At 39.0% G+C, this 83,039-nt stretch carries 79 protein-coding genes, 4 tRNA genes and 2 pseudogenes; 37 read left to right on the forward strand and 48 right to left on the reverse strand.

Going from position 1 to position 83,039, the window contains the following annotated elements:
* Positions 1–622, reverse strand: a 622-nt coding sequence (locus EBF12_RS11845) for a glycosyltransferase family 2 protein (RefSeq protein ID WP_425269265.1), incomplete at its 3' end; no start/stop codon positions are given.
* A 116-nt stretch (positions 623–738) separates the two neighbouring features.
* On the opposite strand from EBF12_RS11845, the gene EBF12_RS06310 reads away from it, so the two are divergent.
* Entirely contained in the window at positions 739–2,334 is a 1,596-nt protein-coding gene (locus EBF12_RS06310) for a sulfatase-like hydrolase/transferase (RefSeq protein WP_121726902.1), read from the forward strand.
* Positions 2,335–2,336: 2 nt separating this feature from the next.
* Here EBF12_RS06310 and EBF12_RS06315 read toward each other — a convergent pair whose 3' ends face one another.
* From EBF12_RS06315 to EBF12_RS06355, 10 genes are all read right to left on the reverse strand, one after another.
* Positions 2,337–3,374: a glycosyltransferase family 2 protein gene (locus EBF12_RS06315; RefSeq protein ID WP_121726903.1), complete on the reverse strand. Its 1,038-nt coding sequence runs from the start codon at positions 3,372–3,374 to the stop codon at positions 2,337–2,339.
* Complete coding sequence (locus tag EBF12_RS06320) at positions 3,326–4,447, reverse strand: glycosyltransferase family 4 protein (RefSeq protein ID WP_244196419.1); 1,122 nt, start codon at positions 4,445–4,447, stop codon at positions 3,326–3,328. Before EBF12_RS06320 ends, EBF12_RS06315 begins: the two co-directional genes overlap by 49 nt.
* The gene (locus tag EBF12_RS11095; RefSeq protein WP_157979064.1) at positions 4,437–4,898 is read right to left on the reverse strand and encodes a glycosyltransferase family protein; all 462 of its coding nucleotides are present in this window, start codon (positions 4,896–4,898) and stop codon (positions 4,437–4,439) included. The genes EBF12_RS06320 and EBF12_RS11095 overlap by 11 nt, the downstream gene beginning before the upstream one ends.
* Before the next feature lie 62 nt (positions 4,899–4,960).
* Complete coding sequence (locus EBF12_RS06335; protein ID WP_341865592.1) at positions 4,961–5,428, reverse strand: class I SAM-dependent methyltransferase; 468 nt, start codon at positions 5,426–5,428, stop codon at positions 4,961–4,963.
* Between the two features lie 13 nt (positions 5,429–5,441).
* Positions 5,442–5,912: a hypothetical protein gene (locus tag EBF12_RS06340; protein ID WP_121726906.1), complete on the reverse strand. Its 471-nt coding sequence runs from the start codon at positions 5,910–5,912 to the stop codon at positions 5,442–5,444.
* Between the two features lie 22 nt (positions 5,913–5,934).
* Positions 5,935–6,255, reverse strand: coding sequence for a glycosyltransferase family protein (locus tag EBF12_RS11850; protein WP_244196421.1), 321 nt, complete (start codon positions 6,253–6,255; stop codon positions 5,935–5,937).
* On the reverse strand, positions 6,174–6,392 hold the full coding sequence (locus EBF12_RS11855) for a hypothetical protein (RefSeq protein WP_244196422.1): 219 nt from the start codon (positions 6,390–6,392) through the stop codon (positions 6,174–6,176). Before EBF12_RS11855 ends, EBF12_RS11850 begins: the two co-directional genes overlap by 82 nt.
* A 5-nt stretch (positions 6,393–6,397) precedes the next feature.
* Positions 6,398–6,865: a glycosyltransferase gene (locus tag EBF12_RS11860; RefSeq protein ID WP_244196423.1), complete on the reverse strand. Its 468-nt coding sequence runs from the start codon at positions 6,863–6,865 to the stop codon at positions 6,398–6,400.
* On the reverse strand, positions 6,850–7,890 hold the full coding sequence (gene pyrC, locus EBF12_RS06350; protein ID WP_121726907.1) for a dihydroorotase: 1,041 nt from the start codon (positions 7,888–7,890) through the stop codon (positions 6,850–6,852). Before pyrC ends, EBF12_RS11860 begins: the two co-directional genes overlap by 16 nt.
* 9 nt (positions 7,891–7,899) lie before the next feature.
* Positions 7,900–9,327, reverse strand: a complete 1,428-nt coding sequence (locus tag EBF12_RS06355) for a phosphomannomutase/phosphoglucomutase (RefSeq protein ID WP_121726908.1) — start codon at positions 9,325–9,327, stop codon at positions 7,900–7,902.
* Positions 9,328–9,597: 270 nt separating this feature from the next.
* Between EBF12_RS06355 and hisC the strand changes: the two genes are divergently transcribed.
* The 12 genes from hisC to truA all read left to right on the forward strand — a co-directional run bounded on the left by hisC (position 9,598) and on the right by truA (position 21,421).
* A complete protein-coding gene (gene hisC / locus EBF12_RS06360) occupies positions 9,598–10,731 on the forward strand; it encodes a histidinol-phosphate transaminase (RefSeq protein WP_121726909.1) in 1,134 nt (377 codons plus the stop codon).
* An 8-nt stretch (positions 10,732–10,739) separates the two neighbouring features.
* Positions 10,740–12,449: a flagellar basal-body MS-ring/collar protein FliF gene (gene fliF, locus EBF12_RS06365; protein ID WP_121726910.1), complete on the forward strand. Its 1,710-nt coding sequence runs from the start codon at positions 10,740–10,742 to the stop codon at positions 12,447–12,449.
* Between the two features lie 30 nt (positions 12,450–12,479).
* Positions 12,480–13,511: a flagellar motor switch protein FliG gene (gene fliG / locus EBF12_RS06370; RefSeq protein WP_121726911.1), complete on the forward strand. Its 1,032-nt coding sequence runs from the start codon at positions 12,480–12,482 to the stop codon at positions 13,509–13,511.
* Positions 13,498–14,340, forward strand: a complete 843-nt coding sequence (gene fliH / locus EBF12_RS06375; protein ID WP_121726912.1) for a flagellar assembly protein FliH — start codon at positions 13,498–13,500, stop codon at positions 14,338–14,340. The genes fliG and fliH overlap by 14 nt, the downstream gene beginning before the upstream one ends.
* Positions 14,341–14,365: 25 nt before the next feature.
* Positions 14,366–16,264, forward strand: coding sequence for a 1-deoxy-D-xylulose-5-phosphate synthase (gene dxs, locus EBF12_RS06380; RefSeq protein WP_121726913.1), 1,899 nt, complete (start codon positions 14,366–14,368; stop codon positions 16,262–16,264).
* Between the two features lie 109 nt (positions 16,265–16,373).
* Positions 16,374–16,458 (forward strand) — tRNA-Leu (locus tag EBF12_RS06385).
* 95 nt (positions 16,459–16,553) lie between these two features.
* A complete protein-coding gene (locus EBF12_RS06390; RefSeq protein WP_121726914.1) occupies positions 16,554–17,600 on the forward strand; it encodes a ribonucleotide-diphosphate reductase subunit beta in 1,047 nt (348 codons plus the stop codon).
* Positions 17,590–18,333 carry a carbon-nitrogen hydrolase family protein gene (locus EBF12_RS06395; RefSeq protein ID WP_121726915.1) on the forward strand — a complete coding sequence of 248 codons (744 nt, stop codon included), beginning with the start codon at positions 17,590–17,592 and terminating at the stop codon, positions 18,331–18,333. Before EBF12_RS06390 ends, EBF12_RS06395 begins: the two co-directional genes overlap by 11 nt.
* A 26-nt stretch (positions 18,334–18,359) precedes the next feature.
* Positions 18,360–18,992 carry a protein-L-isoaspartate(D-aspartate) O-methyltransferase gene (locus tag EBF12_RS06400; protein WP_121726916.1) on the forward strand — a complete coding sequence of 211 codons (633 nt, stop codon included), beginning with the start codon at positions 18,360–18,362 and terminating at the stop codon, positions 18,990–18,992.
* A 26-nt stretch (positions 18,993–19,018) separates the two neighbouring features.
* Complete coding sequence (locus EBF12_RS06405; protein WP_121726917.1) at positions 19,019–19,684, forward strand: prepilin peptidase; 666 nt, start codon at positions 19,019–19,021, stop codon at positions 19,682–19,684.
* Complete coding sequence (locus EBF12_RS06410) at positions 19,677–20,696, forward strand: LptF/LptG family permease (RefSeq protein ID WP_121726918.1); 1,020 nt, start codon at positions 19,677–19,679, stop codon at positions 20,694–20,696. Before EBF12_RS06405 ends, EBF12_RS06410 begins: the two co-directional genes overlap by 8 nt.
* Positions 20,696–21,421: a tRNA pseudouridine(38-40) synthase TruA gene (gene truA, locus EBF12_RS06415; protein WP_121726919.1), complete on the forward strand. Its 726-nt coding sequence runs from the start codon at positions 20,696–20,698 to the stop codon at positions 21,419–21,421. Before EBF12_RS06410 ends, truA begins: the two co-directional genes overlap by 1 nt.
* On the opposite strand, the gene EBF12_RS06420 is transcribed toward truA, so the two are convergent.
* Together EBF12_RS06420 and EBF12_RS11100 are read right to left on the reverse strand one after the other, a co-directional pair.
* Positions 21,418–21,825 (reverse strand): class I SAM-dependent methyltransferase, encoded by a 408-nt coding sequence (locus tag EBF12_RS06420; RefSeq protein ID WP_157979065.1) that lies wholly within the window; start codon positions 21,823–21,825, stop codon positions 21,418–21,420. The genes truA and EBF12_RS06420 overlap by 4 nt on opposite strands.
* Before the next feature lie 94 nt (positions 21,826–21,919).
* On the reverse strand, positions 21,920–22,090 hold the full coding sequence (locus tag EBF12_RS11100; protein WP_157979066.1) for a hypothetical protein: 171 nt from the start codon (positions 22,088–22,090) through the stop codon (positions 21,920–21,922).
* Positions 22,091–22,424: 334 nt separating this feature from the next.
* Between EBF12_RS11100 and purD the strand changes: the two genes are divergently transcribed.
* The 11 genes from purD to EBF12_RS06475 all read left to right on the forward strand — a co-directional run bounded on the left by purD (position 22,425) and on the right by EBF12_RS06475 (position 33,151).
* Entirely contained in the window at positions 22,425–23,705 is a 1,281-nt protein-coding gene (purD, locus tag EBF12_RS06425) for a phosphoribosylamine--glycine ligase (protein WP_121726921.1), read from the forward strand.
* Positions 23,702–24,175 (forward strand): RDD family protein, encoded by a 474-nt coding sequence (locus EBF12_RS06430; protein WP_121726922.1) that lies wholly within the window; start codon positions 23,702–23,704, stop codon positions 24,173–24,175. The genes purD and EBF12_RS06430 overlap by 4 nt, the downstream gene beginning before the upstream one ends.
* The gene (locus tag EBF12_RS06435; protein ID WP_244196425.1) at positions 24,172–26,364 is read left to right on the forward strand and encodes an LPS-assembly protein LptD; all 2,193 of its coding nucleotides are present in this window, start codon (positions 24,172–24,174) and stop codon (positions 26,362–26,364) included. Before EBF12_RS06430 ends, EBF12_RS06435 begins: the two co-directional genes overlap by 4 nt.
* Before the next feature lie 9 nt (positions 26,365–26,373).
* Complete coding sequence (locus tag EBF12_RS06440) at positions 26,374–27,048, forward strand: phosphoribosyltransferase (protein ID WP_121726923.1); 675 nt, start codon at positions 26,374–26,376, stop codon at positions 27,046–27,048.
* The gene (locus tag EBF12_RS06445; RefSeq protein WP_121726924.1) at positions 27,035–29,149 is read left to right on the forward strand and encodes a polyribonucleotide nucleotidyltransferase; all 2,115 of its coding nucleotides are present in this window, start codon (positions 27,035–27,037) and stop codon (positions 29,147–29,149) included. The genes EBF12_RS06440 and EBF12_RS06445 overlap by 14 nt, the downstream gene beginning before the upstream one ends.
* 97 nt (positions 29,150–29,246) lie before the next feature.
* Positions 29,247–29,582: a F0F1 ATP synthase subunit C gene (locus EBF12_RS06450; protein ID WP_115722091.1), complete on the forward strand. Its 336-nt coding sequence runs from the start codon at positions 29,247–29,249 to the stop codon at positions 29,580–29,582.
* A 35-nt stretch (positions 29,583–29,617) separates the two neighbouring features.
* Positions 29,618–29,702: transfer RNA gene (locus EBF12_RS06455), tRNA-Leu, on the forward strand.
* A gap of 37 nt (positions 29,703–29,739) precedes the next feature.
* Positions 29,740–29,826: transfer RNA gene (locus EBF12_RS06460), tRNA-Leu, on the forward strand.
* 149 nt (positions 29,827–29,975) lie between these two features.
* Positions 29,976–31,463: a Na+/H+ antiporter NhaC family protein gene (locus EBF12_RS06465; protein WP_208630960.1), complete on the forward strand. Its 1,488-nt coding sequence runs from the start codon at positions 29,976–29,978 to the stop codon at positions 31,461–31,463.
* Positions 31,464–31,487: 24 nt separating this feature from the next.
* A complete protein-coding gene (locus EBF12_RS06470) occupies positions 31,488–31,871 on the forward strand; it encodes a hypothetical protein (RefSeq protein ID WP_121726926.1) in 384 nt (127 codons plus the stop codon).
* A 77-nt stretch (positions 31,872–31,948) separates the two neighbouring features.
* The gene (locus EBF12_RS06475; protein WP_121726927.1) at positions 31,949–33,151 is read left to right on the forward strand and encodes a hypothetical protein; all 1,203 of its coding nucleotides are present in this window, start codon (positions 31,949–31,951) and stop codon (positions 33,149–33,151) included.
* Positions 33,152–33,166: 15 nt separating this feature from the next.
* Here the strand turns inward: EBF12_RS06475 and radA are convergent, their stop codons facing one another.
* From radA to EBF12_RS06490, 3 genes are read right to left on the reverse strand one after another with little or no spacing between them, the layout of a single operon-like run.
* Complete coding sequence (gene radA, locus EBF12_RS06480) at positions 33,167–34,507, reverse strand: DNA repair protein RadA (RefSeq protein ID WP_121726928.1); 1,341 nt, start codon at positions 34,505–34,507, stop codon at positions 33,167–33,169.
* Between the two features lie 9 nt (positions 34,508–34,516).
* Entirely contained in the window at positions 34,517–35,389 is an 873-nt protein-coding gene (gene ftsY, locus EBF12_RS06485) for a signal recognition particle-docking protein FtsY (protein ID WP_121726929.1), read from the reverse strand.
* Positions 35,386–36,060, reverse strand: coding sequence for a TlpA family protein disulfide reductase (locus EBF12_RS06490; protein ID WP_121726930.1), 675 nt, complete (start codon positions 36,058–36,060; stop codon positions 35,386–35,388). Before EBF12_RS06490 ends, ftsY begins: the two co-directional genes overlap by 4 nt.
* A gap of 83 nt (positions 36,061–36,143) precedes the next feature.
* On the opposite strand from EBF12_RS06490, the gene EBF12_RS06495 reads away from it, so the two are divergent.
* Genes EBF12_RS06495 through EBF12_RS06505 form a run of 3 tightly spaced genes read left to right on the forward strand, consistent with a single transcriptional unit; the run spans position 36,144 to position 39,445 of the window.
* Positions 36,144–36,752, forward strand: a complete 609-nt coding sequence (locus EBF12_RS06495; RefSeq protein WP_244196426.1) for a 5-formyltetrahydrofolate cyclo-ligase — start codon at positions 36,144–36,146, stop codon at positions 36,750–36,752.
* Positions 36,667–38,238, forward strand: coding sequence for a ribonuclease Y (gene rny / locus EBF12_RS06500; RefSeq protein WP_121726931.1), 1,572 nt, complete (start codon positions 36,667–36,669; stop codon positions 38,236–38,238). The genes EBF12_RS06495 and rny overlap by 86 nt, the downstream gene beginning before the upstream one ends.
* The gene (locus EBF12_RS06505; RefSeq protein WP_121726932.1) at positions 38,228–39,445 is read left to right on the forward strand and encodes a sugar transporter; all 1,218 of its coding nucleotides are present in this window, start codon (positions 38,228–38,230) and stop codon (positions 39,443–39,445) included. Before rny ends, EBF12_RS06505 begins: the two co-directional genes overlap by 11 nt.
* 1 nt (position 39,446) lies before the next feature.
* Here EBF12_RS06505 and EBF12_RS06510 read toward each other — a convergent pair whose 3' ends face one another.
* The 26 genes from EBF12_RS06510 to fliW all read right to left on the reverse strand — a co-directional run bounded on the left by EBF12_RS06510 (position 39,447) and on the right by fliW (position 67,015).
* Positions 39,447–40,190, reverse strand: coding sequence for a tetratricopeptide repeat protein (locus EBF12_RS06510; protein ID WP_121726933.1), 744 nt, complete (start codon positions 40,188–40,190; stop codon positions 39,447–39,449).
* Positions 40,190–41,176 (reverse strand): tRNA dihydrouridine synthase, encoded by a 987-nt coding sequence (locus EBF12_RS06515; RefSeq protein ID WP_121726934.1) that lies wholly within the window; start codon positions 41,174–41,176, stop codon positions 40,190–40,192. The genes EBF12_RS06510 and EBF12_RS06515 overlap by 1 nt, the downstream gene beginning before the upstream one ends.
* A complete protein-coding gene (nspC, locus tag EBF12_RS06520; RefSeq protein WP_121726935.1) occupies positions 41,177–42,424 on the reverse strand; it encodes a carboxynorspermidine decarboxylase in 1,248 nt (415 codons plus the stop codon).
* Between the two features lie 15 nt (positions 42,425–42,439).
* Complete coding sequence (locus tag EBF12_RS06525) at positions 42,440–43,405, reverse strand: chemotaxis protein (protein WP_121726936.1); 966 nt, start codon at positions 43,403–43,405, stop codon at positions 42,440–42,442.
* A gap of 60 nt (positions 43,406–43,465) precedes the next feature.
* Complete coding sequence (gene pssA / locus EBF12_RS06530) at positions 43,466–44,191, reverse strand: CDP-diacylglycerol--serine O-phosphatidyltransferase (RefSeq protein ID WP_121726937.1); 726 nt, start codon at positions 44,189–44,191, stop codon at positions 43,466–43,468.
* Complete coding sequence (locus EBF12_RS06535) at positions 44,181–44,816, reverse strand: phosphatidylserine decarboxylase (RefSeq protein WP_121726938.1); 636 nt, start codon at positions 44,814–44,816, stop codon at positions 44,181–44,183. The genes pssA and EBF12_RS06535 overlap by 11 nt, the downstream gene beginning before the upstream one ends.
* A gap of 9 nt (positions 44,817–44,825) precedes the next feature.
* Positions 44,826–46,721, reverse strand: coding sequence for an ATP-dependent zinc metalloprotease FtsH (gene ftsH, locus EBF12_RS06540; RefSeq protein ID WP_121726939.1), 1,896 nt, complete (start codon positions 46,719–46,721; stop codon positions 44,826–44,828).
* A gap of 16 nt (positions 46,722–46,737) precedes the next feature.
* Positions 46,738–47,724: a 50S ribosomal protein L11 methyltransferase gene (locus EBF12_RS06545; protein ID WP_121726940.1), complete on the reverse strand. Its 987-nt coding sequence runs from the start codon at positions 47,722–47,724 to the stop codon at positions 46,738–46,740.
* Between the two features lie 12 nt (positions 47,725–47,736).
* Complete coding sequence (locus tag EBF12_RS06550; RefSeq protein ID WP_121726941.1) at positions 47,737–48,114, reverse strand: chemotaxis response regulator CheY; 378 nt, start codon at positions 48,112–48,114, stop codon at positions 47,737–47,739.
* Positions 48,115–48,224: 110 nt separating this feature from the next.
* Entirely contained in the window at positions 48,225–48,938 is a 714-nt protein-coding gene (gene hisA, locus EBF12_RS06555) for a 1-(5-phosphoribosyl)-5-[(5-phosphoribosylamino)methylideneamino]imidazole-4-carboxamide isomerase (RefSeq protein WP_121726942.1), read from the reverse strand.
* A 2-nt stretch (positions 48,939–48,940) separates the two neighbouring features.
* A complete protein-coding gene (locus EBF12_RS06560; RefSeq protein ID WP_121726943.1) occupies positions 48,941–49,795 on the reverse strand; it encodes a hypothetical protein in 855 nt (284 codons plus the stop codon).
* A gap of 9 nt (positions 49,796–49,804) precedes the next feature.
* Positions 49,805–51,019 (reverse strand): N-acetylmuramoyl-L-alanine amidase, encoded by a 1,215-nt coding sequence (locus tag EBF12_RS06565; protein WP_121726972.1) that lies wholly within the window; start codon positions 51,017–51,019, stop codon positions 49,805–49,807.
* Between the two features lie 12 nt (positions 51,020–51,031).
* The gene (locus EBF12_RS06570; RefSeq protein WP_121726944.1) at positions 51,032–52,117 is read right to left on the reverse strand and encodes a nitronate monooxygenase; all 1,086 of its coding nucleotides are present in this window, start codon (positions 52,115–52,117) and stop codon (positions 51,032–51,034) included.
* 9 nt (positions 52,118–52,126) lie between these two features.
* Positions 52,127–53,329: a tyrosine--tRNA ligase gene (tyrS, locus tag EBF12_RS06575; protein ID WP_121726945.1), complete on the reverse strand. Its 1,203-nt coding sequence runs from the start codon at positions 53,327–53,329 to the stop codon at positions 52,127–52,129.
* A gap of 26 nt (positions 53,330–53,355) precedes the next feature.
* Entirely contained in the window at positions 53,356–55,506 is a 2,151-nt protein-coding gene (locus tag EBF12_RS06580) for a RelA/SpoT family protein (protein WP_121726946.1), read from the reverse strand.
* 11 nt (positions 55,507–55,517) lie between these two features.
* Positions 55,518–55,742, reverse strand: coding sequence for a DNA-directed RNA polymerase subunit omega (locus EBF12_RS06585; protein WP_121726947.1), 225 nt, complete (start codon positions 55,740–55,742; stop codon positions 55,518–55,520).
* 63 nt (positions 55,743–55,805) lie between these two features.
* Complete coding sequence (pyrH, locus tag EBF12_RS06590) at positions 55,806–56,516, reverse strand: UMP kinase (protein ID WP_121726948.1); 711 nt, start codon at positions 56,514–56,516, stop codon at positions 55,806–55,808.
* 95 nt (positions 56,517–56,611) lie between these two features.
* The gene (locus EBF12_RS06595) at positions 56,612–60,403 is read right to left on the reverse strand and encodes a type ISP restriction/modification enzyme (RefSeq protein ID WP_121726949.1); all 3,792 of its coding nucleotides are present in this window, start codon (positions 60,401–60,403) and stop codon (positions 56,612–56,614) included.
* A gap of 21 nt (positions 60,404–60,424) precedes the next feature.
* Positions 60,425–61,852, reverse strand: coding sequence for a response regulator (locus EBF12_RS06600; protein WP_121726950.1), 1,428 nt, complete (start codon positions 61,850–61,852; stop codon positions 60,425–60,427).
* Between the two features lie 81 nt (positions 61,853–61,933).
* Positions 61,934–62,737, reverse strand: coding sequence for a tRNA1(Val) (adenine(37)-N6)-methyltransferase (locus EBF12_RS06605; protein WP_121726951.1), 804 nt, complete (start codon positions 62,735–62,737; stop codon positions 61,934–61,936).
* Positions 62,725–63,717: a bifunctional diaminohydroxyphosphoribosylaminopyrimidine deaminase/5-amino-6-(5-phosphoribosylamino)uracil reductase RibD gene (gene ribD / locus EBF12_RS06610; RefSeq protein ID WP_121726952.1), complete on the reverse strand. Its 993-nt coding sequence runs from the start codon at positions 63,715–63,717 to the stop codon at positions 62,725–62,727. Before ribD ends, EBF12_RS06605 begins: the two co-directional genes overlap by 13 nt.
* Positions 63,707–64,177: a ribosome maturation factor RimP gene (locus EBF12_RS06615; RefSeq protein ID WP_121726953.1), complete on the reverse strand. Its 471-nt coding sequence runs from the start codon at positions 64,175–64,177 to the stop codon at positions 63,707–63,709. Before EBF12_RS06615 ends, ribD begins: the two co-directional genes overlap by 11 nt.
* A gap of 1 nt (position 64,178) precedes the next feature.
* Positions 64,179–64,535, reverse strand: a complete 357-nt coding sequence (rbfA, locus tag EBF12_RS06620; RefSeq protein WP_121726954.1) for a 30S ribosome-binding factor RbfA — start codon at positions 64,533–64,535, stop codon at positions 64,179–64,181.
* On the reverse strand, positions 64,525–65,667 hold the full coding sequence (tgt, locus tag EBF12_RS06625) for a tRNA guanosine(34) transglycosylase Tgt (protein ID WP_121726955.1): 1,143 nt from the start codon (positions 65,665–65,667) through the stop codon (positions 64,525–64,527). The genes rbfA and tgt overlap by 11 nt, the downstream gene beginning before the upstream one ends.
* Positions 65,667–66,515 carry a pyrroline-5-carboxylate reductase gene (locus EBF12_RS06630; protein ID WP_121726956.1) on the reverse strand — a complete coding sequence of 283 codons (849 nt, stop codon included), beginning with the start codon at positions 66,513–66,515 and terminating at the stop codon, positions 65,667–65,669. Before EBF12_RS06630 ends, tgt begins: the two co-directional genes overlap by 1 nt.
* 68 nt (positions 66,516–66,583) lie before the next feature.
* On the reverse strand, positions 66,584–67,015 hold the full coding sequence (gene fliW / locus EBF12_RS06635; protein WP_121726957.1) for a flagellar assembly protein FliW: 432 nt from the start codon (positions 67,013–67,015) through the stop codon (positions 66,584–66,586).
* A 133-nt stretch (positions 67,016–67,148) separates the two neighbouring features.
* Between fliW and EBF12_RS06640 the strand changes: the two genes are divergently transcribed.
* Genes EBF12_RS06640 through EBF12_RS06650 form a run of 3 tightly spaced genes read left to right on the forward strand, consistent with a single transcriptional unit; the run spans position 67,149 to position 70,416 of the window.
* Positions 67,149–67,790 (forward strand): outer membrane protein assembly factor BamD, encoded by a 642-nt coding sequence (locus EBF12_RS06640; protein ID WP_244196428.1) that lies wholly within the window; start codon positions 67,149–67,151, stop codon positions 67,788–67,790.
* A 23-nt stretch (positions 67,791–67,813) separates the two neighbouring features.
* The gene (gene lon, locus EBF12_RS06645; protein ID WP_121726958.1) at positions 67,814–70,201 is read left to right on the forward strand and encodes an endopeptidase La; all 2,388 of its coding nucleotides are present in this window, start codon (positions 67,814–67,816) and stop codon (positions 70,199–70,201) included.
* On the forward strand, positions 70,201–70,416 hold the full coding sequence (locus tag EBF12_RS06650) for a hypothetical protein (RefSeq protein ID WP_121726959.1): 216 nt from the start codon (positions 70,201–70,203) through the stop codon (positions 70,414–70,416). The genes lon and EBF12_RS06650 overlap by 1 nt, the downstream gene beginning before the upstream one ends.
* Here EBF12_RS06650 and EBF12_RS06655 read toward each other — a convergent pair.
* Positions 70,372–71,571: a glycosyltransferase family protein gene (locus EBF12_RS06655; RefSeq protein ID WP_121726960.1), complete on the reverse strand. Its 1,200-nt coding sequence runs from the start codon at positions 71,569–71,571 to the stop codon at positions 70,372–70,374. The genes EBF12_RS06650 and EBF12_RS06655 overlap by 45 nt on opposite strands.
* Before the next feature lie 183 nt (positions 71,572–71,754).
* On the opposite strand from EBF12_RS06655, the gene cysK reads away from it, so the two are divergent.
* The gene (cysK, locus tag EBF12_RS06660) at positions 71,755–72,660 is read left to right on the forward strand and encodes a cysteine synthase A (RefSeq protein ID WP_121726961.1); all 906 of its coding nucleotides are present in this window, start codon (positions 71,755–71,757) and stop codon (positions 72,658–72,660) included.
* 47 nt (positions 72,661–72,707) lie between these two features.
* Here the strand turns inward: cysK and EBF12_RS06665 are convergent, their stop codons facing one another.
* Both EBF12_RS06665 and EBF12_RS11865 read right to left on the reverse strand, forming a co-directional pair.
* Positions 72,708–73,091, reverse strand: coding sequence for a hypothetical protein (locus EBF12_RS06665; protein WP_244196429.1), 384 nt, complete (start codon positions 73,089–73,091; stop codon positions 72,708–72,710).
* A gap of 109 nt (positions 73,092–73,200) precedes the next feature.
* Positions 73,201–73,593 (reverse strand): annotated as a pseudogene (locus EBF12_RS11865) (class I SAM-dependent methyltransferase); the annotation flags it as partial.
* A 93-nt stretch (positions 73,594–73,686) separates the two neighbouring features.
* On the opposite strand from EBF12_RS11865, the gene EBF12_RS06675 reads away from it, so the two are divergent.
* Genes EBF12_RS06675 through ftsZ form a run of 3 tightly spaced genes read left to right on the forward strand, consistent with a single transcriptional unit; the run spans position 73,687 to position 77,718 of the window.
* Positions 73,687–75,180 carry a peptidylprolyl isomerase gene (locus EBF12_RS06675; RefSeq protein WP_121726962.1) on the forward strand — a complete coding sequence of 498 codons (1,494 nt, stop codon included), beginning with the start codon at positions 73,687–73,689 and terminating at the stop codon, positions 75,178–75,180.
* A gap of 8 nt (positions 75,181–75,188) precedes the next feature.
* Entirely contained in the window at positions 75,189–76,559 is a 1,371-nt protein-coding gene (gene ftsA, locus EBF12_RS06680; protein ID WP_121726963.1) for a cell division protein FtsA, read from the forward strand.
* 10 nt (positions 76,560–76,569) lie between these two features.
* Positions 76,570–77,718, forward strand: a complete 1,149-nt coding sequence (ftsZ, locus tag EBF12_RS06685; RefSeq protein ID WP_121726964.1) for a cell division protein FtsZ — start codon at positions 76,570–76,572, stop codon at positions 77,716–77,718.
* Positions 77,719–77,770: 52 nt separating this feature from the next.
* Here ftsZ and EBF12_RS06690 read toward each other — a convergent pair.
* The 3 genes and pseudogenes from EBF12_RS06690 to EBF12_RS06700 form a co-directional block, all read right to left on the reverse strand.
* Positions 77,771–78,271 (reverse strand): annotated as a pseudogene (locus EBF12_RS06690) (FkbM family methyltransferase); the annotation flags it as partial.
* A gap of 13 nt (positions 78,272–78,284) precedes the next feature.
* A complete protein-coding gene (locus EBF12_RS06695; protein ID WP_121726966.1) occupies positions 78,285–78,713 on the reverse strand; it encodes a hypothetical protein in 429 nt (142 codons plus the stop codon).
* Positions 78,714–78,749: 36 nt separating this feature from the next.
* Positions 78,750–78,826: transfer RNA gene (locus EBF12_RS06700), tRNA-Arg, on the reverse strand.
* 133 nt (positions 78,827–78,959) lie between these two features.
* Between EBF12_RS06700 and rpsU the strand changes: the two genes are divergently transcribed.
* The 3 genes from rpsU to EBF12_RS06715 form a co-directional block, all read left to right on the forward strand.
* Entirely contained in the window at positions 78,960–79,172 is a 213-nt protein-coding gene (gene rpsU, locus EBF12_RS06705; RefSeq protein WP_002955579.1) for a 30S ribosomal protein S21, read from the forward strand.
* 320 nt (positions 79,173–79,492) lie between these two features.
* Positions 79,493–81,439: a phosphoethanolamine transferase gene (locus EBF12_RS06710; protein WP_121726967.1), complete on the forward strand. Its 1,947-nt coding sequence runs from the start codon at positions 79,493–79,495 to the stop codon at positions 81,437–81,439.
* A partial coding sequence (locus EBF12_RS06715) for a phosphoethanolamine transferase (RefSeq protein WP_157979067.1) occupies positions 81,436–83,039 on the forward strand: 1,604 nt, incomplete at its 3' end. The genes EBF12_RS06710 and EBF12_RS06715, both read left to right, overlap by 4 nt.

Genomic DNA, 83,039 nt, shown 5'->3' on the forward strand with positions numbered 1-83,039 from the left:
TATGGATTATGCGGATTCTGCTATCTCTATCCGCATAGCTTTGAGCTATTTTTATAGAATCATCACTCCCGCAGTCATCAACGACTAGAATCTCAATATCGCTAAAAGTTTGATTGATGCAAGATTCTAGGCAGCGAGCAATGTAGGATTCTACATTATAAGTTGGGATAATGATAGAGATGAAAGGGGACATCATATATCCCCCCCCCCCATAGTTATAATTCTTTTGGTTATCTCGCTTGTGTGTAAAGAGTATAAGAGAATCTAAGGCGGAGGTTATGCTATAAGCTTTGCGATAGAGAGTTTTACAGGTAAATGGACTTATGTAATCATCAGCATCTAAGGGGAGAATATACGCTCCACGAGCCTCTTTTTCCCCCGATATACGAGCAGCAAACAAGCCTAGATTATGAGGATTGTGGATTATGCGGATTCTGCTATCTCTATCCGCATAGCTTTGAGCTATTTTTATAGAATCATCACTCCCGCAGTCATCAACGACTAGAATCTCAATATTGCTAAAAGTTTGATTGATGCAAGATTCTAGGCAGCGAGCAATGTAGGATTCTACATTATAAGTGGGAATGATAATAGAGAATATGCAAGTATGAGTTAGTTTCACCGCAGATGCCTTTCAATAGTTGCAAATGGGGGCATTCTAGCATATTTATGTTAAGCTGTAAATAATAGATACTGCTTTATAATGGCGATGATGAAAGTTTGTTACAAGGGAGAAAAATGTCTAAAAATTTTCAACAAAGTATAAAAGGTGTTTGTGGTGTCATTTTGATTGCTCTTTTTGTTTTTAGCGACCAGCCAAGTGTGTATGCGAAGTTTGTGGATATTAATATTCAAACCTTTTTCTTATTGAAGAGTATAATGCTTTTTGTGGTGTATGGATTATTTGTTGTATCGCTTGTGCTTGTGGCAAGAAGTCATAATAGAATCTTAAAGCCCATCATTTTGGTGCTTGTGAGTATCTCAAGTGTTTATGCTGATGTGTTTTATTATGCTTCAGGAAAAGTGATGGAATATATTGATTTTGTGATTTTGTATCAATCAAAGGCGAATGTGCTTGATGCGTTGGCAATGTATAGTGATGAGATTATGGCAAGTCTTTTGCGATTGTGTGCGTTGTGGGGAGGCTTTTTGATTATGCCTAAGAGAGCAGATTCAAAATCACACATTATCGGGCGAATCTTAAGTGGCGGGGGGGGGATATTATTACTCCTTTTAGTTGTTTTTGTTATGCTTGTTTGCATCTACCGACAAGGTGCAGCGACAAACAAGCTTCCAAGTCCCCTTAGTCCATCTGCTCTTTTTTTAGCTTACATTTATGATAATCTTTTAACTACACATCCTTCTTATAGCTACACAACGACACAAATGCCTTCAAATCCTCGCAAGATTCCGCATATTGTTTTGATTGTTGATGAGAGTGTGAGAGCGGACTACTCTTCATTTAAACGCTTAAGAATACCTAAAAATTGGCATATTATTGATTATGGCAATGCCACTTCGGCTGCAAATTGTTCGCATATAAGCAATATTATGCTTCGCAAGGGAGTAAGACACAATAGCGTAGCACAGGACTTTTATGAGAATCCGTTGATTTGGAGCTATGCTTTGAATGCTGGATATAGGACTTATCTTTATGATGCTCAAATGGGTGGGAGGGGACACGATTTTTTTGATGCAAAAGAACTCAAGCTCATTCATAACAATATCTCAAAGACAAATATCAATCAAGATTTTGAGATTGTAGATTCTTTAACCTATCTTAATGATGAAACACCAAGCTTTACTTACATTATCAAAAAAGGCTCACATTTTCCATATGCTGCTCCGCAAGAGATTGTGGCTGAGGTGCAAGATTCTTACACGCGAGATAGTAAAGAAAAGGTAATGTATCTAAAAAATGTCATATATCAAAGCGATATGTTCTTTGAAGCTTTGTTGTCAAGGCAGTATCAGCAAGGTGTGTTATTTGTCTATACTTCAGACCACGGACAGAATCTTAAAGATGTAGATGGGCTGACACATTGCTCAACCACAAACCCATATTTTGGAGAGGGGGAAGTGCCATTTGTTGTTATAAGCAATAAAACATTAGATGAGCTAAAAAACCATCAAAATGAGAATCTTAATAATGCCTCGCACTTTAATATTGTGCCTACTATCCTTGCGTATATGGGATATGATATAGAGCAGCTTGGCTATGCTAAGGGTGCAAGTTTATTTGACAGGGTGGATTTTATTAATGGATTTTTCTATGGTATTCCCTTTGGATATTTTGGAAAACAACCAAACTTTGCAAAGAAAGCTGAAAAGTAACGCTACAATCGCATTTTGCCAAAGCTACCAAGAAAGCCAAGAAGGCGAATGAGATTCTGCCATCTAAAAGCATAACGCAATGAAAGCAGCGTAGATTTTACATAAGGTGGCAAGTCGCAGTTTTTGTATAAGCCGTGTTTGTGTAAGATTTGTATTGAAGTATAAAGTTCATTGTAAGTAAAATCTCTGCTTTCTATCATAAGCGTGGAGGCTACTTTATTGCGATATTTTGTGAGAAGAAGGATGTGCTTTGGATAGATACGCAAAAGCTCTTGTGTTATAAAAAGGAGTTTGTCAAAGTGTTGTTGTTTGGTAATAAATGTATGAGTGTCTTTGCGTTTTGTAATTGAGCTTGGATTATTACAATAATGGTAAATGCAGGTTTTTTGCCCAAAATAGCTTGTAGATTCCATACTTGCTACAAGCACAAGTAGCCCATCTTCAAGCATATTTAGCGGTGGTGTGAAAAAATCAAGTTTATTAAGTGAAACAAGTAGGATAGAGGTTTTGTAAATTTTGTCGCATAGGCTTTGTGTATTGTTGCCTCCGCTTAAAAATAGACGCATTTTATCATCTTTGAGTATGCCATTATGGACAATGGGCTTAATGCGTTTGAGGCTTTTTGGCTCATAAGCAATAGAAAAATGTGCCATATCAACTTGATGAGCAGTGATTGTTTCATAGGCGATTTGACAGGCTTTAGGCGTAAGAAAATCATCAGGGTCAGCGAACATACAAAACTCCGCTTGAGCGTGGCGTATGCCATTAGCACGAGTATGGAAAGTGCCTAGATTCTTTTCATTATGGATTATGCGGATTCTGCTATCTCTATCCGCATAATTTTGAGCTATTTTTATAGAATCATCACTCCCACAATCATCAATGATAATAATCTCAATATCACGCAAAGTTTGATTGATGCAAGATTCTAAACATCGTGCGATATATCGCTCTGCATTATAGACGGGGATAATAATGGAGATTTTTGGGCTTAGGCTGTTTGAATAACCTCCTGAATCCGTGTGGAAATATTGTGCCATTTTAAACTTTCTGCCAAAATGGTAAGATCATAGCTAAGCGTATTGTAAAGTGTCTTATTACTTGCCAAATGTAAAATGGATAATGCAATGTCATTTGCATTAGGAAGGCAGATAATGGCACAGAGTTTATCATTGCCCCCCCCCCCATTGCTATTTGTTAAAACAAATTGTTCTTTTAAGCCGCCGACATCGGTGCAGATTGTAGGCATAGCATTAGCAATTCCCACAGCGGCTACGCCGCTTTGACTTGCCTCTATATAGGGCATAATGAGAATGTGGGCGTGATTAAAAAGCTTAACAATTTCTTTTTGCGATAAAAATGTGTCAATAATCTCTATTTTTTTTGCAATAGATTCTTTAAGATTGCTCATATCGTATGTGTAGCTACTCTTTCCAGCAATAATAAGTTTATGAAAAGAATCTTCAGGCAAGGCATTGAGTGCTTCTAAAAGCAGCTCTATGCCTTTATATTTGCTTACGCGTCCAAAAAATAACAAAGTCGGTTTGTTTGTATAGCTTTTGGGCTTGGTATCTAGCCCACCAAAAGCAAAAATGCCGTGAGGAATGATTGAGATTGTTTTGTTTTTCAAAAGTTTTGGGGATACAAGGGACTTGACATAGTGGGTAAGAAAGATAATGTGTGTAGAGTATTTTAAGCACATATTGATGAGAAATTGTTGTAGGGGTAGCTCATCGCCTAAATGCACAATTCCATCGTGTTCTGTTAGCACAACAGGCTTATTATGAAGTCTAAAAGCAAAGATAAAAGCAATATTCCAAAAATGAAAATGTGGCAGGTAGAGCACATCATATCGCCTTGCTATGACACAAAGCTTTAAAAAAATAAAGGGTAAGATGAATAGGGAATTAACAAGAAAGGTGAATCTATTTGTATAAGTAATCATTGCTTTGGCGTGGGCGATTTTTACCTCAGGATTCACATATTTACTTTGATATATAGTGTAGGGTAGGCTAAAGTGCTTTAGGATAGAAGCAGTATAGTGTTCAAACCCTCCTCCTTTCCGCACAAGAGAAGCAATAAGGACATTTTTTTGTTTGGTATTACTTTGCATTATACACACTTTGAATCTTTAATCTTAACTTGCTAGGCAAGATGGATTTTATACTAAATTTTGTAACCATAGATAGATATTTGAAGCAAAAAGGTATAAGGTGTAAAATATTGTGCCTTGATATAATCCGCACTTCATCTTTGAAGTATTGCCAACTTGGCTTTGATGAAAGTCCGTAAGCATCATATACGCTTACAACCATATCAATATAGCAAAATTGCTCTCCTTGATTGTAGATTGTCGTAAAAAAGGCATTGTCTGCACAGATTTTAAAGCTTGTATCAAAATGGTGTTGCTTGAGAAGTGCCGTTTTGACAAAAACGCTTTGATGACAAAATGGCATACGATAAGATGGATTGCTTTTTATGCGTGGAATCTTAGTGTGATTTTCACTCAAGCAAAACATCGTATCGCCATAAATAGCACTCACAGGGAGATTTTTTTGTTGCATATTTTCTCTTACACTTGAAATTTATGAGATGGGATTATAGCAATTCTCACTTAAAAGAAGTCTTATAACTTCTTAAGCCATAAGCTTCCGCCGGTATTTTTCTGGCTTAGAGGCAATGCGGCACTAAATTCATCTTTATACAAATGATTTAGGCAAGTATTGAAAAAGACAATTGCAAAGGCAGGATTAAAGCTTAAAAATGCACGCAAGAGATAAGCTTCATTCCATGAGTTTTTGTCCCTTAGCCAGTCATTTGGGTAGCTAAAGGGGTAGAAAATATCGTGAAAGTGGATATATACGCCACTTTTTAGGCGCGGAAGAATTGTAAAAATGATTTGATTGACATCGGAGTTGATTTTGGCAATGTGCGTAGAATCTATAAACAAGATGTCATTGGCTTCAAGCTCTCCAAAAAGCTTTTCATCTATCTCTTGTAGGCGGTGAGGCAAAATGCGTGTGAAAGGAGAAACTACATCGCTTTGCTTTAGCAAAGAGTGGAGAATGGCGGGGTAAGGCTCAATGTGGGTAATGTGAAAAGTTGTTTCATTTACCCCCCCCCCAGTTAGATTTCTTACCTGTGAAGAAAAGCTCTCTTACATCGTGCATAAGCGCGGAGCTAAAGCCAGAGCCTATTTCTATAATCCTTTTTGGTCGCAAGTGGCGTATCATCGCATATAGGCAGATTCCATCGCTGTGGCAGTAGGCTTGATTGTCAAAATAGTAACGCAAATGCGGCTGTTTCTGCTCTGTAAAGGGTAATTCTGCATAAAGCGTAGCAAATTTTTTCAGCAGCTGTTTTTGGGATTCTAGCCTTAAATCTATGCCGATTAAATCGCGTGGATCATAGGAGCGATTGGCAATGCCTTCTTCTATCTCTTTGGCATTGGCAATGGGCGAGTAGAAATGCCCACTTGGGACAAAGTCTATTTGCCCAAAGATAGCTTCTACTTTGCGTTTGGCTTTGCGTAAGATACTTTTAAGCGTGGGCTTTTTTGCAGGGGTGTTAAGATACATAAAAACTCCTTGTAGTTTGGGATTAGCTTGTCTTTTTACCTAGTAGGATTCTAGCTTGGCTACGGAATCTTGCTGGGATAAGCTCACGGATACATACGCGCGGGATAATCCAAAATAGGTATTTAAGCGAGTGCATTATGGGGAAAAAGCGGTTGTATTTATAGCCTATTTGGCAGTCTTCTTTAAACATCTGCCAAGAGAGATGTGAGCTTACGCCTTGTAGGCTAAAGCTTGAGACCACAAGCGGGATATGATAGAAGATTACGCCATTATTGTAAGCCTTGGCGAAAAAGTCCGTATCTCCTGCGATTTTAAAGCTTGTGTCATAGCGGTAGGATCGCATAATGGCTGTGGCGATAAAAGCGGACTGATGGATAAAATGATGATGGTATTTGTGTGGTTTTGTGGAAGCGTAGAGAATCTTAGAATGTCTCTCATCATAGATAAGTTGGGAGTCGCCATAGATAATAAAATTTGCAAAATTACTATGCCTTGCCCCCCCCCCCGTGCATTACAAAGAATCGCGTGAAAAGCTCAAGGATTGTGTTATTGCTATAAAACCTATCCCCGCAATTCATAAAATTACACCACTGCCCTGTGGCAAGATCTATGCCCTTATTCATTGCATCATAGATTCCACTATCACGCTCACTTAAGAATTTAAAATGAAGATTTTTCTCTCTATGTGTGGCTTCAAGGTAGATTCTGCCATCTTGCTCCTCGCATTTTTTAGAATCTACATTATCTTTAGAATCTATATCAGCACACGAGGCGATGTATTCCATAATCTTTTCTCTCGTGCCATCGCTACTTGCCCCATCAATGATGATGTATTCTATGCTAGGATAATCCTGTGCAGTTACAGAATCCATTGTATCCACAATATGAGCTACATCGTTATAAACAACAGAGACAATAGAGATGAGCGGAAACTGCATTAATCTAGTCTCCATTGTAAAATCTTATCGGCAAAAAGCGGCACAATATCGCCCATATTATGAAATGGAATGTTAATTTTGCTTGGCACAATGCTAGGCTCTCTTACCAACCTCACACTTTTTTGTGGAATATTTGCAGAATCTAGCCCATAAATCCCAAATGCCCTATCACTCACAAAGGCTTGGAGATTTTCTAGCTTATTGTGCTCTTCAAAGAGTTGAGCTAAAGCAGGGAGCAAAACAGGGGCGGAGAAAATCCCTGCTGCCCCTTTTGGACTAAGCTTGGCAGATTCTAAATGCGGGGCAGAATCCGAGCCAAAGCTCACTTTTGGGTGGGCGTTTAGGGCGGCTTGGAGTAGGGCTTGTTGGTCTTTTTTAGTTTTCAGCATAGGTTTGCAAAAGTGATGAGGGTTTAGCATACCCCCGCACACATCATCAAGATTCATACTGATATGGTGCAAAGTCAGCGTAGCGTAAAGATTTTCATAAGATTCTATGACTTCAAGTGAGCGTCTATCACTCATATGCTCTATGATGATGCGGAGTTCTGGGAAGTTTGTAGCGATGTGTTTAAATACTCTCAAAAATTCAAATTCTCTATCCATACAAAAGCCGTTGCTTTCCCCGTGGATTGAAAGGATAAAGCCTAGCTTTTGGGCTAAAGCAAAAACTTCTAGTGTCTTATCATCTAAAATCTCGCTTACACCATTCTCACTGCCTGTGGTCGCGCCTTTTGGATAAAGCTTTAAGATTCTAATCCCATTAAGTTTAGCTTTTTGTAGTTCATTTTTATCTAAGCTTGGAGTGAGAAAAATACTCATAAATGGCATAAAATCTGTATAGCCGGATTTTGTGGCAGATTCTAGAATCTGCTTTTTGTATGCAAGGGCTAGATCGGTTGTGGTGATGGGCGTTTTGAGATTTGGCATAACAAGGGCTGCACTAAATGCTTGGGCGGTAAAAGGTAACACAGAATCTAGCATTGCCCCTTCTCGCAAGTGCAGGTGCATATCAAGCGGGTTTTGAAGAGTGAGTGTCATCATTTGCCTTTAGTTTTTATGTGAATCTTGGACTTTTTTGAGCAAAGCAAGAAGGTGATTTCTATAGTTTTCACAATCATCTTGACTTGTCGCTTCAAAGCGTGTAACAAGCACGGGCGTGGTATTACTCGCGCGTATCAAGCCCCAGCCATTATCAAATATCACACGCAATCCATCAATATCAATAACATCTTTTATATGTGGAAAATCACTTGGTGGCGTTTGCAAGGCAGATTTTAACGCATTGATGGTGGCAAATTTTTGCTCCTCAGTGGTGTGAATCTTCTCCTCATCTGTGCTGTATAAACGCGGCAAGGAGTGCATAAAGGCTTCCATTTCGCTTGGACTATAATGCAAAAATAGCTCTAAAGCTCTCAAAGAGGCATAAATAGCATCATCATAGCCAAAATACCTATCGTTAAAAAAGAGATGTCCGCTCATTTCAGCTGCTAGATGAGCGTTTAGCTCTTTGAGCTTAACTTTTAGGTTGCTATGTCCGGTTTTATACATCACTGCCTTACCGATTTTATTAATTTCATCATACATTACTTGAGAGCATTTCACTTCGCCTATGACAATGGGGCTTAGGAAGTGGCGTTTCATATCTTTGGCAAATAAAATCGCAAGCTCATCGCCCTTGTAGTTATAGTGGCTTGTAAGCAGTGCCAAACGATCTGCATCGCCATCAAAGGCTATGCCTATGGGGAGATTTTCTTCTTTCATCTTTGCTTTTAAATCGTGGAGATTCTCCTCTTCGCTCGGGTCTGGGTGGTGATTGGGAAAAGTGCCATCAGGGGTGAAAAAAAGCGGTGTATAGTTGATATTAAGATTTTTTAAAACCTGCTCTATACCCACGCTACCAACGCCATTACCACAATCTACCGCAATGGGATAGGGGAAGTTTTGAAGTGATGAGAAATGTTTGGTTAGGTAAGCGATATAATGCTCTAATGCGTTGAGTTTGGTGGGTGTGGAAGTTTTAGAATCTGCGGATTCTAAGGTGGCTTTGGATTCTAAATTTTTTAGCATTTCGGGGAGTTTTGCCCCAAGTGCGCGGATTTGCTCTCCGTAAAAAGGAGCTTTATTGATAGTGATTTTAAAGCCGTTGTATTGCGGGGGATTGTGTGAGCCTGTAATCATCACAGAGTTTGGACAGGTAATAGAATCTATGGTATTAAAGGCGACAAAATATGCCACAGGCGTAGGAACAAGCCCAAGATTAAACACTTCAATACCCACACTTTTAAAGCCTAAAGAGAGCCATTCAAAAAGCTGTGGCGAATGTGTCCTAGCATCATAGCCGATATGCACTTTGGGTGTAGGGGCTGAATCTAGAATGTGCTTTCCTAGTAATGCTCCTATGCCAAAGACAACTTGCTGATTTAAGTCCTTTTCAAAAATGCCACGAATATCGTATTCCCTAAAAATATGTTGCATACAAGTCCTTGTAAGAAAAATGTCAAAAGTTATACAATCAAAATTGCGTACCATTGTAGCAAAACTTTGTTACAAATTTCAAAGTGATGTCATAATTAATGTGTGTTTCAAACATAACAAACCCTTATATCAAAACCCTTCATAGAGAAGCGTTAAGAAACAAATCATTAAGAAATATTGCTTCAGTCATAGAATCTTAAGAAGTTTTAAGATAGAATAGGCGATTTTTGTTAAAGGAATACAATTTAAACTTCACATTTGCGAGGAAATATGTTTAAAAAAACATTAGAGCAAGTTGTTACATACGAGGCAGGGAAGCCCATAGAGCTTGTTATGCGTGAGTTTGGTATCAAGCCAGATGAGATTATCAAACTTGGGAGCAATGAAAATCCTTATGGCAGCGCACCACGCGTTGTAGAGATTATCCAAAAAAATGCACATAAAGCTTCTATGTATCCTGATGATTCTATGTTTGAATTGAAAAATGCCCTTGCATCTAAATGGAGTGTAAAATCTCAAAATGTCATTATCGGGGCTGGGAGTGATCAGATTCTAGAATTTTGTATGCATGCACTCAATCACGAGAACGCTTGTGTGCTTATGGCAAAAACGACTTTTGCAATGTATGAAGTGTATGCAAAGATTGCTAATGTGGAGGTTTGTAAAACGCCAAGTGATGAGCATAAGCTAGAAGAATTTGAATCTTTGTATCGTGCAAGTTTGGAGCGTGGAAAGCGTGTAAGTGCGATATTTTTATGTGTGCCAAATAATCCTTTGGGGGAATGTTTAGATTCTGCTGCGGTTGAGAGTTTTATACAAAAGATTGGCAAAGATACATTGATTATCATTGATGGGGCGTATCAGGAGTTTGCTACCTATAAGGACAAGGCTAAAGCCTTTTCTCCAAGCAGCCTTAGTGCAAAGTATGAGAATGTCATTTATCTTGGGACATTTTCAAAAGCCTATGGGTTAGGCGGAATGCGTGTGGGCTATGGGATAGCAGATTCTAAAATTATTGCTATGCTTTATAAGGTTCGCGCTCCTTTTAATATTACGACTTTAAGCTTGCAAGCTGCTATTACTGCTTTGCAAGATCAAGATTTTGTGGTGCAATGTGTGGAGCAAAATGCCAAGGAGATGTTGGCTTATGAATCTTTTGCTAGAGAGAATGGCTTTAGCTTTATCCCTTCTTATGCGAATTTTATAACCTTATCTCGTGCGGGTTTAGATTCTACACATCTTTGTGATTGGCTGTTGCAAAAAGGGCTTATTATCCGCAATCTTGCTTCTTATGGGCTAAATGCGTTTCGTATTACCATTGGCACGAAGAAGCAAAATGAGCGTGTTTTTGAGCTTTTAAAAGCTTATGGTGCGAATCATAACCATCTCTCAAATCATAGTTAGGGGCAATCGTGGATTTAAAACTCATTTTTGAACAAATCAGCAAGGTTTTAAATAAACTCAATAAAAAACAACGGATTATTATCCTTGCGACATTTGTTGTGATTATTGCATTTTTGACATATCTTGTTTTGTTTCGGGTTGAGACAAAAAATGAGTATGAAAACTATGATGTGCTTTTTAGCAATCTCAATCCTGAAGATTCTGCAGCGATTTTACAGCGATTGCAGCAGGATAAGATTCCTTACAAGATTCCACAAGATAATATTATTTTAGTCCCAAAGGATAAGGTCTATGAGCAGAGAATCTCACTTGGCTCACTAGGATTGCCAAAGACAAGCAAAAATGTAGGCTTTGATATTTTATTAGAAAATAATGTGGGTGAGACGCCTTTTACACAGGATATGAAGTATCTTGTGGCAAAACAAAACGAGTTAGCAAGGACGATTGAAAGCTTAAAGCCTATTGAAAAAGCTATTGTTAATATTTCTATGCCAAAGGAATCTTTATTTGTGCAAGGAGGACATCCGCCCTCTGCTTCTGTAAAAATCACCGTGCAGGATAATATGTTTTTATCCATTGAACAGGTTGTGGGGATTAAGCACCTTGTGGCAGCAGCAGTTGAGCGACTTACCCCACAGAATGTAAAGATTATTAATCAAGATGGAGAATTACTCGGCGAAGACGATGAAGCCGCACAGCAATCAGCCCTAGGCAAACAAGCGGCATTTCAAAGAAAATATCAGCAAAATGCTGAAAATGCAATGGAAGCTAAGATTGTAAAGTTTTTAAAACCAAGCGTAGGTGATGGAGTAGAAGCACAAGTAACAATGGACTTTGATTTTAGTGTGCGTAAGTCTGTGGCTGAAGTCTTTGGGCAGAATCCTGTGGTGCGTGGGACAAGAGAATATGAAAAAGAACGCAAAGGATTCCGTCCGCCACAAATTGGTGGGGTGCCCGGCGTTGTGAGTAATATCGGTCCGGTGCAAGGGCTAAAAGATGATGAGATGATGGAGTGGGAGAAAGAAAGCGAAGTTGTTATTAATAATGAGATTGATAAAACCGTGAGTGATATAAAAGAGCATTTTGGGGTGCTAAAACGCGTGAGTGCATCTGTAATGATTGATGGGACATATAAAGAAGTTGTGGGAGAAGATGGAGAGCCACGGCTAGAATACACGCCGCGTTCGCCAGAAGATATGGAGAAGTTTCTTGAGGGTGTGAAAAAAGCCATTGGCTACGATGAGGCAAGGGGAGATCAGGTTGAAGTGATTAATATGCAATTTAGAAATACACTGCTTGATTATCGCCCAAAAGATTCTTGGGAGCTATTCTCCGACAAAGTGGAGCGTTACCTTGGACCATTTATGCCATTGCTTAAGTATGTTATTGTGGCGGTTATTATCTTTATTTTCTACAAGAAAATTGTTGCACCATTTGCCGAGCGTATGCTTGAGGTGCAAGAAGAGGAAGATGATAATATTGAATCTCTAATGCAAATTGATGATGGCGAAGATGATGTCAATAAATTTAGCGAACTACGCAAACGCGTGGAAGATCAGCTCGGGCTTAGCTCGGGCTTTGATGAGGATAGTATCAAGTATGAAGTCTTGCTTGAGAAAATGCGCAATGTCATTGCCGAGCGTCCTCAAGAGATTGGAGCATTGTTTCAAACGCTCATTAAAGATGAGCTTGATATAACTGAGGGCATTAAGCACTAGACAAAGCATTAATAAATGTAAGGAGTAGCTATGGCAATTACACTTAGTCCTAGACAAAGAGCGCAATATGATGAGCTTTCAATGGCAGAAAAAATTGCCATTTTGCTGGTCCAGCTAGGAGATGAGATTACTTCAGAGATTTTTCACCACCTTGATATTGATGCAATTACGGAAGTTAGTAAGCAAATCGCTCAACTTAGCGGCATGGATAAGACTATCGGTGCAGCGGTGCTAGAAGAATTCTATGTCATTTTTCAATCAAATCAATACATTAACTCCGGTGGTATGGACTATGCGCGTGATTTATTGATTAAAGCTCTTGGACCTGAAGCGGCAAAGGTGATTTTGGATAAACTTGCTAAAACAATGCAATCTCAAAAGAATTTTGCCTATCTTTCAAAAATCCGCCCGCAACAACTTGCAGACTTTATCATCAACGAACACCCTCAAACTATCGCTTTGATTCTCGCTCATATGGACGCAAGTGGTGCGGCTGAAACCTTAGGCTATTTCTCTGATGATTTGCGTGCGGAAGTGGCTATTCGTATGGCAAACCTTGGGGATATTTCCCCAAGTGTCGTTAAACGCGTCTCTGCGGTGCTTGAGAATAAGCTAGAATCTTTGACAAGCTACAAGGTAGAAGTGGGTGGCACACGCTCTGTGGCTGAAATCTTTAACCGCCTTGGACAAAAGGCTGCCAAAGCTACAATTGCACATATTGAACAGATTGATGAGCAGTTAGCCATTGAGATTAAAGAGATGATGTTTACTTTTGAAGACATTTCTAAACTTGATAATAATGCCATTAGGGAGATTCTTAAAATTGCTGATAAAAAGGATCTTACACTTGCTCTTAAATCTGCTCCTGATGAACTCAAGCAAAAATTTATGGGCAATATGTCTCAAAGGGCAAGCGAGCAGTTTATGGAAGAGATGCAATTCCTTGGTGCGGTAAAAGTGCGTGATGTGGAATCTGCACAAAGAAAGGTTGTAGAAGTGGTGCAAACCCTATCAGAACAAGGCTTAATCCAACTAGGAGAGCAAGACGATGTCATTGCTTAGTCAAGAAAATATTATTGGGCAAGAGGAGCTTAAAAATCATAATATTAAAAAATATGAGTTTAAGAGCATTACAAGTGAGATGTTAGAATCTGGAAAAATTATAGAGCCAAGAAACGAAGCAAGTAATGAAACAAGCCAAAATGACAATGTCCTAACTCAAGCACCAAATGCCATAGAATCTCAAGATACAGAATCTACAATGCAAAAAATTGCTACTTTAGAGCAAGAGCTAGTAGAGCGGCTATTGCAAAAGACAGATGAGCTTTCAGGATCTCTAGCAAAGCTACAGATTCAGTTTGAAAAGCTACAAGTAGAAAGTGAGCAAAGGGTGGCAAGTGCTAGAGAAGAAGGCTACAAGGACGGCTTTAGAGAGGCTGAAACTAAGGCAAAAGATGAGCTATTTGCCGAGATAAATACGCAGAAAAAATCGCTTGTCGATTCTATTATCACACTAGAATCTGCCTTGAAACAGAGCCAAAAGCATTTGGAAGATTTAGAAAAGGAGCTAAGTGCGATTTCTGTGGATATTGCAAAAGAGGTGATTTTAAGCGAAGTGAGTGAAAACTCTCAAAAAATCGCATTAGGTTTGACTAAGGAGCTGCTTAACTCAATTATGGATGCGACAAATATTAAGATTAAAGTCAATCCAAGTGATTATCTTTTCTTAAAAGAGCAGTTCAGTGAGAATACAAAAGTAGAGATTCTAGCCGATAGTGCGGTGTCTTTGGGTGGTGTGGTGATTGTGAGTGATAGTGGAAATATTGATGGCACGATTATGTCGCGTTATAAGAATTTGAAGCAATCTGTGCTAGAAAATATGCGTGATTAGTGGCAAAATGGGTTAAGGTAAAGAAATGGAAAAAGTAGCAAGTGTGCCAAATGAGAAAGTGCCAAGTGTCTGCTTGGATAAAGAGGGTGTGTTTGATACATTACGCACAATGTCTTTAGCTGAGCTACAAGATGTGGCAACTTGCATTCGCAAAAGAATCTTAGAAGTGGTTAGCACTAATGGCGGACATTTAAGCTCCACGCTTGGTGCAGTGGATTTAATCATAGGTATGCACACTGTCTTTGATGTAGCAAAGCACCCATTTATTTTTGATGTATCTCATCAAGCTTATGCACATAAGATTCTTACCGGTCGTTTTAGGGAGTTTGCAACTTTGCGGCAGTATGGGGGCATAAGCGGTTTTTGTCATCCTAAGGAATCTGCGAGTGATTATTTTATTGCTGGGCATAGCTCTACTTCTATCTCCTTAGGTGTGGGTGCGGCTAAGGCTAGGGCATTGCAACATAATGAGTGTATGCCTGTGATTATGATAGGTGATGGCTCAATGAGTGCGGGGCTTGTGTATGAAGCACTCAATGAATTAGGAGATAGAAAGTATCCGATGGTGATTATTTTAAATGATAATGAGATGAGTATTGCCAAACCCATAGGGGCAATTAGCAATTATCTTTCGCAGATTCTTACTACTCCGTTGTATCAAAAGACACGCCACACGATCAAAAAGGTGTTACAAAAAATGCCAGATTCAGCAACTTATTTGGCTAAAAGATTTGAAGAATCTTTTAAGCTCATCACGCCCGGAATTTTGTTTGAGGAATTGGGTCTTGACTATGTAGGTCCCATTGATGGGCATAATATTGAGCTTATCATCACCACATTACAAAGGGCAAAAGAGATGAAAAAGCCCGTGATTATCCACGCTCAAACACTCAAAGGCAAAGGATATGAGATTGCTGAGGGGCATTTTGAGCAGTGGCACGGCGTTGGTCCTTTTGATATAAGCACGGGTTCTGTGATTAAAAAGTCCGCACATATTGCCCCAACGGCTGTATTCTCAAAGGCTTTAGAATCTTATTGTGATGATGAAAGGGTTGTGGGGATTACTGCAGCTATGCCAAGTGGGACGGGAATGGATAGGTTGATTGCAAAATATCCGCAGAGATTTTGGGATGTGGCTATTTGTGAGGCTCACGGAGTAACCTCAATGGCAGCAATGGCAAAAGAGGGCTATAAGCCATTTGTGGCGATTTATTCTACCTTTTTGCAGCGAGCGTATGATCAGCTTATCCACGATGTTGGAATCTTGGGACTTCCTGTGCGATTTTGTATTGATAGGGCAGGGATTGTGGGTGAAGATGGCGAGACACATCAGGGCTTATTTGATATTGCATATTTACGCTCTATTCCCAACTTTGTGCTTTTTGCCCCGCGTGATAATGCAAGCTTACAACAAGCACTAGATTTTGCCTATCATTGTGATAATGCTCCTTGTGCGTTTCGCTATCCGCGTTCAAAATTTGTGCTAGAAGATGGAATTTTTAAGGCGGATAAGTTTGAGCTAGGCAAGGCGGAATTACTCATTCAAGGAGAGAAGATTCTACTTATAGGTTATGGTAATGGTGTGGGCAGGGCGTATTATGTGCGGGAGGCTTTGCTCAAAGAGGGGCTTAATCCAAGTTTGCTTGATTTGCGTTTTGTAAAGCCATTGGATAAAGATAAACTAAGAGAGCTTTGTGTGTCGCATACGCATATTTGTGTTTTGAGTGATAGTTATGCTATGGGCGGTGTGGGGAGTGCCTTGCTTGAGTTTATGGCGGAGTGCAATCTACTTGATGTAGCCTTCAAAAGCTTTGAGATACAAGATAGCTTTATTCCCCACGGCAATAGTGGCGTTGTAGAATCTGCTTTCAAGCTAGATACGCAAAGCATCACAGATTCTATTAAGCAGTGGATATGCGTGTAGTTTTAGGCAATTATGGGCTTGTTTTATAAAAGTTTAAAGAATAATCAAGTAAAATCTCCGCCTTGTTTTTAGGCATTGTCCTTAAGTGGCTTTGGTTTAGAAACATTGTGCGGGAATGGCGAAATTGGCAGACGCACCAGACTTAGGATCTGGCGCCGCAAGGCGTGGAGGTTCAAGTCCTCTTTCCCGCACCACTTCTTTTTTATTTTCCCAAATCTTTTGTTTATATGTCATTTTAAGTCTCGGTTTGTTACAATCCCGTTCTTAAAATTTTTCAAGGGTCTTCATAATGGATACAACACAATCTCAAGATATTGTTCGTAAAAAAATCTATAATCCAGAATCTAAAGAAAGTGTAGCGGAGCGAAAGATTTTTGGTGGGAATCCTACGAGTATGTTTGATTTGAATAAAATCAAGTATCAGTGGGCTTACAATCTTTGGAAGACAATGCTTGCTAATACTTGGTTTCCTGAGGAAGTCAATCTTAATGGCGATAAACGCGACTATGCTGATGGGCTGACTGCTCAAGAAAAAGCAGGGTATGATAGGGCATTAGCACAGCTTATTTTTATGGATTCTTTACAAACAAATAATCTTATTGATAATGTCAATCCCTACATTACAAGCCCGGAGATTAATCTTATCCTTGTGCGTCAAGCTTTTGAAGAGGCACTGCATTCACAAAGCTATGCGGTTATGGTGGAATCTATCTCGGCAAATACCGATGAGATTTATGAAATGTGGCGTGTGGATATGCAGCTAAGGAACAAAAATGATCATATAGCAAATGTGTATATTGAGCTTGGAAAAAAGCCAACAGAGCAGAATCTGCTAAAAGCTCTCTTTGCTAATCAAATTTTGGAGGGTATATATTTTTATAGCGGATTCTCATATTTTTATACATTAGCTCGTAGTGGTAAAATGCTAGGCTCTGCTCAAATGATACGCTTTATACAGCGAGATGAGGTAACGCATTTGCTTGTGTTTCAACAAATGATCAATGCTCTGCGAAAAGAACAAGCACATCTTTTTACTCCCTCCCTTGAAGAAGAGGTTGTAGCGATGTTTCAAAAGGCTGTGGAGGTAGAATCTGCGTGGGGTGAATACATCACACAAGGGCAGATTCTAGGACTCACGCCAGATATTATACGAGAGTATATTCAGTATCTTGCTGATACGCGTTTAAGGGCTGTTGGGCTAAGAGAGATTTATGGTTCAAAAAATCCTATCAAGTGGGTTGAGCAATTTGCAAACTTTAATGACCAAAAGACAAATTTCTTTGAAGCTAAGGTTACAAATTATTCAAAGGGGAGTATTAATTTTGATGATTTCTAAAAAACTCTATTGTATGCAAATAAAGACAGGACAGGATTTTGCTAGGAATTTGAAGCAGGTAGAGGATTTTGTCGCACAATGCGGTAAGAATGCTATTATTTGCACACCAGAGGTTGTGTTAAGCGGTTTTGCCTATCAGCGTATGGAAGAGGCAAGTGAGTTTTCTAAACTCGCCACAGAGCGACTTTTAGAGTGTAGTGCAAAGTATAAGAATACGCTCATTACAACAATGATTGAAAAAAAGAATCAAAAATTTTTCAATAATCTTAAGGTTTTTCATAAAGGTGATGTGATTCATAAGCAGAGTAAAAATAAACTTTTTTTGCTTGGCGATGAGCAGCTGCATTTTCAGGCGGGGGATAAAGATGAGATTACTTTTTTTGACATAGATGGGCTAAAATGTGCGGCTTTAGTGTGTTTTGAGCTGCGTTTTGTGGAGCTGTGGGGGCAGATTAAAGGGGCAGATGTAATTTTTGTAAGCGCACAATGGGGCAAGGCACGCAAAAATCATTTTGAGATTCTCTCCCAAGCTTTGGCTGTGGCAAATCAAGCTTTTGTTGTGGCAAGTAATAGTGCTAATGACACTATGGCAAAGGGAAGCTCAATCATCACGCCTTATGGCATTGTGTATAAAAATGATAAGAAAAATCACGTCGCTCAAGTTGTGGATATTAGCGAAACTTCGCGTATGAGAAAGTATCTTAATACAGGCATACAGATTAATGAGAAATAGTGTAGTGGTGGGGGCGATTTGGGGTAATGTATAAAAGATTAGCAAAAAAAATGTGTGATGAAATACAAGAGAGATTACCGCTATCGCCAAAGGTAGTTGAAGCGATGTCTTCAGTAAATCGTGAGATATTCGTCCCTCCTGCTTTTGCTCATCTCTCATATCAAATCAATGCCCTGCCAATGGTGGATTCACAATGGATTAGCTCACCTTTGACCGTGGCTCAAGTGACTGAATATCTCGCTCCAAATGGTGGAGATTCTGTTTTGGAGATTGGCTGTGGGAGTGGGTATCAGGCGATGGTTTTGTCAAAAATGTTCCGCAGGGTTTTTAGCATTGAGCGTATTGATAAGCTTTTGTGTGAGGCAAAGGATCGTTTTAGAGCATTGCAAGTGCATAATATTTTTGTTAAGCTTGATGATGGGCAGAGAGGTTGGGCGGAATATGCCCCTTTTGATGCAATATTGTTTTCAGCGTGTGCGAGAGAGATCCCTCAAGCCATTATTAATCAGCTTGAAGATGGAGGTGTGATTGTCGCACCTATGTTTGAAGGAGGAAGACAGATTATTAAGCGTTTTAGAAAATCTCGCGGGGGACTAGATAAGGGTGAAAGTCTTGGGGAGTGCTTGTTTGTTGATGTGCAAAATGGCATTATGAGATGAATACTTGTGATTTTAGGAGTGAATAGATGATAGGCTTTGTCTTTCTCTCTTTGTTTTATGCTCTTGTTGGCACATTACTTATCCATTTGTATAGTAGTGAGCAGACACATTTTTCTACCCTGTTTCGCTCTAGCTTTGTTTCAATACGATGCAGAATCTATTTTATCGTGCTTTTTATAGTTTCATTTGTGGTGCTTTGGTGGTTTGATGCAGGGGCGGTTTATGTGGTGCTTATGCTTTTGTTATTACTTGGTTTAATTGATATTCAATGCCTTGCTTTACCAGATGTGCTTAATTTTTTATTTCTTCTTGTGTGTGTGGCATTTGCATTTTTAGATTCTATGGCAATGCAGGAGAGCTTTATGCAAAGGGTATTGCTTGGTTTTGGTGTTGGTGGGGTGTTTTTTACGCTTAAAATTATGTATCAAAGCTTGGCTAGGAAAGATATTGTTGGTGAGGCAGATATAATTGTATTAAGTTCGGTTGGCATTGCTTTTGGGGTGCTTGATGCATTTGTTGGGGTATTTTTAGGCAGTGTAGCCGCACTTTTTTATGCGATTGTTTTAAGGGTGTTTTACAAGGTAAATCTTGTGAATCTTAAATTACCATTTTGTTTTTTTATTTTCGTTGGAGTTTTACTCAACCTTATATGGCTGCATTTTATCCTAAGTGAGAATCTACTCAATGCTTAAAAAGTATCTTTTTAGTTCTTTCGCACAGATTTTTTTCCCATTTTTTCTTGTGCTATTTTTTATTGCTTCTGTTGTATTACTTATTGATATTGCAGGGCGGACTTATGTGGTGAAAATGAGCTTTTTGGATTTGGGCACATTATTTATGTATCTTATTCCAAGCAGTTTGTTTTTTATTGTTCCTATTACCTTTTTTGCTGCACTTGTGCTTGGAATCTCTCGTCTAGCGTATGATTATGAACTTATGGTGTGTTTTTCACTTGGGAGTAAGCCATTTGATATTGTGAGATTCTTTTTACCTATCACACTTCTTGCCACTTTGGTTTTGTTTATGTTTTCATTTGTTTTGCTTCCTTTAGCCACAAGTGCATCTAAAAATTTTGTGGCACAAAAAAAAGCGGATATTGATGTGAATATTAAACCCGGCGAGTTTGGGCAAAAGCTTGGTGATTGGCTTGTATATGTGGATAGCGTGGATAATCGTAAATATCAGAATCTTGTGCTATTTTCGGAAAATGGCTTTGAGGGCGATACTTTTATTGTTGCACAATCTGGTCAAACAAATAATAATCAAGGCTTATTTGAGCTAAATCTTTTACAAGGCAAAGCGTATTTTGCAGCACCGCAGGAGGTGAAAAGGGTAGATTATAACACAATGAGTGTGCGGCAAAATGTCAGTGAGCCACAACTTAATGGGTATGATTTATTTGCATATTGGCAGGAGGCTTTCAGTCTTGAATCTCGCCAAAAACTTCGCAAACTCGCTCAAGCCATAATGGTTTCGCTCTTTCCTTTGGTTTCTATTTTTTTAATCCCGCTTTTTGGCATTGCTAATCCGCGGTTTCGCTCTAATATGTCATATTTTTATGTGATTGGCTCTGTGGCGTTGTATTTTGTGCTTGTATATATTGCTTCGGATAATTTTACTATTCTTGGAATGGTTGGCATACCGATTTTATGGTTTTTTGGCGGATTTTTTCTTTATAAAAAATTTATTGCAAAGTTTTATTAATGCCACGATACAAAGCTGTAATTTCTTATGATGGCAGTGCGTTTTATGGCTTTGCACTGCAAAAGCATAAGCCAAGTGTGCTAGGAGTCTTGCAAGATGGATTAGCACGAGTGGGGATAAGGAGTGAGATTCTAGGAGCTTCACGCACAGATAGAGGGGTGCATTCCACAGGACAGGTCATTAGCTTTGAATCCTCACATTTTTTTGACATACAACATTTGCAGAATCTATTAAATACAAAATTGTATCCACACATTGCAGTGCGGAGTTTGGTTGGTGTGAGCGAAGATTTTCACCCACGCTCCCACGCTTTATGGCGTTCCTATCGTTTTTTGCTTACCTCTACGCTGCCAAGTCCCTTTAGTTCGCCTTATGTGAGTTATGAAAAGATGGGCGATAGGGCGTTGTTTCAATCTGCTTTGAGTTTGTTTAAGGGGAGGCATAATTTTGCTTTATTTAAGAAAAATGGTTCTTTTACAAAAGATTCTTATCGCACGATTTTAAGAATCTTTGCTTATGAGCATAAAGGCTTAGATGTTGTGTATATAAGGGGTAATGGCTTTTTGCGTTCCCAAGTGCGACTAATGGTAGGAGCAGCACTTAGTGTAAGTCGCGGGGAGCTAAGTTTTGAGGCGTTAAGAGAGCAGCTTGAATGCAAAAAAAGGCATTATAATTTCCCCATAAGCCCAAATGGCTTATATCTTTGTGGCGTGGGGTATAGCTAGGCTGGTTTGCTTGCCTCAACATACAAAGATTCAAATGCTCTTTCTTTAAGGTCAAAAAGCAATAAGGGGTCGCGTCCATTCCCACAAGATGAGCGTTGAATAGAGACAAAGCCTAAAGATTCTAGTTCATAATGCAACCTATCATAGTCCCATACACTCAAATGGAGCCATTCTTGTGTTAGTTTCCTAATATGCTCATTGGCTAGATTCTTTTTATTTACATCTTGTTTGTCAGCGAGATATTCTTTCACACGAAAATCTAGGTCTGGCACACTGAGGCGAAGTGTGCCGCCAGGCTTTAAGATTCTAAAAATTTCTTTAAGTAGTAAGAGAGCTTCATCAATATAGAGATGTTCTAATACGTGTTCTGAAAAAACTCCATCAAAGGCATTGTTTGGACACAAAAGCGGATATCGTAAATCAAGCTGCCATTGTGGTTTTGGGGTTGTGTAAGTTTTAAAAGGCTTTAAGTGAGAGAAAAAATCAGCATTGATTATATTATGCCCCCCCCCCCATAGCCTCTTGAAAGTTTATTCCACAACCAAGATTCAAGTAGTTGAGGTTTTGTTGTAAGTGGGGTTTGCGGAATGAGGAAAAATGGCGTCCATAGAGGCTAATAAGTTCAAATTTCAGCATTCCCGCGAGGGTAAATTTGCACTCTTGTTTCATTGTAATACTCCTTTTAGTTTAGGTGAAAAATGCCTATGATTATAGCTCATTAAGGTAAAAAAGATGTGTTAGGTTTATCATTCTTTTAAAACTCATTTGTTATAATGCCACTTAACCTAGATGACGCGTCTTTCCTTTCATATCGCTAGTCTGTTGCTAAAAGATTTTTGAGCTAATCGTAGTGATTTCTGTGTGTCGGTGTTTCTGCTTGAGCCATTTGTGTGGTGAGGATTTGTCGCCTAATGAGATTCTCTTGGCTCTATTTGTGGCTTTTTTAGGCTACGCACAATGGGGTAACGCTCATTTGGGGGTTTTAGAATTTTGAAGGAAAAATATGCAAGAGAATATATTGATTATCGGTAATGGCGGGCGAGAATATGCTATGGGGCTTGTGCTAAAAGATGATAAGAGAGTGGAAGGCTTGTATTTTGCCCCGGGCAATGGTGGCACACACGCTTTAGGCACAAATATTTCAGCTATAAAACATACAGATATTTTAGAATCTATAAAAAAATATGCCATTACACTTGTGATTATCGGTCCTGAAGCACCATTGAGCGAGGGGCTAAGTGATTTTTTAAAAGAACACAATGTGCGTGTGTTTGGTCCATCTCTAGCAGCTTCTAGGTTAGAATCTAGCAAGGCATATATGAAAGATTTAGTCTCACAAGCAGGGATTAAAACAGCAAGATATATGCAATCAAGCGATGTAAAGACGCTTAGTGAGTTTATCTATACGCTCACTCCACCTATTGTTGTAAAAGCTGATGGGCTATGTGCGGGAAAGGGCGTGATTATTGCCCAAAGTCATAGTGAGGCGATTACTCATACAAAGGAAATGCTTTCCGGCAAGGCGTTTGGCAATGCTGGAATGCGTGTAGTGATAGAAGAGTTTTTAGATGGCTATGAACTTTCTGTTTTTGCCATAAGTGATGGCAAGGATTTTATTATGCTTCCAGCGTGTCAGGACCATAAGCGATTGCTCTCTGGTGATAATGGTCCAAATACGGGGGGTATGGGTGCATACACGCCCACACCTTTGTGCGATGAAACTTTGCTTGAAAAGATTAAGAAAGATATTATCGCACCTATACTAGATATGATGCGTAAGCAGGGAAGTCCATTTGTGGGAGTGCTTTTTGGCGGAATTATGGTGTGTGAAAGGGACAATGAGCTTGAACCATACTTGCTTGAATTTAATGTGCGTTTTGGCGATCCTGAATGTGAGGTGCTTATGCCGCTTTTGCAAACACCATTGCTTGATATTGTAACTCACGCTATTGATGGGAAAATCACACAGCTTGAATGCAAGATGAAGCAAAAATATGCCGTGGCAGTGGTGGCTTCATCAAAAGACTATCCTTACAAGTCAAGCCCTGCTGTGCCAATCTCTGTGAAAGAGTTTGATATGAATCTAGGGCATATTGTGTATGCGGGAGTGAGTAAAACTGAATCTGGCGAGATTCTCGCTAGTGGTGGGCGTGTGCTTTTGGCTGTTGGGCTAGCAGATTCTCTTTCTCTTGCACGAGATAATGCTTATGAGATTATGAGACATATTTCTTTTGATGGTATGCACTATCGCGATGACATTGCATTTAGGGCATTGGGCAAATGAATAATGATGAAAAGCTCCTAGAAATTTTGGAGCGGGAGAATCTCAAAGTAGCCGATAGGAGTCTGCGGATTCTAGCGTGGTTTATTGATGTGTTTTTGCTCTCTTTTATTTTTGCACTCATTCATATGGATACGCTCTCGCAAATGAGTGATTCTTCTGGCAATGTGGATTATGAGAGTGTGAGGAATTTTGTAATGGCTTTTACTTGGCAGGTATGGATTTTAAAGATTAGTTATGACACTCTGTTCGTATGGTATTATGGAAGCAGTATTGGCAAGATTATTTGCAAGATTAAAGTTGTGAGTGCGGATTTGTTTGACAAGCCAAGTTTTATATCTGCCTTGCTTCGTGCGTTCGGGAAGTATATGGGTGAGAGTTTGCTTTTTATCACTTATGTTTTTGGCTTTGCCGATAGGTTTGTGCGCACACTGCACGATAGAATCGCAAAGACTTTGGTAATTGCCTATTGAAAAAAAGTATTTGCTATGGATTTTTGCTCTGCTGTTTAGTAGGAGTGCTACAAGCCAAACAAAAGGCGGATATGTTTGATTTATCCGCTGATGATGTAAGTGCAAGTGGTGATATTATCACGGCTACTGGTAATGCGTTTTTATTCTATGGCGATATGTATATGGTTGCTCACAAAATTATTTATAACAAAGTAAGTAAGCAGGCACATTTGGAAGGGGGAGCTAAGATCTATCAAGGTGATGTGCTTTATCTTGATGTAGAGCAAGTAGATGTCAATATGGAAAATAAGCATACAAAGATGTCAAATGTGTATTTGCAAAGCGGTGCGGGAATGTGGTTTATGGCAAAGCAGAGTGAGGGGCAAGAGGGCAAGTATCGCTTTAAAAAAGGTGTTATTTCAGGCTGTGATATACAATATCCATTGTGGCATATGAATGTAAGCTCTGGCACATATAATACAGATAAAGAGTATATGAGTGTGTGGAATCCTAGATTCTATATCGGGGCGATGCCTGTGTTTTATCTGCCATATTTTGTTGCACCAACAGGCACAAAAAGAAAAAGTGGCTTTCTCACTCCCACTATGTCTTTAAGCAATAAGCAGGGTTTTATGTATATGCAACCTTTTTTTATCGCACCATATGACCGATGGGATATGACGATTGCTCCGCAGATAAGGACGCAGCGTGGTGCTGGTGGGGATTTGGAATTTCGCTTTGCTGATAGGGATAATAAAGTTGCCATTTTGCAAACGCGTTATTTTCAAAATACTGATGAATATACCACGCTTTATAATCTTAAAAATAAATATATCTATGGTGGGACTTTCAAATACGACACACAGGGAATCTTTGCGAGGAATAATGAATATATAACAGATGGTCTTTTTGCAGATGTTACTTATATGAATGATTTGGAATATATGCGTTTAAAAAGTCTTAATGCTGCTTTTAATACGCGTTTATATGAATCTCGCATAAATTATTTTCTCAATTCAAACAAGCATTATTTTGGGACATATTTTAAGTATTATTTGGATTTGTCTAAAGTTGATAATAGCCAAACTTTTCAAGCCCTTCCGCAGTTGCATTATCACCACTACACAGATTCTTTATTTTTCAGGAATTTGCTTTATACTTTTGATTTTCAAAGCAAACACATCACGCGTCCTTCAGGCTATGGATATTTTCAAAATACAATGTCTTTGCCCATAGGTTTAGCAATACCACTTTTGAAAGATTATATATCGCTTGGGGCAAATGTAGATGCGTATGCAACCTCCATATCTTTGCAAGACTACAATGGGCTAACTGACGCTTTAAAACAGCCATTAGGGAAAAATATCAATTACAGCGTGAGCAGTTATAATGTCTCGATTAACTCTGACATTGCGCGTCCATATAAACTTTTTTTTCACTCTATGCATCTTGAGGCTCTATTTAGTGGTGTGTTGCATAAATACACTTCAGAAGCCATTGCCGATGAGAGGTATAAGGCATATAATGATTTGATTGAGAGAGGCATATCCCAAGAAGCACTTGCTGTGATTTGGAATCCAAGTGATATTGTAGATGTGGTAAAAAATAAGCACAAGGTGGATTTGAAGTTTTCACAATATTTTTATGGCAAAAATGGCAAGGAGTTATTTTATTGGCGTATGTATCAGCGATTATTTTTGCAAGATACTTTTTTGAATAACTCTCAAACTTTGCGTAATGAGATAGGCTTTGCACCTATTGATGGATTGAATCTTAGCGGTTCAGTTTTTTATTCATACACAAGACAAACAATCAGCGAAGCTTCAATCAATGCATCTTTTAACAAATGGGGGTTAGATTCTAATCTCACATATTATTTTAAGCTTGATCCATTGTATTTAAGCTCGGGTTTGTATTCACCGCAGGGCAATACGGGCTTTGCTCGTGGGACAATGGGATATGATTTTGGCTATTTTCGCTTGAATACTAATGTGGGCTATGATGTGGGGCTTGGGTATTTAAAGGATTGGTATGTTACAATCTCCAAAGATATTCGGTGTTTTGGTGTAGCTTTGAAGTTTGCTCAAGATATTCGCCCAACCCTTACAGCGGACAATCAAATCACACCAATTAAAAATCAATATGTAAAGATTGAGTTTCGCTTCGTGCCTTTGGCAAACACGGGCTTTACTTATAGATTCAAAGAATAAGGAGCAAAGGTGCAAAAGATTATATTTCAACAAACACAAGACGCACTATCGCCCTTGCTTGATATGATTCAGATTAAGAATCTTCCTTTGGATAATGCGATTTTGGTAGCTATTGGGCGTGAGGGTGTGGTATTTGCACGAGATTTAGCCAATAGGCTTAAAGTCCCTATGGCATTTCTTTTTACCCAGATTATCCCTTCCCCACTCAATCCCGAATGTCCAGTAGCGGTGGTAGGTGAAGATATGGAGATAGTGATTAATGAAGAGTTGGTAAATGCTTTTGGCATAAGCCTTGATTATGTATATGGAGAGGCACAAAGGCAGTATGAGGAGGCGATTTTACCCGCTCGGTATCAGCTGCGAAAGGGAGAGGGGATTAGCTCATTTAAGGGGAAGGATATTTTGCTTTTTGATTTGGGGATTGAGACGGGATTGCGTATAGGCGTGGCGATTAAGACTTGTATGAACTTAAAAGCAAAAAGCATTTGTGTGTTTGCACCAGTAATGCCCAAAAACATTTATGAATTTTTGAGTGAGATTTGTGATGATGTGTCTTGTCCTTATCCACTTGAAAATTATGTTTCAACAACGCATTATTTTCCCACTCTTCAATCCATAGATGATGAAAGTTTTGAGAAGATTCTAAGTCAAATTACAACAAAGGAGACAAATGCAACGCATTAATGTAGAAAATGAGAATCTAAATGAAACCTATACTTTTGAGTATATGGCAAAGGCGGCAAATGGAAGTGTTTTATATCAAAATGGCGGCAGTGTGCTACTTGCAAGTGTGTGTGCGGAAGAAAATAACAAATATGATGATAACTTTTTGCCTCTTAGTGTGCAATACATTGAAAAAGCCTATGCGAGCAATAAATTTCCCTCCGGCTTTGTAAAACGAGAGGGTAAGCCAAGTGAGTTTGAGATTCTCACTTCTAGGCTAATTGATAGGACATTGCGTCCGCTTTTTCCTAAGGGCTACAAGCACATTACTTCAATTGTTATTTTGGTGCTAAGCTATGATGGCAAGAGCGACTTACAGCTTAATGCACTCAATGCCGCATCGGCAGCTTTGTATGTCTCAAACTTACCTTTGGAGAGTTTAAAAGAAAATGCGGTGTGTGGCGTAAGAATCGGGCGTAAGGACGGAGCTTTTATGCTTAATCCCACAATGGAGCAAATGAGCGAGAGCGAGCTTGATTTGTTCGTATCAGGTAGGAATGATGAGCTTTTGATGATTGAGATGAAAAGTGTGCGAAGTGAGAAAGGAGCAAATGAGCTAAGTGAAGAAGATATGATTCTTGCTTTAGAATCTGCTAAAAGCTACATTCACAGGGCTACACAGACTTATCACACGCATTTTTTGCCTTACAAAAAACAAAGCCTCATCATTGATTTGAGCCAAGATTCACTTCAAGCTGATTTGTTAGAAAAAATCGCCAAAGACTACCATACACCAATTTTAGAGGCTATCACGCTTTTAGCTAAATCAGAATCTCAAACCCAGCTTCACGCCCTTATTCAACAAGCTATGCGGAAGTATGGAATTGAAGATGAAAAAATCGCCACAGAACATATCAAAGCTTATAAGAAAAAGCTTGTGCGTGAGATGATTTTAGATTCTTCACGCAGGGCTGATGGCAGGGGTTTAAAAGATATTCGTCCCATTAGTATAGATGCAAATATTTTGCCCTTTGCTCATAGTAGTGTGCTTTTTACACGAGGGCAAACTCAAGCGCTTGTAACTGCTACACTTGGTGGAGAAAATGACGCACAAAGCTATGAAATGCTAGGCAGTAAAAATGCGTTAAAAAGGCGATTTTTATTCCACTATAATTTTCCCGGATTCAGCGTTGGGGAGGCAAGTATGATAGGTAGTGTTGGGCGTAGAGAGCTAGGACACGGCAATCTTGCTAGATGCGCTTTAGAATCTAGCCTTGCTTCACAGGATAAGACAATCCGTTTGGTTTCAGAGATTTTAGAATCTAATGGCTCAAGCTCAATGGCAAGTGTATGTGGCGGCTCTTTGGCACTATGTGCGTGTGGTGTGGAGGTGGATTCTCTTATAGCTGGGGTGGCTATGGGGCTAGTGGCTCAAGGGGAGAAATACGCCATACTGACAGATATTAGCGGTTTGGAAGACCACGATGGCGATATGGATTTTAAGGTTGCAGGTGGATACAAAGGAATTAGCGCGATGCAAATGGATATTAAGCTAGGCGGTATTACAAAAGAGATTCTAGCTCAATCTTTGCTTCAAGCAAAACAAGCTAGGGAGCAGATTCTAGCAATTATGGAGGAGGCTAGGGCAAAGATTGTGCTTAATCATTCTATTCTGCCAAAGAGTGAAAGTTTTAAGATTGCCCCACATAAGATTGTTGAGGTGATTGGACAAGGTGGGCGTGTGATAAAGGATATTATCGAGCGATTTGAGGTAAGCATTGATTTGGAGCGTGAAAGCGGGATAGTAAATCTTAATGCAAGTAACAAGGAAAATCTTGCTAAAGCAAAGGCTTTTATCTTGGAGCTTGTAAGTGGGGGTAAGAATGATAAGGTGGATTGGGAATCTTATGGTGTAGGTGAGCGATTTGTTGGCAAGATAAAGAAAATAGCAGATTTTGGGGTATTTGTAGAGCTACCGCGTGGGGGTGATGGGCTTTTGCATATCAGTAAAATTATTAAAGATAAGGAGCAAAGTATTCATAGCGTGTTGCAGGGTAAAAGTGAGCTAGAGTGTGAGATTCTCTCTTCTAGTAAGGGCAAGGTGGAATTGGGCTTAGTTTAATGTTTTTTTTATCAAAGCTTAGGCATAATCACGCTTCCAAAGTGTCAAGTAGGGGATAGATCCGAACAGGCTTTGAGATTTTTGTAAGAGGTGTTAAATGAAATTTTTAGCTCTTTTGTGTTTAGGAATGGTTGGTTTCGCGTTTGGTGCGGAGAATGATATGGGCTTGAGTATGGTTATTTCATATTCAATTGGTGGTGCTGTAATTGGTTTGGGTATCGCAGCTCTTGGTGGTGCTATCGGTATGGGACACGCTGCTGCTGCGACAATCTCTGGAACAGCTCGCAACCCCGGAATTAGCGGTAAATTGCTTGGGACAATGTTCATTGCATTGGCGTTGATTGAAGCACAAGTTATCTATACTTTGGTTTTAGCACTTGTTGCTGTATATGCAAATCCTTTCCTCCCAAGTGGAGCTATATTGGCAATGTAATTGCCAAATGCAGATTCTGCTAGAATCTGCATTGTGCGCTGGTGGTGGAATTGGTAGACACACCATCTTGAGGGGGTGGCGGGGCGACCCGTGCGAGTTCAAGTCTCGCTCAGCGCACCATACTTTAAAATCAACTTCTTGTTATTTTCAGTCTATTGCCGGAGTGGTGAAACTGGTAGACGCGCTAGACTCAAAATCTAGTAGGGGCAACCCTGTGTCGGTTCGAGTCCGACCTTCGGCACCATAAATACCTAGACTTTATTGAATCTCTATAATTTATGATTGTTCAAACTTTTATAGATGATGTTAGCTTGATGATTAAAGGATATATTGTTGGAATCTGGTTTTTCTCATTCTGCCCTTAGCCTTGTTGTGCCGCTTTTTGTTGTTGTGATGGTTGTGCTTTCAAGACGCGTTGTACTTTCGCTCTTTTTGGGCGTGTGCTTAAGCGGACTTATGCTCTATGGTTTTTCTTTAGAATCTCTAGGCTTTGTGTATAAGGCTATAAGTAGTGTATTTTATGATGAGGGCATAAATTGGGACGGGGTATTCATCTTTGCATTTTTGATTATATTGGGTGTGATTACGCAGATTATTTTATATAGTGGGGCGATTGGGGCTTTTGTGAAGTGGGCTAGGAATCATATTCAAACCACTAAAGGTTCGGAATTTCTAGCTTTTATTGCTGGAGTGGTGATTTTTATTGATGATTATTTTAATGCTTTGACAGTTGGGCAGATTTCACGCTCACTCAATGATAGCTTTCACTCTAGCCGTGAGCGTTTGGCATATATTATTGATTCTACTTCAGCACCTATTTGTATCCTTATACCGCTTTCAAGTTGGGGGGCTTACAACATAGGACTTTTGAGCAAACAGGGCATTGAAGAGCCTTTTATGGTGCTATTGCAGAGTATCCCAAATAATTTTTATGCTTTTTTCGCGCTTATTGCCGTTATTTTGACAATTATATGGAGGGTCAATCTCCCTGTAATGCGGAATAATGTCAATGTAGGTATGCAAGATTCTACAACAGATGAGACGCACATCTTTCATCGCAAAAGTGCTATTATCTATCTCATTGTGCCAATCATCGCTCTTATTGTGGGCATTTGCTTTATGATTTTTTATACAGGGTATCAGGGGCTAGAAGAGGGAGAGAGCGGACTAATTGCTATGCTCTCCCACACACAAACGCCTTTCTCGCTTTTTTGTGGTGGGGCATTTGCACTTGTGGTTACGCTTTTAATGACATTTGGCATTATAGAATCTAAAGAGTATCCTAGCATTTTTTGGTTTGGGGCAAAAAGTATGTTTGGTGCGATTTTGATTTTGATTTTTGCGTGGGCGATTGGACCGGTGATAAAGGAGCATATCCAAACAGGCGTGTATTTGGCAAATGTGGCAAAAAATGTGCTTAGTGCTGATATGATGGTATTTATGCCTGCAATTTTATTCCTTATTTCTGTCTTTATTGCCTTTTGCACCGGCACGAGCTGGGGGACATTTGCCATTATGCTACCCATTGGTATGGAAGTAACGCTCCAAAGTGGCAGTGGAGAGATGACACAAAGTGCATTTTTAGCTTTATCAGCTATTTTATCTGGTGCAGTCTATGGTGATCATACCTCGCCTATTTCGGATACGACAATTTTATCCGCAGTTGGGGCTGGCTGCTCTGTGCAAAGCCATTTTGTTACGCAGTTTCCTTATACAAGCATTGCCGCGTTGTGTGCGGGGGTTAGCTTTGTGCTACTTGCTTTAACGCAAAGCACTCTGATTGCTTTTTGCGTGGGTTTTGTGTTGCTTGGCGGTATTTTTTATATTTTAAAAAGATTCTATGGCGGAGATATTAAGACTTTAGAATCTGGAACAAAGTAAGCTAAAAATTCAAAGGAGTTTGGAATGATGTCAAAAACAAATTTAGTGGAAACAAAACATTATGCTATATGGCGTAATATTTATATCTTGTTTGTTGTTTTGTATGTTTGTGGGATTGTTTATAATTCGGCTATGCCATTCATGGCAGGTGATGATATAAATTTTTATACAGCTTTTAAGCAAGGGGAGCAGGTTTGGCACGGACTTGATTTTGGGATTGGGCGGTTTTTCCCACTAGCTGGGTGGAATCTCAATCTTGTGGCTCTTTTTTCTACAAGTCCTTACGCGTTTATGATTGGCAATGCGTGTGTGTTTATCATTACTGCGTGGGCATTTTGGCGTATAGGAATGGCTCTATGTGCTTTCTCTAATTCTAATTATTACGGGGGGGGGGGTATATATGTATAGCCTTTATAGCCTTTAGTTTAAGTGCGGGGTATGCACATATCGTTGTTGCTTTTTGTTACCCAGAGCTAACCGAGATTATGTTTTTATTATTGTTTATTCTTATGGCGTTTTGGTATTTTGAAAGTAAGAAATTTATATGGCTCATTTTGGCACTTATCTTTGGTAATGCCTGTATTTATTTAAAAGAAGTTGCCTTTATACTCATTGGTGGATTTGGCTTTTTTCATTTATTTTTTGCTTTGTGGAATGAAAAGTTTAGATTCAATCTGCTTGATAAAAGAGTGATATTGTTTGATGTATCGTGTATGCTAAGTGGGATTTTGTTTTTAATGTTATATGCGTATTTTGCCCTTGGTGGAAAAGGGGCATATATAAGTATAATTCCATTTTACTCACTTTTAAATACCTTGGTTGTTCTGTTTTTGGCTACTCCTGTCGTTGGCATACTTTTGCCAAGTGCATTATTATTTCGTCTATATAGAATCCTAAGATGCAAAGAAAGTTTGAATCCAGTGGGCGATAGTATTGGAATGATTGCCTTGCTGTATTTTGCGGCTTATATATATCTTGGAATGGCAGCTTTTCACTATTTTTCACCGGCAAATATTCTTGCCTTTTTGTATGTGTGTTTTTGTGCGCGTCTTTATGCAAAACACCTAAACTTTTTGTTAGCTCGAGTGATTTTGTGTGTAGGTATATTCCTTTTACTTACAAGTGCAATACCACAAGGTTTAAGCGGTTTTACCACTTACAAGACACAAAGTAAAAACACTCAAGATGCTTTTGATTTTTTAGCAGAATACATTCGCAAGTCTCCTGCTCAAGTCAATCTTTATTTTGATGGATTTTGTCGAGGTTTTAGCAAATGTGCCAACTCATATTGGTATTATCCTGCGTTATTTCAAACATTGTCAAAATATTATGGTGTTGCTGATAATTATGATATTAAATCTAAAGAGCCAAATGGTAAAAACTTCACTATCAATCCAAACTCTCCATTGACATTTTTTAATAGCGATGAGGTGAGTGAGCCACAAAGTGGTGATTTGGTAATTTTGCACTATGCAAGTTCAAAGTATGTGACTCCAGCTGATGTGCAGGATATTGTGAGTCAATATGAAGTTTTATTTGTTTCAAATAATTACCCTTATTACCCTATGTATAATCTTATGAGCTTGGGGGCTTGGGTATTAAAAAAGCTTAGTATCTCTACATCTTTTGATAATAGAGGCAATATTTTCAAGCTTCCCTCACAGGTGTATGTTTTGCGTGTCCCATAGGAAGTAAGCAAGATTCTACATCCACTCTAGAATCTTGCTTACTTCATTTGCTTCAAAGCATTTGATTGTCGTGTTTTTTGGCTTTTTAGCGAGTATAACTTTTTCAAATCCATAGCTTTCTAGCTCTTTTAATCTTGTCTCTATATTGCTTACTTCGCGTATATCGCCTACAAGCGAGACTTCACCAATAAAGGCGGTTTTGGGACTAAGCGGACGATTTTTAAAGCTTGAGATAATACTTGCAATAACGGCTAAATCAGCACTTGGCTCATTAATCTTTATCCCACCGACAACATTAACAAACACATCATATCGTCCAAGCGGTATGTCAAGTTTTCGCTCCAAAAGGGCGAGAAGCATATTTAAGCGATTGTTATCAAAGCCCGTGCAGGAGCGTTTGGGGTAAGCTGATTCACTCACAAGGGCTTGAATCTCAATAGCAATGGCTCTGCTCCCTTCAAGCACGACTGCCACGGCACTCCCAGCTTGTGGGGATTTATGCGTGAAAAATAGCTTTGAGGCGTTTTTGGCACTTATCAGTCCTTCTTCTTTCATCTCAAAGATTCCAATTTCACTTGTTGTGCCAAAGCGATTTTTGAATCCTCGTAGCATTCTTAGCTCTTTGCTTGGATCACCTTCAAAATACAGCACACAATCAACCATATGCTCCAAGATTCTAGGTCCAGCAATAGAGCCTTCTTTTGTGATATGTCCAATGATAAAAATGCTGATATTACGCTCCTTAGCAAGTCGCATAAGAGCAAAGGTTACCTCACGCACCTGCGAGACACTACCGGGTGCAGAGGTGATGTCAGGAGAATAAATTGTTTGAATAGAATCTATCACACAAAGGCTATATGTTCGCTCATCAAAGGCTTGTGTGATTGTGCTTAAATCAATCTCATTAAGTAAAAAGAGATGCTCACTTACAGCACCAAGCCGAGTAGAACGCATTTTAATCTGTCCAGCACTCTCCTCCCCACTTACATAGAGAATCTTAAGTCTTGATTTTTCAGCAAGATTCCCAGCAATTTTTAATAAAAGTGTGGATTTACCTACACCCGGACTTCCACCAATGAGATATAAGCCACCCGGCACAATACCCCCACCAAGCACAATATCAAGCTCTTCTTCGTGGGAGGTAAAATATTGAACAGATTCAAAATCAACCTGTGTGATTGGGATAGCGTGGGCTGTATTTGAGCTTGTGAGCTTGTGAGCTTGTGAGGCTTTTAACATATCACCTTTAAGCTCAACTAAAGCGTCCCAACTCCCGCAGTTACTGCATTTTCCAAGCCATTTTGGGCTTTGCCAACCACAAAATTGACATTCAAAAATTACACTTTTTTTTGCCACTTTAAAGCCTTAAAAAATGCTATCAAGGAGAATATTCACATATTCTTGCTTGTCAAATCTAAGTAAATCATTTTCTTTCTCACCCACGCCTATGAAGCAAATAGGGATTTTTAGCTCACTCACAATGCTAAAAATCGCCCCTCCCTTGCTTGTGCCATCAAGCTTGGTGATGATAATGCCATCAAATGCGATATTTTGCGAAAAAGCTTTAGCCTGATTGATTGCAGAACTTCCCTGTGTGCCATCAAGCACAAGGAATTTTCTTAAAGGCAAATTATTGAGTGCCTTTTGGCATACACGCACGATTTTTAAAAGCTCATTATTGAGATTTGTTTGGTTATGCAATCGCCCAGCTGTGTCAATGTAAAGCTCATCAATGTTTTTTGCCAAAGCAGAATTAATGCTATCAAAAGCAACCGCACTTGGGTCGTGCATATGCTGCGTGGCAATAACGGGGATATTGAGCTTTTGCCCCCAAAGCTTGATTTGCTCAATAGCAGCCGCACGGAAAGTGTCTCCCGCAGCCAACATTACCTTTTTGCCTTCTTTTTGCGCAAGATGTGCAAGTTTGGCAATGCTTGTAGTTTTGCCCGCACCATTTACGCCAACGATTAATGTAACAAGTGGTTTGATAGAATCTGCATTTTTTAGCAGGGGGGAAGATTCAATTTCAAGTAGAGCAAGAAGGGCTTTGTGCAACGCCTCTTTTGAAACATAGGAAGGCAAAGATTCTAGAATAGATTCCACAAGCTCGTATGCAATATCGCATTCAATCAAAATCTCCTCTAGCTCATCTTTGCTTAGCTTATCTTTTTTTGAGCCAAGAAGTGAGGCGATATTTTGGGTAGTTTTTTGAAGAGTTTTACTTAGGGATAAAATCATTTTTGCTCTTGATTTTGAGTTAGATTTGAATCTGACTCTTGTGGGAGATTATCAAGGGTTTCAATCTCATCTTGTGCTTTGGCATCAAGCTTGTCTTGAATAAGATAGCGTATGTCAAGCTCCACCATCTCTTCAGGCACTAATCCCACATAGTCAATCACCTTTTCACCCTGTTTATCATAGAGGGCAATGTAGCTTAGTTTCTCATCTTTGCTTAGGAAATTGAGCAGATTCTTATTGTCATTTGGGGCATAGAGCTTGAATCTTGGGTTAATAGCACTTACTTGCTGCTGCAAACTCGCAAGGTCTTCTTTTGGGCTAATGGCAATCACAGAGATAAACTCTTGATATTTATTGTGTAAATCAAGGATATGGAGTAGCTCATCTTGACATTGTATGCAGTCTTTAGAGATGAAAAAAAGCAAGGTTGGGCGTTCATCTTGGGTTTGAAATACACTTTGGGTTTGATTGGTTTTAAATTTTAAAGATTCATTTTGCGTGTTTATAACCTCAATGCTTAGAATCTTATCCTGCCCTCCACCTTCAAATCCAAATACATCTTTATCCTTATCGCCCTCATCACTACACGCACTCAACAATACTGCTATTGCCACATACATAAAGAAAAACTTAAAATGAGATTGTTTTATGAGAATCTGTGAAAGTTTCATCGCCCTTCTCCAAAGTATTAGGTTTTGTGTTATCATTATATCCAAAAAAAGGATTAATAATTACCAAACAAGACTTTAGAAAAGTGGCAAAAACATTTTTAGGCTACAAAACACGCTATGCCTTATTGCAAGATAAAGCACTTAACAACACACTCTTTGCAATGCTAAAGCAAAAAAAGATTAAAAATGTGCTTGTGTATATGCCTTTTGGTAATGAGGTAAATATTTTTCCGCTCATTGCCACACTTCGCAAAAAAAAATATAGAGTTTTTATCCCTTATATACAAGAACTTTATTTTAAAATGATACCATTGCGAATGCCATTGCAAAAAAACGCTCTTGGCATTTATGAGTCAAACAATTCTACATTTAATTTAATAAAAGTTGATGCGATGATTATCCCAGTTTTGGGGATAGATGAGGATTTTAGGCGTATTGGTTTTGGCAAGGGTATGTATGATAGATTTATGTCCTGCCTGAAAGAGAAAGTTCATATTATTTTTATAGCAAGAAGTCCAAATTACACTCCAAGCGTAATTACAGAATCTTATGATGTGCGAGGAGATTGTTTTCTCACCCCATCGGCTTTATGTTTAAGGAAACACAATGGAAGTATGGTATGCAATAGGAGGTATAACCTTCGCATTATTGGTGGGCGTGAGTGTTTATCTTATCACAAGAAAGATTTTTAACTCTCACTCTCAAGTGATTATAGAACAAGCTAAAGCAAAAGCTAAGGCAATTGAGTATGAGGCACAAGAAAAGCTCAAAGACCACAAGATTCAAATCAAAGAAGAGCAGCTCAAGCTCCAGCAGCACTTTGATAAAGAGAGTGCTAGACTAAAAAAGGAGTATGAATCTGTTTTGGCGGAATTTGAGAAAGAGGAGCAGTGTCGCTATCAGCAGCTTAATCATCAAAAACAACAAGTTGAGAGAGAAAAGCAAGAAGTTGCCGAACTTAAGGTCAAGGTTTTGCGTTCCCAAAGTGAGCAGGACAAACTCAAGCTTGAGTATCAAAACGCCAAAAAAGAAATGCTAAATATCATAGCAAATCACGCAAAAATGAGTAGGGAGGAAGCCACAAGCATTTTGCTTTCGCATCTTGAAATGGAGCTTGCCGATGAAAAGGCTATGCTTATCCGCCACTACGAGAGAGAGGCAAAAGATGAGGCAAAAAGAAAGGCAAACTATATCCTTGCTCAAGCTACTACGCGTTATGCGGGTGAGTTTGCTACTGAACGCTTAGTTAATGTCGTTAATCTCCCAAATGATGAGCTAAAGGGGCGTATTATTGGCAAAGAGGGAAGGAATATTAAGACCTTGGAGCTTATTAGCGGTGTAGATGTCATCATTGATGATACGCCTTGTAGCATTATTTTAAGTAGTTTTAATCTCTATCGTAGAGCCATTGCTACACGCACGATTGAGAGCCTTGTGGAAGATGGGCGGATTCAGCCCTCACGCATTGAAGAAGTGTATGAACGCATTAAAAATGAAATGGACGAGCAGATGCGTCAAGATGGCGAAAATATCGTGCTTGATATGGGGCTTGGCTATATGCACCCAGAATTGAAGTTTTTGCTTGGCAAAATGCGTTATCGTGCGTCTTTTGGGCAAAATGCGCTTGGGCATTCTATTGAAGTGGCAAATCTTGCAGCCATTATTGCAGGGGAGCTTGGCGGAGATGAGAAACTCGCACGAAGAGCTGGAATCTTACACGATATAGGCAAGGCACTCACCCAAGAGCTTGGCGGTAGCCACGTGGATTTGGGTGTTGAGGTTTGCACTTGTTATAAAGAACATCCTGTGGTAATTAATGCAATCAAAGCTCATCACGGCTATGAAGAGATAAAAAGTATAGAATGTGCCGCTGTGTGCGCTGCAGATGCACTCTCTGCTGCACGACCGGGGGCTAGACGCGAAGTGCTTGAGAATTTCCTAAAAAGAATGCAGGATATTGAAAATATTGCGATGGATAAAATCGGCGTGAAACAAGCCTATGCTATTAATGCAGGCAGAGAAGTGCGTGTGATTGTAAGAGCGGATTTGGTCAGTGATGAGCAAAGTATTGTGCTAGCACGCGAGATAGCTAAAGAGATAGAATCTAGTCTGCAATATCCCGGCGAGATTAAAGTAAGCGTGATTAGGGAGTTAAGGGCTGTGGAATATGCAAGATAATTGTCATAAGGGTTTGAAAGGTTCCTGCCAAGATTCTAGCATTTTTGCTTGGTTACCTGTTTTATGCGTTACTTTTGGGGCATTTATCTTTAATACTTCGGAGTTTATACCTATTGGGCTTTTGGGTGCGATTGGTAATGATTTTGCTATGAGTGATTCAGAAGTTGGGCTAATGCTAACTATCTATGCGTGGGTGGTTGCCCTCTCTTCTTTGCCGCTTATGCTTTACTTTGCACAAAGCAATCTTAAATCTCTTATGCTAGGCGTTATTGCTGTATTTGTGCTTAGTCATTTCATCTCTGCTTTAGCACAAAATTTTACTCTACTTGTAGCTTCTCGCATAGGTGTAGCTCTCTCTCACGCGCTCTTTTGGTCTATCGCCTCTGTTATGGCGGTGCGTGCTGCACCAAAGGGTAAGCAAAGCAGTGCGTTAGGCTTTGTGATTACCGGTAGCTCACTTGCTATGATTGTGGGCTTACCGCTTGGGCGTATGATAGGGCTGTATGTGGATTGGCGTGTAAGCTTTTTGTGTATTGGACTTGTGGCATTGTGTGTTGGCATTGCGTTTTGGAGAGTGTTTCCTAGTATGCCTAACACACAAAGTATCTCGCTAAAAACGCTTCCCACATTGCTGCATAACAAGGCATTTATGAAGATTTGTTTTCTCACACTTGTTTTTGTGAGCGGACATTTTAGTGCATATACTTATATTGAGCCATTTTTGGAAAATGTAGCAGGGTTTAGGGCTAACTCTGTTACTTTTATCTTGTGTTTGTTTGGACTTATGGGGGTGGTGGGCAGTGTGCTGTTTGCAAGATTCTATGAGCGGTTTCATTTAGCCTTTGTGCGTCTTAGCCTTTTTGGCTTGGGGCTTAGTATGCTTTTGTTGTATGTTGTGAGTGAATCTAGTGTGGCTATTACACTACTTTGTGCGGTGTGGGGGCTATGCTTTATGCTTTTTGGTGTGATTTTTCAATCACAAGTGATTGCCGCTGTGCCAAATGCTACGGCGGTGGCGATGAGTATTTATTCGGGTATTTTTAATGTTGGCATAGGCAGTGGGGCGTTGATTGGCGGCTTGGCATATACGCATTTTGGGATAGAATCTATTGGCTTTGTGGCAAGTGGGATATGTGCTGTTGCGGCGTTATATTTTGTGAGTGTTATGGGCTTTGCGAAAGTATTTAGGAGGTTTAAGAGAGTATAGATTACTTCAGCTTTTTCACATAATCACAAGCAAATTGATTATTTATTTCACACGCACGAGAATACAGGAGCTTTGCTTTTGTTAAATCTTGAGGGGTATTGAGCCCTTGTTGGTAAATCTCTGCACCAATCACACACGCATATAAGCGGTTTTCATCACAAGCTTGTGAATCTAGCTCAAGGGCTTTTTGTGTAAATTCTTTGCTTTTTTGCAAATCCTGCTTAACATTCACGCCATAAAAATAATATGTCCCAAGCACAAAACACGCATTTTCCATATCACGCTCACACAAAATCTCAAGGTATTCTAAGCCTTTTTGAATATCCTTTGTTACGCCGTGTCCATCAATGAGTGCTACGGTTTGAATGGAGCACCACTCCACAGCCCCTTGTTTGCACGCTTCTATGCTATTTTGATAGCCAAGCTGGTAGAATTGCTGGGATTTTTCTAGATTTGCTTTAGAATCTTTTTTATCCTTAGAGGACTTGTTTTCATAGTAACTTCCAAGGTAAAGACAAGCACCCGGATGTTTGCTATCACAGGCTTTTTTTAGAAAAACACTTGCTTCATCACTATTTTTTGTCCATCGTGTTACACCTTGATAAAACATAGAATCTACTTGGCGGATTGAATGCACGAGCGGAGAGAGAGTAGATTCTGCATTGTCTTTATCCATTTGCTCATTTTCATTAGCAAAGGCAAATGTGATGGATAAAAGCATAAGATAAAAGCCCAAGATTCTCACTAGCTGCTCCTTTTATTAAGATGCACAAGCTGTGGGAAGTTATGTGTTACCATTTGATTATGTGAAAAGAAATTTTCAATATGTTGTGTGATTTGAGTAACATCACTTAGTGTATTAATCAGGTTTCTAAACTCACTTGCCCCATCGTGTCCTTTTGTGTAGGCGTGAAGATTCTTGCGAAACATAATCGCTCCCCTTTCCCCATAAAACTCTATCATTTTATTAAAATGCTCCAACACAAGCTCTTTTTTAATAATAGGTGGAATCTTGTGCGTCTTATTTCTAATCTGCCAAAAAATCCACGGCGAGGTAATGGCGGCTCGTCCTATCATCACGCCATTAGCACCGGTATGTTCTAGCACCTCTTGGGCTTTTGTTGCGCTATCAATCTCGCCATTAGCAATAAGGGGCATAGGGATATTTTGCTTAATATGTGCGATGGCATCATAATCAATCCTCTCTTTTTTGTAGCCATCTGCTCGTGTGCGTCCATGCACCACGACAAAATCCGATTTTACATCTTTGAGGGCTTGAGCTATCTCGTGTGGAATCTTCTTATCAAAACCAAGGCGGACTTTGAGACTTGTATAGGGTGTTTTGGCGTTTTCTTTAATAAGGTTTGCGATTTTTACTAACAGATTCAAATCTTTTAAAAGACCGCTTCCATTGCCGTGATTTGCCACTTTTGGGGCTGGGCAACCACAATTTAAATCAATAATATCAATACCTCCTTGAGCGTTTAGAATCTCCACAGCTTGTTTAATCACCTCTTGTTTTGAGCCAGAAATTTGCACGCTATAAGGCTGCTCTTTTGGGGATTTTTCAAGCATTTTTAGGGTGCGTTTGTTGTTATACACAAGGGCGTGAGAGCTTATCATCTCACTCACGGTTATATCCACGCCAAAGCCCTTAACTACGCTGCGGAATGGCAAATCTGTGTATCCTGCAAGAGGGGCTAACATTAAGAGATTATTAAACTCAATCATTTAGTTTCTCTGCTTATAGTCTGTGTAGTCAAAACTTTTTAGAACTTCAAACTTGCCATTTGTGTCAATCACGCCAAGAGAGGGTAGGGGAATACCATTGAAGGTATTATTTTTTACAATAGTGTAATGAAGCATATCCTCAAAAATGATTTTATCGCCAACAAGTAAAGGTGTATCAAAGCTATAATCGCCTATGACATCTCCAGCTAGACAAGTTGGACCGCCTAAGCGATAAGTATATTTTGCGATATTAGCTCCTTTATCAGATTCTATATCGCCATTTTTTGAAAGCTTGCAAAGATTTGGGCGATAGGGCATTTCAAGGCAATCAGGCATATGAGCTGCGGCACTCGCATCAAGGATAGCGATATTCATCTCATTTTGGACAATATCAATGACCTCGCCTATAAGAAAGCCTACTTGCCACCCTACAGCTTCACCCGGCTCTAAGAACACTTCAATGTCATCATATCGTTGCTTAAAGTCTTTAATAAGATGGATAAGCAACTCGCAGTCATAATCCTCCCGCGTGATGTGATGTCCCCCGCCAAAATTAACCCACTTTTTATTTTTGAGATAGATTCCAAAGTGCTTTTCAAAGTGTGGCAATGTGCGTGAAAGGGCAGCAGAATCTTGCTCGCAATGCGTGTGAAAATGCAAACCATCAATGCCTTCAATACCATATTGTTTTACGCCTTCTTCAAATGCTTGAGGTGTGATACCTAAGCGAGAGCCCGCAACACAAGGATTGTAAATAGGCGGCTCTACCTCGCTATATAGAGGATTGACACGCAGTCCCACTTCAATGAGAGAAAGATTTTGTGCTAGGAGTGCTTGATTTTTAGAATCTATCAGGGGTTTAAACTTTTGCCATTGATCAAAAGAGTTAAAAATAATATGTGTGGCGTATTCTAGGATAGATTCAAACTCACTCTCTTTGTAAGCTGGAGAAAAGACGCATATTTCCTTGCTTTGCGTATGGTGATGTTGTGTTTGTGTAGCTACCCTGCCCCCTATTTCTTCATAGCCTAGTCTTGCCTCATACAAGCCGCTTGCCGTGCTTCCACTCAGTGTGTGTTTAAGCGTATCAAACCGCCTCCAAAAAGCATAGCCTTTCAACGCTAGGAGAATCTTTGCTCCACTTTGTTGTTGAATGGAATCTAAGATTCTAAGATTGTGATTGAGCTTTTCTTCCTCTAAGACATAAGCTGGAGTTGGAATCTCTAAAAGTGTGAGAGAATCTCGCATATTTAAATCACTTTGTTATTTAAGGGCAAATTTTCTTACCGCAGCCTCAATTTCAACAGGATTTGACTTAGAGATAAACTCATCAGCATCAAGGGAGCGCGCCATATCTTCGTTGCTACTTCCACTCATTGATGAATTAACCACGATAGGTAAATGTGCGGTAGCAGGGTTGCTTTTGACTTGTTTGATAACCTCAAATCCACTTGCTTCTGGCATTTCAAGGTCTGTGATAATCATACCAATGGAGTTAATATCAGTAGTTGGCGAGAAAAGATAATCAAGCAAATGTTTGCCATTGATAAAATCGTGGTGGATAACGCCAAGCTTGTTGAGTATAAGCTGCATTGTGCGTAGCACGGTAGGACTATCATCGGCAAGAAGAATGCTCTTTGTCGTATCCACTTGAGAGATTTTGGCAATGCCTTCTTCCTTATCTTTTTCAATCCACGGAAAGACATCTATGAGCATTTTTTCAATATCTACAACTTGCACTAAGCGTCCATCAAAATAGCGTGTGCGGCTAACAAGCTTGCCATTATGTCCGCCACCACCTACACCTACACCTTGCTCAATCTCTGTCCATTTTTTGTTTAAGATTCTATCTGCTTCGTAGATTCTCACGCCAATTGTCCAGCGTGAAAACTCACAAATCATAATAATATCCTCTTCCCCCGGCTCTCTCTTCACTCCATAATCACGCAAATTTCTTGCTTTATTGTTACTATCATAATAAAACCACTTACGCATATCAATAAGAGGGATTGTCAGCTCACGAATGGTAATAAGCCCCTCCACTAGGCTATTGCTCTCGTGTGTAACAACCGTGAGCATTCCGCTGTATTTAATCACCTCGCGAATCTTAAAGACATTCACTGCATAGAGATCTTTGCCTTTTTCTAAACGAAAACAAAGTAGCTGCAACTCGTTATTTTTGTGAAGGCTTGTTACCTGATCGATTTTTGACATACTCGTTTTAGACATAATCACACCTCAAATTTTCAAAAATAGCAAAATCTTAGCACAAAATCATTAAATCTAACTTTATGCCTTTTTGTCTTTAGCTGGTTTTGTGCTAAAACGCATTTTTACGATAAGCACAAGCCATCGCAGGATACCATATATCACATATCCGCTCATAAGCACACATAAAGTCTCTTGTGGATTCACATACACAACGCCAAGCAGTAAAATCACAGCGATAAATGATTTAAAATTCCACTGCATTTTTTTAAAACTAGGATAGCGAATATTGCTCACCATAAGGATACTGATGATAAAGCTCCCAATTAGCACAACATAGCCATAACCATAAGTTCTAATAAAGTCATATTCCAAATCAATAAGCACCCAAAGCATTACAACAACCGCAGCAGAGGGAATGGGCAGACCAATAAAAAAGTTTGGTTCGCTACTTGTTGTAATGTTAAAACGAGCTAAACGCACTGCTCCAAAAATGACAAAAATCGCTGGGATACACATACCCAATCGCCCATAATCTATGCCGATATAAAAATAAAGCAACATTGCTGGAGCTACACCAAATGCCACAACATCGGCAAGTGAGTCAAATTCAACACCAAATTTACTCGCAGTGTTTGTAAGTCTAGCTACGCGTCCATCAAGCCCATCTAGTATCATAGAGGCAAGTATAAGCCAACACGCCATTTCAAAGCTACCTTTTGAGGCGTAAATTACACTCAAGATTCCTAAAAAAATACTTCCTGCAGTAAAGAGATTTGGCAGAATGAAAAGTGGATTAAACTTCATAAAAATATCCTATTACACTTTGTGAGGCACTCACCCTATCGCCAATGCTTACCTTAAGCTCAATCTCATTAAATGAGTTTTTAGAATCTTGAGGGATAGTGATTTGTGTCATTCCTGCTTTCATAAAACCTATGCGTTCGCCCAACTCCAAATGACTATGAGCAAATAACTCGTGAGAAGAGAAGAAAATAGGAAAAAATTCCATAGAGAATACACAATCTTGTTTATTTTCAAATCGCATTGTGGCGTTGAGCTGGGTTTGCTTTTGCTTATTACAACAAGTGAGAGACAAGCCTTTTTTGTCGCTTATCTCTCCTTCAAAAACATCACAAGGAGCGCGTATTACACCCACATCAAGAAAGCTTGTTTCAATCAAAATATGTATCTCATTGTTTGTGGAGTGAATATCTCTCACAATACCATCAACAGGCGATACAAACACATTATTTTCGTGTGTTTGTGGAATCCGCTCTGGATTCCTAAACATAGCAATCCACAACACAAGCATAATAAATAAGACAAACGCACACAAAGTCCAATCAAACAAAGCACTTATAAGAAAAAGAGCAAGCAGCACACCTGTGCCAATCCAACCTTGTTTTGCAATGATTTGTGTTGTTGTCATTTTCTCTCCTTATTCTTCTTCATCAATAGGGATAAGACGAGTTTCTAAATTGTTTTGCTTCTCATATTCCTCAATAATCTCCCGCACTCTAGCTCCATCAATTACCTCTTTTTCAAAAAGCTCTTTAACCATATTTTCGATAGCATCTTTATAATCGCTAAGAAGCTTTTTTACATGCGTGTAGCGTTCATCAAGCGTATTTTTGATATGGGTATCAATCTCTTGAGCAAGAGCTTCGCTAAATTCGCGTTGTACACCACCACCGCCTAAGAATGTATTGCGTTGCTTTTCAAGCACCATAAGCCCACTTACATCAGTCATTCCATAATAACTTATCATTGATTTTAAGATTCCAGTTGCTCTTTCTAAATCATTACTTGCCCCAGTTGAGATTTCTCCTAAGAAGACCTCTTCAGCCGCTCTACCGCCTAAAAGCACATCTACTTCTGCCATAAGTTCGTGTTTTTGCATAAGATAGCGATTTTCTTCAGGCGTGTGAAGCGTGTAGCCAAGTGCCGCCATACCACGCGGAATAATAGAGACTTTATTGACCCTATCAGCTCCTTTTGTCATTTCAGAAACAACAGCGTGCCCACTCTCGTGGTAAGCCACAATCTTTTTTTCTTTTGGCGAGATTCTGCGAGATTTTTTCTCTAGCCCTGCGATACCCCTTTCTACTGCTTCTTTAAGGTGCTTTTGGCTTACTTCTTTTTTGTTTTCTCTTCCTGCAAGAAGTGCAGCTTCATTAATAATATTTGCCAAATCCGCTCCTGCAAGTCCTGCAGTAAATTTCGCAATTTCGTGCAAATCTACATCTCGTGCCAAGGAAACATTTTTGATATGCACTTTGAGAATCTCAAGTCGCCCTTCAAAATCAGGCTTATCCACAAGCACTTGTCTATCAAATCGCCCCGGACGCAAAAGTGCAGGGTCTAGAATCTCCGGGCGGTTAGTCGCTGCAAGGACGATAACAGGGGCAGATTCAGAGCCAAATCCGTCCATTTCAGCTAAAAGTTGATTAAGCGTTTGCTCTCTTTCATCATTGCCGCCTACCATACTTCCAGCAGCACGACTTTTTCCAATGGCATCAATTTCATCAATAAAAATAATGCTTGGAGCATCTTTTTTTGCCATTTCAAACAAATCTCTTACCCGACTTGCCCCAAGCCCTACAAACATTTCAATAAAGCTACTCCCACTCATTGAGAAAAATGGCACATTTGCTTCACCTGCCACAGCTTTAGCTAAAAGTGTTTTTCCCGTTCCCGGAGGTCCTACTAAAAGCACACCGCGTGGAATCTTAGCTCCAACTGCGGCATATCGCTCTGGGTATTTTAAAAAATCAACAATTTCTACGACCTCTTCTTTTGCTTCAGCATTACCTGCCATATCATCAAAACGCACATTAGGTTTTTCAGCATTAACAAGTTTTTTAGCATTCCCCATACCAAAGATTCCACCACCCATACTTTTTTGCATACGAGCTGTTAAAAACATCCATAAAGCAAGGATAATAAAAATAGGCAAAAGCATATTTACAAGATCGCCTAGGAAGCTCCCCTCACTAAAGCCACTATATTCAATCTTTTTCTCATCAAGCAAAGGCACAAGCCCAAGGTCAGCCACTTTTTTGGTCGTATAAAGTGTGCGTGGGGAGCTGTGTGCTGAATAGGCTTTGATATAAGTCTGCCCAATACTCACAGAGCTAATCTCACCTTTGCTAATAAGCTCTTTGAGTTCGTTATAGCTAATCTCCTTTGTAACGCTTCCTCCAACTAGTCTATCGGTAAGTGATTCGCCATTTGGTGAAAATAGTTTAAATAAAAGTAAGGCAAGAATCACAAAAATTGCAAAAGTAAGAAATGGATTCTGCTTAAAAGGTGGTTTTTTATCATTATTTTCCATTTATGTCCTTTGTTATTTATAATGTAAGCTTCAAAGCGATCCACTCGTCCTGACAACGAGATTCTAGCACTCTAAAATCATTAAAGGTTTGCATTATATCAAATTTATATTCATCAAGTATGCCAGAAAGGATTAAAATGCCATTTTTTGCTAATTTTGCCTTAAAGTCATTGTGTAAAAGCTTCACAACAAAGGCGATAATATTTGCTGTGATAACATCATAAGTGGGCGGAGAATCTTGGGGGGCTTGAGCAATGCTACCCTGCCAAATATCACATAAAACCGCATTATTGAGCTTGGCATTCTTGTGCGTTTCTAGCACGGCATTTTCATCAGTATCGCACGCATAAACTTTTGCCCCGAGTTTATGACTAGCTATGCTTAAGATTCCACTACCGCAACCCACATCAAGCAATGTTTTGTTTTGTAAGTCAAGTTGGCTAAGAAGTTCCAAACACATTGCCGTGCTTGCGTGATGTCCAGAGCCAAAGGCAAGAGCGGGATTAATGATGATTTCGTGTTTTGCTTGTGAGGATCTAGAATCTTTGTCTGCACACCAAGATGGACGGATATAGAAGATTCCACTTGAGATAGGCTGAATAGAATCTTGATAGGCTTGTATCCAATCACAATTTGCCTTTCTTTCAATGTGGTAGCAAAAGCCAACAGATTCTTCAAAAATTGCCGAAAGATTTGAAGCGTAGGATTGTAAGGATTGAAGCAAACTAGAGATGTCAAAATCATCTGCTATGCGGATAACGATTTGTGTAGATTGAGTATTGTTGCTTTGAGGGAGAATCTTAGCTTGTGCAATACTAAAGCCCCCAACACTTTCCCAAGAATCTTTATCGTAAGTAATGGCAAATGGGTTTGAAGGAAGCAAAGTATCTAAATACTCTATTGCACAAGAAGTTTTTTCTATGATAAAATCAGCGAATTGCTCTAAAAAGTGGCTTGGGTGGATAATAATCTCCCAATATGTTTGAGTTTCCAAGCCATTCATTAAGACCGAAGCCTAGTCTTCATTCACACCTAGCACAACTTCAAGCTTCTCTTTGAGAACTTGAGGTGTAAATGGTTTTACAATATAGTTATTAACCCCAGCTTTCAAGGCTGTAATTACCTCAGCCTTACCCCCTTCAGTTGTAACCATAATGATAGGAATAGTAGTGTATCGCTCATCAGAACGCACCTTTTTTACTAGATCTAGACCATTCATCTCTGGCATATTCCAGTCTGTAATAAGCACTTGTATGCCTTCAGTAGTGTCCATAATCTGCCAAGCTTCCACGCCGTGCTCTGCCTCCAAAAGATCCTCATAACCCAAGCGTTGGAGAGTATTTTTTATAATCCGTCTCATCGTAGAGCTATCATCAACAACCAGCAGTTTCAAGTTATCTCCTTCTTTAAATGTGGTTATTACAAATAAACCGACATTCTAGCATATCTTTATATACAAGTTAGATTAATCCTTGCATTTTTTTCAAAAATCGGCATTTTATCTTAGTCTCTAAAAAATTGCAAGACTTCTTTTAGATTTATTTTGTCTTCATAAAATGCTTTTCCTATAATTACGCCGCTAATATACGGGCTTTCATTAAGGATATGTAGCTCATCTACTCCTGCAAACCCTCCACTAGCAATAGTATAAATCCCGCTGCTTTGAGCAATGCTCTCTGTCCAGTCAATATTGATTCCGCTCAATGCTCCATCGCGGTTAATATCTGTGCAGATAATGGCTTGCACAGCACTGCCCACAAACTTTTCTACCAAAGATTGAGAATCTAGCTGACTTTCTTCTACCCAGCCTTGTGTGGCGACCTTGCCATTGCGAGAGTCAATCCCAACAGCCACAGGATAAGATTCTGCCATTACTTTGACAAAATCCCAATTCTGTGTTGCAATAGAGCCTAGAATCACCCTCGCACCCATTTGTGTGTAGAGCTTGATACGCTCTTCATCGCGGATTCCACCGCCAACTTGCACTTGAAGTGTCGTAGAAGCGATGATTGTTTCAATATATTTGAGGTTTTGTGGATTCCCAGCGATTGCTCCGTCTAAATCTACAATATGTAAAAACTTTGCCCCCATATCTTCAAAACTTTTAGCAAAGTCCAAAGCCTCGCCATACACTTTAGCACTTTGCATATCTCCCTTAAAAAGCCTTACAGCCTTACCTTCTTTTAAATCAATTGCAGGATAAATATCAAGTGCCATTTTTACTCCTCATCAGGCTTGATGTTATCATACATCCACTCTGCACACCAGCCAACAAATGCAAAGACCAAGAATGCATAACGCGCATTAAAATAGTTATCAGAGATTGCCAACACAGAGGTGCAAATAAAGCAAATGATAATATTAAGTAAAAGTAGGGCAAAGTTCATATATTCATAGAATCCAAATAAATCTCTATGCTTTATCATTACCCAAATTAGTAGTCCAAATCCCACAAGCAATGCAAAAATATCAAAATAAGCGTAGAAATTATCACGGAAATAATATGGTTGCAAAGAGAGGGCAAATAGCACGGCTATAACAATATTGATTGAAGGACGCATATCATAGAGCATTTTACCAATTTGGTTGCTTTGATTGGGGTGTATGCCAAAAATTAAAAATAAGAGCGGAATATACACAAATAGCACATATGCACAGCTTATCAGTAAAATACGAGATAGATAATCAAGTAAAAGTTCCAAAAAGCCACGATGGTAAATGCTGCCCTCAATAGCAAACATATCCATAATGTCTTCTGTCGGCGTTGTATGTGTACTTTTAATAATCACAAGGTAGATAAATGTAACACTTAAACTCAACATAATTATTCTTTGCAAGGTGTTGCTTGTTTGATACCAGCTACTCATAATCACAAACACCCCGCTTAATAAGAATCCGCAGAATAGTAAAAAAATACTAAGACTATCAAAAAATTGATTTTCACGGATAAAAATCAAAAATAAATGTGAGAAAGATTGTGAAAATTGCGAGGTAAAAAGTGTGAGATTTGTAAAAACAAAGAGAGCAAATAAAATGAGTGAAAAAATAACTTTTATCCGTGTATTGTTAATCATTTATATCCTTTAATAGTTTCTCAAAAAATATCCATCTATACCATCGGCAATGCCTTTGGCAAGAAGTTTTTGATACTCTTTTTTAGCAATAAGCTTCCCTTCATCTTTATGTGAAGCATAGCCAATTTCAATAAGGACTGATGGCATTAAAGCTCCAGCTAAAACCCAAAAAGGACCCTCCCTTACAGCACCATCGTGGGTATTATGCGTTTGCCTGACAATATTAAGTATGCCTGATTGAATCTCAATAGCAAGTTTATGCGAAGCGACAAGATGAAAGCTACTGATAGTATTTAAAAATGATTTTGTGGCAAAATGACTCATCGTTTCAATATCACCTTGATTCTCCGCTTTTGCCACTTGCTCTGCACGCTCACTTCGTGCAGGAGAGAGAAAGTAGGTTTCCACACCTTTGGGTGTTTTTGGAGAATCCTTAGGCATTGAATTGGCGTGAATTGATACAAACAAATCTGCATTTTTTCCATTAGCAAATTCCGTGCGTTTTCGCAGGTCAATATACACATCGCTATTTCGTGTCATATACACAACATACCCACGATTTTTAAGTTCCTGCGTGAGGAGTTTAGCCACTTCAAGCACGATGAGTTTCTCACATATACCCTCCACACTCTTTGTTCCGCAATCTTTGCCTCCGTGCCCAGCATCAACGACAATCTTTTTTCCCACTCCAATCTTGCCTTTTTTTGTCGTAGATATGCTGTCTTTTATAACAACTTCATCATTTTGTGGCTTATCCTTGCTTTGCGTAGATTCTGTTTTTGTGTCAGTTGTTTTTTGTGTTTGTGGTGTTTGATTTGGTTTTTGTGTAGCTGTGTTTTGCGGGGCTGTGGTTTGTGTAGCGGTGCTAGATGAAGTGCTTTTTGGCTTAATAAAAATATAGAGATTCTCTTTTTCTTTAATGATTTCATATTGTGATTTTGGCTGTGTATTGATGACAATTCTTACAATTTGTGGTGTGTTTTGTGCCACTTGCAGGGTTGAGTTATCTTTAAAAACAAAATTTCGCTTTGGGATTGTAAGATTAGCCTCAAAGTCAATAAAATGCCTATTGTCTTGCAGTTTTTTAACTTCCCATTTGAGAGGAGCAATATCTTGTGCGAATACGATTTTAAGATTCCCATCGCCAAAAGGCACCATCTTAACAATGCGATGTTCCCCTAAAAGTGCAACAAGCATAAGGGCTACAATCGCTAGAATCCGCACCATAAAAAGCCCTTAGTCTTGCACTAATTCTGCAATAATTTCTCTCACAGGCTGAATCTTTTGGATTCTGTATCCATTGGCTCCTGTAAAGTATAGTCCTTGCTCCCTATCGCCCATAAAGCCACGCCCTAAAGAATCTGCTATACAATAGCCCACTTTTTTTGCTTCAACACCTCTATGGCAGGGTGAGACGCAGTTGCTGATACAGCGGATTTTAGGTGCATTGCCTTGAGCTAGTCTATCAAAGATTCCAGTTTTCACCGCCCTTGCAGGATAGCCAACAGGGGATTTGACAAGCTCAATATCTTCTTTTGTAACTGAAGGCATTAAATCCCTATAAGCCACTGCATCGCACTCTTCGGAGCCAAGCCACCGCGTCCCCATTTGCACACCACTAGCACCCAAAGCCATCATCCTATCAATATCACTTCTATCCCAGATTCCACCAGCGGCGATGACAGGGATATTTCCCCATTTTTTTGCTTCATCTACCACTTGGGGTAAGATATTTTCAAGCTGATATTCCTCTTTGAAGCAGTCCTCATAGCTAAAGCCTTGATGTCCTCCGCTTAGCGGTCCTTCAACAACGAGTGCATCAGGGATTCTAGCGTATCTATCCATCCAACGCTTACAAATAATTTTTAGAGCCTTAGCTGAAGAAACAATTGGCACGAGAGCAACATCAGGGAAGTTTTTTGTAAATTCAGGCATATTTGTGGGGAGTCCAGCTCCTGTTACGATGATATTTGCTCCAGCTTCACACGCATCACGCACCACGCGACCATATTCATTAATAGCATAAAGTATATTTGCTCCAAGTGGATTATTGCCACAGATTTTACGCGCATTTTTGAAAATCTCATTTAAAGCGTGTTTTGAGTAAAAATTAATCGCCTCAAATGGCTTAGAATTTGTGATTTTTTCAACAAACTGCATTTTTTGATAATATCCCGTGCCAACAGCACTGATGATACCAAGCGCACCTTCTTTAGAAACATTTCCAGCTAGTCTATCCCAGCTAATTCCCACGCCCATACCACCTTGAAAAATTGGATACTTAATCGTGTGTTTGCCTATTTTAAGCGGTTGTAATCCCATCACAAATCCTTATTTTATAATCACTTTTGCAAATCGCCTCTTGCCAATTTGAACAATGTATTCCCCAGATGACAGCTTAAGGTTTTTATCAGTTATCTTTTCTTTATTGATTTTCACAGCCCCAGCACAAATATCTCTCCGTGCTTGAGAGGTGGATTCACAAAGTTGTGCGTAAGTAAGCACTTTAGCTATCCACTCATCTTTTTCACAAGTAAATTCAGCCAAATCAGCAGGAATCTCATCTTTGCTAAACACATTGTCAAACTCTATTTTAGCTTTTTTTGCTAAATCAATGTTATGATAGCGTTGTGTTATTTCCAAAGCAAGTTGCTCTTTGACACTTTTGGGGTGTGCTTTTTGATTATCCACTTGTGATTTAAGCTCCGCAATTTCTTGCAAACTAAGAGATGAAAGTAGCTCATAATAACGCCACATCATCTCATCACTAATGCTTAGAATCTTAGCATACATTGTGTTGGCAGATTCAGTAACGCCTATGTAGTTATTAAGTGATTTGCTCATCTTATTTACGCCATCAAGCCCTTCAAGTAAAGGCATAGTCATTACAGATTGTTCTTTGTCTAGCCCATAACTTCTTTGCAAACTCCTACCCACAAGGAGATTAAACTTTTGGTCATTGCCTCCAAGCTCAATATCGCATTCTAACGCCACAGAATCATAACCTTGTAGCAATGGATACATAAACTCTACCATTGAGATGGGCTGATTATTATTGTAGCGTTTAGTAAAGTCATCGCGTTCAAGCATACGCGCCACTGAAAATTTTGAAGTTAAATGTATGATTCCGCCAGCTCCTAGCTCACTTAACCATTTTGAGTTAAAGCATACTTCTGTGTATTGTGGATCTAGCACTTTAAAAACCTGCTCCTTGTAGGTAATAGCATTTGCTTCTACCTGCTCTTTGCTTAAAGGTTTTCTTGTCTCGCTTTTTCCGCTTGGATCACCGATAGTCGCGGTAAAATCCCCAATCAAAAACTTCACATCGCCACCATATTTTTGAAAAGTAGCAAGTTTTTGTAAAAGCACCGTGTGTCCTAAGTGTAAATCAGGTGCGGTAGGGTCAAATCCAGCTTTCACACAAAATCGCTTTCCACTTTTATAGAATCTCTCCACCAAAGCGCGTATATAATCCTCTCCTATGAACTCCACACAGCCTCGTTTTAGCTCTTGCATCGCTTCTGTTATGCTCATTTGTTTCCTTTCTTAAAATCTAGATTCTAGCTTGAATACGCATCTTTTAAGTTACTTAACTCAATGATTTTGTATTTTTTACCCAAAGATTCTCTTAAAGTCTTTGTATCTTGTGTTTTGCTTTCAAAGCAAATCGCACAATATGAGGCAAATTGCCGATTAAGTACATCATAATCTACACTTACAATATTGCAATCAAGCTTAGCTAATACACCGCAGATATGGGCTAAAGCTCCCTTTTGATTTTCAAGGGCAATGATAAGTTTATAGGTAATTTTTTGCTCATTTGCCCATTGCACAAACAGCATTTCACTGCCTTGCTCCATCTCATTAATTGCTCTATCGCACATTTTATGGTGGATATAGGCTTTTTGTGCGGTTTTTATAGCGAGAATATCATCGCCATATTTTGGGTGGCAGCAGTAGTCAAACACCACTTCATTGATATTACGATTAGTATGTAAGATGATATTATCAAAGCTTAGGACTTTGAATTTAAGCATATTAATTTTAATTTTGCCTAAAAAATTTGCCTCTCGTGCAAAATTGCCCTTAATACTATTTTTTACCTCTTTTAAAAATGCCAAATCACTCGCTGCACGATAAATGTGAGAATCTAGCTTATTTTCTTTGAGATAAGTAAGAATTGTCGTCTTTGAGCTATCAAAGATGGTTTGCAAAATATTGAGTGCAACTTTTTTATCAATTTCTTTGAGTTTGGTTTGACATTGGATTCTCATATGATTTTTAGCACGGGAAGTTTTTACCGCATCAATCCAAGTGCAACGCGGAGAGATTTTTTCACCCTCTTGGGCTACTACGATTCTCACAATATCACCATTTTTAAGCGGCTGAAGCAAAGAGGCTTTTTGATGATTGATATAGGCTTGTTTGGCTTTTTCCCCTATATCGCTATGCACTGCATAGGCAAAATCAAGTGCGACTGCCCCAACAGGCAGGTTATAAATATCCCCAGCAGGAGAGAATACCACCATATCTTCTTTATACAAGTCATTTTTTGCTAATTCATAAAACTCTTCAATCGTATCATTTTGGTATTGTAGATTATTAAGCCACTCTAAGTTTGGCTCTCGCCCACCGCTTTTATACTTCCAATGTGCAGCTACACCATATTGAGCGGATTTGTGCATATCAAAGGTGCGAATCTGCACTTCATAGATACTAGCACCTTCAAAAATAGTCGTGTGGATTGTTTGATAGCCATTTTCTTTTGGAATAGCGATATAATCTTTTAAACGCGACACCACAGGCTTAAGCTGCAAATGCAAAAGCCCTAGCACTTTGTAGCACTCCAAGCTTGTAGGCACGATAATCCGCACAGCAAGTAAGTCTAGAATCTCATCAATACTCACACCCTTGCGTTGCATTTTTAGAAAAATTGAATAATACCTTTTCACGCGACTTTCAATAACAAAGTCCTTTTCAGCAAATCCATTTTGTAATAAAATTGTAGAAACTTTTTGCGTAAATTCATTGAGCCTTAAAGCAATGGATTGATTATTATCTTTTATATGTTGCTCTATGCTTTGGTATTCTTGTGGAAAGATATAATAAAAACTTTTATCCTCTAGCTCACTTTTGAGCGAGGAGATTCCAAGTCGGTGAGCGATTGGAGCATATACCATAAGCGTTTCTTCTGCTATACGCTTTTGTTTATGCGGAGGCAGGGCATCAAGGGTTAGCATATTATGCATTCTATCGCTTATTTTTATAACTAATGCACGAATATCTTTGATAGAAGCTAGAAGCATTTTGCGAAAGCTTAATGCCGAGGCGGCAAGCTTCTCATTCATATTTGAGCTTAGCTCTTCATTGCGAATCTCCACAATCTTTGTGAGTGCATCTACTAAATGCCCTGTATCCCAATCAAATTCTCTGCGTATGTCTTCAAGGGAATAGAGTGTGTCTTCTACCACATCGTGGAGTAACGCCGCACATAGCATTGTCTCATCACCCCCATAAAAAGCCACAATACACGCCACACAAAGCGGATGAACAACATAAGGCTCACCACTTTTGCGAAACTGCTCACTATGAGCGTTAATAGCCAAGTCTATGGCTTTTTGCACTTTTGGCGTGATGGTAGTGAGTTCATTAAGCTTGCTAAGGGCAGATTCTATATCCTTAATCTGTGCTAGAGCGGTAAAAAAATCCAAAATCGCTCCTACTACTCTTTGTCCTCAATAGAAGTGAATTCTATCTTGCCCTCGGCAATTTCACGCATAGCAATATCAGGGAGCTTGTGTAATTTCACATCCATATCCACAAGGGGTTTTGCACCATTGCCTAGTTCTTTGACGCGTTCAAAAACGAGATTGGCAAGCAAGTATCTATCATCTTGTAGCCTGTGTAATGCCTTTGCAGCGATTTCTTCTGTTCGTAATGCTTCCATTGTGTTCCTTATATTTTAGATTGAAGTTGCGGATTCTATCCTTTTTTTATTTTAACTTTGCTTTTATTTGACAATTGAGCAAATGCCTCTATCAAATTTCAACAAGTCAAGCAGATTCCCTTTTTTAAACATATTACACACGAGAATGGGCAGTTTATTATCTTTAGCAAGAGCGATGGCTGTATCGTCCATTACCTTAATATGATCTCGCAATGCCTCATCATAGCTGATAGATTCAAGCATTACCGCATCATCAAATTTATGCGGGTCTTTATCATACACACCATCAACCTTTGTTGCTTTAATGATGACATCAGCTCCTATTTCCACAGCTCTTAGTGTTGCTGCACTATCAGTTGTAAAGAATGGATTTCCCGTCCCCGCACCAAAGACAACCACGCGTCCTTTTTCCAAATGTCGTATTGCTCGGCGGTAAATATAGCTCTCACATATTTCTTTAATCTCCAATGCACTTTGCACCCGCACATCTACACCCAAATGCTCCAAAGCTTCCTGCATTGCCACAGCATTTATCACGGTAGCAAGCATACCCATATAATCCCCACTTGTGCGGCGGATAATGCCTCCTTGTGCGGCAGACACACCGCGTATAATATTGCCACCACCGATAACAATGCCTACTTCAATGCCATTATCCACAAGGCTTTTTATCTCACCTGCGATATATTCTAGAATCTTCACATCTATCCCAAATCCACTATTGCCTGATAATGCCTCACCTGAAAATTTTACTAATACGCGTTTATAGCCCATAGCCAATCCTTTCATTTTAAGTTTGCCATACTACTATAAAAGCTTAAACTATTCTATAATCGTTCCCTCCTTAGCCTTGCAAAGATGGAAGGATTCTAGTGTAGTGAGATTGTGTTTAGAGTGATTTGCTCTAGCTCTTTTTGCAAGATAATGGTGCGTTTTAGAATCTTGCAGATAGATTCTAAATGCTCTAGCTCAGGTTTGCTGCAAGTGTAATTATTACGATAACTTAACCACTTTTCTATGACTTTATAGCCGCCTATAGTGTAGTCATAGACTTCTTTGCTCACGCCAAATACAGCTAAATCATCATTCAAAATCAGCTCATACTCGCCACTTTGGCTTTGTATAAAGCGTTTGTTGGTATTAAGCTTATCTATAGTGTAGCTAGGCTTACTCTCATTAGCATTTTTTCTAAAATCAAGATAAATGCTAGAATCTTGTGGAATCTTACGCAGCAGGTGAATCTCTGCTAACTCCCTGCCGATAGACTCTAGGGCTTCAAAAATCTTTTTGCTTACTTCAAAGTTGATACGCGGGAAGCCTATGCGTAAGTATTCTGCGTATTTTGCTCGGTAGTGCGGGTGGAATAAATTCGCATAGATAAAGTGTAGAATCTGCTCTGGGCTTTTGGACTTTAGAATCTTATGATTTTGGCAGTAGGCAGCAAAAGATTCTGTAAAGTTTGGGAGCTTCTCTAGCTTATGCGTTTGTTTATCATCATCGCCTGTTGTTTGCTCATAGCGATAGAGTGGAATTACCATATCAGAGTTTGCAATTTGTCCGCTAAAATTTACATCAGCAATGTTATCAATTATAAATCCATAAGCATAATTATCTTGGTTTGAAAGCTTTGTGGTGCATAGCCCAAGATTCTCTCCAAGTAGAAAATGCTTCATTATAGAAAATCTTGGACGCCCAATAAAGCCTTGTTTGCCTGTGTAGTATGTATAGCGTGTATCAAAGGGGCGATAGGTAATTTGGTGGATTTTAGATTTTGTATCACTATCTACTATAATTTTTTGTTTAATTTTTCTTAAATCCCAATCGGTTTTATAAGGGTTTTGTATTTTGTATTTTGTGGCAATGGATTCTATCTCTAGCTCTGCAATATCTTTAAGTAATATTTCAATACCATCTTTTGTGTATTGTGTGGCTAAATCATCGTTTGAAGTTTTTATGCCACTATTACATTCTGCAAATATCGTCTTAGAATCTCCTAGTGCTTTATCTTTAGCTAATGCCCAAAAGTCCTCATACTCACTAGAATCCAAATCGCGTTTGATAAACCAAAAGTAAGGTGCTTCACACTCTAGCTGCTGCCAAGAGATAGAATCTAAGCCTTTTTGGGCTATGCTATTTAGTAGGGCATACTTATCTGCTCTTTTAAAAATGCCATTATCACTTGTAGAGAAGTAGAAAATCTTAGAATCTAAACTTTTGTCATACTGAGCGTTAAGCGAAGTATCTATAATTTTTTGAGATTCTAAGTTTTTATTTTTTTCACAAGGGGGAGAGGCTTGAATTTGCAAGTGTGGATTATTGCTCCGCAAAAATGCGAAATCACCCCTCCCCCTTATGTATCCCCCACCCGATGACGCTTTCAAGGTAAGCGTTTCACTTTGTGAATCGCCACCATTGATTTTTATCGTGGCAAAGTCGTGCTTTGCTACTGCTATGATTTTAGAATCGGCTTGAAAGTTTAGGCTCACAGAATCCACGATTCTAGTATTTTGCAGGTTTGGACTAGTGCTACGCACGAGTGCGGTATTGCTAGTGGTGCTTTTTGCGGATTTTAGGGTAGAGATAGAATCCATATCGCTAGAGTCTTGGCATTCTAAGATTGTGCTGCTAGTTTGGTGGCTGTCAAGAAAATCGCGATTGAGCTTACTAGAGGTAAGTGATTGAGCGATTTTCGCAGACTCCGCCGAAATAGCAGTGCAAGCTGAATGCCCTTCAGGGTATTTGATGAATAGTGATATGCAGACTCCTACTCTTATATCAAACACATTCTCATCTTCTTTCCTATCTTTTTCACTATCGCCGTGGAGATTGATGATGTAGATTCTATCAAAGGCGTTATAGAGAGATTCTCGCATTTTGCGATGGGTGCGTCCCCAAATGTAAGAATTTGGCGTGATAAAGCCCATAATCCCCTGCCTAGAATCTAGCACTAAAGGAGCGGATTCTGCTGGGTTATACCGCTCTAGGAGCTTCCATTGTGCGAAGCGGATAAACTTGATATAGTCATTATTAAGCGGCTGGATATTTTGCTCATTACTAGGCTTATAAGTGCTAAGGAGATTGATAATCTCTTGGAGATTATTTTTAGAATTTTGGTAATAAGGTGGATTACCCAAAATCACTAGCACATCATCTCTGTGCTTAATCTTGCGTGCAAGTTTGTCTTGCTCTTCTAAAAGTAATAGTGGCATAGTCATTTTATAATCAGCTTGAGTGCTTAAATCTAGCGTGTTTGTAAGGAATATTTGAAGCTTGTTTTCATCATCAAGCAAAGAGTAGAATCCTGCGTTTTTAAGAATAGTAGAGAGCTTGATATGTGCCACGATATAAGGCACAAAGCTTAACTCAAAGCCATAAATATCTTTGAGAAACTTTTTTTCAATCGCTTCTTTTTGCCAAATTCGTGATCTTTCTTCATTTAAAATCAGCTCAAAGACTTTTGCCAAAAAGCTCCCTGTGCCTGTAGTAAAATCTAGCACTTTGACATTGCTATCTAAAAAGCCCTTTGGCTTATTAAAATGGCTTTTTAATAGAGAATGCACACTAGAGCAAATGCAATTGACAATAGATTCTGGTGTGTAGAAAACGCCCCCTTCTTTACGCTTCTCACTTCCGCGTAGCTCATCATAGGCTTTTAAAAAATCTTCATAGAGATAGATTGAGATAGATTCTATTTGTGTGTTGAGCATTGTAGCAAGGGTTGCTTTGTCTATAAGGGTTATGGTTTTTTTGATATTTTCTAGTGCGTAGGAGACAGATTCTGGGATATGAAAGCTAGGGATTGAAAAGTAAATAAACTCGCTTAGGAGGTGAAACTCTTTAGGCAAAAGCGTAGCTATGCCCTCCACACCAATATGCTCTAAATTTGAATCAATCTCCAAATATGCTACAAGTAGCCCATACACGACACTTTGTCCTAACAAATCGCAAAATTCTTCAATGCTTAGGTCGCAACGCGTGATGTTTCTAAAGGTTTCAAGAGTACCTCCAAAAAATTTATGAAAGCTCGTGCGTGGAGTGGAATGATAGGATTCTCTAGCTTTTATCCCTAGATAAAAACTCTGTGTAGCTAGGACATTTATAAGTTCTTGTTTGCTTTTAATCGTGGCGTGATTGGCATTAAAAAAATCGTGTAAAAGGCTTTGAAACTCACTCAAAGTATCATATAAGTGGGATTCTTGCTCGTGGGTAAAGAGATTTGCGCTTATATCAAAAGGAAAGAGCGTTAAGTCATAAATCACATTGCCAAAGCTAATGAGAATAAAGCGATTGTAATCTGTAAGCAAGATGTTGGGACACACAGCAAGGTATTTTTCAATCTGCTTGCCTTTTAAGTCAAGCTCTAGCTTTTTACCCCATTCCTTGCATTCTATAAAGCCTACAAGGGCGTTATAGCTTAGTTCAGTTGTAGAATCTACTTGTTTATATACCTTAAAATCTGTGCGAATGTCTCCTTGCCCCACCTCTGCTTGTGGCTCGTGGATAATGCGGATAGATGGGTCTTTTAGGGCATTGAGTAGATTTTGAAGCTGAGTGCGATAGCTATGCTCATTTGACTTATTGAGTTGGGCTGTGTCTAGTAGGGCTTGTTTGTAAAGCTCAAGCTGTTGTAAAATCTTTTGCGTATTTTGATGTTCTTGCATACTTTGCCTTATGACAAGATTCTACAATGCCATACGAATGCAGTCATAGAGCATATCCATATTTTGCTCTGGCACAAACTCCACGCCCATAAACTTGCCCTTAGAGATGATTTCTGAAGGCGGAAGCTTTTGCACGATGACACAAAATGCCGTTTTTGCATTAGTAGTTGGCATTTCTTTATAGGTTTTGATAAAGCCCAAAGCACTGACATTGCCTATTTTTTCATCAATTACAATAATATCTTGGGGATTCTGGGCTAAGGTTTTTAGGGCATTGAGCGGGTCATTATCCATAGTGATAAGCAAACTAGAATCTATCTTTTCAATGACTTGTCGGTATTTGAGGATATTTACCATTGTCTCACGCACGATTAAAAGCTTTTTACGATTAGTGTTTTCTAGGTAATGGAGTAGGTCAAAAAGCTCTTTTGATTTGGGTGAGAGCTTACTCTTATCAAGCCCACGCAGAAAATAACGCAAAAATGTCTTTGAGCTAAAGCTCCCCTCAATGCGAGAGTTTCTAAAAAAATGCTTGATGACTTGGCTGTATTTTGCCCTGCTCCAAAGCGTTGTATCAAAATCATATGCTTTTGTATCAAGTAAAGCGATAAAACGCGTTTTAATATCATCTGTCATCGGCGTATAAACAGCCCCAAAAGCCTCAAAATGATCATCTCTAAATCGCTTGAGTCTTGCTGTTTCACTCACAAGAGCATCTTTTTGATTCCCTATGAAGTTGAGTAAATCCACATATCGCTTCCGCATTTGCTTGACTTCTTTTTCAATCTCGGCATATTCTTTGCTGCCTTTGTCATCGCGTTTGCCTAGAGTTTTTTCTCCTGCTGCGAGTGTGCCACTTAAGGCATTTGTTTGGGCTTGTGCGTTGGCAAGTGAGCTTTGAATCTCATCAATATGTGTGAGTGTTTTGTTGTATTCTGTTTGGCGAGAGAGAAAAATCATCTCAAAAGCATAGTTGAGTGCGTATTGGGTTTTTTTATGATAGCTAAGATATTCTTTTGAGAGATGAAGCACTTCTTGTTTGAGCTTTTTAAGCACTTCATTTTCAATATTTGCATCCATAGCGCATAAATCATTATATGCAGTGAGTAAAAACCGCCGCATACGGATAAAATCAAGCTTTAAATGCCCCTCCACAAAATCACTATATCCGCTTAGAATCTCATTTTCCCTAGCAAAATATTCTTCAATACACACACGAGCGGGTTTTGTTACAGGAATTTCATCAGGGTCAATAGGTTTTGGTTTTAAGTGGATTTTTGTAACGGCTTTCATCTCAACGACAAATTCTACTTCAACCCCCTTTTTTAGCTCACTTATCTCATCTTCCCAAAGCTCAAAAGGAAAATCAAAAACGCGTTTATTAAGGTCTTGTTCTACTTGAGCGTTTTGTGCTTGTGAATCTACATTAATGATTTTTCCATACAGCATCGCATTCCCTTTAAAATTGTAGCAGGTTCTTATTATACCTTGCTTCGTTTAAAATAATGCAAGAAATTGCATTCAAAGATTCTAATCCTTGTCATTTTTATCTCTTTTGGAATTTTTATAAAGAGATTCTAGCTCACTTGGCGTGATTTTTATGCTCTTTGTTTTTGCCCACGCATAAATGGCTTTTAGCTCATCGGTATTATCTGTTTGAGTAGTGCTATTATGCGTAAAAAGTGGCGGCAGAATCCGCAGTGGCGATTTGCTTTGAATCTTTGCCCTTAGCACAACAAGGCTAGATTCTCTATTTGCTAAAGAATGCACAAAGCGGAGGGTATCTACATTAAATCCGCAGATTCTAAGCTCATAAAGCAATGTTTGCAGCACTCGTGCATCATAGCATAGGCATAAGCTCCCATTTGGCTTTATCACACGCTTGATATGTGTAAGCAGGGCAGGAATGGGCAGGAAGCTTTGATGTCGTGCCATATTTTTACGCATATTTTCACCTTGCAATGCTCCATTGGCATAAAATGGTGGATTGCTAATAACAAAATCAAACTTCATATCCGTTTGAAAGTCTAAAAAATCCATACAATGCACTTGATGGCATATGTGAGATTCAAACTGCCTTATGTTTAAAGCTACACATTGTGCCATTAGCGTATCTTTTTCTACAAGGTGGAGATTGATATGTGGATTCTTATGTGGCGTGGCTTTATTTAGAATCTCTCTGGCACAGAGCATTCCTAGAATCCCACTTCCTGCCCCCACATCTAAGAGTGAGATTCTAGATTTGAGAAATGCTCGTGCAAAGTGGCTCAAGATAAGGCTATCAGTGTTGTAGCAATAGCCATCGTGGAGTTGATATATCTCTAGTGCAGCCATAAGCCCAAATCCTTGTCAAGATTCATTATGTGTAAAAGCTCAAAGTCCATTGCCTTGCTTTGTTGTGTAAAATTTAAATCCACACAAAAAAACGCCTTATGCACTAAAAGCATATCAATATATTTTCTTAACGCACCAAGCAGATTTAGCCCCCCTTCAATCACAACAAAGCCTTTTAAACTCTCAATCTCTTCTGCATTGCGGAAAGTATGGAATCTTGGATTATTTTCATGCTTGGAAAATAAGCAGAGTTTGGGTTGTTTATGCTTATCATAAGGGGGCAGGGCATATCTGGCATTAAGCGTTGGGTTATCACTTCTAAGTGTTGCTCCGGATATACAGAGATAATCACACACACTGCGTTGATTATGCGTAAAAATGCGTGAAGATTCAGCAGATATTTGCCCATTTACATAGCTCCCATCAAGTCGCATAGCAATTTTAAACAGCACAAATCGCCCCTTTTCTCGCAGAATCTCAAAGGGCAAAAGCAGTTTTTGTGCTTCATTTTGAATCTGGCTTAGGCTTGTGTGTATCCCCGCTTCTTGTAAAGTTTGCATTCCGCCTGAAGCAAGGGAGTGAGAATCTTTTGTGCCAATAACGACTTTAGCAAAGCCTAGTTCTTTTATGAGATTGGCACAGGGGGGCGTTTTGCCATAGTGATTGCAAGGCTCTAGGCTCACATAAAGGGAGTGGTTTTTAAAAATGCCATTGTGGTTGTGTAAAAGGAAGTTGTGGAGTTCAAGGCTAGATTCTAGATTTAAAATCTTAGAATCTTGCGTGAGTGCGTAATAGCCTTGCTTTATGGCGATGACTTCAGCGTGTGGAGTGCCTGCAAGGCTATGCACTCCACGGGATAGAATCTCACCATTTTCACGCGTGATAATAGCTCCAACACTTGGATTTGGCAGGGCTAGGGTTTGGGCTTCCCACGCTATATCACAACAATGCTTGATAAGCAAATCATCACTAGAATTCAAAGATAACCTTTGCTTTTTTGATAGATTCAAGTGGGATTGCCATCTCATCTTGTTCTATAAGTAGCGTGATATGCGTGTCATTCACATTGTGTAAGATTCCTTGCAGTGTGCTTTTATCTGTGAGCTTAATATTTAGAATCTCGCCAAGTGAAAATGCGTAATGCTGTGGTTTTTTTAGGATTCGCTCTAGTCCGGGTGAGCTTACCTGAAGATGATAGCTATCCATATTTATATTTTCCACATCAAGTAAAGGAGAGAGTAGCTCACTTAAGGCTTGGCAGTCTTGCAAACTTACCGCATTGCTATCTTTTGAGCTAAGATTCTGCATAGGAGCTTTTTTTGTAATGCTTATGCGTAAAATGTGGCGTTCATCTTCTTTGAGAAAATCAATATCATACACATATAAGGAGAGTGAAGCGGCGAGTTGTTCTATTTTTTGAGTAGTTTGGGTTGAAAGCATATTATTCCTTTTTTTGTTTTTCACGCTCAAGTTGTGCGAAAATAGAATCTAAATTATTCACGCAATGGAGCGTATCATCAAATTTAAACTGCAAGTTTGGGACGCGAAACCACTGCGTAGAGTTTAGGACATATTCTTTTAAGATTCCTTGAGCTTTTTTGAGTTGCTCTAAAATCGCCTTGCGTTCATTTGGCGAAATATCTGTGCCTTCAATATACACTTCCGCACTCTGCTTACCCTTAGAGCATTTTACCCCTGTGATTATAAGGGTATTAATCTGCGAGTCTTGGAGCTGGGATAGGGCAAGGCTTAGCACCTCTTGGAGTAAAGATTCTGTGCGTTGTTGTTTAATATTCATTTGGGACTTCCATTTCTCTTAACTGATAAAAATTTTGGCGATAGGCTGCAAAAGCTCCTTGCAAAATCGCTTCTCTTGCTTCACGCACGAGATTCAAATAATAGTGGAGATTATGCAATGAAGCAAGGCGATGATAGGTAATTTCTTGGGAGCGGAAGAGATGACAAAGATAGGCTCTTGTGTAGTTTTGGCAAGTGTAGCAGGAGCATAGCTCATCAATAGGCGAAGTGTCATTAGCAAAACTCGCCCCCTTAATGTTAATCTTACCAAAATGCGTAAAAAGCGTGGCATTCCTAGCATTCCTTGTAGGCATTACACAATCAAACATATCCACCCCACGATAAATGCCCTCTATAATGTTTTCTGGTGTGCCAACCCCCATAAGATAACGCGGCTTAGATTCTGGCATAAAAGGTATAGTGTGAGATAGTGTGCTATACATCTCCTCTTTGCTCTCTCCTACTGCAAGTCCGCCAATAGCAAAGCCATCAAACTCGCCAAGATTCACAAGTGAGGTAGCTGACATCTCACGGAATTTTGGGTTTGTTCCACCTTGGATAATGGCAAAAAGATTATTTGTTTGGGCTTTGCCTTGAGCTTTGTTTATCTCGTGGTATTTTAGTGAGGCTTTTGCCCACTCTGTTGTGCGTTTGATAGAATCTAAGATTCTTGTCTCACTTGCTGGAAGCCCTACTAAGTCATCAAGCACCATCATAATATCGCTATTGAGCGCATATTGAATATCTAACACAAAAGAGGGGGAAAAGAAATGCTTAGAGCCATCAATATGGGATTTAAACTCTACGCCATTTTCATTAAGCTTGACATTTTGATTTAAGCTAAAGGCTTGGAATCCACCGCTATCGCTTAAGTAGCTGCCATTAAAGTTAGCAAATGTATGAATCCCACCAAATGCTTTTAATCGCTCTATCCCCACACGCAAATACATATGATAGGTGTTTGCAAGGATAATTTTGGCATTAAGATTCTGTGCTAAATCAAGACTATCAAGGGCTTTGACACAGCCTTGTGTGCCAACAGGCATAAAAATAGGCGTTTGCACGATAGAGTGAGCAAGAGTGAGTGTGAGTGCTCTTGCCTTGCCATCTTTGGTTTCTATATTTACTTGCATTATTTTTTAGAATCTCGTGCGTGTTCTGCGGCGGTATGAGCGGCTTTGATAAATGCTCCACGCACGCCTAGTTCTTCTAAAATAGCTAGTCCTCTAATAGTCGTTCCACCCGGGCTTGAAATGGCGTATTTTAACTCATTAGGGCTTTTTGTAGCTAACTCTGTGGCAAAGCCTAGAAAAGTTTGTTTGACTAACTCTTGGCTTTGAGCGTGGGTTAGCCCCTCTAAGATTCCTGCATCAATGAGCGATTCGGCAATGAGGGCAAGGAAGGCAATGCTGCTACCGCTTGTGGCAATGCTAGATTCTATGAGTGCTTCATTATCCACACTCACAGCTTTGCCAAAAGATTCTAAAAATGCAAGAATATCCGTATCAGCTTTTGAATCTGTGTGCTGTGTGTAGGATTTGTGATAAAAAGCCGTAGCAGAGTTTTTGCTAAAAGCGGCGATATTTGGCATAAGTCGCACGATATGGCAAGACTGAAGCTGCTTTTCCAAGGTGTCAATGCCAACTCCGGCTAACACACTATACACGCATTGAGCTTTGCCTTCAAAAATAAAGCTTTGCAGTCCTTTTGGCTTTGTGCAAAGCAGGACAATGCTATCTTGTATATCAAGCACAGCTTTAGAATTTGTGGGCTTAGAATCCATAGATTTAGAATCTGCAATGGCTCTGTATTGTGGCGTGTAGATTTGAGCCTCTATCTCACATTTAGCGATACAATCTTTAGCTTTTTGTAAATCTCTGCCTGTGATAAGGACATTAAAATGTGAAGTGATAAAGTGATTGCGTGTAAGAATGGCTTGTGCCATATTGCCATAACCCACGACAAGAAGTGTTTTTTTCATTTTCAACCCTATTTTGATGATTTTGTTTGTTGCCTAAATTATTCAGTCTATGGATTCTAGAATCGTATTTAGCTATTTCTTACAGGGGCGGCATTTTCGCCCTTTTGTGCTTCCTCTTTATTGTGGTATTGCCCAATAGATTCACTTAAGCTATACATTGGGTATTGTGTGCTATCAAGGACAACTTGTGCCATTGTGAGATTGTCAAAATTAAAAATAAGGGGTGCTAAAAAGTTGATTGTTGAGTGTTCAATAGGCTTTTGAATCACCATAATATTGGCAACAGCGATATTTTTGGCATTATTTAAATCAAGCAAAATCTTAATGTTTGAAGGCACATCAAATTCATACTCCCTAAGCAAAAAAGGATTGACAAGTGTAAAATGCGGCACTTCACCATCAGCGTTAAAAAGCTTCATAAACAACTCATCAATTTTCTCAAGTTTCATTTTTGTTACATTTTCAAATCCTAGGATCGGTGATTTGACTTCAAAAACCATCATCTTCTCCAAAATTTAAGCTATCTCTAATGTATAAAACTACGGATTATAACACAAATATGTAGTTTTTATGCTAAATAGTAGAATCTAAAGTGTATAATACATTTCTATTTTCAAAATTTAAAGGTTTTTAATGAGAATCTACGCGTTTATGTGTCTTTTGTTTGCAAATTTGATATTTTTTGGCTGTGCAAAAAAAGAAGTAGAGTATAATAAACCCGCATCGTATTGGTATGAATCCATTATCAAAGAGATTAATTTTGGCAATTTAGAAGGGGCAGATGGCTATTTTTCATCTTTGCAAAGTGAGCATATCAATTCTCCTCTTGTGCCAGAGGCTATGTTGATTTTGGGTGAGGCTCATATGGAAAAAGATGAATATCTTTTGGCTGCATTTTACTTTGATGAGTATCTCAAACGCTACGCCTCTTTGGCAAATCAAGATTATGTGCGGTATTTGAAGATTCTAGCAAACTTTTATGGATTTAAAAATTACAGCAAGGATCAAGAGTTTATCGCTCAAAGCATAAAGGAAGCAAAAGAATTTTTGCAGATTTTTCCACAGAGTCGCTATGCACCCTATGTAGAATACATTTACATTAAGTTTCAATTAGGGCAGATTGAGCTATATAAATCCATAGCTAATGTTTATGATAAGCAAGACAAAGATGAAGCAAGAGATGAGTATCTTTCACGCATTGATGAGGATATTATAACAAGATTCAAGCCAAAGCCCTCGTATGTGCCTTGGTATGTAAGACTTTTTAATTGGTAAGAAGACAAGGAGAGAATACAAAAATGAATAGTATAGAAAAAAACGATTTTCCTATGATAATGCCCCTTGTGGTAGAAGATGAGCTTTTTATTTACCCTTTTATGATTGCTCCACTCTTTATAAGCGATGAGAGCAATATTAAAGCTGCGGATAAGGCTATTAAGGGTGATAGCCTTGTTTTTATAAGCTCAACGCGGAGTGATGATAATCAGGCTTTTTATGATGTGGGTGTGATTGGCTCTATTATGCGTAAGGTGGCACTGCCTGATGGACGCGTTAAGCTGCTTTTTAAGGGTTTGTATCGTGGCAAGATTCTAAAAGTGATAAAATCAAGCAAAGAGCCATTAAGTGTTGAGGTGGATAGGATTTGGTATAAAGAATATGATGAAGCAAAGATGAATGCACTTTTAGAAGTTTTGCGTGAAAAGGTAAGGCATTTAGCAAATCTTGATGGGCATTTTCCGCCAGATTTGCTTAAAAGCATTGAGGAAAACTCCGAGCCAAACCGCATTGTGGATCTCATCGCTTCGGCTATGCGATTATCCAAGAATCAGGCTTATACACTATTTGCCAAAGATGATGTAGAAGAGCGGATTTTGGGGCTTATTGATTATATCATTGAGGAAACACAAGCTCAAAAACTCCAAAAAGAGATAAAAAATAAAGTCCATAACAAAATGGAACAAGTCAATAAGGAATATTTTCTTAAAGAGCAACTTAAGCAGATTCAAAAAGAGCTAGGCACGGACAATACGCGTGATGAGGAGATTGAGCAATATATGCAAAAGCTTAATAGCCTAAAGCCCTTTATGAGCGAAAACGCCTACAAAGAGGTGCATAAACAAATTAAACGACTTTCTCGTATGCACCAAGATAGCGGCGATGCAAATATTTTGCAAAATTATGTTGAATGGGTGCTTGAGATTCCATTTGGCACTTATGCGAAGCAAAAACTCTCTATTCAAAAAGTTGCTAAACAGCTTGATATTGATCATTATTCGCTTGAAGAGCCAAAAGAACGCATTGTTGAATATTTTGCAGTGAAGGAGTTGATTGCCAAAAGAGAATCTGCTCAAATGAAAAAGGAAGAGAAACAAGAGGAAAAAACTCAAAAAGGCACGATTTTATGTTTTTATGGACCGCCCGGAGTGGGAAAAACAAGCCTTGCAAACTCCATTGCTAAGGCTATTAAAAGAAAACTTGTGCGTATCGCACTTGGGGGATTAGAAGATGTCAATGAGCTAAGGGGGCATCGCCGAACATATATTGGTGCAATGCCCGGACGCATTATACAAGGGCTGATTGAAGCAAAAGAGATGAATCCGCTTATTGTGCTTGATGAGATTGATAAAGTTGGTAGAAGCTATCGGGGTGATCCCACAAGCGTTTTGCTTGAGATTCTAGATCCAGAGCAGAATCACGCTTTTAGAGATTATTACACAAACTTTGATGTAGATCTCTCACAAGCTATTTTTATTGCCACAGCCAATGATATATCCACAATCCCAGCCCCCCTGCGTGATAGAATGGAGTTTATTGCTATCTCTTCTTACACGCCACAAGAAAAGTATGAGATTGCAAAAAAATACCTTATCCCTCAAGAGCTTAAAAAACACGGCTTAGAGCAAAATGAAGTGAATCTTTCAGCTCCGGCACTCAAGCAAATGATTGAAAAATATACGCGTGAAGCGGGCGTAAGAAGTTTGCGTCATAAAATCGCCCAGATTATGCGAAAAAGTGCGATATTAATCCTTAAGGGTGCAAAGTCTGTAGATATTACGCCAAAAAATTTGGGTGAATTCCTTGACAAGGTGGTTTTTGAGATTTCCCCAGCTGATAAAAAAGACAGCATTGGTGTAGTTAATGGTCTTGCTTGGACAAGCGTGGGCGGTGATGTGTTAAAGATTGAAGCTATTAAGATTAAGGGCAAAGGAGCATTGACGCTTACAGGAAGCCTTGGTGATGTGATGAAAGAATCTGCCCATATCGCACACTCTGTGGTGAAAGTCTTATTTGATACGAAGTTTTTAAAGCCAAAAGTAAGCACAAAAACATCGCCCTATCATAATTTTGATATACATTTGCATGTGCCAGAGGGTGCTACGCCAAAAGATGGTCCAAGTGCTGGAATTGCTATGGCGTGTGTGATTGCCTCAATTTTGACAGATTCTAAAATCAAAGCAAATGTGGCGATGACAGGGGAGCTGACTTTGCAGGGCAGGGTTTTAGTTATTGGGGGCTTGAAGGAAAAGCTTATTGCCGCACATAAGGCTGGAATCCAAAGGGTGCTAATTCCACAAAAAAATTATGAACGAGATTTAAAAGACATTCCAAAGGAGGTGCTGCAAAAGCTAGAGATTATCGGGGTTAGCAACATACAAGAGGTATTGCCCCTTGCTCTTGTAAAATAATGCAAGATTCACAATTTCTACTCGGGCTTGGCTTTGGGCTTGTTGGTTGGGTATTTTTTGGCTTAGGGGTAGTGCTTTTTCCTTTGAGCTTATTTTTTATTATGCGTTCTTCCCATCGCCCACCATTTTTTGCACTCCTTGTGATTAATGGTATTGTGGGTTTTAGTATTTCACTCTATTTTGATTCGCAATACATCGCCCAGCACATTCTTTAGAATCTCTAGATTCATATCCAAATGCCATTGTTGTGCTGCAAGGTGAGCGTTGTATTTCAGCCTATTAATATCATCTTTTGTGCAACTTGTAAGTGTCTGCACAATATCACTAGATTTAAATCCATTGCTGATTATCCCGCACTGATGGGTGCGAACAAAATGAGCAATATCTTCTAGCGGTGTGCTAAGGATAGCAAGTCGTGCTTGAAGATATTCAAAAAGTTTATTTGGCATACAATGGGCGAGATTAAAAGTTGTGGGCTTAAAGGGAATAAGTCCTATATCATACTCAAGGCTTGTTGGGATAATATCCTGCATCGCCACAGGTTGTAGAATCTGCAAAGACGAGATACTTTTGGCTTGTTGGCTAAAAGATTCTAAAAAGCCTTTTTGGTTGCTTAGAGCCATTATATGAAGACTAAAGGGCGTTTGCTTTAAGAGCTTGCCAAGCTCCAAAAGCTCCATACTGCTCCTATCTGGGCTTATGAAGCCGTGATAGAGAATCTTTATTTTCTCTTGTGTTGGGCTGGGCGAAGCCTCATATAAAGGTGGCAGGGATAAGAAAAGCTCACAAGGAATGTGAAAGTCTTTTTTGTATCGCTCACATAGCCCATTACTCACACTCAATGCAAAATCTATGCGGTGCAAATAAGTCTCACATAAAAAGGTAAAAAATCGCCCAAGCCCCTGAATCCATTGTGTGTCATTTTCATATTCTAATGGGTAAAATTCTCGCAAGTCAATGAGAATCTTACACTGCGGATTATTGCTCTTATACTCGCACGCAAAGGGTAAAAGTGTAATGTCTTCTACAATGAGCAGATTCTGCAAGGGTAGAGAGTTAAGAATCTTGGTGATAGCTTTGCGGTTTGGCGTAAAGATAAGGGGCATAAAATCCCCTTTTTTGCAAAGCTCTAAGATGGCGTCATTTTCTTCTTTTGTGCGTTGTTTGCTGCTTTTATCAGGTGGGAAGCTAAAGAGTGTAGTTTGCATAGAATCTGTGAATGAGAGGCTTTGGCAGTCCTTTGAGATGACATTGATCCTTATAATATGATGTGAAGTTGCGGCTATTTTGCTTAAAAGCTCCAATAGCCGACTTGAGCGGGGTTTGGTATTGATGTTGTGATCACAAAGTAGGGTAATATTAAGATTCAAGCTTTGTTCCTTGATGTAAATAGAATCTTACAAGCCTTTTTTATTCCATTCCTTTATAAACTCATTTTAAAATAAATGTGGGCTGTGGTAAATGGCAAATGAGTTTATATGGATAAAACTTGACTTTTTTGCTTTGCTGTGCTACTTTATTTTGTTTTGAAATTTCATCTCTAAGGATTTTGTATGAAAATAGCACAATCAATCACTGATCTTATCGGCAATACGCCTATTTTGAATCTTAAAGAGTTTGCCCCAAATCTCTATGGCAAATGCGAGTTTTTAAACCCTAGTCATTCTATTAAGGATCGCCCGGCGTATGCGATGATAGATGAGGCAATGCGTGAGGGTAAAATCAACAAGGATACGATGATTGTGGAATGCACAAGTGGGAATATGGGGATTTCTCTTGCGATGATTTGTGCGAGTTTGGGACTTAAAATCACCATTACTATGCCCGAATCTATGAGCATAGAGCGGAGAAAAATGATTGCCTTTTTTGGCGCAAATCTTGTGCTAACCCCGGCAAGTGAAGGTATGAAAGGGGCGTTAGATAAAGCGAGAGAAATTTTAGATTCTACGCCTAATGCTTTTATGCCAAGTCAGTTTGATAACCTCGCTAATAAGCAAATGCACAAACGCACCACGGCGTTGGAGATTTATGAGAGTTTTGAGGGGGCTTTGGACTATTTTGTTGCGGGGTTTGGCACGGGCGGAACTATCAGCGGTGTTGGCGAAGTGCTAAAAGAAAAGATTCCATCTATTCAAATTATCGGTGTGGAGCCTTCTGCCTCGCCGCTATTAAGTCAAGGACAAGCCGGTCCGCATAAGATTCAGGGTATTGGGGCGAATTTTATCCCTAGCATTCTTAATCGTGAAGTGATAGATTCTATCTTGTGTGTGGAAAATGATGTGGCGATACAAACAGCTCAGGAGCTAGGCAGGGCTGGAGTTATGGTTGGAATCTCAAGTGGAGCAAATGTGGCTATTGCAAGAAAAATCGCTTTGGAAAACCCTAACAAAAAAGTGCTGACAATGCTTAATGACACAGCAGAGCGTTATTTATCAACAGATTTGTTTAATACGCTTTAGGCTATGTGGGATTGTAGAATCTATTGCTAGAAGTGGGCAAGGTAGCTTTATAGAGCTTTTGTAGAGAGGCAGGATAGGCTTTGCTTATTGGGTGATAAACGATAGAAAAATGGAATAGTGTATTGTGTGCTTTGGGTTTGGCATTGCGTTTTTATGCAGGCTTTAGCTTTGTGAAGCACATTTGTGATGTGTGAGGCAAACTCGCTTTTGGGCTTATCAAATGTGAGAGAGTGAATCTTGCAAGTGTCAGCTTGGAGCATAAAGCTAGCTTTTAGATTTTCTTCTTTGCCAAGTTGCAGGAGTTCTTTAGGATAGGTATTGTGCTTATTGATACACGCTTGCAGGGCTTTGTCAAAAGGAGCTAGGCTGATTTTGCGGTGGTTTTGTGTGAATCTTTGCCTATCAGCAAATACACCAACAAAAAAAGCCAAAGCAGTGTGGCAATAACGCCATAAATCAGTGCATATTTTTTCATTATAAAGCTTTTTTTGTTTGTTTGGGTGTAGTGGATTCTAGCACAAATCTTTCATAGCAAAGAATCTACAAACCTAGAGACCTCAAAGCATTAAAACTAGAATCTAACATTACATTTTCTAAACTTCTTTGTGAAAATAAAAACCTACTATCACACACAAAGCCAAGCTCCTGCCAATCTGTGTGATTTAGCCTATCACATATTTCTTGTAGTTTTGTGTGATCCACTTTAAACTTTGGAAAAATTGCTAGAATAGAGCCATCATAAGCTTTGCAAGGATGTAAGAAAAAGGGCTTTTTATTACGCGTTTTGGTATTGACATAAATGCGTGGTAAATTACTTTTATGATAATCTCTCCCCCATTCCCACCAATTTGCTTCATTAAACTTTCTAATTTTTCGCTGTAGTAATTGCGTTTTAAAGCTGATTAAGGGAAAATTTGATAAATTTAAGCTTATTTAGCTTGTTTTTAGCAAGTTTTGTGCTACAATAGGCGTTTTTAAAACACTCACTTAGATTTTTACATACATAAATTAAAGGTTGTTGGTTTAATGATTACTTGGATGCAGAAGCATAAGAAATGGCTTGTTGTTACTATTTGGATTAGTGCCATTGCGTTTATCGGTGCTGGAATGGTGAATTGGGGTTCTTATGGCTTTGGCTCAAGCAATGATAAGGTTGCTCGTGTTGGGAATGTTGATATTCATCTTGCTGAGTTTCAAAGAGAGTATGCAAGGATTCTTAATGAATTTAGTCAAATCTCGCAATTTGGTGGAATGCTTGATGAAGCTCAAGCAAAGCAGTTTGGCATACCACAAATGGCATTGCAGAGGCTTATTCAACAAACCCAGATTCTTAATCTTGCTTATGATTTGGGGATTGTTGTGAGCGATGAGGAAGTGGGCAAAGAGATAGTAAATGCTAAAGTGTATGTAGATGATAAGGGTGAGTTTAGCCAAGAGGTGTATCGCCAAACTTTAAAAGAGCAAGGTATGAGTCCGAGTGATTTTGAGGAGATGTTGCGTAGGATTCTTGTTATACAAAAGATTTTTAGCGTGATGAATATTACTCAAGCAGCACCTATGCTTCCCATTTCATCAAGTGAGATTGCGGCATTGGAGATGGCAAACGCAGTAAGAGATAGGCTAAAGGTGGAGATTCTGCCTATGAGTCAAGTGAGTATTGAAAGCAAAGATGATGAGTTAAAGGTGTTTTGGGAGAAAAATGCGCAAAATTGGAAAACCCCTATGGAGTTTGACATAGAGTATATCCTAGTCCCTTTTGCCTCGCAGAATCCAACAGATGAAGATTTGAGGAAGCATTACGAAGATTTTAAGAGTGATTATTTAGATGAAGATGGAGGTTTATTGAGCTTTGAAGAAAGTAGGGAGAGGCTCATAAAAGATGTGCAGAAGATTCAGGCTGAGAGTGTGGCAAAGCGTGAATATCGTGATTTAAAAAATGAAAGCAAAAAGGGCAAGATTCTAGCTCTCAAAGAGAATGAGCGGTTTTTTATCAAAAACGGAGTGGATTTAGTTGTCGAAGATATGAAAGTAGCACAAGTAGGGCAGGTGCTAAAACCTATTGAAGCTGATGAAGGGTTTGTAACGCTAAAGATTCTTGATAAAAAGCCAAGTGTGCAAAAAAGCTTTGAAGAGGCAAAGGCTGAAGCTAGAGTGCTTTTTGAAAACACTAAGAAAAAGGAAAAGCTCTCAGCACTTGCTCAAGAAAAAGTGAGAAATTTTAAAGGCACAGATATAGGGTTTGTTGATAGATTCTATAATGGTGCTATACTCACGCTAGATGATAGGCAGAAAATGAGCTTTCTCTCTCATTTATTCTCTTCTCAACAAAAGGAAGGATATGTGATGCTTGATGATAAGGCTGTGCTGTATCGTATAATGGAGCAATCAGCTTCACCGATAACGCAAGGCGATAATGCAATGGTGTTTAAGAATATGAAGTCTGAAGCAGTGCTTGATGCGTTGGCGGAGTATCTCAATGAGACTTATAAGACGACAATCTACATTGATGTGAGTAAGTGAGGGCTAGGGTGAATCGGGTTATATTAGGTATTGATATTGGTTCTAGTGAAATTTGTGCGATTGTCGCTGAAGTAAAAGACGATGGTTCGCCCTATATTATTGGCACAGGTATTCATAAGGCTGATGGCATTAAAAAGGGTTCGGTTACAAATATTGAACTTGCCTCAAGAGCAATAAGAAGTGCCGTCAATGACGCGGCAAGGGTGTCGGGTGAAAAAGTTGATAAGGCTATTATTTCTCTATCTGGTGCTTATACAAAAAGTATTAGAGAATCTGCGGTGGTTAATGTGCCAAATAGTGAGATTGGGCTAAAAGAGATTAATCGTGTAATGCAAACAGCCATCTATAATGCCGTGATTCCAGAAGATCACATGCTTATCCACGCCTTGCCTTATGAGTTTAGATTAGATGATCAAAATTTTGCTGAAGACCCTATGGGTATGAGTGCATCGCGGCTAGAAGCATTTGTCCATATTGTAACAGCCAAGAAAACAGCACTTGAGAATCTAAAACGAGCGGTGCGTGAAAGCGGCGTGGAGATTGAAAATATTGTGTTAAGTGCGTATGCTTCATCTATTGCAGTGTTAAGCAATGAGGAAAAAGAGCTTGGTGTAGCGTGCATTGATATGGGAGGGCAGACTTGCGATTTGATGATTTATAGCGGATATTCTATGCGTTATAGTGATTTTTTAAGTGTTGGGTCGCATAACATTACAATTGATTTAGCCACAGCCCTTAATGCTCACCCAAGCACAGCAGAGCAGATTAAAACTGAATATGGCAAACTTATTCTTACAGATGAGGACAAGGAGAAATCCATAAAAGTACCTGTAATGGCAGGTGAGAATGCAACGACTAATGTGAGCTTAGAGATTGTCCACGCAGTTATATCTGCTCGTGTAGAGGAGACTTTGCAGCTTTTGGCAAAAAGCATTGAACAAAGTGGGTTGAAAGACAAAATTGGTGCAGGTATCACGCTCACAGGTGGTATGGCAAATCTTGATGGAATGCAAGAATTTGCCTCAAGTATATTTTTTAGAAAGCCAGTGAGAATCTCTAAGCCTATGTCTGTGGGTGGGCTTTTTGATGGATTGAAAGGCACGCAGAGTGCTACCGCAGTTGGGCTGATTCTACACGGAGCTGGGCAGCATACAAACTATGAGATGGACTTTGATAAGAAGATTCTCTATAAACGAAGTAGTGTTGTTGAAAGCAATGATGTGGGTAGTATTGGATTGTCTCAAGATGCTTCGCAGGATTTGAGTGGTTTGAAAATCACTCAAAATACAGGTGATTTATCGGGGATTCAAGCCATAGAAAAGGATAGACACGATAATGTCTTTATGAGATTCTACAAGTGGGTTAGCCAATTATTTTAAGGGAGTGATGATGGAAAATATTGAACTAGACATCCAGGAAATACGACAAGAAGGTGCAGTAATTACGGCTGTTGGCGTTGGTGGCGGTGGCTCAAATATGATTAGTCATCTTGTGAAAACAAATCCACACAAGGCTATTAAGCTTATTGCGACAAATACAGATATTCAACATTTAGAAACTACAAGTGCAAATATCAAAATGAAGCTTGGCGAGAAGCTCACAAAAGGTTTGGGTGCTGGTATGCAACCAGATGTGGGTGAAAGGGCAGCGCTAGAGACTTATGAAGAGTTAAAAGCTGTGCTTAATGGGTCTGATATTGTTTTTATCTCTGCAGGTCTTGGCGGTGGCACAGGCACAGGAGCAGCTCCTGTTGTAGCTAAGGCGGCAAGGGAAGTTGGGGCATTAACTATTTCTGTTGTAACCAAACCTTTTAAATGGGAGGGTGGCAGACGCGCTGAACTCGCTGAAGAGGGGTTGCGTAATTTAAAATCAGAAAGTGACTGTATTGTTGTTATCCCTAATGATAGACTTTCATCTATTATTCCTAGAAGTTATGGCGTTCAAGAGAGTTTTGAAGTTGTAAATGGCGTGTTAGCTCGTGCTGTGAATGGGATTTCAGGCGTAATATTGCATCATAGTCCAAATGATATTAATGTGGATTTTGCCGATGTGAAAACGGTAATGAGTCATAGAGGACTGGCACTTATGGGTATTGGCGAATCCACAGGCGATAATGCGGCGTGTGAAGCTGTGCGTATGGCAATAGAATCTCCACTGCTTGATAATATCTCTATTAATGGTGCGATGGGTGTGCTTGTGAATTTTGAGATGAATGGATACTCACTTATTGAGATAGGCGAAGCGATGAATATGATTGAATCTATTGTTGATAATAAAGCCCATGTGATTTGTGGGACACGCACACTTGCAGATGTGGCAAAAGATTATGTTAAGGTAACAGTGATCGCTACGGGCTTTGAAAGAGAGGTTGTAAGCACAGAAGCACAACCGCAAATGTGTGAAAAACAAGGCTTGGAGCAGTCTCGCCAAAGTTTGCAACTTGCTGCACGGAAAGTATCAGGAGAGGATTATAGTTTGTTTGATCATAATGATGAAAGCCTTGAAGTTCCAACTTATCTCCGCAATCAAAAAGACTAATTGTCTTTTACGATGGAGAGGGATTGTAAAACTTTCTCTCCGTGTTTATTTGCTAAGACTTCTTTGCTCCAACCATATGAAAAGTAAAGATATCGTAGTAGTAAATATTTTGCCGAGATTCTTGTGTATAGTTCATAAGAAGTGCTAGGTTTGTAAGATCGCTTGTTGGAAGTGAGCAGAGTAATACGCCAAAGTTATCAAAAACAAAGAGTTGTTCATACCCCATTTTGTTGAGTTGTGGAAAAATGGAGAGAAAATCTTCATTTTGTGCTTGGAGATGTATCTTATCCCACTCAAAAAATATAACAGGTTTATATGTTTTGAGCGTATTGTTTGCTCCACGCAATACTTTAAAATCAAAACCATCTGTATCTATTTTGATAAAGTTGGGAGAGAAATTAGCCTGTTTTACCACAGAATCAAGTGTTTGGATTTGAATATTTGTATTAATATTCTTAGAATCTACTAATTTGCCACTTCCATCTTGTAGGGATATGGAGTAGTTGTTTTGCTTTTCATCATCACCCAAGAATGTATTAGCAATGATATATAACGGAAGTTTGTTGTTATGCCCCCCCCCCCATACTTATATCTTTAATAGTCGCTCCTTGAAAATTATAGGAGATGTTGGTAGGTATAAGATTGGCATAACTTTTTTCGCCCTCTATCAACAAGTAAGAAGCATTTTGTATATTTGTCAAAATAGCAGTATCACCTATATTTGCCCCCACATCAATCATATTTAAAAAGCCATCTTTATTGTAGATATGCTTAGCTATTGAATGAAGTTGCATATCGTATGTTGGATATAATTTTTGGTAGAGTGGTAAGGAATGAGAAAAAGGCATTTTCAATTTGATATTGTTATACGATAAAGTAATAAGAGGATTTGATATTTTGAGCAAAGCATTATAGAGTATGGAGAGCATTTTTACCCAAATTTTGTTTTGTGCATTAAGATATGCTTTATAAACAAGTTGTGCTAAGAATTTCATTGAGTTCTCCTAAAAAGTTGCAGTGTGAATCTAAAATGGCGTGCTCGGAGGGATTCAAACCCCCGACCTACAGGACCGCAACCTGTTGCTCTATTCAGCTGAGCTACGAGCACAAGAATGAAAATAAAGTTGGCATTCTAGCTAAAAATCCTTAAAACTCACTTTATATAATGCAAATTTAAGCATTTTTAAATAAATTTTTCTTATAATACTGCCCTTAAATCTTACAAGAAAGTGGGTGAGCTTATGCCGGGTATCAAAGTTAAAGAAAGTGAATCTTTTGAAGAAGCGTATAGAAAGTTCAAGAAACAAACCGACCGCAATCTCGTTGTAACGGAGTTGAGAGCGAGAAGGTTTTTTGAATCTAAGACTGAAAAACGCAAAAAACAAAAGATTAACGCTAAGAAAAAAATGCTTAAGCGTCTTTATATGTTAAGACGCTACGAGTCAAAACTCTAGCAAAATCTTCATTGCTAAGGCTTTTTAAGCTTTAGTGGTGGAGTTTTGCAAACTTTTACTTTCATTATAGAATCCCCCTTTAGTATTTGTTTATGTTGAAATTTTGATCAAGTGATGAGATTAAACCCTGTTTTTGTTAGAAGAAAAAAACATTTTAGAGGCTTTAAGATGAGAATCTTTAAAAATTGGAGTAAAATGAAGCATTATCACCGCAGTATCATATCTATATGCAAGTGCTTATCTTGCTTACTTACCATACCCAGCTTTCCACACACAAAAGAATCTAGCCGATATTTTCCATTCATAGCAGGATTTATACAATGAAGCTTTTTACTCACCCCACACTTTTTAAGATTCTTATCTTACTTATTTTTCTAAACACTATCATTCTTTTTGGCTCACAATATTTTGTTTATACAAAGCATTGGGATTTGTATTGGTTTAGCTCGTTTTTTTATCGTGAGCTTTTGCTCTGTGTGAGTTATTTTGCTTTTTTTTGGATTCTTTCACTTGTGCCTTTTGGCGTTTATGTAGCGTGGGCGATTTTTAGCATAAGTGTTGTATGTTTTGTAGTTGATATATTTTTGCTCTACACCTTTGATACAAATCTCAATTCCTATCTTGTCATTGTAGCATTAGAGACAAATCCACAGGAGAGTGCGGAGTTTTTGCATAACTATGTAAGCTTTGGGTTGCTTGGTGTATATGCTTTTTTTATTATCGTTGCTGTGTTTTTGTGGGTTAAGATTCCACTTTTGCAGCCCTCTGCTAGATTTATGCGGCTTGTGTATGCTTGGTTTATTGTGAGTGTGGGGATTGTGCTTGGTATGATTTTAAGCCACACAAAGCCTTTGAATGAGGATTGGAGTGATATGCTTTATAATTATACAAAGCAGTTCTATCGTGCAATTCAGGGCACTTATGGCTTTATGAAAGAGTATGAAAAGCTCAATAGCAAGTTTGATGAGCTATCTACCACGCTACAGGTTAAAAAAGCAAAAAATAATATACAAAACATTGTGCTTGTCATTGGCGAATCTACTCAAAGAGACAAGTTGCATCTTTATGGCTATCCGCTCCCCACCACACCAAATTTAGATTCTATCAAACAGCATAGCCCTAAGAATCTGCTTGTTTTTAGCGATATTATTTCCGCTCACGGACAGACACACGAGTCTTTAAGTCTTAGCCTTACTCTTGCTAATCAAGACAACACGCAGGGCATACAGACGATAAACCCCAAACACAAGCCAAAAGCCACCAAGTCTAGTGAGATTCAAAAGCCGTGGTATGAGTATATTAATGCCATTGATGCTTTTAAGCTTGGAGGCTACCATACAATCGCTATTTCAAATCAAGAGCCTATTAGCCTTTTTGGCAATGCCGCAGCGACTATTCTTAAGCGTGCTGATGAAGCTCATTTTGTCAATGTTAATGACAAGATGAGCACGACAAAGTTTGATGAAGCGATTTTGGATATTTTTGATGAGGAGTTAGGGATAGGCAGGGGGCAGGGGGATTTGCAAGGGGATTTTGATAATGGAGATTCTAAGTCTCTAAGCTCAAGTGAGAATCTACCACAAGAGCCTAAAAATACAGCAGATTCTACGCCCAAACCGACTTTTTTTATCCTACACCTTATGGGGAATCACGCTAAGTATTATAACCGCTATCCAAGCAGTTTTGCGAGATTTAGCCAAGAAGATATGCTATGTCGTGCTGATAGCGTGGAGAATCTAGCTGCCACAAGTGCGGAAGAGAATATGCACTATGATAATAGTGTGCTATATGGTGATTTTGTGCTACGAGAGATTATAAAGCGATTTGAAGATTCAGATTCTTTGGTGCTGTATTTTAGCGACCACGGGGAAGAGATTTATGACTGGAGGAATTTCATCGGGCATTCGGATTCTAAAATGTCGCGTTTTATGGTGGAGATTCCATTTATTATTTATGTAAGTGATGAGTTTATTGCAAAGCACGCAGAACTTTATAAGCGATTACAAAAAGCACAGAATCAACGCTATATGAATGATGATTTAATCCATACTTTGCTTGATATTGCAGGGATTGATATGCAGGGCTTTGAATCTAAGCGGAGTTTAATGAGTAATGACAAAACCTTGCTAAATAAGAGAATCCGCCTTGTTGGCGAGAAAAAAAGTGCTAAAGATTATGACAAAGAGTTAAAAGCTCAAAAAAGTTATTATCAGCAGGGGTTATGTGGTAGAAAAGATTCTGCTCATAAAGAGGAGATAGCTCAATGAGTGATGCACGATTTTTCCGCACTTTTATGTTTTTGTGGATTTTAAATACTTGCCTTATCATAATGTCTCATCAAACTTTTTTGCATACGCATTTTGATATGTATTATGTTCTCACTTTTGCATATAGGGAAGTGATGTTTCTTGTGAGCTATGGTGCATTGTTGTGCGTGATTTATTTTCTTAAGTGGCGTTTTTTACAGAATCTTTTGCTTTTTGTTGTGGTGGCTCTTAGTATTTTGTGTATGGTAGCTGAAATTTTTTGCCTTTATAACTTCTCTACTTTGCTCAACTCATATGTGGTAAGCATTGCGTTTGAGAGTAATGTAAGAGAGAGTTTAGAATTTTTACATACATATATAGATATAAAGCTGCTTGGAATCTATGGGCTTTTTACTTTGGTTACTTGGCTGTGCTTTAGGCTAAAAGTGCCAAAATATGTGAGAGGCAATACATTAAAGCTAAAGATTATGTATGTGCTTTTATTGCTTTGTGTTGTGGTTGTGCATATTGTGGGTGTGCGTCCTTCAAGCCCGGATTTGCGTTTTAGTGATGTCTTGTATCATAGCTATACTGCCTTGTCTAGCTCATTGAAACGCACCCTCGCATTTATGGAGGAGTATAAAAGGTTATCGGCACATTTTGATGAGTTTGCTAAAGATTTTGAGGCAAAGCCTAGTAAAGAAAAGATTGAAAATGTTGTGCTTGTCATTGGAGAAAGCACACAAAGAGGTAAAATGAGCCTGTATGGCTATGAGCTGCCTACCACTCCACTTTTGGAGAATCTTAAAAGGCAAAAATCGCAGAATCTGCTTGTTTTTAACGATGTAATTTCATCTCAAGGCTCAACCTATGAAAGTCTTACGCAAGTTTTAAGTTTTGCCAATCAAGAAAATGCGGAGAACTCCCAATGGTATGAGTATTTAAATATGATTGATGCTATGCGTCTTGGCGGGTATTGCACGATTGCTATTTCAAATCAGGAGGCGGTAAGCTTTTTTGGCAATGGTGTAGCGACAATTTTGAATAGGGCAGATAGGGTGAAATATTTAAATTATGGCGATAGTTTTGATTTAACAAGGCTTGATGGGGAGTTGGTTTTAGCACTTGATACTTATCTTAATCAATCTTATGTATTGCCCCCCCCCCAGCTAGAATCTAAAACATCTAGCTTGCATAATTCTTATTGCAATAAAGAGCGAACTTTGCGATTTTTTGCCCTGCATCTTATGGGTAGCCACGAGCGATATGAGAGTCGCTATCCAAGAGAGTTTAATATTTTTAGTTCCAATGATATAAAGCAGGACTTTGGGGACAAAAGTAAAATTGCTGCTTATCTTAATAGTGTGTTGTATGGTGATTTTGTGCTACGAGAGATTATTAAACGCTTTGAAGATTCAGATTCTTTGGTGCTGTATTTTAGCGACCACGGTAAGGAAGTGTATGAAAATGGAGATTTTGCTGGACATAGCAATTCTAAAATGTCGCGTTTTATGGTGGAGATTCCATTTATTATTTATGTAAGCGATGAGTTTATTGCAAAGCACGCAGAACTTTATAAGCGATTACAAAAAGCACAGAATCAACGCTATATGAATGATGA

This window comes from Helicobacter labetoulli, assembly GCF_003670275.1.
Taxonomy (GTDB): Bacteria; Campylobacterota; Campylobacteria; order Campylobacterales; family Helicobacteraceae; genus Helicobacter_C; species Helicobacter_C labetoulli.

What these genes read in the sequence shown, in the direction of transcription:
- ftsZ (WP_121726964.1), top strand. Translation starts at nt 76,570, where the DNA reads ATGGAAAATATTGAACTAGACATCCAGGAAATACGACAAGAAGGTGCA.
- EBF12_RS06445 (WP_121726924.1), top strand. Translation starts at nt 27,035, where the DNA reads ATGCAACGCATTAATGTAGAAAATGAGAATCTAAATGAAACCTATACT.
- EBF12_RS06650 (WP_121726959.1), top strand. Translation starts at nt 70,201, where the DNA reads ATGCAAGATTCACAATTTCTACTCGGGCTTGGCTTTGGGCTTGTTGGT.
- pyrH (WP_121726948.1), bottom strand. Translation starts at nt 56,516, where the DNA reads ATGGGCTATAAACGCGTATTAGTAAAATTTTCAGGTGAGGCATTATCA.
- EBF12_RS06595 (WP_121726949.1), bottom strand. Translation starts at nt 60,403, where the DNA reads ATGCAAGAACATCAAAATACGCAAAAGATTTTACAACAGCTTGAGCTT.
- EBF12_RS06710 (WP_121726967.1), top strand. Translation starts at nt 79,493, where the DNA reads ATGAAGCTTTTTACTCACCCCACACTTTTTAAGATTCTTATCTTACTT.
- EBF12_RS11100 (WP_157979066.1), bottom strand. Translation starts at nt 22,090, where the DNA reads ATGAAACAAGAGTGCAAATTTACCCTCGCGGGAATGCTGAAATTTGAA.
- EBF12_RS06430 (WP_121726922.1), top strand. Translation starts at nt 23,702, where the DNA reads ATGAATAATGATGAAAAGCTCCTAGAAATTTTGGAGCGGGAGAATCTC.
- tgt (WP_121726955.1), bottom strand. Translation starts at nt 65,667, where the DNA reads ATGCAAGTAAATATAGAAACCAAAGATGGCAAGGCAAGAGCACTCACA.
- hisC (WP_121726909.1), top strand. Translation starts at nt 9,598, where the DNA reads ATGTTTAAAAAAACATTAGAGCAAGTTGTTACATACGAGGCAGGGAAG.
- EBF12_RS06570 (WP_121726944.1), bottom strand. Translation starts at nt 52,117, where the DNA reads ATGGGATTACAACCGCTTAAAATAGGCAAACACACGATTAAGTATCCA.
- truA (WP_121726919.1), top strand. Translation starts at nt 20,696, where the DNA reads ATGCCACGATACAAAGCTGTAATTTCTTATGATGGCAGTGCGTTTTAT.
- EBF12_RS06340 (WP_121726906.1), bottom strand. Translation starts at nt 5,912, where the DNA reads ATGTATCTTAACACCCCTGCAAAAAAGCCCACGCTTAAAAGTATCTTA.
- EBF12_RS06395 (WP_121726915.1), top strand. Translation starts at nt 17,590, where the DNA reads ATGATTTCTAAAAAACTCTATTGTATGCAAATAAAGACAGGACAGGAT.
- EBF12_RS06675 (WP_121726962.1), top strand. Translation starts at nt 73,687, where the DNA reads ATGATTACTTGGATGCAGAAGCATAAGAAATGGCTTGTTGTTACTATT.
- rny (WP_121726931.1), top strand. Translation starts at nt 36,667, where the DNA reads ATGGAAGTATGGTATGCAATAGGAGGTATAACCTTCGCATTATTGGTG.
- fliH (WP_121726912.1), top strand. Translation starts at nt 13,498, where the DNA reads ATGTCATTGCTTAGTCAAGAAAATATTATTGGGCAAGAGGAGCTTAAA.
- nspC (WP_121726935.1), bottom strand. Translation starts at nt 42,424, where the DNA reads ATGCGAGATTCTCTCACACTTTTAGAGATTCCAACTCCAGCTTATGTC.
- EBF12_RS06320 (WP_244196419.1), bottom strand. Translation starts at nt 4,447, where the DNA reads ATGCAAAGTAATACCAAACAAAAAAATGTCCTTATTGCTTCTCTTGTG.
- EBF12_RS06390 (WP_121726914.1), top strand. Translation starts at nt 16,554, where the DNA reads ATGGATACAACACAATCTCAAGATATTGTTCGTAAAAAAATCTATAAT.
- ftsY (WP_121726929.1), bottom strand. Translation starts at nt 35,389, where the DNA reads ATGATTTTATCCCTAAGTAAAACTCTTCAAAAAACTACCCAAAATATC.
- EBF12_RS06600 (WP_121726950.1), bottom strand. Translation starts at nt 61,852, where the DNA reads ATGCTGTATGGAAAAATCATTAATGTAGATTCACAAGCACAAAACGCT.
- EBF12_RS06695 (WP_121726966.1), bottom strand. Translation starts at nt 78,713, where the DNA reads ATGAAATTCTTAGCACAACTTGTTTATAAAGCATATCTTAATGCACAA.
- lon (WP_121726958.1), top strand. Translation starts at nt 67,814, where the DNA reads ATGAATAGTATAGAAAAAAACGATTTTCCTATGATAATGCCCCTTGTG.
- EBF12_RS06525 (WP_121726936.1), bottom strand. Translation starts at nt 43,405, where the DNA reads ATGTCTAAAACGAGTATGTCAAAAATCGATCAGGTAACAAGCCTTCAC.
- EBF12_RS06545 (WP_121726940.1), bottom strand. Translation starts at nt 47,724, where the DNA reads ATGAATGGCTTGGAAACTCAAACATATTGGGAGATTATTATCCACCCA.
- EBF12_RS06560 (WP_121726943.1), bottom strand. Translation starts at nt 49,795, where the DNA reads ATGATTAACAATACACGGATAAAAGTTATTTTTTCACTCATTTTATTT.
- fliG (WP_121726911.1), top strand. Translation starts at nt 12,480, where the DNA reads ATGGCAATTACACTTAGTCCTAGACAAAGAGCGCAATATGATGAGCTT.
- EBF12_RS06405 (WP_121726917.1), top strand. Translation starts at nt 19,019, where the DNA reads ATGATAGGCTTTGTCTTTCTCTCTTTGTTTTATGCTCTTGTTGGCACA.
- tyrS (WP_121726945.1), bottom strand. Translation starts at nt 53,329, where the DNA reads ATGAGCATAACAGAAGCGATGCAAGAGCTAAAACGAGGCTGTGTGGAG.
- EBF12_RS06630 (WP_121726956.1), bottom strand. Translation starts at nt 66,515, where the DNA reads ATGAAAAAAACACTTCTTGTCGTGGGTTATGGCAATATGGCACAAGCC.
- EBF12_RS06450 (WP_115722091.1), top strand. Translation starts at nt 29,247, where the DNA reads ATGAAATTTTTAGCTCTTTTGTGTTTAGGAATGGTTGGTTTCGCGTTT.
- purD (WP_121726921.1), top strand. Translation starts at nt 22,425, where the DNA reads ATGCAAGAGAATATATTGATTATCGGTAATGGCGGGCGAGAATATGCT.
- EBF12_RS06475 (WP_121726927.1), top strand. Translation starts at nt 31,949, where the DNA reads ATGTTTTTATTATTGTTTATTCTTATGGCGTTTTGGTATTTTGAAAGT.
- EBF12_RS06315 (WP_121726903.1), bottom strand. Translation starts at nt 3,374, where the DNA reads ATGGCACAATATTTCCACACGGATTCAGGAGGTTATTCAAACAGCCTA.
- EBF12_RS06585 (WP_121726947.1), bottom strand. Translation starts at nt 55,742, where the DNA reads ATGGAAGCATTACGAACAGAAGAAATCGCTGCAAAGGCATTACACAGG.
- EBF12_RS06515 (WP_121726934.1), bottom strand. Translation starts at nt 41,176, where the DNA reads ATGATTGAGTTTAATAATCTCTTAATGTTAGCCCCTCTTGCAGGATAC.
- EBF12_RS06355 (WP_121726908.1), bottom strand. Translation starts at nt 9,327, where the DNA reads ATGCAACATATTTTTAGGGAATACGATATTCGTGGCATTTTTGAAAAG.
- pyrC (WP_121726907.1), bottom strand. Translation starts at nt 7,890, where the DNA reads ATGACACTCACTCTTCAAAACCCGCTTGATATGCACCTGCACTTGCGA.
- EBF12_RS06465 (WP_208630960.1), top strand. Translation starts at nt 29,976, where the DNA reads ATGGTTGTGCTTTCAAGACGCGTTGTACTTTCGCTCTTTTTGGGCGTG.
- EBF12_RS06605 (WP_121726951.1), bottom strand. Translation starts at nt 62,737, where the DNA reads ATGGCTGCACTAGAGATATATCAACTCCACGATGGCTATTGCTACAAC.
- EBF12_RS06310 (WP_121726902.1), top strand. Translation starts at nt 739, where the DNA reads ATGTCTAAAAATTTTCAACAAAGTATAAAAGGTGTTTGTGGTGTCATT.
- pssA (WP_121726937.1), bottom strand. Translation starts at nt 44,191, where the DNA reads ATGAAGTTTAATCCACTTTTCATTCTGCCAAATCTCTTTACTGCAGGA.
- EBF12_RS11860 (WP_244196423.1), bottom strand. Translation starts at nt 6,865, where the DNA reads ATGGAGACTAGATTAATGCAGTTTCCGCTCATCTCTATTGTCTCTGTT.
- cysK (WP_121726961.1), top strand. Translation starts at nt 71,755, where the DNA reads ATGAAAATAGCACAATCAATCACTGATCTTATCGGCAATACGCCTATT.
- EBF12_RS06410 (WP_121726918.1), top strand. Translation starts at nt 19,677, where the DNA reads ATGCTTAAAAAGTATCTTTTTAGTTCTTTCGCACAGATTTTTTTCCCA.
- ftsH (WP_121726939.1), bottom strand. Translation starts at nt 46,721, where the DNA reads ATGGAAAATAATGATAAAAAACCACCTTTTAAGCAGAATCCATTTCTT.
- EBF12_RS06400 (WP_121726916.1), top strand. Translation starts at nt 18,360, where the DNA reads ATGTATAAAAGATTAGCAAAAAAAATGTGTGATGAAATACAAGAGAGA.
- EBF12_RS06505 (WP_121726932.1), top strand. Translation starts at nt 38,228, where the DNA reads ATGCAAGATAATTGTCATAAGGGTTTGAAAGGTTCCTGCCAAGATTCT.
- EBF12_RS11850 (WP_244196421.1), bottom strand. Translation starts at nt 6,255, where the DNA reads ATGCGATCCTACCGCTATGACACAAGCTTTAAAATCGCAGGAGATACG.
- dxs (WP_121726913.1), top strand. Translation starts at nt 14,366, where the DNA reads ATGGAAAAAGTAGCAAGTGTGCCAAATGAGAAAGTGCCAAGTGTCTGC.
- EBF12_RS06640 (WP_244196428.1), top strand. Translation starts at nt 67,149, where the DNA reads ATGAGAATCTACGCGTTTATGTGTCTTTTGTTTGCAAATTTGATATTT.
- EBF12_RS06470 (WP_121726926.1), top strand. Translation starts at nt 31,488, where the DNA reads ATGATGTCAAAAACAAATTTAGTGGAAACAAAACATTATGCTATATGG.
- hisA (WP_121726942.1), bottom strand. Translation starts at nt 48,938, where the DNA reads ATGGCACTTGATATTTATCCTGCAATTGATTTAAAAGAAGGTAAGGCT.
- EBF12_RS06615 (WP_121726953.1), bottom strand. Translation starts at nt 64,177, where the DNA reads ATGCTTTCAACCCAAACTACTCAAAAAATAGAACAACTCGCCGCTTCA.
- EBF12_RS06490 (WP_121726930.1), bottom strand. Translation starts at nt 36,060, where the DNA reads ATGAAACTTTCACAGATTCTCATAAAACAATCTCATTTTAAGTTTTTC.
- EBF12_RS06535 (WP_121726938.1), bottom strand. Translation starts at nt 44,816, where the DNA reads ATGACAACAACACAAATCATTGCAAAACAAGGTTGGATTGGCACAGGT.
- rbfA (WP_121726954.1), bottom strand. Translation starts at nt 64,535, where the DNA reads ATGAATATTAAACAACAACGCACAGAATCTTTACTCCAAGAGGTGCTA.
- fliW (WP_121726957.1), bottom strand. Translation starts at nt 67,015, where the DNA reads ATGGTTTTTGAAGTCAAATCACCGATCCTAGGATTTGAAAATGTAACA.
- EBF12_RS11095 (WP_157979064.1), bottom strand. Translation starts at nt 4,898, where the DNA reads ATGCAACAAAAAAATCTCCCTGTGAGTGCTATTTATGGCGATACGATG.
- rpsU (WP_002955579.1), top strand. Translation starts at nt 78,960, where the DNA reads ATGCCGGGTATCAAAGTTAAAGAAAGTGAATCTTTTGAAGAAGCGTAT.